This window comes from Solidesulfovibrio magneticus RS-1, from assembly GCF_000010665.1.
GTDB lineage: Bacteria > Desulfobacterota > Desulfovibrionia > Desulfovibrionales > Desulfovibrionaceae > Solidesulfovibrio > Solidesulfovibrio magneticus.
This window is the reverse complement of the sequence record NC_012796.1, coordinates 1,712,259-1,822,500: the sequence shown is the minus strand read 5'-3', so window position 1 is coordinate 1,822,500 and position 110,242 is coordinate 1,712,259. Positions and strand designations below refer to the sequence as shown.

At 65.6% G+C, this 110,242-nt stretch carries 97 protein-coding genes, 2 tRNA genes, 1 pseudogene and 1 riboswitch (1 of these 101 running past the window's edge); of the genes and pseudogenes, 66 read left to right on the top strand and 34 right to left on the bottom strand.

The features are described 5' to 3' along the window. Positions 1–91: 91 nt before the first annotated feature. Positions 92–1,366, bottom strand: a complete 1,275-nt coding sequence (locus DMR_RS07660) for a CgeB family protein (protein ID WP_015860340.1) — start codon at positions 1,364–1,366, stop codon at positions 92–94. Positions 1,367–1,371: 5 nt separating this feature from the next. Then, a complete protein-coding gene (locus DMR_RS25585; protein WP_015860339.1) occupies positions 1,372–2,643 on the bottom strand; it encodes a glycosyltransferase family 9 protein in 1,272 nt (423 codons plus the stop codon). A gap of 91 nt (positions 2,644–2,734) precedes the next feature. Here DMR_RS25585 and DMR_RS07650 point away from each other — a divergent pair, with 91 nt between their 5' ends. From DMR_RS07650 to DMR_RS07620, 7 genes are all read left to right on the top strand, one after another. After that, positions 2,735–3,424 carry a precorrin-2 dehydrogenase/sirohydrochlorin ferrochelatase family protein gene (locus DMR_RS07650; protein ID WP_015860338.1) on the top strand — a complete coding sequence of 230 codons (690 nt, stop codon included), beginning with the start codon at positions 2,735–2,737 and terminating at the stop codon, positions 3,422–3,424. Beyond that, positions 3,411–4,280, top strand: a complete 870-nt coding sequence (locus DMR_RS07645; RefSeq protein ID WP_015860337.1) for a cytochrome C assembly family protein — start codon at positions 3,411–3,413, stop codon at positions 4,278–4,280. Before DMR_RS07650 ends, DMR_RS07645 begins: the two co-directional genes overlap by 14 nt. Beyond that, positions 4,243–5,604, top strand: coding sequence for a glutamyl-tRNA reductase (gene hemA / locus DMR_RS07640; RefSeq protein ID WP_015860336.1), 1,362 nt, complete (start codon positions 4,243–4,245; stop codon positions 5,602–5,604). Before DMR_RS07645 ends, hemA begins: the two co-directional genes overlap by 38 nt. A gap of 3 nt (positions 5,605–5,607) precedes the next feature. Then, a complete protein-coding gene (locus DMR_RS07635) occupies positions 5,608–5,943 on the top strand; it encodes a hypothetical protein (RefSeq protein WP_015860335.1) in 336 nt (111 codons plus the stop codon). A 267-nt stretch (positions 5,944–6,210) separates the two neighbouring features. Next, positions 6,211–7,299 carry a tRNA lysidine(34) synthetase TilS gene (gene tilS / locus DMR_RS07630; RefSeq protein ID WP_081429592.1) on the top strand — a complete coding sequence of 363 codons (1,089 nt, stop codon included), beginning with the start codon at positions 6,211–6,213 and terminating at the stop codon, positions 7,297–7,299. Between the two features lie 62 nt (positions 7,300–7,361). After that, positions 7,362–8,033, top strand: a complete 672-nt coding sequence (locus tag DMR_RS07625; protein ID WP_015860333.1) for an adenylate kinase — start codon at positions 7,362–7,364, stop codon at positions 8,031–8,033. An 81-nt stretch (positions 8,034–8,114) separates the two neighbouring features. Then, positions 8,115–8,969, top strand: a complete 855-nt coding sequence (locus tag DMR_RS07620; RefSeq protein ID WP_015860332.1) for a menaquinone biosynthesis protein — start codon at positions 8,115–8,117, stop codon at positions 8,967–8,969. Between the two features lie 371 nt (positions 8,970–9,340). Here the strand turns inward: DMR_RS07620 and DMR_RS07615 are convergent, their stop codons facing one another. From DMR_RS07615 to DMR_RS07605, 3 genes are all read right to left on the bottom strand, one after another. Continuing rightward, positions 9,341–9,778, bottom strand: a complete 438-nt coding sequence (locus DMR_RS07615; protein WP_006919402.1) for an RrF2 family transcriptional regulator — start codon at positions 9,776–9,778, stop codon at positions 9,341–9,343. Between the two features lie 102 nt (positions 9,779–9,880). Beyond that, positions 9,881–10,084, bottom strand: a complete 204-nt coding sequence (locus DMR_RS07610; RefSeq protein ID WP_015860331.1) for a hypothetical protein — start codon at positions 10,082–10,084, stop codon at positions 9,881–9,883. A 64-nt stretch (positions 10,085–10,148) separates the two neighbouring features. Further along, complete coding sequence (locus DMR_RS07605; RefSeq protein ID WP_015860330.1) at positions 10,149–14,255, bottom strand: hypothetical protein; 4,107 nt, start codon at positions 14,253–14,255, stop codon at positions 10,149–10,151. Positions 14,256–14,484: 229 nt separating this feature from the next. Here DMR_RS07605 and DMR_RS07600 point away from each other — a divergent pair, with 229 nt between their 5' ends. From DMR_RS07600 to DMR_RS07575, 6 genes are all read left to right on the top strand, one after another. Continuing rightward, positions 14,485–15,660 carry an A/G-specific adenine glycosylase gene (locus DMR_RS07600; protein WP_015860329.1) on the top strand — a complete coding sequence of 392 codons (1,176 nt, stop codon included), beginning with the start codon at positions 14,485–14,487 and terminating at the stop codon, positions 15,658–15,660. A 160-nt stretch (positions 15,661–15,820) separates the two neighbouring features. Beyond that, positions 15,821–17,026 (top strand): efflux RND transporter periplasmic adaptor subunit, encoded by a 1,206-nt coding sequence (locus DMR_RS07595; RefSeq protein ID WP_015860328.1) that lies wholly within the window; start codon positions 15,821–15,823, stop codon positions 17,024–17,026. Positions 17,027–17,157: 131 nt separating this feature from the next. After that, entirely contained in the window at positions 17,158–17,841 is a 684-nt protein-coding gene (locus tag DMR_RS07590) for an ABC transporter ATP-binding protein (protein ID WP_015860327.1), read from the top strand. After that, positions 17,828–18,985: an ABC transporter permease gene (locus DMR_RS07585; RefSeq protein ID WP_015860326.1), complete on the top strand. Its 1,158-nt coding sequence runs from the start codon at positions 17,828–17,830 to the stop codon at positions 18,983–18,985. The genes DMR_RS07590 and DMR_RS07585 overlap by 14 nt, the downstream gene beginning before the upstream one ends. Then, positions 18,985–20,151, top strand: a complete 1,167-nt coding sequence (locus tag DMR_RS07580; RefSeq protein WP_015860325.1) for an ABC transporter permease — start codon at positions 18,985–18,987, stop codon at positions 20,149–20,151. The genes DMR_RS07585 and DMR_RS07580 overlap by 1 nt, the downstream gene beginning before the upstream one ends. Positions 20,152–20,577: 426 nt before the next feature. After that, on the top strand, positions 20,578–21,267 hold the full coding sequence (locus DMR_RS07575) for a class I SAM-dependent methyltransferase (protein WP_015860324.1): 690 nt from the start codon (positions 20,578–20,580) through the stop codon (positions 21,265–21,267). A gap of 212 nt (positions 21,268–21,479) precedes the next feature. Here DMR_RS07575 and DMR_RS07570 read toward each other — a convergent pair whose 3' ends face one another. From DMR_RS07570 to DMR_RS07555, 4 genes are all read right to left on the bottom strand, one after another. Further along, the gene (locus DMR_RS07570; RefSeq protein WP_015860323.1) at positions 21,480–22,703 is read right to left on the bottom strand and encodes an ammonium transporter; all 1,224 of its coding nucleotides are present in this window, start codon (positions 22,701–22,703) and stop codon (positions 21,480–21,482) included. Positions 22,704–23,428: 725 nt separating this feature from the next. Continuing rightward, positions 23,429–24,457, bottom strand: a complete 1,029-nt coding sequence (locus DMR_RS07565; RefSeq protein WP_052278971.1) for a DUF389 domain-containing protein — start codon at positions 24,455–24,457, stop codon at positions 23,429–23,431. A 308-nt stretch (positions 24,458–24,765) separates the two neighbouring features. Further along, positions 24,766–25,686 (bottom strand): dihydroorotate dehydrogenase, encoded by a 921-nt coding sequence (locus DMR_RS07560; RefSeq protein ID WP_015860321.1) that lies wholly within the window; start codon positions 25,684–25,686, stop codon positions 24,766–24,768. Continuing rightward, positions 25,683–26,480, bottom strand: a complete 798-nt coding sequence (locus tag DMR_RS07555) for a dihydroorotate dehydrogenase (RefSeq protein ID WP_015860320.1) — start codon at positions 26,478–26,480, stop codon at positions 25,683–25,685. The genes DMR_RS07560 and DMR_RS07555 overlap by 4 nt, the downstream gene beginning before the upstream one ends. 168 nt (positions 26,481–26,648) lie before the next feature. Here DMR_RS07555 and DMR_RS07550 point away from each other — a divergent pair, with 168 nt between their 5' ends. From DMR_RS07550 to DMR_RS07505, 10 genes are all read left to right on the top strand, one after another. Continuing rightward, the gene (locus tag DMR_RS07550) at positions 26,649–27,851 is read left to right on the top strand and encodes a cyclic nucleotide-binding domain-containing protein (RefSeq protein ID WP_043600293.1); all 1,203 of its coding nucleotides are present in this window, start codon (positions 26,649–26,651) and stop codon (positions 27,849–27,851) included. Further along, the gene (locus tag DMR_RS07545; protein ID WP_015860318.1) at positions 27,848–28,651 is read left to right on the top strand and encodes a motility protein A; all 804 of its coding nucleotides are present in this window, start codon (positions 27,848–27,850) and stop codon (positions 28,649–28,651) included. Before DMR_RS07550 ends, DMR_RS07545 begins: the two co-directional genes overlap by 4 nt. 6 nt (positions 28,652–28,657) lie before the next feature. Continuing rightward, entirely contained in the window at positions 28,658–29,683 is a 1,026-nt protein-coding gene (locus DMR_RS07540) for an OmpA family protein (protein WP_015860317.1), read from the top strand. 221 nt (positions 29,684–29,904) lie between these two features. After that, on the top strand, positions 29,905–30,873 hold the full coding sequence (locus tag DMR_RS07535; protein WP_148208388.1) for an alpha/beta fold hydrolase: 969 nt from the start codon (positions 29,905–29,907) through the stop codon (positions 30,871–30,873). Between the two features lie 261 nt (positions 30,874–31,134). Beyond that, positions 31,135–33,192 carry a methyl-accepting chemotaxis protein gene (locus DMR_RS07530; protein ID WP_043600290.1) on the top strand — a complete coding sequence of 686 codons (2,058 nt, stop codon included), beginning with the start codon at positions 31,135–31,137 and terminating at the stop codon, positions 33,190–33,192. Between the two features lie 344 nt (positions 33,193–33,536). Then, positions 33,537–35,054: an ATP-binding protein gene (locus DMR_RS07525; protein WP_052278970.1), complete on the top strand. Its 1,518-nt coding sequence runs from the start codon at positions 33,537–33,539 to the stop codon at positions 35,052–35,054. Then, complete coding sequence (locus DMR_RS07520) at positions 35,039–36,460, top strand: sigma-54-dependent transcriptional regulator (protein ID WP_015860313.1); 1,422 nt, start codon at positions 35,039–35,041, stop codon at positions 36,458–36,460. The genes DMR_RS07525 and DMR_RS07520 overlap by 16 nt, the downstream gene beginning before the upstream one ends. Before the next feature lie 430 nt (positions 36,461–36,890). Further along, a complete protein-coding gene (locus DMR_RS07515; RefSeq protein ID WP_232502893.1) occupies positions 36,891–37,262 on the top strand; it encodes a response regulator in 372 nt (123 codons plus the stop codon). 104 nt (positions 37,263–37,366) lie between these two features. After that, positions 37,367–38,629 (top strand): sulfite exporter TauE/SafE family protein, encoded by a 1,263-nt coding sequence (locus tag DMR_RS07510; protein WP_043600285.1) that lies wholly within the window; start codon positions 37,367–37,369, stop codon positions 38,627–38,629. Between the two features lie 5 nt (positions 38,630–38,634). Further along, positions 38,635–39,348 carry a hypothetical protein gene (locus tag DMR_RS07505; RefSeq protein ID WP_015860310.1) on the top strand — a complete coding sequence of 238 codons (714 nt, stop codon included), beginning with the start codon at positions 38,635–38,637 and terminating at the stop codon, positions 39,346–39,348. A 203-nt stretch (positions 39,349–39,551) separates the two neighbouring features. Here the strand turns inward: DMR_RS07505 and DMR_RS07500 are convergent, their stop codons facing one another. Further along, a complete protein-coding gene (locus tag DMR_RS07500; protein WP_006918285.1) occupies positions 39,552–39,950 on the bottom strand; it encodes a response regulator in 399 nt (132 codons plus the stop codon). A gap of 195 nt (positions 39,951–40,145) precedes the next feature. On the opposite strand from DMR_RS07500, the gene DMR_RS07495 reads away from it, so the two are divergent. The 5 genes from DMR_RS07495 to DMR_RS07470 all read left to right on the top strand — a co-directional run bounded on the left by DMR_RS07495 (position 40,146) and on the right by DMR_RS07470 (position 44,771). Next, positions 40,146–40,457 carry a hypothetical protein gene (locus DMR_RS07495; protein ID WP_043600282.1) on the top strand — a complete coding sequence of 104 codons (312 nt, stop codon included), beginning with the start codon at positions 40,146–40,148 and terminating at the stop codon, positions 40,455–40,457. Next, positions 40,450–41,238, top strand: coding sequence for an HD domain-containing protein (locus tag DMR_RS07490; RefSeq protein ID WP_015860308.1), 789 nt, complete (start codon positions 40,450–40,452; stop codon positions 41,236–41,238). Before DMR_RS07495 ends, DMR_RS07490 begins: the two co-directional genes overlap by 8 nt. Before the next feature lie 25 nt (positions 41,239–41,263). After that, a complete protein-coding gene (locus DMR_RS07485; protein ID WP_015860307.1) occupies positions 41,264–42,340 on the top strand; it encodes a tetratricopeptide repeat protein in 1,077 nt (358 codons plus the stop codon). Positions 42,341–42,530: 190 nt separating this feature from the next. Then, positions 42,531–43,280, top strand: coding sequence for a hypothetical protein (locus DMR_RS07480; protein ID WP_148208387.1), 750 nt, complete (start codon positions 42,531–42,533; stop codon positions 43,278–43,280). A 390-nt stretch (positions 43,281–43,670) separates the two neighbouring features. After that, on the top strand, positions 43,671–44,771 hold the full coding sequence (locus tag DMR_RS07470) for a hypothetical protein (protein WP_015860305.1): 1,101 nt from the start codon (positions 43,671–43,673) through the stop codon (positions 44,769–44,771). A 129-nt stretch (positions 44,772–44,900) separates the two neighbouring features. On the opposite strand, the gene DMR_RS07465 is transcribed toward DMR_RS07470, so the two are convergent. The 14 genes from DMR_RS07465 to DMR_RS07400 form a co-directional block, all read right to left on the bottom strand. Then, positions 44,901–45,458, bottom strand: a complete 558-nt coding sequence (locus DMR_RS07465; RefSeq protein WP_015860304.1) for a DUF4276 family protein — start codon at positions 45,456–45,458, stop codon at positions 44,901–44,903. Then, complete coding sequence (locus DMR_RS07460) at positions 45,455–46,642, bottom strand: AAA family ATPase (RefSeq protein WP_015860303.1); 1,188 nt, start codon at positions 46,640–46,642, stop codon at positions 45,455–45,457. The genes DMR_RS07465 and DMR_RS07460 overlap by 4 nt, the downstream gene beginning before the upstream one ends. A 107-nt stretch (positions 46,643–46,749) precedes the next feature. After that, the gene (locus DMR_RS07455) at positions 46,750–47,691 is read right to left on the bottom strand and encodes an aminotransferase class IV (protein WP_015860302.1); all 942 of its coding nucleotides are present in this window, start codon (positions 47,689–47,691) and stop codon (positions 46,750–46,752) included. 243 nt (positions 47,692–47,934) lie between these two features. Further along, positions 47,935–48,960, bottom strand: a complete 1,026-nt coding sequence (locus DMR_RS07450) for an aspartate-semialdehyde dehydrogenase (protein ID WP_015860301.1) — start codon at positions 48,958–48,960, stop codon at positions 47,935–47,937. A gap of 207 nt (positions 48,961–49,167) precedes the next feature. Beyond that, positions 49,168–50,040: a methylenetetrahydrofolate reductase [NAD(P)H] gene (gene metF / locus DMR_RS07445; protein ID WP_043600276.1), complete on the bottom strand. Its 873-nt coding sequence runs from the start codon at positions 50,038–50,040 to the stop codon at positions 49,168–49,170. A 133-nt stretch (positions 50,041–50,173) separates the two neighbouring features. Continuing rightward, positions 50,174–50,578, bottom strand: a complete 405-nt coding sequence (locus DMR_RS07440) for a (deoxy)nucleoside triphosphate pyrophosphohydrolase (protein WP_015860299.1) — start codon at positions 50,576–50,578, stop codon at positions 50,174–50,176. Next, complete coding sequence (locus tag DMR_RS07435) at positions 50,575–52,575, bottom strand: ABC-F family ATP-binding cassette domain-containing protein (RefSeq protein WP_015860298.1); 2,001 nt, start codon at positions 52,573–52,575, stop codon at positions 50,575–50,577. Before DMR_RS07435 ends, DMR_RS07440 begins: the two co-directional genes overlap by 4 nt. Before the next feature lie 236 nt (positions 52,576–52,811). After that, a complete protein-coding gene (gene leuB, locus DMR_RS07430; RefSeq protein WP_015860297.1) occupies positions 52,812–53,888 on the bottom strand; it encodes a 3-isopropylmalate dehydrogenase in 1,077 nt (358 codons plus the stop codon). A gap of 190 nt (positions 53,889–54,078) precedes the next feature. Then, positions 54,079–54,576: a 3-isopropylmalate dehydratase small subunit gene (locus DMR_RS07425; protein WP_015860296.1), complete on the bottom strand. Its 498-nt coding sequence runs from the start codon at positions 54,574–54,576 to the stop codon at positions 54,079–54,081. Positions 54,577–54,683: 107 nt separating this feature from the next. After that, positions 54,684–55,943, bottom strand: a complete 1,260-nt coding sequence (gene leuC / locus DMR_RS07420) for a 3-isopropylmalate dehydratase large subunit (RefSeq protein WP_015860295.1) — start codon at positions 55,941–55,943, stop codon at positions 54,684–54,686. Further along, positions 55,928–57,469 carry a 2-isopropylmalate synthase gene (locus tag DMR_RS07415; protein WP_015860294.1) on the bottom strand — a complete coding sequence of 514 codons (1,542 nt, stop codon included), beginning with the start codon at positions 57,467–57,469 and terminating at the stop codon, positions 55,928–55,930. The genes leuC and DMR_RS07415 overlap by 16 nt, the downstream gene beginning before the upstream one ends. A 122-nt stretch (positions 57,470–57,591) precedes the next feature. Next, positions 57,592–58,362: a CDP-diacylglycerol--serine O-phosphatidyltransferase gene (gene pssA, locus DMR_RS07410; RefSeq protein ID WP_015860293.1), complete on the bottom strand. Its 771-nt coding sequence runs from the start codon at positions 58,360–58,362 to the stop codon at positions 57,592–57,594. Between the two features lie 33 nt (positions 58,363–58,395). Further along, positions 58,396–59,040 carry a phosphatidylserine decarboxylase family protein gene (locus DMR_RS07405; protein ID WP_015860292.1) on the bottom strand — a complete coding sequence of 215 codons (645 nt, stop codon included), beginning with the start codon at positions 59,038–59,040 and terminating at the stop codon, positions 58,396–58,398. After that, positions 59,041–59,667, bottom strand: coding sequence for an HAD family hydrolase (locus tag DMR_RS07400; protein WP_015860291.1), 627 nt, complete (start codon positions 59,665–59,667; stop codon positions 59,041–59,043). Positions 59,668–59,887: 220 nt separating this feature from the next. On the opposite strand from DMR_RS07400, the gene DMR_RS07395 reads away from it, so the two are divergent. From DMR_RS07395 to DMR_RS07355, 9 genes are all read left to right on the top strand, one after another. Further along, the gene (locus DMR_RS07395; RefSeq protein ID WP_015860290.1) at positions 59,888–60,847 is read left to right on the top strand and encodes a YbgA family protein; all 960 of its coding nucleotides are present in this window, start codon (positions 59,888–59,890) and stop codon (positions 60,845–60,847) included. A 14-nt stretch (positions 60,848–60,861) separates the two neighbouring features. Continuing rightward, on the top strand, positions 60,862–61,974 hold the full coding sequence (locus tag DMR_RS07390; protein WP_015860289.1) for a serine hydrolase domain-containing protein: 1,113 nt from the start codon (positions 60,862–60,864) through the stop codon (positions 61,972–61,974). A gap of 90 nt (positions 61,975–62,064) precedes the next feature. Beyond that, positions 62,065–62,523: an Hsp20/alpha crystallin family protein gene (locus tag DMR_RS07385; RefSeq protein ID WP_015860288.1), complete on the top strand. Its 459-nt coding sequence runs from the start codon at positions 62,065–62,067 to the stop codon at positions 62,521–62,523. Between the two features lie 510 nt (positions 62,524–63,033). After that, positions 63,034–63,108: transfer RNA gene (locus tag DMR_RS07380), tRNA-Cys, on the top strand. Between the two features lie 15 nt (positions 63,109–63,123). After that, a tRNA-Gly gene (locus DMR_RS07375) sits at positions 63,124–63,198 on the top strand. 102 nt (positions 63,199–63,300) lie between these two features. Then, positions 63,301–64,032 (top strand): class I SAM-dependent methyltransferase, encoded by a 732-nt coding sequence (locus tag DMR_RS07370; protein ID WP_148208386.1) that lies wholly within the window; start codon positions 63,301–63,303, stop codon positions 64,030–64,032. Positions 64,033–64,166: 134 nt separating this feature from the next. Then, positions 64,167–65,897, top strand: coding sequence for a YcaO-like family protein (locus DMR_RS07365; RefSeq protein ID WP_015860287.1), 1,731 nt, complete (start codon positions 64,167–64,169; stop codon positions 65,895–65,897). A 294-nt stretch (positions 65,898–66,191) separates the two neighbouring features. Further along, positions 66,192–66,509 (top strand): TusE/DsrC/DsvC family sulfur relay protein, encoded by a 318-nt coding sequence (locus DMR_RS07360; protein ID WP_006921540.1) that lies wholly within the window; start codon positions 66,192–66,194, stop codon positions 66,507–66,509. Positions 66,510–67,154: 645 nt separating this feature from the next. Next, entirely contained in the window at positions 67,155–68,621 is a 1,467-nt protein-coding gene (locus tag DMR_RS07355; RefSeq protein WP_015860285.1) for an outer membrane homotrimeric porin, read from the top strand. A gap of 182 nt (positions 68,622–68,803) precedes the next feature. Here DMR_RS07355 and DMR_RS07350 read toward each other — a convergent pair whose 3' ends face one another. Together DMR_RS07350 and DMR_RS07345 are read right to left on the bottom strand one after the other, a co-directional pair. Next, complete coding sequence (locus tag DMR_RS07350; RefSeq protein WP_015860284.1) at positions 68,804–70,192, bottom strand: tetratricopeptide repeat-containing serine protease family protein; 1,389 nt, start codon at positions 70,190–70,192, stop codon at positions 68,804–68,806. Continuing rightward, positions 70,192–70,704 (bottom strand): hypothetical protein, encoded by a 513-nt coding sequence (locus DMR_RS07345; protein WP_015860283.1) that lies wholly within the window; start codon positions 70,702–70,704, stop codon positions 70,192–70,194. The genes DMR_RS07350 and DMR_RS07345 overlap by 1 nt, the downstream gene beginning before the upstream one ends. A 262-nt stretch (positions 70,705–70,966) precedes the next feature. Here DMR_RS07345 and DMR_RS07340 point away from each other — a divergent pair, with 262 nt between their 5' ends. The 6 genes from DMR_RS07340 to DMR_RS07315 all read left to right on the top strand — a co-directional run bounded on the left by DMR_RS07340 (position 70,967) and on the right by DMR_RS07315 (position 78,328). After that, positions 70,967–71,170 (top strand): hypothetical protein, encoded by a 204-nt coding sequence (locus DMR_RS07340; RefSeq protein WP_015860282.1) that lies wholly within the window; start codon positions 70,967–70,969, stop codon positions 71,168–71,170. 30 nt (positions 71,171–71,200) lie between these two features. Continuing rightward, positions 71,201–71,926: an EI24 domain-containing protein gene (locus tag DMR_RS07335; RefSeq protein ID WP_015860281.1), complete on the top strand. Its 726-nt coding sequence runs from the start codon at positions 71,201–71,203 to the stop codon at positions 71,924–71,926. A 179-nt stretch (positions 71,927–72,105) separates the two neighbouring features. Next, complete coding sequence (locus DMR_RS07330; protein ID WP_052278968.1) at positions 72,106–74,001, top strand: potassium transporter Kup; 1,896 nt, start codon at positions 72,106–72,108, stop codon at positions 73,999–74,001. Positions 74,002–74,176: 175 nt separating this feature from the next. Continuing rightward, entirely contained in the window at positions 74,177–75,319 is a 1,143-nt protein-coding gene (tatC, locus tag DMR_RS07325; RefSeq protein ID WP_081429591.1) for a twin-arginine translocase subunit TatC, read from the top strand. 517 nt (positions 75,320–75,836) lie between these two features. Then, positions 75,837–76,343 carry a 3D domain-containing protein gene (locus DMR_RS07320; protein ID WP_043600267.1) on the top strand — a complete coding sequence of 169 codons (507 nt, stop codon included), beginning with the start codon at positions 75,837–75,839 and terminating at the stop codon, positions 76,341–76,343. A gap of 362 nt (positions 76,344–76,705) precedes the next feature. Continuing rightward, positions 76,706–78,328: a cache domain-containing protein gene (locus DMR_RS07315; protein ID WP_015860277.1), complete on the top strand. Its 1,623-nt coding sequence runs from the start codon at positions 76,706–76,708 to the stop codon at positions 78,326–78,328. Between the two features lie 142 nt (positions 78,329–78,470). Here the strand turns inward: DMR_RS07315 and DMR_RS07310 are convergent, their stop codons facing one another. From DMR_RS07310 to DMR_RS07300, 3 genes are all read right to left on the bottom strand, one after another. Beyond that, positions 78,471–78,680, bottom strand: coding sequence for a hypothetical protein (locus DMR_RS07310; protein WP_015860276.1), 210 nt, complete (start codon positions 78,678–78,680; stop codon positions 78,471–78,473). Positions 78,681–79,006: 326 nt separating this feature from the next. Beyond that, positions 79,007–80,293: a citrate synthase gene (locus DMR_RS07305; protein WP_015860275.1), complete on the bottom strand. Its 1,287-nt coding sequence runs from the start codon at positions 80,291–80,293 to the stop codon at positions 79,007–79,009. Positions 80,294–80,516: 223 nt separating this feature from the next. Continuing rightward, the gene (locus DMR_RS07300; protein ID WP_043600265.1) at positions 80,517–81,398 is read right to left on the bottom strand and encodes a formate dehydrogenase accessory protein FdhE; all 882 of its coding nucleotides are present in this window, start codon (positions 81,396–81,398) and stop codon (positions 80,517–80,519) included. 585 nt (positions 81,399–81,983) lie between these two features. On the opposite strand from DMR_RS07300, the gene fdnG reads away from it, so the two are divergent. The 3 genes from fdnG (at position 81,984) to DMR_RS07275 (ending at position 86,846) form a co-directional block, all read left to right on the top strand. Beyond that, positions 81,984–85,022, top strand: a complete 3,039-nt coding sequence (gene fdnG, locus DMR_RS07285; RefSeq protein WP_081429590.1) for a formate dehydrogenase-N subunit alpha — start codon at positions 81,984–81,986, stop codon at positions 85,020–85,022. A gap of 58 nt (positions 85,023–85,080) precedes the next feature. Further along, entirely contained in the window at positions 85,081–85,809 is a 729-nt protein-coding gene (locus DMR_RS07280) for a 4Fe-4S dicluster domain-containing protein (protein WP_015860271.1), read from the top strand. Positions 85,810–85,940: 131 nt separating this feature from the next. Next, positions 85,941–86,846: a formate dehydrogenase accessory protein FdhE gene (locus tag DMR_RS07275; RefSeq protein WP_081429589.1), complete on the top strand. Its 906-nt coding sequence runs from the start codon at positions 85,941–85,943 to the stop codon at positions 86,844–86,846. 284 nt (positions 86,847–87,130) lie between these two features. Here the strand turns inward: DMR_RS07275 and DMR_RS07270 are convergent, their stop codons facing one another. The 4 genes from DMR_RS07270 to DMR_RS07255 form a co-directional block, all read right to left on the bottom strand. Then, positions 87,131–87,502, bottom strand: coding sequence for a hypothetical protein (locus DMR_RS07270; protein ID WP_015860269.1), 372 nt, complete (start codon positions 87,500–87,502; stop codon positions 87,131–87,133). After that, complete coding sequence (locus DMR_RS07265) at positions 87,499–88,176, bottom strand: nucleotidyl transferase AbiEii/AbiGii toxin family protein (RefSeq protein WP_043600260.1); 678 nt, start codon at positions 88,174–88,176, stop codon at positions 87,499–87,501. The genes DMR_RS07270 and DMR_RS07265 overlap by 4 nt, the downstream gene beginning before the upstream one ends. 83 nt (positions 88,177–88,259) lie before the next feature. Further along, positions 88,260–88,865 carry a methionine biosynthesis protein MetW gene (gene metW, locus DMR_RS07260; protein WP_015860267.1) on the bottom strand — a complete coding sequence of 202 codons (606 nt, stop codon included), beginning with the start codon at positions 88,863–88,865 and terminating at the stop codon, positions 88,260–88,262. After that, positions 88,855–90,048: a homoserine O-acetyltransferase MetX gene (locus tag DMR_RS07255; RefSeq protein ID WP_015860266.1), complete on the bottom strand. Its 1,194-nt coding sequence runs from the start codon at positions 90,046–90,048 to the stop codon at positions 88,855–88,857. Before DMR_RS07255 ends, metW begins: the two co-directional genes overlap by 11 nt. Before the next feature lie 109 nt (positions 90,049–90,157). On the opposite strand from DMR_RS07255, the gene DMR_RS07250 reads away from it, so the two are divergent. From DMR_RS07250 to DMR_RS07205, 11 genes and pseudogenes are all read left to right on the top strand, one after another. Further along, complete coding sequence (locus DMR_RS07250) at positions 90,158–90,751, top strand: hypothetical protein (RefSeq protein ID WP_043600257.1); 594 nt, start codon at positions 90,158–90,160, stop codon at positions 90,749–90,751. Further along, positions 90,748–91,593 carry a flagellar motor stator protein MotA gene (gene motA / locus DMR_RS07245; RefSeq protein WP_015860264.1) on the top strand — a complete coding sequence of 282 codons (846 nt, stop codon included), beginning with the start codon at positions 90,748–90,750 and terminating at the stop codon, positions 91,591–91,593. Before DMR_RS07250 ends, motA begins: the two co-directional genes overlap by 4 nt. Before the next feature lie 3 nt (positions 91,594–91,596). Next, positions 91,597–92,349 (top strand): OmpA/MotB family protein, encoded by a 753-nt coding sequence (locus tag DMR_RS07240; RefSeq protein ID WP_015860263.1) that lies wholly within the window; start codon positions 91,597–91,599, stop codon positions 92,347–92,349. Positions 92,350–92,401: 52 nt separating this feature from the next. Continuing rightward, complete coding sequence (locus DMR_RS07235; RefSeq protein ID WP_015860262.1) at positions 92,402–93,382, top strand: LysM peptidoglycan-binding domain-containing protein; 981 nt, start codon at positions 92,402–92,404, stop codon at positions 93,380–93,382. A gap of 346 nt (positions 93,383–93,728) precedes the next feature. Next, a pseudogene (locus DMR_RS25680) lies at positions 93,729–94,136 on the top strand (MauE/DoxX family redox-associated membrane protein); the annotation flags it as partial. A 75-nt stretch (positions 94,137–94,211) separates the two neighbouring features. Continuing rightward, positions 94,212–94,727 (top strand): rhodanese-like domain-containing protein, encoded by a 516-nt coding sequence (locus tag DMR_RS25675; RefSeq protein WP_043601574.1) that lies wholly within the window; start codon positions 94,212–94,214, stop codon positions 94,725–94,727. A 200-nt stretch (positions 94,728–94,927) separates the two neighbouring features. Then, a complete protein-coding gene (locus DMR_RS07225; protein WP_015860260.1) occupies positions 94,928–95,497 on the top strand; it encodes a C-GCAxxG-C-C family (seleno)protein in 570 nt (189 codons plus the stop codon). An 83-nt stretch (positions 95,498–95,580) separates the two neighbouring features. Then, positions 95,581–96,447 carry a M15 family metallopeptidase gene (locus DMR_RS07220; RefSeq protein WP_043600251.1) on the top strand — a complete coding sequence of 289 codons (867 nt, stop codon included), beginning with the start codon at positions 95,581–95,583 and terminating at the stop codon, positions 96,445–96,447. Between the two features lie 332 nt (positions 96,448–96,779). Further along, positions 96,780–97,724, top strand: coding sequence for a hydrogenase small subunit (locus DMR_RS07215; protein WP_015860258.1), 945 nt, complete (start codon positions 96,780–96,782; stop codon positions 97,722–97,724). 70 nt (positions 97,725–97,794) lie between these two features. Beyond that, on the top strand, positions 97,795–99,489 hold the full coding sequence (locus DMR_RS07210; protein ID WP_015860257.1) for a nickel-dependent hydrogenase large subunit: 1,695 nt from the start codon (positions 97,795–97,797) through the stop codon (positions 99,487–99,489). A gap of 69 nt (positions 99,490–99,558) precedes the next feature. Next, positions 99,559–100,053: a HyaD/HybD family hydrogenase maturation endopeptidase gene (locus DMR_RS07205; RefSeq protein WP_015860256.1), complete on the top strand. Its 495-nt coding sequence runs from the start codon at positions 99,559–99,561 to the stop codon at positions 100,051–100,053. Positions 100,054–100,633: 580 nt separating this feature from the next. Here DMR_RS07205 and DMR_RS07200 read toward each other — a convergent pair. Then, the gene (locus DMR_RS07200; RefSeq protein ID WP_015860255.1) at positions 100,634–103,213 is read right to left on the bottom strand and encodes a ComEC/Rec2 family competence protein; all 2,580 of its coding nucleotides are present in this window, start codon (positions 103,211–103,213) and stop codon (positions 100,634–100,636) included. Positions 103,214–103,488: 275 nt separating this feature from the next. On the opposite strand from DMR_RS07200, the gene DMR_RS07195 reads away from it, so the two are divergent. From DMR_RS07195 to cobI, 9 genes are all read left to right on the top strand, one after another. Continuing rightward, the gene (locus DMR_RS07195) at positions 103,489–103,830 is read left to right on the top strand and encodes a hypothetical protein (protein WP_043600249.1); all 342 of its coding nucleotides are present in this window, start codon (positions 103,489–103,491) and stop codon (positions 103,828–103,830) included. A gap of 53 nt (positions 103,831–103,883) precedes the next feature. Further along, the gene (locus DMR_RS07190) at positions 103,884–104,471 is read left to right on the top strand and encodes a DJ-1/PfpI family protein (protein WP_015860253.1); all 588 of its coding nucleotides are present in this window, start codon (positions 103,884–103,886) and stop codon (positions 104,469–104,471) included. Between the two features lie 351 nt (positions 104,472–104,822). Then, a complete protein-coding gene (locus DMR_RS07185) occupies positions 104,823–105,242 on the top strand; it encodes a hypothetical protein (protein WP_043600247.1) in 420 nt (139 codons plus the stop codon). A 357-nt stretch (positions 105,243–105,599) separates the two neighbouring features. Further along, the gene (locus DMR_RS07180) at positions 105,600–105,962 is read left to right on the top strand and encodes a hypothetical protein (RefSeq protein ID WP_015860251.1); all 363 of its coding nucleotides are present in this window, start codon (positions 105,600–105,602) and stop codon (positions 105,960–105,962) included. 23 nt (positions 105,963–105,985) lie between these two features. Beyond that, positions 105,986–106,171, top strand: a riboswitch (cobalamin riboswitch). Between the two features lie 104 nt (positions 106,172–106,275). Further along, on the top strand, positions 106,276–107,178 hold the full coding sequence (locus DMR_RS07175; RefSeq protein ID WP_015860250.1) for a sirohydrochlorin cobaltochelatase: 903 nt from the start codon (positions 106,276–106,278) through the stop codon (positions 107,176–107,178). After that, positions 107,178–108,224: a FecCD family ABC transporter permease gene (locus tag DMR_RS07170; protein WP_015860249.1), complete on the top strand. Its 1,047-nt coding sequence runs from the start codon at positions 107,178–107,180 to the stop codon at positions 108,222–108,224. The genes DMR_RS07175 and DMR_RS07170 overlap by 1 nt, the downstream gene beginning before the upstream one ends. After that, complete coding sequence (locus DMR_RS07165; protein WP_015860248.1) at positions 108,221–109,033, top strand: ABC transporter ATP-binding protein; 813 nt, start codon at positions 108,221–108,223, stop codon at positions 109,031–109,033. Before DMR_RS07170 ends, DMR_RS07165 begins: the two co-directional genes overlap by 4 nt. After that, positions 108,921–109,847, top strand: coding sequence for an ABC transporter substrate-binding protein (locus DMR_RS07160; protein WP_015860247.1), 927 nt, complete (start codon positions 108,921–108,923; stop codon positions 109,845–109,847). The genes DMR_RS07165 and DMR_RS07160 overlap by 113 nt, the downstream gene beginning before the upstream one ends. Then, positions 109,844–110,242: the 5' portion of a precorrin-2 C(20)-methyltransferase gene (gene cobI / locus DMR_RS07155; protein ID WP_015860246.1), read on the top strand. Its footprint extends 315 nt past the window's final position; only the first 399 of its 714 coding nucleotides appear in the window; its start codon is at positions 109,844–109,846; its stop codon lies beyond the right edge, outside the window. The genes DMR_RS07160 and cobI overlap by 4 nt, the downstream gene beginning before the upstream one ends.

Genomic DNA, 110,242 nt, shown 5'->3' with positions numbered 1-110,242 from the left:
CGTCAGGCGCACAACACCCGGAAACGACCGCGGCACGGCCGACAAGCCGCCCGCCTTGCCTTTTCCGGCGGCGAAGCGTGACAGCACGCCCCTAGCCGCCGTACTGGCGCTTCCACTCGTCCAGAAACAGCAGCGACGTCTCCAGCGACGTCAGTCGCCCCTGGCGCAAGCGCACGGCGGCGATGAGATCGGCAAAGCCCACGTCGGCCGGCAGCGACAGTTCGCCAAGCAGTGTCGCCGTCTCGCCGCGTAACGGTTCGGGAAGCACGGCCAGGGCTGCCTCGGCGCCCGCTCGTCCGGCCGGCCAACCGGGAAAGCGCTCGGCCACGAATCCCAGCAGATATTCCATGCGCATGGCATAGGTGTGCTCGGCCAGAGCCCGGGTCCGGCCCCGCCTTGCTAAGGCGGCGCGCTCCTCGGGCCTATTAAGGTAATAGGTCAGCTTTTCCCGAAGCTCCCCCATGGTTGAAAAACGGGCCAACTCGTCCTCGGCGAAGAGTTCCGGCAGGAGCGTACGGTCGCTGACGAGCTGAAAAGCCCCGCACAGGGCCAGCTCGAAGGTGCGCGGATTGACGAAATCCCCGGTCGGCACCAGTTCGCGCGGGTTGATGCTGGAGTGCAGATTGAGGTTGACCGTGGCGGCGTTGAAAATCTTGACCGACTCCTCGGTGGCGACACGCCGCCCTCCGAGGCGCACCCTGTCCGACAGGGCCGGGTCGCCGTCCCAGTCGCTGCCGAAGATGCCGAGATCGAAGTCGAGCAGCTCCGCAAACGCCAGCCGACGGTTGGGATAGCCCGCGCCCATAAACGAAACGCCCGCGCCGAATGTACGCCGCTCCACGGCCGACAAATCCAGGGGCCGGTGCACGGCCGGATCGGCGGCCATGGGCAGATAGAGCACGTTTTCTTGGCCCACGGCGGCCAGGCGTTCGGGGAAAGGCTCCTTCTGGATGACCGCGAAGGCGTCGTAGTACGGGGCAAAGGCTTCCCAGTAGGTGAAGAGGCGAAAGTCCTCCACGAACCACATGGCCGTTTTCACCCCGTCGCGGCGCAGGCGCTTTAAGGCTTGTCGCGACAGCGGGGCCTGGGCCAGGGCCAGGACCAGATCAGGCTCGAAGGTCTCGACCTTGGCGCAGATGGCTTGGGAGACTATCTGCAGGAAGCTGTTTTCCAGATATTCCAAGCGGTCGGCCGTGACTCGCAGGTCCTTGAGAGCGGAAAACGCGCCGTAAAAATCCGGGGCCTCAAAGGCTTCGGCCACATGGCCAAGCTCGCGCAGGGCCGACAGGCAAAACCGCCCCACCGGCAGCGAGCCGCCGTACATGGGCAGCACGACCAGAATCCGCAGCACGCCGTGACCAGCCATAGCCCCTACTCCTCTCCGGCCGCGTCCCGCCCGGGCGGGGGCAGCGTCCAGTCCGTTTCCAGAAAAAGGCGTTCCGCCAAGGCCGCCTCGGGCGTCCCGTCGGCCAGGGCCGCGTCCTGCCCGGCCAGATGGCGGGCGGCAAAGGCCCGAAAGGCCCGGCGGCCCGCCTCGGAAGGGTCCTCGCCACGCTCCAGGCGGCAAACTGCCCCCAGGCCGTCGCAGTCGGTGCAAAAAAGCGCCAACCCGGCCGGCGGCTCTACCTTGGCCGAACCGCCGAGCAGCCGCAACAAGGCGGGATCGGCAAAGGGCAGCCGGCAGACATGGCCCTTGTCGCAGGGGACCGACTCCAGGCAGGGCGCGCAGGGAACCACCGACTGCCAGACCTCGTGGCCCACGCCATAAGGGCCGGTCTCGTGGCACCAGGCCGAGGACAGGAAAAAGGCCGTCACCGGCACGCCGTGAAAGGCAGCCAGGTGCATGGCCCCGGTGTCGGGCGTGAGCAGCCGGTCCAGGCCTGCGATCACCTCGCTGAGTTCGCCAAGGCCGGTCCGGCCGGTCAGGTCCTGGCAGGCCGAGGCCGTGGCTGGGTCGAGCTGTTTGACGAGCGCCCTGGCTTCGGAGGCCTGGGCGGTAGTGCCAAGCAGGGTCAGCCGCGTCGCCCCGCTGGCCCGAAACGCCGTGCGCACGATGGGGGCCAGGATCTCCGGCGGCAGGGAGCGCCGGGCCATGCGGCCGGCCAGGGCCACGCCAAGCCCGCCCCCGCGCGGCGCGGCCGGCGGGTTGACCAGGGCGGCGGCCAGGGGAACGTCATCAAGGTGAGCCCAGATGTCGGCCAGGTTGAGTCCGGCCGCCCGGCGCTCGCGGGTCAGGCGAAACACCAGCCGCAAAAGCCGGTCCTTGTCGGGCTGGCCGGAAAACTGGCGGTAGCCGCGCTGGACCTCGGGCGGGAAGAGCGCCGAAATCGCCATGCCAAGGGGCGAGAAATTGAGGCAAAAAACCTTGTCGAAGGGGATGGCCGAAAGCTCGCCGCAGGTCTGGCGCACGGCCAGGGCCACGGCGGCTGGATCGCGCCCGGGACCGGCATGGGCCGGCAGGGCATGGACCCGGGCATAGGGGTAGAGCCGGCCGGCCAGGGCGGCCAGGGAGGCGTCCACGGCCAGGTGGACCTCGCCGCCCCCGCCATCCGCTCCGATCCGGGCAAAAAGGCCGGCCAGAAGCCGCCGGGTCTGGAGCAGGTCGCCCAGACGGGCCAGTTGCAAGACGAGAAATCGCGCCATGGTCGTTTCGCCGTGTGGTCACGAATCCGAAGGATTCATGTGAAAAAAAGCCCTTTTCGGTCCGAGCGTTCTTCTGCTATAGGAGCCTTCCATGCGGTATTATCCCATTTACGTCAATCTGCGCGGCAAGCGCTGCCTGGTGGTGGGCGCGGGTCAGGTCGGGCGGCGCAAGATCGCCACCCTGGCCGAGTGCGGCGCCGAGGAAATCCTCGTCATCGACTTGGCTGCGGCCGAGGCCTGCGCCGAGCTTTTGTCGCATCCGGCCGTGGTCTTCGCCTGCCGGCCCTATGAGACGACGGACCTGGACGGCCGGTTCCTGGTCATTGCCTCCACCGACGACGAGGCGCTCAACTGGCGCATCAGCCGGGAGTGCGCCGAGCGCGGCATTCCCTGCAACATCGTCGATCAGCCGGAAAAATGCAGCTTCATCGTGCCGGCGCTGTTTACCCAGGGCGACCTGACCGTGGCCATCTCCACGGGCGGCGCATCACCGGCCCTGGCCCGCAAGATCCGCCAAGGCCTGGGCGAGTTTCTCGGCTCGGAATACGGCGCGCTGCTCATCCTCATGAGCCGGCTGCGGCCCTTGGTGCTGGGGCTGGGACTGGGATCGCCGGCCAATTCCACGCTTTTCCGGGAGCTGGTCAACTCCCCCCTGCTCGAAGCCCTGGAACAGGCCGACACCGCCCGGGCCGAAACCATCCTCCGGGACATCTTGCCCGCCACGCTCCACGGCGAGGCGGCCGGACTTGTTGCGGGAGCCCTTGCCCATGCCGGCGCTTAACATCGTTTTCCTGCTGGTCGTGGCCGGCTACCTGCTCGGCGCGGCGGCCTATCTCCTGGGCGTGGTCACGGCCAGGCAGCCGTTGCGGCGGGCCGGACGCTGGCTGACCCTTATCGGTTTTGCCTGCCACACCCTGGATCTCGTCATGCTCCTGGGCATCGAGGGCGGCATGGCCTTTTTGTCCGGGGAATTCTATTTCAATCTGCTGGCCTGGAGCGCCCTGGCCATTTGCCTCTTTCTCTGGTGGCGGCTTCGCCTGGGGATGCTCGGGCTTCTGGCCTCGCCGTTGGCCTTGTTCCTGTTTCTGTCCTCCCAGGCCGTGACTGCGGCCCGGGTGCCCTTGCCCAAGGCTTTGGGCGGGCTCTTTTTCGGGCTGCATATCGGTTCGCTTTTCCTGGCCATCAGCCTGCTGGCCATGGCCTGCGGGGCCGGGGCGGCCTATTTGTATCTGGAACGCAAGATCAAGACCAAGGAGAAGCTCGGCGGGTTCGCCAAGGCCCTGCCGGCCCTTTCCACCTGCGATACGGTCAATCGGTGGGCGGTGGCCGCCGGTTTTCCCCTCTACACCCTGGGACTGCTGTCCGGCTTCGTGTGGGCCAAGCTCACCTGGAACCGCATTTTCTCCTATGATCCCAAGGAAGTGACAGCTATCTGCATCTGGCTGCTCTTTGCCTTCCTGTTCCACCAGCGTCTGGTGCTGGGCTGGCAGGGGCGCAAGCCCGCCCGTATGGCCATCTGGCTGTTCGGTCTTACCCTTGTGTCCATGCTGGTCATCAATTTCTTCATGCCCACACACCACAGCTTTGCGCGATATATCGATGGAGCAGCAGATTTACCTGTTTGGCCTCAACCATAAGACCGCCGGAGTGGAGGTTCGGGAAGCGTTCGCCTTGGGCGAGCGGCCGAAACTCGGCGAGCTTTTGGTTGACGGCGAAGCCCGCGTGCGCGAGGCCCTGGTCCTTTCCACCTGCAACCGGGTGGAAGTGCTGGTGGTTGATCCCGTGGGGCGCGATCCAAAGGCGGCGGTGCTGGCGGCCTGGGCCGGCCAGTGCGGCCAGGACCCGGCCCTTCTGGCCCCGCATCTGTATGCCCACCAGGGCATGGCCGCCGTGGACCACCTGTTTTGCGTGGCCTCGGGACTTGATTCCCTGGTGCTTGGCGAACCGCAAATACTCGGGCAGCTCAAGGCAGCTTACCGCCACGCCGTGGCCAGCCGCACCGCCGGGGTCATCATCAACCGGCTGTGCCACAAGGCCTTTTCCGTGGCCAAAAAGGTGCGCACGGCCACCGGCATCGGGGCCAGCGCCGTGTCCATCAGCTACGCCGCCGTGGAACTGGCCAAGCGCATCTTCGGCGAGATGGCCGGCAAGAAAGCCATGCTGGTCGGGGCCGGCGAGATGGCCGAGCTGGCCGCCATGCATCTGCTCACCTCCGGGGTGTCGGAAATCTTGGTCGCCAACCGCACCTATGCCCGGGCCGAGGAACTGGCCGGGCGCTTCAAAGGCCGGGCCGTGGCCTTTGAGGAGTTTGTCTCGCGCCTGCACGAGGTGGACATCGTCATCAGTTCCACCGGAGCGCCCCATGTGGTCATAAGGGCCAAGGACGTGCGGGCCGTGCTCAAGGCCAGACGCCACAAGCCGATGTTTTTTATCGATATCGCGGTGCCTCGCGACATCGATCCGGACATCAACAGCTTAGACAACGTCTATCTTTACGACATCGACGACCTGCAGGAAGTGGTGGAGGAAAACCTGGCCCAGCGCCGGGAGGAGGCCGCCCGGGCGAGGGACATCATCGGCCTTCAGGTGGAGCGTTTCGGCGAATGGGTGAAATCGCTGGACGTGAAACCCACCATCGTGGACCTGCTGGACGTCGGCGCCTCCCTGGCCCGCCAGGAGCTGCAAAAGACCTTGCGGCGACTGGGGCCGGAGGTGCCCGAGGAAACCCGGGCCGCCCTGGAAACCATGGCCCTGTCCATCAGCCGCAAGATGCTCCACGAGCCCATCGCCTTTCTCAAGCGGCGGGCCAAGGAGGAGCACGGCGAGCGGTTCGTGGACCTCACCCGGCGCATGTATAATCTGGACCGCGAGAAAGTCCCAACGGACGCGCACGCGGACCGCAAACCGCCGAATTTCGCGGAGACGTCCGACGATTTCGACGTGACCGATGCAAGCGAGTAACCCATGCGATCCTATCTGATCGACGAAGTGTCCGCCGAGAACATGGAGCGGATCGAGCAGCACCTGACGGAAAAAGGCTTCAAGGGTCCTCTGGACCACATCTACTACATCCCCTTTCCCCAGGAGATGCTCAACGACGAGCAGCAGCAGCACTACGGCGAGTGCGGCCCCTACATGCTCGTGCTGGAAACCGGACGCAACTGGCTCAAGCTGGAGCTGCTCGTGCGCGGACGTGGGAAGCTGCGCTGTTCCTGCATCAGCTACTGCACCCCGGAGCAACGGCAGCAAATGATCGATTTCCTGGACACTTTCATCCGCGAACTCGATATTCCGATCTAATCGGACGCCGCACCGCAGCATTGCGCATCATGGGCGTCCCGGCCGCGCCCGGGATGCCCCTTGTCCGGCCCGGCAGCGCCTTTCGCAAATACCGAGATGCCGTTAGCCGCAACGGCAACCTGGAACCAGAAGTCTTCTTCGCAACAAGCGGTTTTTTGCCAACGCACCAAGGCTCGTGTCCCGCAGCAACGCCGACGAAGCGTTCGCCGCGAAATGCCACCGCGCCCGCCGGCCCGGATCAGCTCCACCGCCGCAGCAAGGCCCGCCATGCCGACGCCCCCTTCGAAACACCTTTCCCCAACCGGCCCCGGCCTGCCGCCCCTGAGCGCCCTACCCTACCGCCTGGCCCGGCTTTGCCTGGGTGTGGCCTCCTTTGTTACCGGCCCATGCGGACACGAGCCGGCCGGGGCGACCTGGATCGTGGCCTGCTCCGGCGGCCCGGATTCCGTTGCCCTGCTGGCCATGGCCGCCATCCTGCGGGAACGCCTGGGTCTGGCCGGACTTCTGGCCGCCCACCTCGACCATGGGCTGCGGCCCGAATCCGGGACCGAGGCCGAGGCCGTGGGGGCGCTTTGTCGCAAACTCGGCCTGGGCTGTCTGTCTGACCGGGCCGACGTGGCCGCCATGGCCCGGGAGCGCCGCACCGGCGTCGAGGACGCCGGCCGCCAGGCCCGGCAGGCCTTTTTCGCCGATTGCCTGGCCGGCCGGGACAACGCCTGGGTGCTCACCGGCCATCAGCTCAACGATCTGGCCGAGGACCAGCTCATGCGCGTCACGCGCGGCGCGGGGTGGCCGGCCCTGGGCGGCATGGCGGCCCTGGACCCGGCCCGCCGGCTGCTGCGGCCGCTGCTGCTCACGCCCCGAAGCGCCGTCACGGAGTTCACGGCCGCCCTGGGCCTGCCGACCATGGACGACCCGTCCAACGCCGATCCGGCCTACCTTCGCAACCGGGTACGCCATGGACTGCTGCCCCTGGTGCTGCAAGAAAATCCTCGAGCCCTGGACGCGGCCGCCCGGCTGTGGCGGCAAGCCCGCCTGGACGCCGCCTATTTCGATGAGGTCCTGCCCGTCACCGTCCCGGACGAGGGCGGCACGGTCCGCCTGTCCCGCACGCTCCTTTCAGGCCTGCATCCGACCCTGCGGACGCGTCTGTACGCCCGCGCCCTGGACGCCCTGGGGCCGGGCCAGGCCCTGGCCGATGGTCTGGCCGCCCTGGAAGCAGCTTACGCGCGGCGCGACACCGGCCGCGTGTTCCAGTTTCCGGGCGGCAAAACGGTCCGGGTGGCCCGGGAGGGGCTGGTCTTTGGCCGGGACGTGCTGTCCGGTCCGCCCCCCCAAAACCGGAAACGCCATTGACAGGGCTTGGCGGCGGGGGTAATGAGGCCGATTGTGAAAAATCAAACATGGAGGCAGTCCCGGTGAATATTCTCACTTTTGGTCCCAACGGCAGCGGCAAGGGCACCCAGGGTTCCCTGGTGAAAAAGAAGTACAATCTGGCCCACATCGAGTCCGGGGCTATCTTCCGCGAGCACATCGGCGGCGGCACCGAACTCGGCATGAAAGCCAAGGGCTACATCGACAAGGGCGAGCTGGTCCCCGACGAGATCACCATCCCCATGATCCTGGAGACCCTCAAGGCCAAGGGCGGCAATGGCTGGCTGCTCGACGGCTTCCCCCGCAACATGGTCCAGGCCGAGAAGCTGTGGGAAGCCCTGCAGAAGGAAGGCATGAAGCTCGATTACGTCATCGAGATCCTGCTTGACCGCCAGATCGCCAAGGATCGCATCATGGGCCGTCGCCTGTGCGCCAACGATCCCAACCACCCCAACAACATCTTCATCGACGCCATCAAGCCCAACGGCGACAAGTGCCGGGTGTGCGGCGGCGACCTCAAGACCCGTTCCGACGACCAGGACGAGGACGCCATCAACAAGCGTCATGACATCTACTACGACACCAACACCGGCACCCTGGCCGCCGCCTACTTCTACAAGAAGCTGGCCGGCGAAGGGAAGACCAAGTACATCGAACTCGAAGGCGCCGGCTCCATCGATTCCATCAAGGAAACGCTGCTGTCCCAGCTCGACTAGTTCACCGGAATTCGCCTTGCACGACGGCCCCGGGGGGAATACCCTCGGGGCCGCGTTTTTTGGCGCGCAAAAGGAGTGCCCATGGCAGACGATCCCTTGCGGCTTGGCCGCATCGCCTATCTCAATGTCTGGCCGCTGTATCAGGCCCTCATGCCGGCTTTTCCCGAGGACGGCGACATCGCCTACGTGTCCGGGCATCCCTCCGAGCTCAACGCCGCCCTGGCCGCCGGAACCATCGACGCCGCTCCGGCCTCGGCCTTCGCCTACCTGGCCCGGCCCGAGGCCTTCACGCTGTTGCCGGACCTGTGCATCCGGGCGGCCACCGGCCCCATCCAGAGCGTGCTGCTTTTCTCCCCCGTGCCCCTGGCCGAGTTGCCCGACTATCTGGCCCGCACCGGCGGCGAGGTGCAGCTCTCCGGGGCCTCGGCCAGCTCCAATGCACTCTTGCGCGTCCTGTGGACATTCGCCTGGCGTTACCCCGAGCCGCGTTTCGCCGTGGCCGCCCCGGGCACGGGCATTAATCGGCCCATGCCTTTCGTGGAGATCGGCGATCTGGCTCTATCCAAATACGTGTCCCCGCCCTCGGGCTGGCACGTCACGGACCTGGGCCAGGCCTGGCTCGAATTCGCCGGCACGCCCTTCGTTTTTGCCCTGTGGATCGTGCGGGAAGGCCTTGCCGGCCGCTCCCTGGCCACCCTTGACGCGGTGCGGCGATTCCTGTGCGAAACGAACAAGGCGCTGCCCGAGCGCCTGCCCGAGCTTGTCACGGCCCCGGGCCTGCCCGACTGGATCAGCCCGGCTGCGCTGCTCGACTACTTCCGGGTGGTCAACTACGATTTCGACGCGGCCGCTGCCGCAAGTCTCGTGCTTTTCGCCCACCACTGCCGGGAGCTTGGCCTCATCCCGGCCGTGCCGGCCCTGCGCTACGCCCTGTAATCCCCGGCCCTTTCGGCAACCCACGCCCGGACGCGCAAACGCCGCCGCCTTCCAACGAAGGCGGCGGCGTTTGTCATTGGCCGGCCATGGGCCAAGGCGCGGCCCGGGCAAGGGCACTCCTGTCGCGGCGGCAGGAAGGCCACGCCGCTTAAGACATTGCCACCCCGAAGGTCCGTCCCTCCCCGTGTCTCCGGTCGGAGTGAACCGAGGCGACGGCTTGCCGCAACGGCTGGGACGACGTGGCCCAGCGGTGGCCTGGACGAGCAACGGCGTGACCAAGTGGCGGCGTAGCCCAAGGGCGCGACCGGGCAGGCGAAGGGGCCGAGCGAACGACGGGACCGGGCGGCGTGGCCGGGCGGGCGACGGGCGTCTCAGCAGCAGGGCAGGCCGAGAATCTCGGAGCGGCGGGCCTGGACGAGCAGGTCGGAGAGGTGGATGGCGTCGAGCTCGCGGAAGATGCTCTCGGTGGCCCGGGCCCAGATCTGGCGAGTGACGCAGTCCGTGGAGATCATGCAGACCTCGGGATTGCCCACGCACTCGGTGAGTTCGGGCCGGCTTTCCAGGGCCCGCACCACGTCGCCGACTCGGATGGCCTCGGCCGGCGTGGCCAGCACGTGGCCGCCCTTGGGACCGCGCTTGCTGTTGATAAATCCCGCTTTCTTGAGCGCCCGGATCAGCTGTTCCAGGTACTTGACCGAAATGCCGCGCCTCTTGGCGATGTCCTGGATGCGGACCGGCCCCTCGTCGCCGTGCAGGGCGATGTCGAGGAGCATGCGCAAGCCATAGCGGCTTCGCGTGGTAAGTTGCATGAGCCGGGTACCCCTTGTGCCGAAGTATGTGCAAAACTGAACAAGGGGACTCTAGCAAATTCGAAAACAAATGGCAAAACCGGTCTGCCCGAGGGGGTAAAATCACCCTTGGGCAAAACCCAGCTGCGGCCGGCAGTCCTTTCCCGCCCACTCGCCGCGCCAAAGGGCCTGGCGCGACACCCGGCCCGAAACCGGGATGCCCCGGGACAGCACGCACCGGCTGCAGATCTTGCCCTGGGCACGCAGGATGTAGACGTCCATGAATTCGATGGGATTCCCGCAAACCGCGCAGTGTCCGGCATCCATGAGAACCTCCCGCCCGGCCAAACGTGCCGGGCGGGAGGACAGCATCAAGTTTCGTGCCGCCCGATCAGGGCTTGTCCGGCTCCCCTGGCTTTGGCGCGGCCCCGCGCCCCAGGCCCGGCAGGCGCAGCTTCAGTTCGGGCTTGCGCCAGCCGCCGCCGGCCGTCAGGCTGTCAAAGCCCCAACGCAGCCACTTGACGAGCGCCCAGGCCAGCCAGACCGCCCAGGCCAGCATCACGGCACGGAAGACCATCAACGGCAGGCTCACGACCGTGCAGGACGGCAACGCACCGGCCAAGCGGTCGAAGGTCCAGCGCAGGGCCGTGGCCGTGGAGCCGTTGCCCGCCACCTGCATGCGCGGCAGGCCGAGAAGGCCCGTGCCCAAGGTATCGTAGAGGGCCTCCAGCCCGGCCAGGGTCAACAGGACCAGCAACACCTGGACAATGTTGAAGGCCACCGCGCCCTGGGCGATGGGATGTCGCCGCCGCCAGGCCAGGGCAGCGATCCAGGCCACGGCCAACAGCGCGTTGCCGGGCGTAGCCTGGCTCAGACCCAGGGCGTAGAGCAGCCAGGACAGGCGGGACAGCGGCGTGTCGGGCATGAAGGACAACCCCAGGCCCAAGGCGGCCACGGCCGCCAGCCAGCCCCAGTACAGCACGGCCGGGGCCAGGGGCGTGCCGCCGGAAACGGCCAGCAGCCAGCGGTCGGCCGGCAGCTCCAGGCTGACGGCCAGATTGGACCCGGGCAAGCCCAGGTCAATGACCGGGGTGCGGGCGAAGGTCTCCATCCCCTGCTTCTCCCGGAAGTTGACGGTCACTTCGGTGACGCCCGGCGGCAGGGCAAAGCCGACCTCGTCCGGGCCGCCGGTGGGCAACACCTCGCGCCCGGCCACGGCCAGCCGCGTGACCTCGGCCCCGGGCGGCAGCTTCACGACCTGGCGCGCGCCCTTGGCCGCCCGGAAGACCAGAACCAGCGTCGCTTCGCGGTACTGGCCACCCTGGCGCACGGACAGGCTGCCCCGCTCCAGGGTCAGGAACTCCCCGGGCGCGGTCTCGGGGCGGGCCACCGACACGGTGAGGCTCTCCCCGGGCCAGGGCGCAAAGCGCGGGGCCAGCCGGCCCTCGGGGGTCAGCCAGGCTACGGGCGGCGGCCCGTCGTAGGACAGGTCATAGAGGGCGGCGGCGGTGACGGTCCAGGTCTCGACCAGGGCGGCGTCGGTCGGCGCGGCCAGGGTCAGCGACGGCGCGGCCGGCAGGCGCGAGCGCCAGGACACGCGGTCCTGCCCCGGAGTAAAGCGCACCGTGGCCTTGCCGCCCTCCACGCTGACCCCGGCCACGTCGGGCAGCTCCCCGGCCAGAAGCGGCACAACGGCCACGGCCGGGCCGGTGGTGGGCGAGCGGCGCACGACTTCGGTTGCCACCTCGAACGTTAAGCCGAAATCCACGGCCCGGCGCACCTCGAAAAAGGCCGGCACGTCGATGCCCGTGGCCCCGGGCTTGGCCGCCTGGGCCTTGCCGCCGGTCTCGGCCCGCACGAATTCCAGGGGACCGGCCAGCCCCCCCCGCTCGTCCAGCCCGCGTACCCGGTAGCCCGGGGCCGAGGCCTGGACGCGCCCGGGGGCCAGCGGCGCGGACACGGTAAAGGACACGGCCTCGGGGGCCGGGCCGGCCATGGCCACAATGTGGTTGCCGGGTTCGAGGAGCACGGCCGGCTGGCCGTCCAGGCGGGCAAGCCCCCCGGCCGGCTTGCCGTCCACGGTGACTAGCGTCGGCCGCCAGCCCTCGGACACGGCCGGCAACGGCGCGGCCACCCGGGCGGCGGCGTCGATAGCCGCCACGATGGTGAGCGTGCCGGCCTCCAGGCGCACCTCTAACCCGGGCGCGCCCAGGCAGTCCGGCAGACAGCGCGGCGGCTGGGTCAGGCGCTCGCGCAGGGTGTCGAGAAGGTCGCGGGGCGGGAAATCCGCGGCTGCGGCCCGCTCAGGCAGGCCAAGGGACAGCACGGCGACGAGGACGGCCGCCGCCCCGGCCACGGCCGCCGGCTGGGTCAGACGGCGCACGCGTTGGCGGTCGAACAGCAGGGCCAAGGCCAGCCCAAGGAGAATCACCCGGGCAAAGCCCAGGCCGGCCGTGGCCAGAGGCGGCACAAGCGTCAGGTGCAGGGTCTCGCCCGGGGCCACCGGCCCGCGCCAGGACAGGCCCACCGAGGTGAAATGCCAGGACGGCATGGCCGGCCCGGTCTGCATCAGGGCGTTGGGATCAAATTCCAGGCGTTCCGGGGCCTTGTCCGCCTCATAACCGCCGTAAAGGGCCATGGTCCGAGGCGATCCGGCGTCGCTCTTGCCTCGGGCCGGGGCGGCCGGCATGGCCGGGGCCGGGGCGACGGCCGGTTCGGACATGGCCGCCTCATTGGCGGCCTGGCGCTTGGCCGCCACGGGCACGGGAGCGCCGCCGCCCCCGCCGCCAATCTGAGGAGCCACGGCCAGACGCAATTCCCGGGCCACAAAGGGCACGGCCAAGACCACCAACGACGCCATGGCCAAAACGAAGAGCGTGACGGACAGGCGGCGAAAAGCCGGATAGCCGGCCAGCCGCCCCACGTCGCCGGCCGCCCGCAAAAGTCCCAGGCCGGCCAGCACGAACATCCAGACCGTGGTCGGGGCGTGGGGTTCATGCCAGGACAGGAGCAAAAACAACCCCAGGGCCACGCCGGCCAAGGGTCCGCGCAAGGTGAAGGCGGCCACGGCCAGCACGAAAACCAGAAACAGATCAAGAAGCGTCCAGCCCGACAGCAGCCCGCCCGTCACCGTGTCCGGCCCCGAGGCATAGGCCAGGGCCCAGCCCGGCGGCAGGTTCAGCGTGGCCGAAACACGCTCGAACTCCCGGTCGAAGCCCCCGGCCGGCAGGGCCGCGCCCACGGCGGGATAGCGCGAGCGCGCCGTCAGGTTGAGATGCGATTGGCGTAGCTCCACCCCAGGCCGGCCGTCCTGGCCCAGGCGTACCACGGGCTGGTCCTGACCGGAAATCGTCACCCGCCCCAACTCCCCGGGCGGCAGCAGGGAAAGCGTCCAGCCCCGCCGGTTTTCGCCGGTCACCGTGTCGCGCACGGACAGGCCCTGCCCGGAGAAATCGAGCCACATCTCGCGGGACAGCGTCAGCGCGTCGCGGCCGGTGGGCGCGCCGCGCCCAAGCTCGGCCAGGGTCATGACGCCGCCAGCCTCGGCGGCAAAGGCCGGATAGGCCTGCCAGGAGCCGGGCACGTCGGCGGTCTTGGGGTCGATGCCGGGTAGCCCTTCGGGCCGGACCTCCCGGACCTCGCCGGATTGGAAGCTCCAGATCTCCCGGCCATAGGGGCACACGGCCGGCCCGATGCGGTCCACCTTGGCCGGATAGCGGGCCACGACCTCGACTTCGTAGCGCCCAGGGCCGGCGTCGAGGACAAGCCCGCCGTCCGGGCCAAGGGTCGCCGGGACCGGGGCGCGCACGGCCAGGGGCAAGGCTCCGGCGGGCACGGCCCCGGCCAGGGTCACGGCCCGGGCCAGACCGGACACCTCCAGACGATACAGCGTGGTGACGGTGACGGGCACGCCGTCGGCAATGAGCCGAAACACGCGTACCGTCTCACGATTGGGCGCGGCCTTGGCCGCTTCGGGCGGGCTCAGGCGCAATTCGCCGGCCGGCGAAACAGCCACCGGCGAGGCCGCGCCCTGGCGGGACAGCCGCACCAACCCGACATCCGGCGGCAGGGCCAGCCCCTGGGGTGTTGCCGCCCAACCCAGGCGGCCGGTCAGGACATGTTCCCCGGCCGCAAGCCGCACAAAGGGCGCGTCCGGCGCGCCAAGCACGGGCACGGCGGCTCCCCCCTCACGTACGCCCTCGATCCAGGCCCCGGCGGCATGGGGCAGAGGAACCGGGCCGTCGTCAAAAAGCCGCACCGTATAGATCATGTCCGCGCCGGTGGGCCAGACGTCCAAAGAAAGGCTTGTGGGGAACCGGCAGACCCGCACGTCCGGGCGATTGCCCATCGGCGGACACAGGCGCTGCCCGGCCTCGTACAGGGCAAAGCCCACCCACGGGGCCAGGGCCGGAGGAATGTCCGGCCCGGCGGCCCGGGCCAGGGATGGGACAAGGACCAGAGCGAGGACGACGACAAGGCGCGACAGGGACTTGGACATGGCTTTCCTCCCCGGCGGCCGGACCGCCAGTCATCCTGCTATGGGCCAAAATGGCGGCAATGGCAACGCGCCGCCTGTTGCCTCAGGCGTGTAGCCCCCTTGGACCTGCCCGGCTTTCGCCCCTCTCCGGCCTTCCCGAGTCCCCGCCCTTCCCAGCCGGCCCAATCGGCATTATGGGCTAGGGCGCGAGTTTCCGACCGGGGGTCAAAGCCCGGCAAATGAGGTATGCATGTCCGAGAACGCCGATTTCGTGCCGCTCCTGCTCGATTGGTTCGCCCAAAACCGCCGCGACCTGCCCTGGCGGCGCACCTACGATCCCTACGGTGTCTGGGTGTCGGAGGTCATGGCCCAGCAGACCCAGATGGACCGCGTGGCCGTCTATTTCGAGCGCTTCACGGCCCGCTTTCCCACCGTGGCCGCCCTGGCCGAAGCCGACGAGACCGAGGTGCTCAAGGCCTGGGAGGGCTTGGGCTATTACAGCCGGGCCAGGAATCTGCTGGCCGCCGCCCGGCGGGTCATGGCCGAGCACGGCGGCCGGCTGCCGGCCGACTTCGCCGCCCTGCGCGCCCTGCCGGGAGTCGGCGAGTACACGGCCGGGGCCGTGGCCGCCATCGCCTTTGGCCGCGACGAAGTGGCCGTGGACGCCAACGTGCTGCGGGTGCTGGCCCGGGTCTGCGACATCGACGCGCCCATCAAGGAACCGGCCGGCAAGGCCCAGGCCACCACCCTGGCCCGGGAACTGCTCCCCCCCGGCCGAGCCAGGGACTACGGCGAGGCGCTCATGGAATTCGGGGCGCTGGTCTGCCGCCCCCGCACCCCGGACTGTCCGGCCTGCCCCCTGGCCGGGCATTGCGCGGCCAGGCGTCTGAACATCGTGCCCGACCGGCCGGTCCTCAGCAAATCCAAGGACATCACGCCGCTTGACGTCGCCACCGGCGTGCTTGTCCACGCCGGGCGCATATTTATTCAAAAGCGCCTGCCCAAGGGGGCCTGGGCCAATCTGTGGGAGTTCCCGGGCGGCCGCATCGAGGCCGGCGAGACCCCGGAACAGGCCGTGGTGCGCGAATTCGCCGAGGAGACCGGCTTTGCGACCCGGGTCGAAACCAAACTGGCCGTCATCCGCCACGGCTACACCACCTACCGGGTGACGCTGCACTGCTGCCTGCTGCGGCTCACCGACCTGCCCGAGGCCGCGCCGCCCCCCGAGCCAACCCTGACCGCCGCCCAGGAAAGCCTGTGGGCCGCACCAGACGAGCTGTCGCGCTACGCCTTTCCGGCCGGCCACCGCAAGCTCATCGAGCAATTTGGGGAGAGCCTCCGGCGGCCAGGAGAGGCGCGGCCTCTCCTGGACCTCTCCGCCGGGGGGGATGATCCCCCCCGGACCCCCTCGACGGGAAAAGTGTAAGGGGGCCAGGTCGGTTAAAAAGCATGGCGCGCCCTTGCCGGGAACCACCGTTGCGCTGACGGCGCAACATTCCCGACGAAACTTCCAGGCAATTATTTCGTCTTGACTCTTCAGGACAACGCGGTATTGACCCGTCATCATTATAGATACAGGAAATCCCATGAGCGACACGCTGCAAAATCTCCGCATTGCCGGCGACGACAAAATGGCCGGCGCGCGCCGACGCCGCAAGAAATGGCCCTGGATCGTCGCCGCCCTGGTGGTCCTGGCCCTGGCCGGCTGGTTCATGACCCCGCGCACCTACGTGGTCGAGGCGGCCACGGTGGGCCTGGCCTATCCCTCGCGCACGGTCACGGAACTGACCGCCAGCGGTTACATCGTGGCCCAGCGCAAGGCCGCCCTGGCCACCAAGGCCACGGCCCAGCTCGTCTGGCTCGGGGTGGAGGAAGGCAGCCGCGTCAAAAAGGGCGACATCCTGGCCCGGCTGGAAAGCGCCGACGTGGAAGCGGCCAAAAAGCTCGCCGTCCACGAGCTTTCCGCCGCCCGGTTCCAGATTGCCTCGGCCGAAGCCGAGCTGGCCGACGCCACGCTGCAGTACAACCGCATGAAAAAGCTCTCGGCCGGCGACTACGTGGCTCGCTCGGAGCACGACGCAGCCAAGGCCCGGCTGGACAAGGCCGAAGCCGCCCTGTCCCAGGCCAAGGCCAGCCTGGCCGCCCGGGAGCAGGCGCTCAAAAAAGCCGAGGCCGAGCGCGGCTACACCGAACTCGAAGCGCCCTTCGACGCGGTGGTGCTCACCAAGAACGCCGACCTCGGCGACATCATCTCGCCCCTTGGCGCGTCGTCCACCTCCAAGGCCGCCGTGGTCACCATCGCCGACATGTCTTCCCTTGCCGCCGAGGTCGACGTTAGCGAATCGAGCATCGAGAAGGTGAAGGTGGGCGGCCCGTGCGAGATCATCCTGGACGCCATCCCGGGCGAGCGGTTCCCGGGCGTGGTTCACATGATCGTGCCCACGGCCGACCGCACCAAGGCCACCGTGCTGGTCAAGGTGCGCTTCACCACCCTCGATCCCCGGGTGCTGCCCGAAATGAGCGCCAAGACGGCCTTTCTCACCCGGCCGCTGACCCCGGACGAGACCCAGCCGCGTCTGGCCGTGCCGGCCGGGGCCGTCATCCGCCGGGGCGAGGCCGACGCCGTCTTTGTCATGCGCGGCGGCAAGGCCGTCTTGACTCCCGTGACCCTGGGCGACCCACTCGGCGACATGCGGGCCGTGGCCAAGGGACTCACGGCCGGCGAAAAAGTGATCCTCTCGCCCCCGGCCGAACTGCGCGACGGCGACGCCGTGGCCCTGGCCGAAGGCTAGGCCGTGTTCGCGAGCGACGCCTCTGGCGTTTCACAGGCAACAGACGAAAACCATTGTTTTCTTAAAAAATACTGTTGTATTTTTTAAGGGACGCGACGCCAGGCCGTCTCCCAGGCACAGGACAATCCGTCATGGACCGCCCGCTTATCGAAATATCGCACCTGTCGAAATCCTACCAACGCGGCGATCAGGTGATCCCGGTGCTCTCCGACATCACCTTCGACATCGCTGCCGGGGAGTTCCTGGCGCTCATCGGCCCGTCGGGGTCCGGGAAATCGACGCTCCTCAACTGCATCGCCGGCATCGATTCCCTGGACGCCGGCAGCATCACCGTGGCCGGCACGGACATCGCCACCTTGTCGGAAAGCGAACTGGCCGTGTGGCGAAGCCGCCACGTGGGCTTTATCTTCCAGTTCTACAACCTCATTCCGGTGCTGACCGCCCTGGAAAACGTCGAGCTGCCGCTTTTGCTCACAAGCCTGTCCGCCGCCGCCCGGCGCGACCACGCCCTGGCCGCCCTGGCCGCCGTGGGCCTGTCCGACCGCACCGACCACAAGCCCAACCAGCTTTCCGGCGGCCAGCAGCAGCGCGTGGCCATCGCCCGGGCCATCGTCACCGACCCGGACATCATCGTGGCCGACGAACCCACCGGCGACCTGGATAGGGTCTCGGCCGCCGACGTCATGGCCCTGCTCAAGCGCTTAAACGCCGACCTGGGCAAGACCATCGTCATGGTCACCCACGACCACAAGGCCGCCGAGGCCGCCCACCTCGTGCGCGAGCTCGACAAGGGCGAACTGCGTGTTGCTCCTTAGGCTCATCCTCTTAAACGCCTTCCGCCACCGCCTGCGCGCCGTGCTGACCATCGTCGGCGTGGCCGTGGCCCTGACCGCGTTCGGGCTTTTGCGCACGGTGCTGGACGCCTGGCACGCCGGGGTGGAAGCCTCCTCGGCCAATCGGCTGGTCACCCGCAACGCCGTGTCGCTGACCCAGCCCCTGCCCTTTGCCTACAAGGGCCGCATCCGCCAGGTGACGGGCGTGGACATCGTGGCCGCCGGCGGCTGGTTCGGCGGGGTGTATCTCGACGAAAAGAACTTCTTCCCCAACTTCGTGGTCGAGACCGACGATTTCTTCAGGCTCTACCCCGAACTCATCGTCAGCCCCGAGGAGCAAAAGGCCTTCCTGACCGACCGCAAGAGCGCCGTCATCGGCCGCAAGCTGGCCGACCGCTTCCATTGGCGCATCGGCGACACCGTCACCCTGCGCGGCACCATCTATCCGGGCCAGTGGCCCATGACCATCCGCGCCATCTACAAGGGCGCACGCCCGGACACCGACGAGACGGTCCTCTATTTCCACTACGGCTATCTCGACGAGACCATGAAAAAACGCTCCCCGAGAAGAGCCGGCCAGGTCGGCTTTTTCATGATCGGCATCCGCGACGCCACCCGCGCGGCGGAAATATCCAAGGACATCGACGCGCTGTTCCGCAACTCCCAGGCCGAGACCCTCACCGAAACCGAGCGCGCCTTCCAGCTCGGGTTCGTGGCCATGAGCGAGGCCATTTTGCTGGCCATCACCGCCGTGTCCTACGTGGTCATCGCCATCATCCTGGCTATTGCCGCCAACACCATGGCCATGTCGGCGAGGGAACGCCTGGGCGAGTTCGCGGTCCTGAAAACCTTGGGCTTTGGCGCGCCGGCTCTGGCCGGAATGCTCCTGGCCGAGTCCATGCTGCTGGCCCTGGCCGGCACGGCCCTGGCCATTGCCGTGCTGCCGCCTCTGGCCAAGGGCTTTGCCGTGGGGCTGGCCCAGTATTTTCCCATCTTTTTCGTCTCGCCCACAACCATCATACTCCAGGCCGCCTTCGGGCTGGCCGTGGGCGTGCTGGCCGCTGCGGTGCCGGCCTGGCGGGTGTCGGCCGTGCGCATCGCCGACGCGTTTCGGAGGATCGGCTGATGGCCGTGCCCCTGTCCTATTCCTGGCGAAACCTTGTCACCCGCCGGCTGACCACGACGCTCACCGCCGGCGGCATGGCGCTGGTGGTCTTCGTCTTCACGGCGACCCTCATGCTGGCCGAAGGACTGCGCCAGACGCTTGTCTCCACCGGCTCGCCCGGCAACGTCATCGTGCTGCGCAAGGGTTCCGAGACCGAGGTGCAAAGCGGGCTGGAGCGCGTCCAGGCCTCGGCCATGACCGCCCGGGCCGAGATCGCCCCGGGCGGCGACGGCCGGCCCCTGGCCGCCCGGGAGTCGGTGGTGCTCATCGGACTGACCAAGAAATCCACGGGCAAGACCTCAAACGTGGTCATCCGGGGCGTGGAGCCGGCCTCGCTGGCCCTTCGCGGCCAGGTGCGCCTGGTGTCGGGCCGCGCGCCCCAGCCGGGCACGCCGGAAATCATGGTGGGCAAGGCCGTGGCCAAGGGATTCGCCGGCGCGGAAATCGGCCAAAGCCTGCGCTTCGGCAAGCGGGAATGGCCCATCGTCGGCGTGTTCGACGCCGGCTCCACCGGCTTTTCCTCGGAGATCTGGGGCGACGCCGACCAGCTCATGCCGGCCTTTGGCCGCAACGCCTATTCCATCGTGGTGGCCGGCCTGCGCGAACCCGGGCTTTTTGATGCTTTCAAGGAGGCGGTGGAAGCCGACCCGAGGCTGCAGGCCGAGGTCTGGCGCGAGACGCGCTACTACGAGAAGCAGTCGGACATGATGCGGAAGTTTTTGACGGTCCTTGGCGTGTCGCTCACGCTCATTTTCTCGCTGGGAGCCATGATCGGGGCCATGATCACCATGTACGCCTCGGTGGCCGGCCGCGTGGCCGAGATCGGCACGCTACGCGCCCTTGGCTTCACGCGCGGGGCGGTGCTGCTCGCCTTTCTGGCCGAATCCACCCTCCTTGGGCTGATCGGCGGCCTGGCCGGGGTGGGGTTGGCCGCCGGGCTGTCCTTTCTCACCTTCTCCACCACCAACTTCCAGACCTTCTCCGAGCTGGCCTTCCGCTTCACCCTGGCCCCATGGATCGTGGCGCTGTCGTTGGCGTTTTCGCTCTTCATGGGTGTCGTAGGCGGATTTCTGCCGGCCCTGCGGGCCTCACGCCTGGGGATTGTCGAGGCCTTGCGCGAAGCGTAGGGAATGCGAGTGTCCGTACCCACCAACATCCCAACGGCCCAATTTTGTTGACAGACCAACGCTCAAACACTACCAAGAAGGTGCTCTGGCGGAGCTGAACGGCATAGCCGGAAAACTACTTGCCCCGAAAGCGAGACGGTTTCTCGCAACGGGAAGTAGTATGTATAACCGTCAAGCGCATCTCGCTTTTTTTGCCACTTACTCTCTGCCCGTGCTTCATGTCACGGTAGAGCGCCATTGCCGTTATGGCGTTGCAATTGCCAAGGCAAAGCGGGCGTCACTCTTTGCCGTCAAGCTGCACTGTCTTGCCCGCACCAGCCTCGCGCTGCATCCCTTCCAGTATCGTATCCTCAATGGCCAGCCGCGGCGGGCTGAACGTTTGCATGTATCGTCTCCGGTCGATGGCATGCATGGAAACCTACACGAATGAAAAACAACCTCTTTCTCCCCGTCGCGCAGGCCTATGATTGGTGGGCATCCTTCTATGACTCCTACGATAATCCAATGGTCTTTGGCGCGAGCCAGGCTATCGACCTTTTAGCCAACGACGCCGGCGGCAAGACCGTCGTGGAGTTTGGATGCGGCACGGGTCGGAATCTTGCGAGACTAAAGCAAGGTGGTGCTGAAAAACTCATCGGCTGCGATGTTTCGCCAGGCATGCTGGAAAAAGCCCGTGCACGTGATCCTGCATTCATCCTTGTGCAGCAGGATATGACGCAGGCATTTCCGCTGGCCGATGGAATCGCCGATTGGATAGTATTTTCTTTGGCTTTGGAACATGTCAGCGATCTGGTCCCGCCCCTGCGGGAGGCTCGTCGCCTTCTGCGAGTGAACGGAAAGATCATTGTGATCGAAATACATCCTTTCATGTCGCTTGGCAATGTGAGCGCGCATTTCCGCGATGGCAACGATATTGTACGGATGCCGACCTTTCCGCACCACTTCTCCGATTACATCAACGCAGCAGCAGATCTACGGCTAGAGATCAATACATGCCGCGAGTGGCGTCCTCGTGATTTCCAGGGAGCGCCACCAGAAAAGGTATTTAAACGAGGCCCGGATGTTCAGATGCTTGTCGAATTCACCATGACAAAAGCTGAGCACGGTCTGACATGAAGCGCAGGAGCCGTGAATCAGGGGCATACGATAGAATTATTGCGCTGGAGCGCATCAACCGCCATGTCGCAGGCCCACTTCCGTCAGCGCGGCCCCAACCGGGTCGAGCCGAGACGGCCGAAGGATGGCTGTAACGCGCTTCATAACCCTCCCGGGAAGTCCTGCTGCCGCCTGGGCTTACGCGGCAGCAGGAAGCGTAAGGCTATCGGCGATTATTCGCCGTAAGCCGCCTCGGTGTGTTCCGCCAGATCCAGACCGATGGTTTCGGCCTGCGGCGTCAGGCGCAGCCCCATGGCCGCCTTGACCGCCGCCAGGATGACCCAGCTGGCCACGAAGGCGAAGACGCCGACCACGGCGATGGCCAAGAGCTGCACTCCAAGCTGGCCGGCGTTGCCGGCGAGCAGGCCGTCGGCCCCGGCCGGGTTGACCAGCTTGGAGGCGAAGACGCCAACCAGCAGCGAGCCGAGCACGCCGCCCACGCCATGGATGCCGACCACGTCCAGGCTGTCGTCGAAACGCAGCCGGGCCTTGAGCAGCACCGCGCCGTAGCACACTCCGCCGGCAAGCAACCCAAAGGCCACGGCCGCGCCGGGCGAGACAAATCCCGCGCCCGGGGTGATGGTCGCCAGCCCGGCCACCGCGCCCGAGGCCGCGCCCAGGGTGGTGGGTTTGCCCCGGTGATACCACTCGATGGCGCACCACATGGCCATGCCGGCCATGCCGCCGATGTGGGTGGCGGCAAAGGCTCCGGCAGCCACGCCGTCGGCGGCCAGGGCGCTGCCGGCGTTGAAGCCGAACCAGCCAAACCAGAGCATCCCGGTGCCTAAAAGCGTCATGGGCAGGTTGTGGGGCACGATCTGATGCTTGCCGTGATCCTTGCGCGGTCCGGTGAGAATCACCGCCGCCAGGGCCGCCGCGCCGCAGGTCAGATGCACCACGATGCCGCCGGCGAAATCGAGCACGCCCATTTCCTTAAGCCAGCCGCCGTTGCCCCAGACCCAATGGCAGACCGGGTTGTAGACGAGCACGGTCCAGGCCAGGGAAAAGACCAGAAACGGCCCGAAGCGCATCCGCTCGGCCACGGCCCCGGTAATGAGCGCCGGGGTGATGGCCGCGAACATGCACTGGTACATGGCAAAGGCGAGATGGGGCACGGTGGGGGCGTAGTCCGGCGAGGGCGCGGCCCCGATGCCCCCAAGCCCGGCCCAGGCCAGGGAGCCGATCACCCCGCCCACGTCCGGCCCGAACGACATGGAATACCCGAGGTAGATCCACTCGAAGGTGACGAGCGAGATGAGGATGAAGCTTTGCAGGATGGTGCCGAGCACGTTTTTCTTGCGCACCATGCCGCCATAGAAAAGCGCCAGCCCGGGAATCATGAACAGCACCAGCGCCGCGCTGATGAGAACGAATGCCGTATCGCCGCTTTGCAGCATACCGACCCCCCCAAAAAAGTTTGGCGGCCCACTAGCACGGGAAAAGCGTCGCGACAAATGTACGCGATTGTGAATTTGATGCGTTTTTGGGATGTCGCCGGGCTGGGGATCGTCTGGAGGAAGGCCCGGGGCACGGCAGCAGGACGGCTGCTCGGCGCTTCGGGCCGGGTCGTCAGGCCTTATCCGGCGGGCCTTGGGCGTGGACTGGCGCGCGACGTTAGCGATCAGGCGGCGTGTCGTAGCACGGGGGTGCAGGTTTGCTCGATGGGACTGCCGACTGTCAGCGGAGCTGGCGGCAACCTTTCAGAGTTGTAATGACCGAGGGACAAAAAACGACCGTCCTGGTCGTTGCGTCAGACATTTATGGCAGACCGGAGGCAAAGGGGCGGGAATGCAACCGGGGCAGGCCTAGGGCGGGACTCGCCAAGGCGAGGGAGGCAGGCGCTTTGATCAATTTTGGAAATCGGTTGCCCAAGCCTCGCCGGAGCAGGCTGGAGCGGCAACGCTTGCGGCGGCTGACAGACTATCACGAACAAAAAAACGGCGGGACGTCTCCGCCCCGCCGCTGCAAAATCCTTCTCGCGCGCGCCGCGCTCAACCCACGCGCAAACTCCCCCGGTACGAAGCCAGGTCTTCTATCCCCAGCTCCGCCATGAGCTCCGGCAACCGCTGCGCGATGCGAAACGCCATGCCCGGCCGCATGAAGTTGGCCGTACCGCCTGCGGTCACGGCTTGCCGTCGTCCTCCTGGCTGTCTTCGAAAAGAACGCCGTCACGGCTGATCGTCGTCGTTGGCACATACCGCGCCCGAAGCTCTACAGTCAGGCCCTTGGGATGGGCGGGAAGCTTCTTTTCAATGGCCGCGACGCGTTCCGGCGTTGGCGGCTGCGGCCCCCGAATGACGGCGGCAATGACGTTTTCCTGCTTCCCGCCTTGGCCAAAACGGATGTCCGCCAGATAACATCCGTCCGAAGCGGCGCACTCCTGTTCCAGCACGCTGCGGACATTGGCTTCATAGATCTTCTTGGAAAGCACTTCGCGCATGCTGTCGGTGAGCACCACGGCCAAAACGGCCAGGATGGCGATGCTCACGAAATTGAACTTCAAGAACTGCAAGAAAGATAATCCCTTGGCCTCGCTGACCTTCCGAAAGCCGGTCACGAACAGCACCACGGACGAGGCAAACTGGATGGCCACGATGTTGGTGAAGGTCAGCAGAAACGCGCCAAACGCCAATTGGTGCTGGCCGCGCGCCAGCAGGATGCTGGCGGCGCAAAGGGGCGGCACCAGCGCCGTGGCGATGGCCACGCCGACGAAGGCAACGCTGAGGCGGGGAGATACCGAGGCGTACGCGCCGGCCGCCCCGCCGGCCAGGGCGATCATGAGGTCCGCGAAATTCGGATGGGTCCGTCCGAGTATTTCCGCCGTAATGGGCACGTCGATGTGAATGGAGCCAATGGTGTAGGCCGTGGCGATGACGCCGGCAGCGCCTACCAACAGCGTGCCTACGCCACGAAACAACGCCTTCATGTCGCTGTCGACCAGGGCCAGCGAGACGCCCGTGATCGGCCCAAGCAGCATGGCGATGATCATGGCTCCGATAATGACGGCCGGACTGTTGGCAAACAGGCCATAGCTGGCGATTGTCGCGGCCAACATGTTCATCACCATAAACGCGACGCAGAGTTTGGCGTTTTCCTGGATGGTTTGGCGTACAGCCTGCTTGTGTCGCTCGTCGGCGCTGGCGGTATCCATGGGCATTCCCCTTACTTTCTTGACCAAAGTACTTCAAAAACAGTTTCCATTTATTGTGAGGTTTACGCGACGAGGGGATTTGCGGCAACTACTGTCTTCAAACTGCACCAAAACAACCGTCTTGTCCTATCGCCGTCAGGCAGCAATCCTCTCCACCGCCTTGGACGACACGGACGCTGCCGTTTCCTGACCATCCCGCCGACGCCTTGCCTGCTGCCGGCCGAAGCAACACCGCGTTGCCGCATGGCGCAAAAAAACGGCGGGACGTCTCCGCCCCGCCGCTGCAAAATCCTTCTCGCGCGCCGCGCTCAACCCACCCGCAAACTCCCTCGGTACGAGGCCAGGTCTTCTATTCCCAGCTCCGCCATGAGTTGCGGCAACCTTTCGGCAATGCGAAACGCCATGTCCGGCCGCATGAAGTTGGCCGTGCCGATCTGCACGGCGTGGGCGCCGACCAGAATGAACTCCAGCACGTCCTCGGCGCTTGATATACCGCCCACGCCGATGACCGGGGCCGACACCGCCTGGCAGACCTGCCACACGGCCCGTAGGGCCACGGGCTTTATCGCCGGCCCGGACAGGCCGCCGATGACGTTGGCCAGCCGGGGCTTGCGCGAGCGGATGTCCACGCTCATGCCCGTGAGCGTATTGATGCAGGTCAGGGCGTCCGCGCCGCCCAGCACCGCCGCCCGGGCGATGGACACGATGTCCGTGACGTTGGGCGACAGCTTCACCCACACCGGCTTGTCGCCGGCACGTTTTTTCACGGCCTCGGCCAGTTTGCCGGCCATGCACGGGTCCTGGCCAAAGGCGATGCCGCCGGCCTTGACGTTGGGGCAGGAGATGTTGACCTCCAGGGCGGCCACGCCCTCCTCGGCCGACAGCACTCCGGCCAGCTCGGCGAATTCGTCGGCGTCGCAGGCGTAGAGGTTGGCGATGATCGGCGTTTCGCGCCAAGGCAGGCGCGGCAGCTTGTCGCGCAGAAATTTTTCCACGCCGCAGTTTTGCAGGCCGATGGCGTTTAACATGCCGCAGGGCGTCTCGGCGATGCGCGGCATGGGATTGCCCAGGCGCGGGGCCAGGGACAAGCCCTTGACCACGATGCCGCCAAGGCTGCGCAGATCACCGTATGGCGCGAATTCCAACCCGTAGCCAAAGGTGCCCGAGGCGGTCATGACCGGGTTTTTGACGGGCATTCCCGGCAGGCGAACGCTGGTGTCCACGCTCATGCCTCCTCCGAGAGCTGCAGTTCCTCGACCCAGAAAACCGGGCCTTGGGTGCAGGTCTGCACGTACTGGCCCAGGGCGTTTTTCTCCACGCAACCCAGGCAGCCGCCCACGCCGCAGGCCATGCGGTTTTCCAGCGACACTTGGGCCCTGGCCCCGAAGCGCCGGGCCAGCCGGGCCACGGTCATGAGAAACGGCCGCGGCCCGCAGGCGACAATGAGTCCGCCGGCGTACTCGGCCACTTTGGTTTCCAGCAGTTCAATGAACCGGGGCAAATCCTCGGGAGTATTTTCCTGAAACGCCTGGGCCCGGCCGACGACAGCGGCCATCTCGGCAAAGGGATAGCAGGACAGCGGCTGGCGATGGCCGAAGACCAGATCCAGATTGGCCGGGGCCGGGTGGGTGGCGGCGTATTCCACAAAGGGGGCCAGACCCACGCCGCCGGCCAGCATCAAGGTCGGCGTGTCCGGCTCCAGACTAAATCCCTGGCCCAGCGGTCCCCAGACCGTCACCGTGTCGCCCGGAACCAGCCGGCACAGGACATCCGTGCCCCGGCCGCAGACCTGGACAAAAAGGGTGAGCGCCTCCGGGGTCAGCCGGCAGATGGAAAACGGACGAGGCCAGACCGGGTCCTGGCCGAAGCAGGCCGGCCGGACCATGACGAACTGGCCGGCCACGGCCGAGCCAAGCCCGGGATTGGCCAGTTCGATGTAATAACAGCCATGCGCCCCGCCTTCCGGTCCGGCTTCGGTGACGGACAGGATGGTCAGGTCGCGGCATGCGCCGGAAAGAGCCACACAGCACCTCGCGTGAACAATGTGGCGGTCCTATACCGCCTTTGGCGTTTGATGTAAAACGGGCCATGGCGGGCAAACTTGACCGCAGCCGGGCCGCCGTCCTTGAACTCGGCCGGCCTTGGCCGTAGTGTGTCCGCAACCGGCCCGAGGCCGCCAACGCGAGGACGTATGCCCCAGGATATCGACCGCTTCGAGGACGAGGCCGACTCGGCCGTCCGCACCTTCCCCAAGGGAACCGTCATCTTCCGCGAGGGACAGGCCAGCGACGTGGCCTATGTCGTTAAAAAAGGCCGCGTCTCCATCTACCGCGTGGTCGGCAACAAGCGCGTGCGCCTGGGCGAACGCGGCCCGGGCGAGATGTTTGGCGAGATGGGCGTGGTCACGGCCGAGCCGCGAGCCAGCACGGCCGAGGCCGTGGAATACGTCGAGGCCCTGGCCTGCGACAAACGTCTCATCCAGACCATGCTGCTCAAAAGCCCCCGTCCGGTGCAACTGCTGGCCGGCTATCTGGCCGAGCGCGTCCAGGCCCTGGCCGCCCAGGTCACGGACCGGCCGTCGGGCGACCCGTTTCTGGCCGTGTGCCGCATCGTCCACCTGGCCTGGCAGGCGGCCGGACGCGGGGACAAAGCCGAACTCGACTACGCCGAGGTGTCCCGGACCATCAAGGACATCATCCTTCTCAGCCAGATCGAGATCGACGCCATTTTCGAGCGCCTCAAAAAACTGCACCTCGTGTCAGTCACCGAGGTCAAAGGCCATTTCCCGCGCACGAACCTCCTGGGCAAGACCAAACCCGGGCCGAGCTTCATCAAGGACCGCCGTCTGCGCCTGCCCGATCCCGAGAAATTTCTGGCCGTGGCGAAGAATCTCTCCCGCGACGACGCCAACGCCAAGGCCGTGGGCGTGGATCTGGAATTTTGCGATCTGGCCGATTTTTCCCGGGAAGCCGGCGGCACGCCCGAGGTGATCCTCAAAAAGATCGGCTACGGCGAGATTCCCGAAAAGCTCTTTTTCTTCCACAAATCCGCCGCCCGGGAATTCATCGAGTCCATGGGCCAGGAGTATTTCAAGCAGGCCCGCCGACCGCGCCTGACCGCCGCCGACCTCGAAAGCGTGGACGACATCGTGGCCGTGGACGCCGCGACCCTGGAAGAAATTCTCTCGACCATGGGCTTTCACAAGGTGGCGGTGCTGGCGGCCATGGCCGGAGAAGCCGCCCGGGACAAGATCTACAAGACGCTCTCCAAAAAAATTGCCGGCATCGTGCGCGAGGAAGCCGCCGCCATGGCCGCCCTCGACGAGGGCGAGGCCGCCGCCGTGGAACAAGAACTGCTCGACCGCATCAAGGCCGCCAAGGGACTCGCCTCGTGAACATCGCCACCGTCATCGGCATCGTCTTCGGCGTCGCCATCCTGGGATTTGCCACCTACCTGTCCACGGACAGCGCCGGAGTGTTTGTCAATTTTCCAGGCCTGGCCATCGTCCTTGGCGGCACGCTCGCCTCCACCTTCATCTGCTTTCCGCTCAAGGAAGTGATGCGGGTGTCGAGCACGTTTCTCACGGCGCTCAAGCGCGAGGAACTGCCCACCGACCACTACATCGAGGCCATCGTCTCCATCGCCCGGGAGGCCTCCAGCCGGGGCAAGATCCATCTGGAACAGGCCCTGCCCGGCATCGAAAACGAATTCCTGCAAAACGCCGTGCAAATGCTCGTGGACGGCTATTCCCGCGAAGAGATCAAGGAAATCCTCGACACCCGCATCGAGCAGACCTACCAGCAGGAGCTGTCCTCAGCCGGCATCTACCGCACCATGGCCAAGCTGGCCCCGGCCTACGGCATCATCGGCACGCTTATCGGCCTTATCGGCATGATGCAGTCCATGAGCGTGGGCCTGGGCAACCTCGGCGCCCACATGGCCGTGGCCCTGACCACCACCCTGTACGGCATCCTGCTGTCCAACCTCATTTTCCTGCCCATCGCCATCAAGGTGGAAAAGCGCATCGAGGAGCGCGTGATCCTCATGTGCGTCATTCGCGACGGCACGCTGTTTATCAAGGACAAGACCCCGGCCGCCATCGTGCTGGACAAGCTCAAGGCCTATCTGCCGCCGCGCCGCTGGGCCTCCATCGACCGCGCCGAAGCCGGCGAAGGCTTCGGCCAGGACGCCTAGGCCGCCATGTTCAAGCTGTCCGATCTGCGCAAGCGCCGTCACGAGGACGAGGACCTTTGGCCCATCTCCCTGGCCGACATGATGACGCTGCTGTTGTGCTTTTTCCTGCTCATCGTGGCCGTGTCCCACGTGGACCTCAACCGCTACGAGCGCGTGGCCGACTCCATGCAGCAGGCCATGGTCCAGGAAAAGCCCGCGCCCAAGAAAAAAACAGCCGAGACCGCGCCGGTGACGGACAAAACCGCCCCACCGCCCCTGCCCTTTGAAAAGCCGCAAGTGCGCTCCAAGGTCAGCCACACGACCCTGTCCCGGGAACCCGCGCCGCTCTATGAGCAGCCGGCCCAGGGGCCCCAGGCGGCCGACGCCTCGAAACTCGGCGAGCCCCACCCCGGCCAGCCGCAAGAGCCGGCCAAGGCGGCTGAACCGACCAAGCCCGGAGAGCCGGCCAAGACGCCCGAGGCGGCCAAACCCGGCGAACAGCCCAAGGGGACCGAACCGGCCAAGGCCGACGCCACGGCCGACGCCACGGCCGAAAAAGCTCCCAAACCCGGCGAGGAACGCACCGGCCCGACCCGCAAAAGCCTCGACGACATCCGCAAGGAACTCTCCGGCAAGCTCGACGTCACGGCCGGAGCCGTGGAAGTGCGGCCCCGGGACAACGGCGTGGAACTCAACCTTCGCGGCGCGGCCTTTTTCGATCTGGCCAGCGCCGAGGTCAAACCCGGCGGCATTCCGCTTTTGCGCGACATCGCCGCCACCCTGGCTGGCACACCCTACAAAGTGACCGTCGAAGGCCACACCGACAACCTACCCATGGAATCCTGGCTCTACCCCAGCAACTGGGAGCTGTCCTCGGCCCGGGCCAGCCGGGTGGCCCGGTTCCTCATCGACCACGGCGTGGCCCGCGACCACCTGCGCGTGGAAGGCCTGGCCGACACCCAGCCCGTGGCCCCCAACACCGATCCGGCCGGCCGGTCCATCCCGGAAAACCAGGCCAGAAACCGCCGCGTCGTCATCCTGGTCAGTCCCTAGGGACATGTAAAATCGTTGAAGAGGGAACGCCTCCGGCGGCCAGGGCTTTGCCCTGGACCCACCGGGGGGATGATCCCCCCGGACCCCCTCGACGGGAAAAGTGATACAGGGTGGTTCGCCTTTAAGAGGAACCACCGTTGCCGCGGCTTCCGAAAGGCGGCGTCCTTTTGAAAGCCCGGTTATCCAATCTCACTTCCGACATCCACTCTATTGGTGAAGCCATGACGACCGCACGCCTTGTCAAACGACCAAAACACGCTATTGCCGCCGGCCTCATATGGCTGGCCTTGCTCCTTTTGACGGCGACCGGCCAGGCCCTGGCGCAACCGTCCCAGACCGCCGCCGAATCCCTTGGGGCCGACGCCACAGCCGCCCCGCATCACCTCGCCGCCTCGCCGGACAGGCCCCTGGACAGTTTGGTCATGGGCCAGGGGCCGACCCTGGTCCTGCTGACGGGCTACGCCATGACCAAGGAAATGTGGGACGCGGGCTTGATAGACGCCCTGGCCCGAGGCCACCGGCTGGTGCTTTTGGACTACCGGGGCATGGGCGAAACGCCCTTGGGCGAGGCGGCGGACATCTCGCTGGCCTCCATGGCCGATGACGTGGTCCGAACTATGGCCGGTCTGGAGATCGAAAAAGCCCACATCCTCGGCTGGTCCATGGGCGGCATGGTGGCCCAGGAAATCGCCCTGTCTCGGCCGGAGGCGGTCTGTTCCCTGACGCTTCTGGGCACCTCCGGCGAGTTCGCTTCGGTGCGGCCCGCCGCCGACCGGCTCGGGGCCATGGGACCGGAGGACATCCTGGCCAGCATGTTTCCCGCCGCCTGGAGCGCGGCCCATCCCGAGGCGGCGGGCCGGGTCAGGCCACGGACGCGCCCGCTGGACCTGGCCGCCGTGTCCCGGCAGTACGCAGCCATGCTGGGCTGGCCGGGCCTGGCCGGCCGGCTTGGCAAAACCTCGCCGCCGGTGCTGATCCTGGCCGGCAGCGACGACTGGGTGTGTCCGCTTCGGCTGTCCGAAGCCCTTCGGGACAGCTACGCCGCCGTGCCCGGCTCGAATGTCAGGCTGGAAGTCCTGGAAAACGGCTCCCACTGGATGATGCACCAGTTCCCCGATGCCCTGTCCGCCGCCGTGGTGGATTTTATTGCCCGCCGCCCTTGCCCTGACGCGCAGCGCAAGCAGCCTTGATCTTTCGTCACCGCGTCGCGACAAACGCCGCTCGCCTTTGACAACCTGTCAAATAAGCTGACACCTGCCACACCCCACGGCGCGCCTCCTCCTGATGATTCGACATGTCCCGGACCGCGATTCGTGACATTTACGCCGAATCAATCCTTGGCCCCGGCCTTGCATGGTTGATATTTCATGACTTTCAGCCTTTTGTAGTATAGAAAGCACGACATGTCGCCGCGATGACGACGGCGGGTTTGCCTAACCGTGGAGGATGCGATGGGAGTGCGGAGCAAGTTGTACCTGCTGCTAGGCGTATGCGTCCTGGGGTTTGCCTGCCTGTTCGCGGCGGATCAGGTCGGTAGCCATTACACCGAGCGTTACCAGAACCTGGAAGAGCTGGCGGCCAACGCCTACGTGGAAGTGCTGCAAGTTCGCCGGGAGGAGAAAAATTTCCTGCTGCGCCACGACCCGTCCACCGTAAGCGCCGTCAGCCAGCACATCGGCAAGGTGCGGGCCAATGTCGAGGACATCCTGCGCCGCGACAACACCCTGGCCGGCGAGGCCGGGCAAGCCCTGGCCGAGCTGACCGCCTACGGAAAAAGCTTTGACGAGCTGGCCGCCATCGAAAAAGCCAAGGGCTTCACCGAGCATGAAGGCATCATGCGGGATTTCGTCTACGCCGCCCGGGACCTCGACGACAAATTCGCCCCCATCGCCGACAAGGATTTCCAGATCCTGCTGCTCACCATCCGCCGCCACGAAAAAAACTGGCAGCTGCGTGACGAGACCTCCTACGTCGTCAAGGTCCAGGACGGCGTGAAAAAGCTCCACGCTATGGTCGCCGCCGCCGAAGACCTCTCTGCCGCCCAGAAAAAGGGCTTTGACGCCGTCATCGACGCCTACCAGCGCAGCTTCATGGCTTATGTCGATGCTTCGGCCAAGGCCAAGCAGGTGACGGCGGCCATGGTGGAAAGCGGCCGCAAGCTCATGCCGCCCTTCGAGAAGATCGAAAAGCATTACGCCGACAAGCGCCACGAAACCGACGACATCGTTGACCGGGCCCAGGTCGCCGTGGAAGTCGGCCTGGCCGTGGTCGTGCTGCTGGTCATCCTATGGATCGTGCGCGGCATCTCCAATTCCCTGGCCGCCCTGGGAGCCTACTCCCGCAAGGTGGCCTCGGGCGACCTGGAGGCCAAGCCCGCCGGCCGCTTCGAGGCCGAATTCGCCGCCCTGCGCGACGACACCACGGCCATGGTGGACAACCTGAAAGTCCAGATGCGCCAAGTCGAGGAGAAGCAGGCCGAGGCCGCACGCAGCGCCCAGGCCGCCGAGGAGGCCATGCGCGAGGCCATGCGCAAGGAAGAGGAACTGGCCAAGACCTTATCCTGCATGAAGACCGTGGCCGAACAGGCCGCCGACATCTCGCGCCGGCTTTCCGGCGCGGCCCAGGAACTCTCCAGCCAGACCGAACAGTCGGCGGCCGGCGTCGAACTCCAGCGCCGCCGGGTGGACGAGACCGCCTCGGCCGTCACGCAGATGAATTCCACCATCCTTGAAATCGCCGCCAATGCCGGCCAAGCCGCCAAAAACGCCGAAACCACCCGCGACAACGCTGTGGCCGGGGCCGAGGTGGTCAAGCAAGCCGGCGAGTCCATGACCGCCGTCAACGGCATCGCCGTGGCGCTCAAGGGCGACATGGGCCATCTCGGCCAGGAAGCCCAATCCATCGGCGAGGTGGTCGGCGTCATCAACGACATCGCCGACCAGACCAACCTCTTGGCGCTCAATGCCGCCATCGAGGCGGCCCGGGCCGGCGATGCCGGGCGCGGCTTTGCCGTGGTGGCCGACGAGGTACGCAAGCTGGCCGAAAAGACCATGGTGGCCACCAAGGAAGTGGAATCGCGCATCCGGGCTATCCAGGAGGCCGCCGGCCGCAACATCCGCGGCATGGATGAGGCCGTTGCCGCCGTCACCGAGGCCAACGCCCTGGCCGGCCGTTCCGGCCAGGCCATTCTGGCCATTGTCGGCAACGCCGACGCCACCAGCGGCGCGGTCCAGTCCATCGCCGCCTCGGCCGAGGAACAGTCCGCCGCCTCGGAGCAGATCAGCCGGGCCATCACCGAAATCAGCGGCGTGGCCGAGGACAACGTGGCCGGGGTCGAGGCCACCAGCCGGGCCGCCCATGCCCTGGCCGCCATGGCCGAGGAGCTGGGCCGGCTCATCGTGACCCTGGGCGGCGACGCCTGCGGCGGGCCAGCCGCCCTGCCCGAGGCGCGCTCCGGCGTGAAAGCCCTGCCCGGCGCACGGTCCGGCAAGAAGGCCCTGCCTTCCTGAACGACGACGGTTGTCGGCAGACGCGCCCCGGCATGAGGCGCGCCCCGACAGACCGGATTCGTGCCGCCGTGACCGTGGCGACAGCCCTTTTGCTCCCTCCGCCCCGGCCCTCCAGGCCGGGGCGTTTTTGCGTCCCCCCGGTCCTAGGCCGCCCTGCCCCGTCCCGGCCTGCTCCGCCCCGACATCCCGGACCGAAGCGTTGTCGCGTCCCGAGGCCGCCCGCCCGGCTCCGGCCCGGTCATTGCCAGCCGGCCCTGGCCGCGCTAGGACTGTCGGCGTCCGCTCCCGTCCGCGACCGCCGCCGACGGGCAACCCTGCGCAACCAAGGGCCTTCCCCGCCAGCCATGCCAAACGCCTCCGCCAAATCCCGCAAATCCCTGACCGCCAAGCTCGGGCTGCGCGCCCGGGTCTACCTGCTCCTGGGCGGCCTGCTTCTGGTCAACATGGTCGGGCCGGTCATCATGATCCTCTATGCCTCCATGGCCCGGGACCTCTACACCACCACGGCCGACAAGGATCTGGCGGCCCTGACCGCCGCCCACGAGCTGGAAAACGCCCTGCTCAACCAAAAAGGCTACGCCACCTATTATTACCTGAGCCAGGACCCGGCCTGGCTGGCCAAGCTCGACGAGAGCCGGCGCGCCTTCGAACTCTGGCTGGACCGCATCGGCGAGGACCGGACCAACCCCGAAGCCAGCGCCCTGGTCGAGGACATCGCCCTGGCCTACCGGCGCTACGCCGACGCCAAGGACGGCGTCATCGCCCTGTACCGGCAGGACCGGGCCGACGACGCCAAGAAACAGCATTGGGGCCTGCGCGAGGACTTCGACGGCCTGCGCGAACGCTGCGACCGCTACAAGGCCTACTACCGCGAGCGCATGCGCCACACGAGCCAAGTCTATCTGGAGCGCACCGATCTGGTCATGGGCGTGGCCGTCATGGGCGTAGTTTTAAACGCCAGCCTGGGCTTTTTTTTGGCCTACGTCCTGGTCGGCCAGATCCTCGACCCCATCCGCCGCCTGGCCTGGGGCGAGGCCGGCAAGGACGTGGCCGCCGGCCTGTCCGACGAGGTCAAGGCCATCGGCCAGAAGTTCCGCGACCTGGAAAAGGACGTGGACCAGGCCCATCTGGATCTGGAGCAAAGCCGCGACCATTTGATGCAATCGGAAAAGCTGGCCATGGCCGGCAAACTGGCCGCCGGCGTGGCCCATACCATCCGCAATCCCCTCACCTCGGTCAAAATGCGCCTGTTTTCCCTGGAGCGCGGACTCAAGCTCGACGCTTCCCAGCAGGAGGACTTCGAGGTCATCGCCGAGGAGATCGGCCACATCGACACCATCGTGCGCAATTTCCTGGAATTCGCCCGGCCGCCCAAGCTCGTGGCCCAGCCCGTGAGCCTGTCGGCGGTGGTCGATACGACGCTGACCCTGCTGCGCCATCGCCTGGAGTCCTACGACGTGTCGGTGACCGTGGAGCGTTCGCGCCGGCTGCCGGAAATCAGCGCCGACCCGGACCAGCTCAAGGAAGCTCTGGTCAACCTCGTGCTCAACGCCTGCGAAGCCATGGTCGAGGGCGGCTCCATCGTCATCCGCGAGGAAACCGGCGTCATCGAACCCTACGGCCGGGTGGTGGCCCTGCGGGTGTCCGACGACGGCCCGGGCATCCCGCCGCCGCTTATTGACCGCGTCTTCCAGCCCTTTTTCACCACCAAGGGCGAAGGCTCGGGCCTGGGGCTGGCCATCGTGCGCCGCATCGTTGAGGAGCACGGCGGCTGGATCACGGTCATGTCCCCCGAAACAAGGGGCACGACCTTCACCATGGTCTTTCCGTATGAAGGGGAACGGGGATGGCACAGATCCTGATCGTGGACGACGACCACCAGTTGCGCCAGAGCTTCGAGCGCCTGCTGGCCGCCGAGGGCCACGACGTGCGCGCCGCCTCCTCGGGCGAGGCCGGCATCGCCGCCGTGCGCGAAGCCGTGCCCGACGCCGTGGTCATGGACGTGCGCATGTCCGGCATCTCGGGGCTGGAGGCCTACGCCGCCATGCGCGAGATCGAACCGCGCCTGCCGGTCATCATCATGACCGCCTACGGCACCACCGAAATCGCCATCGAGGCCACCAAGATGGGGGCCTACGACTACATTTTAAAGCCCTTCGACATCCCGGAAATCCTGAAGCTCATCGACAAGGCCGTGGCCGCCGGGCGTTCCATGCGCAGCCGCGTGGCCGTGGGCGTTGACGCCGAGGCCGCGACCGAGGCCATCATCGGCCAAAGCCCGGCCATGCAGGAGCTCTACAAGGCCATCGGCCGGGCCGCTCCCACCGACGCCACCGTGCTGGTGCGCGGCGAATCCGGGGCCGGCAAGGAGCTGGTGGCCCGGGCCGTCTACCAGCATTCCCTGCGGGCCGATAAACCCTTTCTGGTCATCAATTGCGTGGCCATCCCCGAGACGCTGCTCGAATCCGAGCTGTTCGGCTACGAAAAGGGAGCCTTCACCGGCGCGGCCGGCCGCAAGGTGGGCAAGATCGAGCAGGCCAACCACGGCACGGTCTTTCTCGACGAGATCGGCGACATGCCCATGGCCATCCAGGCCAAGCTGTTGCGGCTGTTGCAGGAAAAAAACGTCGAACGCCTGGGCGGGCGGCAGGTCATACCCGTGGACGTGCGCATCATCGCGGCCACCAACCGCGACCTGGAAGCCGCCGTGCGCCAGGGGCAGTTCCGCGAAGACCTCTACTACCGCCTCAAGGTGGTGACCCTGGCCCTGCCCCCCTTGCGCGAGCGGCCCGGGGACATTCCCCTTTTGGTGCGCTATTTCCTGTCGCGCCATGCCCGGGAGATGGGCCAGTCCGACCCCGGAGTCAGCCCGGAGGCCATGGCGAAGCTTACCGCCCACGACTGGCCGGGCAATGTCCGGGAACTGGGCAACGTGCTCAAAAAAGCCCTCATCTTCAGCCGGGGCGCGCCGCTGTCCCCGGACGAGGTGCGAAAGGCCCTGGGCGCGCCCCTGCGCCAGGGAGCCGAAGCAGCCACGGGCGAAGACGGCGACCCCATCGCCGAAACCATCCGCCGGGAACTGGCCTCGGGCCGCGACGGGCTGTTCGAGGAACTCATGGACCGCTTCGGGCATATGGTCATCCGCCTAGCCCTGGAGGCCACCGGCGGCAACCGCTCCCAGGCCGCCCGGCTGCTTGGCCTGTCCCGGCCCACGCTCATCGCCAAGATCGAAAAATACGGCCTGCGCATCGAATCCCGTATCAGCTAGTGTCGCTCCCCCGTTGGCGTCCCGGCGCACGTACGGGCGGCCCGGAGCGCATAGAATCCCGCATCAGTGAGCACCGATCCCCTCCGCCAGGGCCGCCTTGGCGCTCCTGGGCAGATGCGCCGAGGCATCGTGCAAGGCTACGCCGACAAAATGCGCCATGCGCGGACAAAGCCCGAACCAGCCCGCCTACACGTCACCTCCAGACAAGGCCCGACCCGCCGCACGGCAACGGCGGCAAAAACCCTGACACCCCCTCGGCTTTTGACAGCCTGTAAAAAAAGCTGACAGGGCTGCCTCGCCACCTTTCCGACACGTTGCTGCCACCGTCATGAAACGCCTGCGAATACGGTCTGTTGGAAATATTCCACCGGAACTCGTTTTGGCACGGCGTTTGCCTTTGGAAGGACAAAATCCTGTCATGGAGCACTGTGTGAATCGTCCCAAGGCCACCCTGTGCATCGCCGAGCGCAATGCCAACATCCGCGAACTGCTGCGTCGGGAATTCGCGCGCGAGGGCTACGGCGTCGTCACCGCCGGCTCCGGCGCCGAAGTCCTGATGCGGCTGGCTTCGCCGGTCGGGGTGGACCTGCTCGTGCTCGACGACGAAATCGCCGACCCTGACGGCGGCTCCTTGGTTCCGCTGCTGACCCGGCTCTATCCGGACCTGGCGGTGGTGCTGCATGTCTACGCCGGCGCAGACGCCGCCGGACTGGGCCACCGCCAGGTGGAAAAAGGCGGCGATTTCGAACGGCTCAAGGCCGCCGTCGGGGAAGTGCTCGGGGCGCAAGTCCAGGCGAAATGACGGGAACGTGGACGGCTGGGGTTATTTTACGGCATACGGCGTCGCGGGGTGGGGAAATCGCGCGGCGGACAAGCGAAAGGCTTTTCAACACGGAGGAAGCAACAATGGGGTTCGGTAGGCAAGTCTTCGAGTTCCTGAAGGCGGCGTCGATTGCGCACGCCAAGTGGGACATGGAAGTGTCCACGTCCATCATCCAGAATCGGAAAAAACTGCTTTTCCTCATGATCCTGGCCCTGCCCATCCTGGCCGTCACCTTCGTCGAGGCCGGCGACTTCATCGGCAGCAAGACCGCTTATGGTCCGGCCTTTTACTCCACCAAGATCTTCCTGGTCTCCATCGCCGTCGGTCTGGCCGCAGGCCTGATCACCGGCTGCATCGGCGCGGGCGGCGGCTTCATCATCACCCCGGCGCTCATGGCCGCCGGCGTCAAGGGCATCCTGGCCGTCGGCACCGACCTCTTCCACATCTTCGCCAAGGCCATCATGGGCACGGCCGTGCACAAAAAGCTCGGCAACGTCTCGGTCAAACTCGCCATCGCCTTCCTGGTCGGCTCCGGCGGCGGCACGTTCATCGGCGGCGCCATCAACAAGGGCCTGTACAACAAGGACCCGCTGCTGTCCGAATTCTTCATCAGCTCCATCTACGCCGTGCTGCTCGGCTTCCTGGGCTTCTATGCCCTCTTTGACTTCCTCAAGGCCTCCCGCCAGCAGGATACCGGTGGCGATTCCCACGGCGGCAGCCACGGCGGCCCCTCCGGCATGACCGGTATGGCCGTGAAGCTGCAGAATCTCAACATCGCCCCCATGATCTCCTTCGACGAGGACTTCGTGCCCGGCGGCAAGCGCATCTCCGGCTGGATCGTGGCCGCCGGCGGCGTCATCGTCGGCATCCTGGCCGCGCTCATGGGCGTGGGCGGCGGCTTCATCACCTTCCCCATGTTCGTCTACGTCTTCGGCGTGTCCTCCATGACCACCGTCGGCACCGACATCCTCCAGATCATCTTCACCGCGGGCCTTGGCGCCATCGCCCAGTACGCCATCTACGGCTACGTGTTCTACACCCTGGCCATGGGCATGTTGCTCGGTTCGCTGTTGGGCATCCAGATCGGCGCCCTGACCACCAAGGTCGTCAAGGGCATCCACATCCGCGGCTTCTACGCCATGTCCATCATCGCCGGCTTCATCAACCGGGTTTCCACCCTGCCCAAAAAGTTCGTCGAGCTTGAGTACCTGGACATGTCCAAGGAGATGGTCAACGGCATCGAATATGTCGGCAACATCGTCTTCTGGATCGTGGTCGCCCTGTTCGGCGTGTGGGTCATCGGCAAGTTCGTTGCCAATATCGGCGCCCTGCGCCAGGAGGGATAAGGGCCATGATCATCACCGACAAGAAACTCTTCGGCAAGGGCGCGCTGCTCATGCTGAGCTTCATCGCCGTGTTCATCCTGATCTTCTCCCCGGTGTTCCCGGGCGGCCAGAATGGTCTGGATTTCTCCGACGACCTCTTCAACAAGCTGTCCAAGGGTTCGTCCTACTTCATCCCCACCGTGGCCAAGTCCGTCAAAGCTTTTGACGGCAAGCAGGTCAACGTCGAAGTCAAGATGAAGTCCCCCGAGGACGTCAAGACCTCCGTGCTGCTGCTGGAAAAAGTCGGCGCCAAGGGCGAGGCCAAGGGCGACAGCATCGTCGTCACCGCCGATCTCGGAGCCATGCTCGGCAAGGTCGTGGCCGATTCCGACATCCTCTACAAGGATGAGACCGACAAGCTGACCGCCGCCTACGGCATGGACGGCAAGGCGGCCATGAAGGGCTGGTGGACGCTTCTCAACGCCATGATCAAGCCCCTGCAGAAGGTCAAGCAGATCGAGGAAGCCAACGTCGTCAACATGGTCAACCAGAAGGCCATCGAGCCGGCCTACAACTTCGCCGGCATCCCGGCCGAGAACATCCTGAGCAAGATCCCCACCGTGGCCGGTCTGCTCATCTTCTACGTCGTCTACACCATGTGGTACGGCTACGCGATCTTCGACATGTTTGGCGGCATGGGCCTGTCCATGAGCAAGTCCAAGATCAAGAAGGAAGCCTAGGCCAAGCCCGGCATCCTTATATGGAAGCGAAAGCCCCGGTCCGCCAAACGGCGGGCCGGGGCTTTTTTGTTGCATGGAGGGCTGCGGCCGCCCGGAAACATGGCCCGGGACGACCATGAAAAAGGCTCGCGCCCTGGCGGCGCAAGCCCTTGAACCGTCGCGACGTCCGACCGCCCCCACTCCGGACGGACGGACGGAAAAAACTAGTCGATAAGCCCCAGGTTCTTGATCAGGTGCAGCAACATGTGCTTGTCGATGGGCTTGGGCACATACGACGTGGCTCCGCCCTTGTAGTAGGCCTCGACCACGTTTTTAGGATCATCCAGGGCCGTGGTCATGATGATCTTGGCTTCGCCAGTCGGCGCGACGCCGCGCTCCTTCTCAATGGCCCGGATACGCTTGAGCGCGGTCTGGCCGTCCATCTCGGGCATCATGATGTCCATGCACACCAGATCATAGGGCTTGGCGTCGTTTAACGACTGGGTAAAGGCTTCCACGGCCTCAAGTCCGTTGACGGCAATATCGACCTCGCCGTACGGGCCGAGAATCTTCTGCAAAATCTTACGGCTGGTGAAATCGTCCTCAACGACCAAAACGCGCATGTCGGCCTCCGGCGACGCGTCCTTCTCCCCCCCAGCGCCGCAGTCGCCAACGGGCCAGGGGCATGGATGCGCCTTGTCGTAAACTAGGTGGAATCGCGAAAAAAGGCAATCGCCGCCCCGCCCCGCCTCCTTGCGTGGAGGCGGGAACCCGCGTAAGTCAGGCGGGATGCCGCAAGCGCGGCGATGGAGCAATACATGGGTTTTTTCGACAAATTTCTTTTTTACGCCTCTGCCGTGGAACCGAGCTGGCACAAGACTTGGCCCTTTGGGCCGGGCCTTGAAGAGGGTTTTTGGTCCGTCACCTTCAAGGGGCTTTTCATCGCCGCCATCCTCGGCGGCATGGCCTGGCTTTTGCGCTGGCTTTTTGGCCCGGGCGGCCCGCTGCGGGAAAAGGAGTTCGACGAACCCGATCCCGAAGCGCCTGTCGAAACCCCGAAAACGCCCTTGAACCGCCAAGCCGCCGACGCCGTGGATCACGCCGACGCCGGCAACGAGCCCCATGTCTGAACTCCTTGAGACCGCCTCGGCCTGGTTCGAGGCCTATTACCGCAGCCTGGCCGACGATGCCCCCCAGGACGCCGGCCATCTGGAACTCAAGCGCCTGCACTGCCGCAGGGTCATGGACGAGGCGGCCGCCTTGGCCGAAAGCCTGGAACTGTCGCCGCGTCTTCGTGAACTGGCCGCCATCGCCGGCCTGTGCCACGACGTCGGACGTTTCCCCCAGTACCGGCGCTACAAGACCTTCAGCGACCGCCAAAGCGTCAACCACGCCCGCCTGGGCACGGCAACGCTGTCCCGCCACGACGGCCTTGGCCAACTGTCCCGTCGTGATCGCACCCTTGTGCGCATGGCCATCGTCGTGCACAACCGCCGCCTCCTGCCCGCCGCCTTGCTTTCCGGTGACGATCCCGAGGCACTGACCCTGTCGCGCCTTCTCCGCGACGCCGACAAGCTCGACATCGTCCGAATCATGCTCGACCATTTTCGAGCCGACGGCCCTAAGGACGACGTGGTGTTCCTGGGCCAGCCCGACACCGGCCGCTACAGCCCGTCCATCGTCGATGACATCCTGGCCGGCAAGCTTGGCAGCTACGAAAACATGGCTTCCGCCACCGACTTCGCCCTGCTGATCCTCAGCTGGATCCACGACATGGCCTATCCCTGGACCCGAAACCAGTTTTTTGCGCGCGGCCATGTCCAGGGACTGTTTGACCAATTGCCCGACACGCCTGATCTTGCGGCGCTGCGGACCTGGTATTTCGAGCGGCACGCGCCGGCAGCCTCCTGACGCGCGAACCCAAGGGGCGTCCAGCATGGAATTTTCGCCAATCCTCTTCGACACCGTCGTCATCGTCTCCAAAAACGAGGACAACGCCCGGCGTGACCGGCGCTCCCTGGCCTCCTTTCGGCCCCAGCGGGTGGAGGTCTTCGCTTCGGGCCAAAAAGCCCTGGCCTTTCTGTCCGCCAACCATGCCGACATGGTGCTCGTCGACAGCCACATCGAGGACATGGACGCCATGCAGTTTTTGCGCGCCGCCCGCCGCGACCTGCGCCTGCGCGATGTGCCGGTGGTCATGGTCACGGCCAACACCAGCCGCGACCAAGTCCTTGACGCCATTGCCCAGGGCTGCGCCGGTTACATCCTGCGCCCCTACTCCGAAGACACCTTCGCCAAGCACGTCCTGCGCGGCTGCCAGGTGGAACGGGTCACGGAAATCGAGCGACAGCAGATCGCCGACGCCCGCGACATGATGGCCGCCGGCAACTTCGACGACGCCATCGAGGCTTTCGAGGAAATCATCTCCGAACAAAGCCAGGCCCAGAAATACTACGACATGGGCTGCCGCTGCTTGGTGCGCCAGAAATTCGGCCAAGCCATCATCGCCTTTAAAAAGGCCATCAAAATAAACGACCTCTTCGCCGAAGCCTACAAGGGGCTGGCCGACGCCTACAAGGCCAAGGGCGAACTCGACGAATTCAAGCGCTACCTGCAAAAAGCCGCCGAGGTCCATGCCCAGTTCAACCGCCTGGAAGAGACCAAGGAACTGTTCATCGAGATCCTCAAATACGATCCCCTCTCGCCCAACCCCTTCAATTCCCTGGGGGTCAAGCTGCGCAAAAGCGGCGACCTGGCCGGAGCGCTCCATGCCTACACCCAGGCCCTGACGCTCACGCCCGAAGACGAGAACATCCATTTCAACATTTCCAAGGCCTACTACTTCATGGGCAACGTGGAGTCGGCCAAGGTGAGCGTGGAAAAAGCCCTGGAACTCAGCCCCGGCTTCGAGGAAGGGCGCAAGCTCTACCGCAAGCTCTACAACCGCGAATACCCCCGCCCCGCCGGCCCCGGCAGCCCCAAACCGACTGTCACCATGGCCCGGGATGATTAAGTGAGCGGACCGGAAGAAATGCCTCCGGCGGCCGGGAGGGGGTAACCCCCTCCCGGAACCTCCCTGAAAGGGGGCAAGGGGGTGCGAGCCATGCTGTTTGGTTGGCTCGGCGCAGCCGCGACGTGTCGTCGCTGCACGCATTGACTTGGGCCACGGCCTTTGCCACTATCTGACCATGAAAAATCACGTCATGCCGCCCGCCAAGGCCGCCCTGGGCCTGGCCGCCTCGGCCGCCGTCCTTGTCCCGGCCACGGCCCAGGCCGCCGCCGATGCCAGCCTCGATTCCGGCAATCTGCTCATCAATCTCATCCTGCTCGGCCTGGCCATGTTCGTGCTCTTCAGGGTCTTGTCAGGGCGTCGCAACAAAAACGGCGACCAGACCCAAGCCCCGCCTCGCTCCGATGACCAGGACGACCGCGACGACGACGCCCCGCCGCAAAATCAGCCGCCCCGGCGCGGACCCGACATGTACACCAATGCCCAGGCCACCTGGGACATGCTGCGCTCGCCGGACAAACGCCCGGGCACGCCGGCCCGGGCCGATGGCCAGGCCGCGCCGCCCGCCCCGGCCAACGCGCCGGCCGGCTCGGACGAGGAATTCCTGGCCGGAGCCAAAATGGCCTACAGCCGCATCGCCGCCTCCCTGGGCGGCCGCGACTTCGGCGATCTGGCCTCATTTGTCAGCCCGGCCTATCTGGCAGAACTCCAAAACACCCTGCCCCAGACGCCGGCCGGCCGCCCCGACATCCTGCTGATAAACGCCGCCTTGGCCGAACGCCGGGAAACGCCTGGACGCACCGTCATGGTGGTGGACTACGACGTGCTGGCCCGCCAGCCCGGCGCCACGGAAAACACCACTCTGCGCGAGCGCTGGACCTTTTCCCGCGACAACGCCGCCCCAGGAGCGAACTGGCTGCTTGACGCCATGCAGCGGCGTTAATAGCGCGTCCCCGAAAAGCGCTCATGGCGTTTCATGAACAACAAGCCAACGCCCTTATTTATCTGAAAAAAAACTAACCTCTTTGAGAAGGACCGAAGCGTTAGCCTGCCACGGCGCGCACCGCTTGCCTGAGCCCGGCCGGTCATGTCGGCCCCATCCCCCGCGCCCGGCTTGTCCCGGGATAAGCCGCCTTGCGCCTGCATCAGGACCGGGCGCCGTTTCCAGCCCACCCTCAAATCGGGCTTCGTCCCCCATTGGACATTGGCCCAATGGTGTGGCATGGATGCTTTCCACGCCGGAAAGGTTCCCCCGCCGCAGCAAACCATGCCAGGTTGAAACGGCGTAGTGGCAGCAATAGCCCGGTCAAGCGGAAGCCGAGAACCTGTTTTCATGCAACGCCAGCATAGCACTCCTTGTTTTCTCTGCGTCCTTGTCGCCGCAACAATTTTCCTTGTTGCCTTGCTCCTCGGGCATGGCCATCGCAGCCTGTCCACAGGCTACAAAAGTCTGGTGACCATCGGCGCAACAACGCCTCCAGACAGCGCGCCGGAACAGCAACGCACCGACGCCTACCATAACGCCGTAGCCCTGGCTTTTCGGGATGCCCTCCACAAGGGCGATGTCGCGGCGGTCTATTTCAATGACTCAGTCATGGGCGGTCACAACGACGACGAACCGCGCACCACCATCGCCACGATGCTTGGCGACCTGCGCGGCCTGTCCATCCACCCCGTCAGCGGCCCGGGCTACGCGGCGACCCTTTTTCGGGAATACGCCGAGCTCATTGCCAAGGCGCAACAACGGCCGCGGCTGGCTATTGTTTCCATCAACCTGCGCGCGTTTTCCGATGACTGGTTTTTCACACCGCGCTGGATGTACGCCGCCACCGTCGATTATCTGCGGCTTCTGGCTTCGCCGCCGACCCTGGCCGACGTGCCGGCCTGGCTGGTGTCCGGCGAGCGCGACCCGGCCGTCTGGTGGACGGCGCGCACGCGTCGGGACGCCTCCGGGCACGAAACGCTCTTTCGGGAAATCAACGCCCGGCGCAACCGGCTCATGGCCGCGACGAAGCCCGGCCTCTCCCCGGAAGAGGCCAAACGCCGGCAGCTTTTCATCAAGCACTACATGACCGACATCCCGGCCAGCCATCCCATGATCGGCCACCTGCTGGACACGGCGGCCAGGCTGTCCCGGGCCGGTGTGACGACGCTTTTTTACCTGACGCCCATCGACGTGGAAGGCGGCATGTCGCTTGTGGGCGGGGAGTTCGCGGCCACGGTCTCGGACAGCGCCCGGCGCGTTGTCAGGACGTTGGCCGAGGCCGGCGTGGACTGCCTGGACCTGTCGGCGCTGCTGCCCGAGGACCAGTTCGTGGACCGCGACTACGCCTGCGAGCATCTCAACCTGGCCGGCCGCCGCCAGGTAGCCGAGGCCCTGGCCGCCCACCTGGCGAAGCGAACGGTTCCGGGAGACAAGGTCTTGCCCCGATAATCCTTGCCCGCAGCCGGACGGCCAGCATCTTGGCGCTGATCCCATGAAAAAGAACGCGCCGGCCTGTTTCCAGGCCGGCGCATCATGTCGCTCCACGACGTATATCGGCCCCCACGCCCGGGTCTTGCGCTACGCCGCCACCATTTTTTGAATGCCGGTGAGCAGGGCCTGAAAACTTTTCGAACAATTATGATCAAGGGCCATAAAAGGGGCTATCGCCCGCGAACCAGACAATTTTTCGTAGGCATAGCCCGTCAGCATGGAAAGTTCTTTTGACGGAGACCCCAGACTGTCGGGATTTCGGTATTTTTTCTTTTGTTGCAAGCCTCGTAATCCCGAAAGGTTGAGTCCTTGCTCAACGGCTGCGAGATCACCCAAATAGAAGCTTTCCAACTCCCTGCAAGCAATACGAACGAGTATGCGCTTGTCTTTGGCTCCCTCGCACAGAAGATTGAGCCTTGATTTAATAGCACGACAGTCGCCGGCATCTTGATCTCGCATCACGATGAACACGGAATTCGGCATTCGCCAATGGCGTATCTTCTTAGTCAAGTTCTTCTCTAAATCCTGCTTTCCTTGAAAAACGATATATCTGACAAGCCACTGCCGTGGCAGAATCCGAGGCAATATGCCCTCCAGCATGGCCTTGGCCGATGGCTCTTCCAGAAAAAAGACCAGTGTTTTCATTGAGGGTCCGCCCCTTCAAAAAAACCCTGCTCCCAAAGATAGCCCATCTGGTCGCCCTCGGCCATGTATGCGGCCAATTGTTGGTCATCCCTGGCCCGGCGAATCTGGGTATAGCCCTTGGTCTTGATGAGCCAAAAAACCTCGTCCAATTTGGCGGCGTTGAGAAAATCCGGAGAATGCGTCGAAACAAAAACCTGGCCGCCCCGGTGCGCGTAGGCCCTGAACTCCTCGGCGAGTTCCCACAGCAGTTTCGGATACAGTTGATTTTCCGGCTCCTCGACACACAGGAGGGGATGTGGGGCCGGGTCATAGAGCAGCGTCAGATAGGCGAGCATTTTGATGGTGCCGTCGGAAACATAACGGGCTAAAAAGGGATCCTCGAACGCCCCATCCTGAAACTTCAACAAGACTCGGCCTTCTTCCGTTGTCTTCGACTCGACGCTTGTAATGCCGGGGACGCGCATTTGCAGCAGCGACAAGATCTTGTCGAAGGCCGTTCGCTTATTCTTGTACAAGTATTCTATGACAAGCGATAGATTCTCGCCCTCCCGGGAGAGGTGCTCGGCATAGCCGGCCTCTTGTTCCGGCCGGGCCTTGCTTATATGAAAATCCGAGATGTGCCAGTTCTCTATGAGATTGCCCAGCGCCATCACAGCCGGAAAACGTTCAAATTGCGCCAGCCCCTTTATGGCCAGGATGTCAGCTGATTTCAGTTTCTGCTCTTCCCTGTCCAATTCCCGAACATCGTTGGTTTTCTCCAGTTCATTGGTGACCGCTGTCCCCTGGCCACGTGAGAAATCCAGAAAATGCCAGGGTTGACCGCTACTGCCCCGGCGATATTTGAGAATTTCCCGTTCAACGATGGCCTTGCCGTTGTGTTCGCCAATTTGCAGGAAATAGGTCGTCAGCGGACTCTCTGTGCCAGCCCGAAACTTCAATTCAATCTCTATGGGACCCTGGGCGTTTCGGCTGCGGACTTCCTGAAATCCCCGGCTGCCGCCCAACTTGGCCAAAGCGACATTGACGTTGCTCGCCATGGCATCACGCAAAAAACCAAACACCTGAAAGATGGTCGATTTTCCCGTGCCGTTGGCGCCGACAATGACGCAGAAGCTTGGCAGGTCCGAGAGTTCGGCGTCCTGGAAGGATTTGAAATTGCGCAGCCTTATGGATTCAATTTTCATCCCTTTGTCCTCCCAGTCGAACCATGGCGGCAACGCAGTAACGAATACCCGCACATTGTGGGTAATTACACCGTATGTCGTTAAAACAGAAGGTCTTCTCGCTTACCCTAAAATGCCGTCCCGTTCGCCGCGATGTCGGCAACCAGGCGTTCCTTGAGGGCTTTCGACACCGGCCCGGGCCGGCCGTCGCCGACGGGGACGCCGTTGTAGCGCACGATGCTCAGGCAATCGTTGGTGGTGCCGAGGATGAACATTTCCCGGGCCGTGGCGATGTCTTCCTCGCGGATGCCGGTAAAGACCACTTCCATCTCGCCCTCCATAAGCTCAACGGCCCGAAGCAAGGTGGTGCCTGTCAGCGCGTTGGTGAGTTCCGGCACCACGAAGCGGCCGGCGGCGTCCACGATGCAGATGTTTTCCGTGGCCCCTTCGGCCAGAAAGCCCTTGTCGTCGTAGCAGACCGGATAATCTTCGCCGCGCGCGGTCGCCTCGCGCTTCATGAGCACATTGGGCAGGTAATCGATGGATTTGATGCGGGCCAGGTAGTTCTGCTTGGCCGGGATGGAGGTGCGAAAGGCGGTGACGCCCTGAGCAAAGGACACGGCCGGCCGGGGGTGGAAGCGGTAGGCCACGATGGTCAGGCTCGGGGTCGGGCATTCGGCCGGGTCGATGCCAAAGCCGCCGGGGCCGCGTCCGACCAGCACCCGCACCATGCCGTCGTCGACGCCGCCGGCCCGGCAGACGTCAAGGGTCAGCTTGGCGACCTTGTCCCAGGAACACGGCGGATCAAGATGGATCGCCGCCGCCGAGCGGGCCATGCGGTCGAAATGCGGCTTCACCTGATACAGTTTGCGACCAATGTATTTGAGGGTCTCGAAGACGCCGTCGCCCCGGTGGACGAGATGGTCGTCCAGCGGCATGAGCATGAGTCGCGGGTCCTTGCCGATGACGCCGATACGGTGGTCGTAAAACGCCAGCACGCCCTCGCCCCCGGGGCGCGGCGCGGCCAGCAGGCGTTCCAAATACGTTTGGGCGTCAGCAATCTCAGGCATGGGACACTCCTTCTATGCAAAATGGGGGAAACGACGCTCGGCCGTTTCCCCCGTTTGCCCCGCTTCCGAGGCCTTAGCAAGCACCATTCGCGCGTTGTCGCGGCGCCATTTTCCATGGTCCGCACCAACGCTCCCCTTCTACCCAATTGGGGGGTCCGGGGGCCTCAGGCCCCCGGCGGAGAGGTCCAGGAGAGGCAGAGCCTCTCCTGGCCGCCGGAGGCATCTTCTCTTCCCTCTCCCCGCCTAAACGCGCACCTGGCCGCGTTCCATGAGCAGTTCAGCGATCTGCACGGCGTTGAGCGCCGCGCCCTTGCGGATGTTATCGGCCACGATCCACAGGTGCAGGCCGTTTTCGATGGTGTTGTCCTCGCGGATGCGTCCGACGAAGACCGGGTCTTCGCCGCCGGCCATCAGCGGCATGGGATAGATCTTCTCGGCCGGGTTGTCGTAGACCACGACGCCCGGAGCCTGGGACAGGATGGCCCGGGCTTCCTTGGCCGTGATCTTTTTTTCCGTCTCGATGTTGACCGACTCGCTGTGGCCGTAGAAAACCGGCACGCGCACAGTGGTGGCCGTCACCTTGATGGAGTCGTCACCCATGATCTTGTTGGTCTCTTTGATCATCTTGATCTCTTCGAAGGTGTAGTCACCATCGGAGAAGACGTCGATCTGGGGCAGACAGTTAAACGCGATCTGGTGCGGATACACCTTCACGTCCGGTTCCTGGCTGTTGAACAGCTGGCGCACCTGCGTTTCCAGCTCGGCAATGGCCTTCTGGCCAGTGCCGGACACGGCCTGATAGGTGGAAACAATGACGCGCTTGATTTTCCCCACGTCGTGCAGGGGCTTGAGCGCCACCACCATCTGGATGGTCGAACAGTTGGGATTGGCGATGATGCCCTTGTGCCAGTCCACGTCCTCGGGATTGACCTCGGGCACCACCAGCGGCACCTCGGGGTCCATGCGCCAGGCGCTGGAATTGTCGATGACCACGCAACCGGACTTGACCGCGAACGGAGCGAACTGTTTCGAGGTGGAGCCGCCGGCGGAAAACAGCGCGATGTCGACGCCTTCAAAGGATTTCTCGGTCATTTCCTCGACGATGAGCTCCCCGCCGGCAAACGGCACGGTAGTGCCGGCCGAGCGCGAGGACGCCAAGGCTTTCACGGTCGTTGCCGGGAAAGCGCGACCTTCCAGCGTCTTGAGCATTTCACGGCCAACGGCGCCCGTGGCGCCGGCCACTGCCACAACCAACTCGCCCCCGCCCATACGATCCTCCGTAAGGCAATCTGCGTGTGTGCCGCACTCCGCAACCGAGCGCATCCCGACAGGAAGCGCGGCGAAAATTGTCGTCAATGCGTTGCGAGATGTTCAGGGGGAGAAGCCTCCGGCGGCCAAAGGGCTGCCGCCCTTTGGAAACCCGCAACGGGAACGGCTTCAATATGGTTCTTCTCTCTGCCCCCGACGGTGTCCCGACTAATATTCCAGGCCCGAGACGATGGAGAGCACGGCCTCGGCCTTGTTGAGCGTGTAGAGATGCACGCCCGGCGCGCCCCGGCGCAGCAGATCCTGGGCCTGCTTGCGGGCGTAAGCGATGCCAACCTCGGCCACGGCGGCGTTGCCGCCGGCGGCATCGGCCGCTTCCAGCTCGGCCATGTAGGCCGGCGGCAGCGACGCGCCGCACAGGGCGGCAAACCGCTTGATGCTGGCCAGGCTGAGGACCGGCAACACGCCCGGCACCATGGGCGCGTCAATGCCGGCGGCCCGGGCCCGGGCCACGAAATCGAAATAGCGGTCGTTGTCGAAAAAGAGCTGGGTGACGGCAAAGCTGCCGCCCAGGGCCAGCTTATGGCGCAGATGCTCCAGATCTTCTTGCGGCGAGACGGCCTCGGGATGACACTCGGGATAGCCGGCCACGCCCAGGCACAGGTTCGGATACTCGGCCCGGATGAAGGCCACGAGATCGGAAGCGTGCTGGAAATCCTCGGAATCCGGCACGAACGTCTCCTGCCCCTTGGGCGGATCGCCGCGAAGGGCCAGGACGTTGTCCACGCCGGCCTGGGCCAGGGCGCCGAGGAAACCGCGAATCTTGTCCTTGCTCGCGCCCACGCACGTCAGATGGGCCATGGGCTCCAGGCCGTAGGCGGTCTTCAGGCGCGAGACGATCTCCAGCGTGTGGGCATGGGTGCTGCCGCCGGCCCCGTAGGTGACGGAGACGAAAAGCGGGCGCACCGGGATGAGCTTCTCGACCACGCCGAAAAACCCGTCCCAGGCCTCACGCTCCTTGGGCGGGAAAAACTCCAACGAAACAAACGGCCGCCTGGCCTCCATCAACTCCCTGATCCGCACAGCGTCTCCTTTGGGGAGGGGAAGGAAGAACCGGGGGAAAACCCCTTTTTGCACAAAGGGGTTTTCCCCCGGGCCCCCTTTCCCCAAAAACTCTTCAAGGGGGGTTGGCATTGCCGGCAAATAAGCCGGCGGGTCAAGCCGTTTCGGCCACTAGGGCGTCCACGATGTCGCGGTCGGCCTCCAGAAACGGTCTGGTCCTGCCCTGTTCGGGCGTCAGCCATTCCATGTCCTGGCCTTCCAAGGGGAGCGGCTCCCCGTCATACGCCCGGACGTGAAAAAAATGGAGACGAACCGAGAGGTGTTGGTAGGCATGCGCTTTTTCGCGGAAAAAGGCAATCGTGACAGGCCTTATGCCCAATTCTTCACAAAGTTCGCGGTCCAGCGCCTTCTCCGGCGTCTCGCCCGGTTCGATCTTACCGCCTGGAAATTCATAGGCTCCGGCCATGGCCTTGCCCTCGGGGCGCTTGACGCCGAGATACCGGCCGTCCTTCCAGATGACGGCGGCCACCACCTCGACAACTTTGGCGGCCCCGCTCATACATCCTCCACCAGGGCGGCCCGGCGGGCCTCCAGATCGGCGATCTCCTCTTCCATGACGGCCATGCGGGCGAGCAGATCCTCGGCTTCGCGCGAAAGGTCGCTGTACTCCTTGCTGAGCTTGGAAAACAGTTCGCGCTGGGCGTAGGTTTCGGGATCGGCCATGACGGCCTCGACTTCGGACTGCTTGGCCAGCAAGGTTTCCAGCTCGGCTTCGAGCTTCTCAAAGGCCTCGCGCTTGGGTTTGATGTCGCGGTAGAGGGCGTTTCGCAGCTCGGCCACCCGGCGCTTGCGCTCCTTGTCCTCCTGGCGCGACAGCTTGGGCGCGCTTTGGGCGTTGTCCTCGGCCGCGCCCGCCCCCTCGGCCTTGGACGCGGCGGCGGCCTCGGCCAGCCGGGCCGCCTCGTAGGCGGCGTAGCCTTCCTCGTAAACGACCAGCCCCTCAGCCCCCACGGACCAGACCTCGGCGGCGGCCTCGCGCAAGAGATAACGGTCGTGGGCGACCATCAGGATGGTGCCCGAATATTCGGCCAGGGCGCGCACCAGCGCTTCGCGGCTTTCCAGGTCCAGGTGGTTGGTGGGTTCGTCCAGGACCAGGAAATTGGCCCGCGCCGAAAAGAGACCCGCCAACACCAGCCGCGACTTCTCGCCGCCGGAGAGCTCGAACACCCGGCGGTCCCAATAGTCCTCGCCCAGAAGGAACAGCCCCAGGGTGGAGCAGCACTCCAGATGCGTGGCCTTGGGGCCGGCCATGCGCCGCATCTCGGACATGACCGTGCCTTCGGTATTGAGGATCTCCGTCTGGTGCTGGCTGAAATACCCCAGCTTGACGCCCGTGCCGAGGACCAGCCGGCCGTCGTTGGGTTTGTTGACGCCGACGATGAGCTTTAGAAGCGTGGTCTTGCCCGCGCCGTTGTGGCCGACGAGCGCCACCTTCTGGCCCCGGAACAGCTGAAAGGTGAGCGGCGGCCACAGCGGCGCGCGGTCGGGCCAGTGGTAGGCCAGATCGGCGGCGGCGCACACGGTCTTGTCGCAGCGCTCGGGCTCGGGCAGGGAGAAATCGAGGGTGCGGCCGCGCACGTCGGGCCGGTCGCCGCGCAGGCTCTCGATCTCCTTGTTGAGCTTTTCCACGTTTTTGAGCTTGCTCTGGGCCTGCCGGGCCTTGCTCGACTTGTAGCGGAAGCGGTCGATAAAGACGTTGTGCTGCTTGATCTTGTTGTCGATGGCCGCAGCCTGCCGCTCCCACTGCTTTTCCATCTCCTCGCGCCAGGCCAAAAACTGGGAGAACGACCCGGGCCGCCAGATGGGCTTGGTTTCGCCCAAAAACAGCGTGTGGGTAGCCACGCGGTCGAGAAACACCCGGTCGTGGGCCACGAAGATGAGCACGCCCTCGAAGGCGGTCAAAAACGCCTCCAACCAGGCCACGGCTTCGAGGTCGAGATGGTTGGTGGGTTCGTCCAGAAGCAGCACGTCGGCCCCGGCCGTGAGCACCCGGGCGAGCTTGGCCCGCTCGCGCCAGCCGCCGGACAGGCCGGACAAGGGGCCGGCCATATGCTTTTCCTCAAACCCCAGGCCCGAAAGGATGGTCTTGGCCCGATGCTCGGGATTGTAGCCCAGGGCATGTTCGAGGCTGGCCTGCTCGTGGGCCAGGGCCGTCATGGCCGCCTCGTCGCCGGCGGCCACGGCCGCGTCGTAGCGTTGCCAGAATTCCTTCCAGGACGGCAGCGCGGCCATGACCCAGGCTAAAAGCGACATGCCGAGATCGGAAGCGTCCATTTCCTGGGCCACATAGCCCAGGCGCGCGCCGGTGGAGAGGACCATCCGGCCGCTGTCGGGTTCGGACACGCCGGCAATGAGTTTAAGAAGCGTGGACTTGCCCGCGCCGTTCTGGCCGACCACGGCCAGGCGCGTACCGCCGGGGATCTCCAGGGAGAATTCCCTAAACAGGTCGCGGCCGGCATAGGCCTTGGAAATATTTTGCAGACTGACTTTGGCCATGGGGAGTGCGTCGTTTGGCTGGAAGTTATTTCGTGGAGCCGGCCATAGGATCAGGAGGAAGCCTCCGGCGGCCAAAGGGCTCTCGCCCTTTGGAATCCCCGATAGCGTGGCAAGAGGGTTCCGTCAGAACCTTCATCGGCTTCGCGCGCGTTGTACGCAAAAACGGGCAGGAGAACCAGCCCCGAGGGGGTCTCCTGCCCGTGACGCTTTAATGAGCTGAAAACAAACGAGAATGACTATCCCAAACGCTCGACCACCAACTGCCCCATGGCTTTGCAGCCGACCAGGGTCTTGCCCGGCTCCATGATGTCGCCGGTGCGGTAGCCGTCGGCCAGCACCTTGGCGCAGGCGGCTTCGATGGCCTCGGCGGCGGCGGGCTGGTCAAAGGAATGCTTGAGCATCATGGCCACGGACAGGATGGTGGCCAGGGGGTTGGCCTTGTCCTGGCCGGCGATGTCCGGGGCCGAGCCGTGGATGGGCTCGTACAGGCCCGGGTTGGCCGCGCCAAGGGAAGCCGAGGGCAACATGCCGATGGAACCGGTGATGACCGCCGCTTCGTCGGACAGGATGTCGCCGAAAAGGTTTTCCGTCACGATGACGTCGAACTGCGACGGAGCGCGCACGAGCTGCATGGCCGCGTTGTCCACGTACATGTGGCTCAACTCCACGTCCGGGTAGTCCTTGGCCACTTCCAGGACCACCTTGCGCCACAGGCGCGAGACGTCCAGCACGTTGGCCTTGTCCACGGAGCACAGCTTCTTGCCGCGCTTGCGGGCGGTCTCGAAGCCCACCTTGGCGATGCGGCGCACTTCGTGCTCGGCATAGACCATGGTGTTGAACCCGACTTCCTCGTCGCCGCGCTTCTCAATGCCGCGCGGTTCGCCGAAATACGCGCCGCCGGTCAGCTCGCGGATGACCATGACGTCCAGGCCCTGGCCCACGATGTCCGGGCGCAGACAGCAGGCGGCGGCCAGCTCCGGGAACAGCTTGGCCGGACGCAGGTTGGCGAACAGTCCCAACGCCTTGCGGATGCCAAGCAGGCCCTTTTCCGGGCGGATGGCCGGGTCGATCTCGTCCCACTTGGGGCCGCCAACCGCGCCGAGCAGCACGGCGTCAGCCGCCTTGCAGGCCGCGACCGTCTCATCAGGCAGCGGCACACCCACGGCGTCGATGGCCGCGCCGCCGATAAGCGCCTGGGTGTAGGCGAACTCCAGGCCGAACTTCTTGCCGACCACGTCCAGAACCTTCACCGCCTCGGCCACGATCTCCGGCCCAATGCCGTCGCCCGGCATGACGCAGATATTGTAACGCATGTGCTAACCTCGAAAATATTATTGAAGATGCCTCCGGCGGCCGGGGGGATAATCCCCCCGGACCCCCTGAATGGAAGGCAAATTATTTATGCGAGAGTGCACTCGGCCAGCCGGTCCCCCTTCACCCATTTGGGGGGTCTGGGGGCCTCAGGCCCCCAGCCGCCGGAGGCACTCTTCTCTTCCTTCTTACCTACACTCGCTCCGCCAAGCGGTCCTGGACGTAGGGGATGAGGCCCCCTTTGTCGAGAATGCCTTTCATGAACGGCGGCACGGGTTTGCACTGGATGGTCTGGCCGGTGGTGACGTTACTGATGACGCCGGTATCGGCATCGACCTTGAGTTCGTCGCCGTCGTGGATTTTGCTCACGTCGTCGCCGATCTCCAGCAGCACCAGCCCCATGTTGAAGCCGTTGCGGTAGAAGATTCGGGCGAAGCTGTGGGCGATGACCACCGGGATGCCGGCTCCGAGCAGGGCTATGGGCGCGTGTTCGCGCGACGAGCCGCAACCGAAGTTTTCGCCGGCAACCATGATGTCGCCCTGCTTCACTTTCTTGATCCAGCCGGCTTCCAGGCCTTCCATGCAGTTGGCCCCGAGTTCGGCCGGGTCGGTGGTGACCAGGAACCGGGCCGGAATGATGGCGTCGGTGTCGATATGCGCGCCGACCGTATGGGCAGTACCGTGGTACATGTCTCTCTCCTTATGCTCTAAGCCTCGCGAGCGACCCTCCCCTTATTGGGGGGTCCGGGGGCCTCAGGTCCCCGGCCGCCGGAGGCATCTTATTCTTCCTCTCTCTACTACACCTTGGCCGGATCAATGATCTCGCCGGCAACAGCGGCGGCGGCGGCGGCGGCGGGGCCGGAGAGGTAGACTTCGCTTTCCAGGCTGCCCATGCGGCCTTTGAAGTTGCGGTTGGTGGTGGCGATGGCGCGTTCGCCGCCGGCCAGGATGCCCATGTGGCCGCCCAGGCACGGCCCGCAGGTAGCGGGGCCGACGATGCAGCCGGCGTCCATGAAGGTCTCGATGAGGCCTTCGGCCAGGGCTTGGCGCCAGATGTTGGGGGTGGCGGGCAGGATGATGGTGCGCACGTCCTTGCTCACCTTGCGGCCCTTGAGGATGGCGGCGGCTTCGCGCAGGTCCTCGATGCGGCCGTTGGTGCAGGAACCGATGACGGCCTGATCGACTTTGAGGCCGGCCACGGCGGAGACGGGCTTGACGTTGTCGGGCAGGTGCGGGCAGGCGATCTGCGGCTCCATGCCGGTGGCGTCGATGGTGACGACGCGTTCGTAGGCCGCGCCGGCATCGGCGGCAATGGCCTTGTCGCCTTTGCGGCCGTGGGCGGCGGCGTAGGCCAGGGTCTTGTCGTCGGCGGCGAAGAGTCCGACCTTGCCGCCGGCTTCGATGGCCATGTTGGACATGGTCATGCGGCCTTCGACGGACAGGGCCGAAGCCAGCGGGCCGACAAACTCCAGGGCCTTATACAGCGCGCCGGAAACGCCGATGGTGCCGATGAGCGCCAGCATGAGGTCCTTGGCCCCGACCCACTGGCGCAGCGTGCCGGTGAGGATGACCTGGATGGTGGGCGGCACTTTGAACCAGGTTTCGCCCAGGGCCATGCCGGCGGCCACGTCGGTGGAGCCCATGCCGGTGGCGAAGGCTCCCAGACCGCCGTAGGTGCAGGTATGGGAGTCCGCGCCGATGACCACGTCACCCGGGCCGACCAGGCCGAGTTCGGGCAAAAGCGCGTGCTCGACGCCGACGTTGCCGCCTTCGAAGTAATGGGTGATGCCCATTTCCTTGGCGAATTCGCGACAGACCTTCACCTGTTCGGCCGATTCGATGTCCTTGTTGGGCGTGAAGTGGTCGGCGACGATGGTGACCTTGTCTTTGTCGAAAACGCCGGCCGCGCCCATCTTTTTAAAGGACTTAATCGCCAGGGGCGCGGTGATGTCGTTGGCCAGGACCAGGGAAAGCCGGCAACGGACGATCTGCCCGGGACCTGTAATCTGCTCATCGCAGTGCTGCTGCAGGATTTTCTCGGCTAAAGTTGCGGGCATGTCCGTTCCTCCTCCTTCTTGGCCAAACGGTTGAGCGCGTTGATAAAAGCCAGGGTACTGGCCATGATGACGTCGTCGTGGACGCCGCGGCCGACAGTGGTCGCGGTTCCGTCCTTGATGCGCACGGTCACTTCGCCCTGGGCGTCGGTGCCGCCGGTGATGGCGTTGATCTGGTATTCTTCGAGGTCGGGCTTGCGGCCCACGGCCTGGCAGACGGCGTTAAAGACCGCGTCCACCGGGCCGGAACCGGCGCTGTAGTGGCGCACGGTCTGGCCTTCCACCTGCATTTCGACCACGGCAAAGGGCGCGAGTTCCACGTTGCCGCAGTGTACGGACAGGAACTGCAAGGCGTAGCGGTCCGGGCGGCGCAGGACTTTTTCGAGGATAAGGGCCTCGATGTCTTCGTCCAGGATGCGCTGCTTGCGGTCAGCCAGCTGTTTGACGGCCACGAAGACCACGAGCAGCTCTTCGTCGTTTAAAGCATAGCCGAGTTCCTTGACCTTGGCGTCCAGAGCATGGCGGCCGGAGTGTTTGCCAAGCACCACCACAGCGCCTTTGCGGCCGATGCTCTCGGCAGTCATGATCTCGTAGGTGCGGCGATCCTTGAGCACGCCGTGCTGGTGGATGCCGGACTCGTGGGCAAAGGCGTTGCGACCCATGATGGGGGCATAGGGCGGAATCGGCTGGCCGATGATGCCCGACAGGCGGCGGCAGGAGGGGAAAAGCTCCTCGGTGACGATGCCGGTGGTCAGGTTATAGTAGTTGGGCCGGGTGTTGAGGCCCATGACGACCTGCTCCAGGGAGGCGTTGCCGGCCCGTTCGCCGATGCCGGAGAGCGTCACTTCGGCCTGGCGCGCGCCGGCGTGGAGGGCGGCCAGGGTGTTGGCCACGGCCAGGCCCAGGTCGTTGTGGCAGTGGACGGCGAAGGTGACGCCGCCGGCTCCGCGCACGGTGGTCATGAGGTGGCGGATAAGCTCGGCGAACTCGGCCGGCTGGGCGTAGCCCACGGTGTCGGGGATGTTGAGGATGGTCGCGCCGGCGTTTATGGCCCGCTCGCAGGCGGCAACGAGGAAGGCAGGTTCGGAGCGTGAGGCGTCCTCGGCCGAGAACTGGACCTCGACGCCCTTGGACGCGGCGTGGGAAACGGCCGCCTCGATCATGTCGAGAACCTGGGTCGGGGTCTTGTTCAACTTGTGCTGCATGTGCAGCTCGGAGGTGGCCAGGAAGGTGTGGATGCGGCGGCGCTGCGCGCCCTTGATGGCTTCAAAGCCCCGGTCGATGTCCGAGGCCAGGGCCCGGCACAGGGCGGCCACCACCGGGGTCTTGACGGCGGCGGCGATGGCCGAGACGGCCTGGAAATCGCCTTCGCTGGCGGCCGGGAAACCGGCCTCGATGATGTCCACGCCAAGGGTTTCGAGTTGGCGGGCCATGCGGACTTTTTCTTCGCGGGTCATGGTGGCTCCGGGCGACTGTTCGCCGTCACGGAGCGTGGTATCAAAGATGTATACCCTGTTGTCGTCGGACATGAGGGTCTCCCCTTTCTCCGCTTATGCGGAGAGGATCAGGCGCGCGTGAGCACGCGCCGAGGCACTCTGGTTGGCCTGGGCCGGGGCAAGTGACAAGAAATGTCAAAAAGGGGATAACGGTGTTATGAGAGCTCCTGGAGGGGCTCCCGTAGCTTGGTGCGGCGCGGCAGAATGAAGAAGGTGTAGAAGATGCCGGAGATGAGGTAGGCGGAAAAGAGCAGGAAGCCCATGAGCCAGGGCTCGGAGGCGACCACGACGAAAAGCAGCAGCGCCGTGACCATGGCGCTGAAGGGATGGGCCTTGACCAGCCCGAGTTCCTTAAACGACGCGTAGCGCACGCGGCTGACCATGAGGAAGGACAAGGCGTACACGAGCACGAGGCAGGCCTTGGGGATGACAGCGGCGGCGATGTCGTCGGGCAGATAGCGCTCGAACATGAAAAACAGCGCGATCATGCAGCCAGCGGCCGGGATGGGCAGGCCCACGAAGAACTTCTTGGAGGTGGTGGTCTTGCCGGACATGACGTTGAACCGGGCGAGCCGCAGCGCGCCGCAGGCCACGAGCATGAAGGCGGCCAGAATCCCCAGGCGGCCGAAGCGGGCCAGCTGCCACTGGTAGACCATGATGGCCGGGGCCACGCCGAAGGCCACGAGATCGGCCAGGGAGTCGAACTGCACGCCAAAATCGCTGCTGGTGCCGGTGAGCCGGGCCACCTTGCCGTCAAGGCCATCGAAAAGGCAGGAGAAGAGAATGGCCAGGGCCGTCATGTCAAACTGCCCTTCGATAGCCCAAAGCACCCCCAGAAAGCCCGCGAACAGGCTTGCCATGGTGAACAGGTTCGGCAGGATATACACGCTCCTGCGAGCCCGGCTCTGGGTGACTTTTTCTTCCATCTCGCTACGTGATCGTCAACGGGGCAAGCCCGGTTAGTCGGCCTTTTTCGCCAAAACGGTGACACCGGCCATGGTTTTCTGGCCCATGGCGACAGCCGGATGATAGCCATGGGGCAGATAGACGTCAAGGCGCGACCCGAACTTGATCATGCCGTACCGTTCGCCGCGCGAAAGCGTATCGCCGGCCTTGGCCGGGCAGACGATGCGCCGGGCAATCAGCCCCGCGATCTGCACCACGGTAAACCGCGCGCCCTCGGCATCGGTGACGACAATGACGTTGCGCTCGTTGTCCGTGGAAGCCTTGTCCAGGGAAGCGTTGAAGAATTTGCCGGGAATGTAGCGCACTTCCGAAACCACGCCCGTGACCGGCGAGCGGTTCACGTGGACGTTAAAAACGTTCATGAACACGCACACGACCTGGCGCATCTCGCCCGTGATCGGGTCCGCCGCCTCGCCGAGCTTGCAGACCACGCCGTCGGCCGGGGACACGGCTATGCCGTTTTCCGTGGGCGAGGTGCGGTCCGGGTCGCGGAAGAAATTGAAGGAAAAAATCGTGGACAACAGGCTGATGGTGGCTAGGCAAGGCCAGCGCAGCAGGGCGAAAACCAGGGTCGCCAGGGCGAAAACGCCGATGATGGGCAGTCCGTCGCGGGCCAGGCCGCAAATGGGCTTATACATTTAAAGCGCTCCAAGGGGCGGGCACAGGTCGGCCAGTTCGGCGAAAAACGACTCCCGGTCCCGGTATAAAAGGGTTTTAAAGCCCAGTCGGGCGGCCAGTTCCGTATTGTGGGCCGCGTCGTCGATGAAAAGAGACTCCCCGGCCGTCACGTCCATGGCCGCCAGGGCCAGCTCGAAAAACGCCGCCTCGCGCTTGGACGTGCCGTGATGGTAGCTGTTAAAGACCTGATCGAAATGGGAAAAGACGTCATGCCGGGCGTCAAGCCGGGCCAGCCACTCGGTCTGGTCGCTTAAGATCGCGGTCTTAAGGCCCAGGCCGCGCACCGCGTCGGCCAGGGCGAACATGTAGGGCCGGGGCACGAACCGCGACAGCACCACCTCGGTCAGATGCGCGTCGTCGGCCGCAATGCCCGTGGCCTTGCGAAAGGCCTGCCAAAACCCGGCCTCGTCGCAGCCGCCGACCACGAACCGCGTGGTCCAGGCCATCTCATAGGCCGCCGGCACCACCTCGGCCGGATCGCGACCGGCCTCCCGGGCGATGTCGATGAGCGCCTGGCGAAAGCCCTCCTCGGCCAACACGCCGCCGAAATCGAAAAACACGGCCCGAAGTCCACATACCTGGCTCATGGTTCCCCCATTTCTCGCGGCGTCGCTTCCCATGCCGGCCCGAAGGCCGTATATACGGAAAACGCCCGCAAGGCTGTAGCCGTAAAGAGCGTCCCAAGCAAGTCGGGAATTGCGAAGAGGGAAGATGCCTCCGGCGGCCGGGGGCCTGAGGCCCCCGGACCCCCCATTCGAAGAAAAAGGGGGGACTGGGCTGGCGGACGTATTGGGGTTGGAGGAAAAAATGTCGGATTCCATACGTGTCGGGGTCAGCTCCTGCCTGCTCGGCAATCCCGTCCGCTACGACGGCGGCCACAAACGCGACAGCTACGTCGTCGATACCCTGGGCCGCTATTTTGAATTCGTGCCCGTGTGCCCGGAGGTCGAATGCGGCCTGGGCGTGCCGCGCGAAGCCATGCGGTTGGTCGGCGACCCCGAGGCCCCGCGCCTGGTCACCATCAAGACCGGCGTCGATCTCACCGAGCGCATGAACGCCTGGGCAGCGGGGCGCGTGGCCGAACTGGCCGAGGAGCGACTGTGCGGTTTCATCTTCAAGGCCAAGTCGCCCTCCAGCGGCATGACCCGGATCAAGGTCTATAATGATAAGGGTGCTCCGGCCGAACGCGGGGTCGGTCTTTTCGCCCGGGCCTTCATGGACCGCTTTCCGCTGATCCCGGTAGAGGACGAAGGGAGGCTCCACGACGACAAGCTGCGGGAAAACTTCATCGAACGCATATTTGCCATGCAGCGCTTCCGCGACGCCGTGGCCGGCGACGGCCGCTCGACCCTGGTTTCGCGACTCATCGCCTTCACCGCCGGGCACAAGCTGCTGTTCATGGCCCACAGCCCGGAGCTGGCCCGGCAAATCGGCCGGCTCACGGCCGAAGCCAGCAAATGGCCGGCCGACGGCCTCGTCCATGCCTACGAGACCCTGCTCATGAAAACCCTGGCCCTGCCGGCCACCCCGGCCAAGCACGCCAACGTGCTCCAGCACGCCATGGGCTATTTCAAAAAAGTGTTGACCACCTACGAGAAAGCGGAACTCAACGAAGTCATCGCCAACTACCGCCTGGGGCTTACCCCGCTCATCGTTCCCGTAACGCTCATCGCCCACTTCACCCGCAAATACGACGTGGCCTATTTAAAGGACCAGGCCTACTTGGCCCCTCACCCCATTGAACTCAAACTGCGCAACCACGCCTGAACCGGAGCGTTCCCATGCCGTTTTTCCGTTGCGTCGCCATGCTTTTCGTCCTGGCCGCCCTTGGAGCCGCCGCCCCGCGCCCAGCCTGTGCCGCCCCCCTGCCCGGCCGCCAGACCACGGCCCATGTGGTCGAGGGGCTGACCCGCTCCGGTCGCGTCCACGGCCTGGTGGTCGGCTACGTCAGCCCGGCCGGGAAAGCCGTCTACGGTTTCGGCCGGCGCGATGAATCCTCGCGCTCCAAGGCCCCGGACGGCCGAACGCTCTTTGAGATCGGCTCCATCACCAAGAGCTTCACCGGCATCCTGCTGGCCCAGGAGGTCATCGCCGGCAAGCTGCGCGACACCGACCCCATCCGCCTCATGCTGCCCGAGGGAACCATCGGCAAGGACTCGCCGCTGTACTGGGTCAGCCACCTCGATCTGGCCACCCACACCTCGGGCCTGCCCGTGGCCCCGGACAACCTGCCGTCCAAGGACCCCGCCAATCCCCTGGCCGGCTATTCCACGGGCCTGCTCCTGCGCGCCCTGGAAACCGCCAAGCCCATCGCGCCGGTGGGGCAGAACTTCTATTACAGCAATATGGGCGCGGCCCTTAGCGGCTACATCCTGGCCCGGACCGCCGGGATGGACTATGAAAAGCTCGTGGTCGAGCGCATCTGCGACCCGTTGGGCATGGCCGACACCCGGGTGACCCTGTCCGAGGACCAGCGTGCCCGCCTGGCCCACGGCCACAACGACAAGGGCAAGGTCGTGCCCAACTGGGAGGTCACGGGCCTGGAAGGGGCCGGCGCCCTGCGCTCCACCGCCGACGACCTGCTCGCCTACGCGGCCGCCAACCTGGGCCTGGTCCAGACGCCCATCCTGCCGGCCGCGCTTTTCGCCCATCTGCCGCGCAAACACGTCTCGGACATCCCGGCGCTGTACATCGGCTATTTCTGGAACGTCATGAATTTCGCCGGCAAGGCCTACGTGCTCCACGCCGGCCGCTCGGGCGGCTATTTCGCCCTGGTCCTCATGTCGCCGGCTGACCGCTCGGCCGTGGTCTTTTTAAGCGACACCGAGGGCGACTTCACCAAGGAGAGCTGGCGGCTTTTGGAGCTGTTGACCGGCAAATCCATCAAGTCCTGACCCTACCCCGACACGCCGTCCGTGCCTTGACTGGCCGGACGGCGTGCTTATAAAGTTTACATAATCCATTTCTCCAAGGAGGTATGGGCTATGTTCAAGCATTTGTTGCCGCGTCTTCGCGAGCGCTCCGTGGCCGTGCGCCGGCCCGCGAGCCTGGCCGATCTCATGGAAGACTTCTGGCGCGAACCCGCAACCGCCCTGGGGCCGCTGTTCAGGGACATGGCCTACCCGGCCGTGGACGTCAGCGAAGCCGAGGGAGTGGTCACGGTCAAGGCCGAACTCCCGGGGCTTGATCCCAAGGATGTGACCCTGACCGTGGAGAACGACGTCTTGATCCTGCGGGGCGAAAAGAAGTTCGAGGGCGAGGAGAAGAAGGACGACTACCACCGCATTGAGCGCGCCTACGGCTCCTTCTCCCGCGTCATCCCGCTGCCGGGCAAGGTGAAGGAGGCCGAGGCCAAGGCGAACTTCGACAAGGGCGTGCTCACCGTGACCCTGCCCCGCGACGCCGAGGCCGCCGCCCGCTCCATTCCCATTCAGCAAAGCTGACCCCTCGCAAGCGTTCCCCTCCCCAATCCCCCAAGCCGCCGAGGTCCGCCTCGGCGGCTTTTTATGGGGGTGGGCCGGCCCGGAGCTTGGCCGACAAGAAGATTCGCCGCCCTCGGAGCGTGGGAAGCTGCTGGCCGGCCAAGGGCAATCCGGGCTGCCGGCACTGGCGGTGCCGGGTCGATGAGGTCCCGCCCGGGCCGGTCAGGCCCAAGAAAAACCCAGGAAATCCCGGCCCATGACGGGACACCCCGCAACATCCGCCCCGAATGCGGGCCGAAGCGGCCCCGAAAACGGCTTTTGGATGGAAAAAATATGCAATTAATATCAGTGTTTTATGGTCAAAAATTGAAAAATTGAAAATTTCCTGTTGACGAGCGGGCCGGATTTTGACAGTTATGCGCCTCGGCAACGGCGGCCGCCCCGCCGAGCCGGACCGGACGGAAAAAAAGTTGAACAAAGTCGTTGACAACCGGGCCGGCAGCGAGTAAATACTCGGACTCCTTGAAACGAGGCGGCATAGCCAAGTGGTAAGGCAGAGGTCTGCAAAACCTCCATTCTCCGGTTCAAATCCGGATGCCGCCTCCACAAGCTGATCTTTGAGCGGGAATAACTCAGTGGTAGAGTGCAACCTTGCCAAGGTTGAAGTCGCGGGTTCAAATCCCGTTTCCCGCTCCAAATGAAAATCGCAAGGGCCGGCCCGCAAAGCCGGCCCTTTTTCTTTGCCTTGTCCCTGCTCTTGGGCTATTGCCGGAAATTCATACCGCAATGGGAGTATTTGTGGACACAGCCATCGCTCTTGACGCCCCCCTCGACGAACTGCTCGACGCGGCTCGCTGCCGCTACGACGTCTGCTTTGAACCCGTGGCCGTGGGCGACACCCGCCTGGAGCTCCTGCAAATCGCCGACGTGGCCGCGCTCATTGACCGCCAGCTCGCCGCCGCCGGCGACGGCCCGGTGGAGCTGCCCTACTGGGCCGCCGTATGGCCCGGGGCCGTGCTGCTGGCCCACGGCCTGCCCGGCCTGGGCGATCCGGCCGGTCGCTCGGCCCTGGAAGTCGGCTGCGGCATCGGCGTGGCCGGACTTTTCGCCGCCGCCGCCGGCTATGACACCCTGCTCACCGACATCCACCCCGACGCGCTGCTTTTTACGCAAATAAACATCCTGCATAACGGCCTGGCCCACCGGGCCAAGGTCGCCCGGGCCGACTTCACGGCCGACCGACTGGGCCGGCGCTTCGACGCCATCCTCGGGGCCGAGGTGCTCTACATGCAGGACGCTTACCGTGGACTGATGAAGTTCCTGCTGGCCCATATCGCCCTCAAAAAAGACGCCGCCGTGCTCCTGGCCAAGGACTACACCCGAAAGGCCACCCGTTTCCTGGCCATGGCCGACGAGGAGTTCGCCATCGCCGAGCGCGTGGTGGGCTTCAAGGAAACCAACCCCGAGTCCGGCCAGCCCGAGCGCAAGCTCTGCCAGCTCTACCGCCTGACCCCGAAAAAGGTCGCCTAGAGCCGCGTCCCTTAACAATACGCGTATAATTTTTAAGACAACTCCATGGTTTTAGGCTGTTCTCTACGAAATGCCCGTTGTGCCTTTCGTGGACGCGACACGAGACCCAATCCGCTTTTCGCATCGGAAACGCCATGACCCACGACACCATCGAGGCCGCCGGCCTGTCCCATCGTCCCAAGGGCTACACCCTCGACCAGGATAAAATCATCAGCCCCGTGGAAACCATCGCCCGGGCCAGGGCCGCCTTTGCCCGCCTGGGCCAGGGCGTGTTGGCCGAGACCAGGCGCATCGACACCGGGCGCCTCGGCATTCCGGTCTTTTTGAGCATCTGCGGCGACGAAGCCCGCAGCGTCATGCCCACCCGCAAACAGATGGGCAAAGGGGCCAGCCCCGAGCAGGCCGAGGCCTCGGCCCTGATGGAACTGGCCGAACGGTACAGTTTCTTCTCCTTCTGGCGCGACGAGGCCCGCTTCCTGCCGGCCACCTGGACCGAGGCCGAAGCCGAGTACGGTGACGCGCTCATTCCGCTGTCCGTCATCCTCCAGTCCGTAGGCGAGAACCTGAGCGAGGCCGACGCCCGGCGCATCCTCGACCTGGTCCCCTGGCGCTTCATCAAAGTGCGTGACGTGGCCGCCGGCAAGGATGTGGCCGTGCCCCTGGACTGGTTCAAGATTCTCAACGAATTTAACGGATCTTCCGCCGGCAACTGCTTCGAGGAATCCGTGCTCCAGGGGGCCTGCGAGCTGGTCGAGCGCCATGTCTGCGCCGTCATCGACCGCGAACGCCGCGTCATGCCGACCATCGATCCGGCCGACATCAAGGACCCGGTCCTCAATAAGCTCCTAGCCGCCTTCGAGAGCCAGGGCGTCAAGGTCTGGCTCAAGGACTTCACCCTGGGCCAGCCCGTGCCCACCGTGGCCGCCATTGCCTACGATCCGGCCACCTTTCCCAACGCCTCGGAGATCGTTTTCACCGCCGGCACGGCCGCCTCGCCGGCCAAGGCCGCCATCCGGGCCCTGACCGAAGTGGCCCAGCTGGCCGGGGATTTCGAGTCGCTCAGCAACTACGAGGCCTCGGGCCTGCCCAAGTTCACGAGCCTGGACGAAGCGGCCTGGGTCCTGGACGGCCCGCTGGTTGCGCTGGAGAGCCTGCCGAGCATCGAGCGGGCCGACATCGCCGAGGAACTGGCCGAGCTGGCCCAGTCCCTGGGCCGGCTGGGCCACAAGCTCCTCACCGTGGACACCACCCATCCCGAGCTGGGCCTTTCGGCCAACTACAACGTCATCCCGGGCTTTTGGTTCCGCGAGCGCACTCCGGCCGCCAGCCTGGGGCTTTTCACCGGCCGGCTGTTGGCCGAGGAGGCCGATCCAGCCACGGCCGACGCCGGGCTGGCTGCCCTGGCCGAGGTCTACCCCAGCGCCCCCTTCGTGCCCTTTTTCGAGGGCGTGCTGTCCCTGCGCCTGGGCGACGCCGAGGCGGCCGCCGCCCAGTTCGCCTGCGCCGAGAATCTCCAGCAAAGCGCCGAGGACAAGGGACTGGCCGCCTTCTATCAGGCCCACGCCCTGTCCCAGCTTGGCCGTTTCGAGGACATCGTGCCCATCCTCGACCGGGCCATCGGCCTGTGTCCCGAGGTGAAGGAATACTTCAATCTGCGCGGGGTGGCCCATTTCAAGGCCGCACGCTACGAAGCCGCCGCCTTGGAGCTTGACTCCGGTTCGGCCATGGATCTGGCCAACCTGGGGCTGTGTCAGGCCCGCCTGGGCAACGGCCCCCTGGCCGAACACTATCTGGAAGCAGCCCTGAAACTGGACCCGTCCATCACGTTTGCCCGCGACGAACTGGCGGCCTTGCAACGGCCTTAAGCCTTAAAATTCATTGCAACCAAGCGTCATTTATTACAAAAGCAAAATGAAGCTGTCGCCTGTTCGATGAAAAACCGTTGACAGGAACCGTTTTTCGCGATTACGGTTTCAAACGTAACGCGGGAGCCTGACGCCCCAACGGTGCAGGTTCCCCTCCAATCATGACCCATCGGGCATCAAGGGTGCTCTGATTCTGGGTAACGCCTCCCGCCACGCGGGAAGGCGTAGGGCCGCCCGGCTGCAAGGCAATCTCGGCCGGGCGCTTGTATCATCAACCGTTTAAGGAGGATGCGCATGGCTACTGTTGAATACAAAGGCAAAACCTTCGAGGTCGATGAAGACGGCTTCCTGCAGAAGTTTGAAGACTGGACCCTGGAATGGGTTGACTACGTGAAGGACTCCGAGGGCATCAAAGAGCTGACCCCCGAGCACAACAAGGTCATCGAGTTCCTGCAGGACTACTACAAGAAGAACGGCATCGCCCCGATGGTGCGCATCCTGTCCAAGGTGACCGGATTCAAGCTGAAGCACATCTACGAGCTGTTCCCCTCCGGACCGGGTAAAGGAGCCTGCAAAATGGCCGGCCTGCCCAAGCCCACCGGCTGCGTCTAGAGCTTTCGCTCTTCGAGGAAGAAAGGCGGCGGGGCGACTCGCCGCCTTTTTTGCGTCCTTTGTTCCTCTTCTTGCGCTGACGCGCCTCCTGCTCATGTTGTATGGCCGCCGCCATACGGCCGTCCCGTTGCCGGTCTGCCTTGCCGGCAACGGGACGGCCCGAAGCCTGCCTTGGCGTCTCCAGGCGCTGCCGCGCGAAACGGATACAGACCGTGGCCGGCGGGCGCTTCCCGGGAGTCCGAACTCAGGCCTCCCGTCCTCTCCTTGGCGGGCACGCGCCTGCCTGCGCCCGGGATGAGTGTCCGACGCGGACCCGACGCTGTAAGGGCATCCTCGACACATTCCGACCGTTTCAATGGCGACCGCCGCCTCCGCGACCGGCCTCCGCACGGCTTTGCGATTTCAATACACTGTATTCACAAGCTATTATGCTTTCCTCTGATCGACGTCTGGACCGTGTGACAATTCTGGACGATCTTTCAAAGCATGTCACTTTTGTGTCAAATCAAGACCTCGGTAAAAAATTTTTTACCAACCCCTTGCGTTGTCACCGGGGCTTCGGGTAATAGTTTCTCATGTCCGGGGGGTAGCCTCCCCCGGATACGCGCCGGACATGTTTTGAGAGACGAAAGGAGGAAGGATTTTATGAAGCGTTTTGCCGCCCTGGCTCTCGTGGCCGCCTTCGTGCTGGGGGCTTTCGCCTCCGCTCAGGCCGCCACCGAAGTCAAAATGACCGGTGACGCCCGTATCTACGGCGTCTTTTTCGCCAACCACAACTTCACCGGCTGGAACACCTCTTCGTGGACCAGCGCCACCAGCCCCACCACCTGGAAAAAGGCTGGCACCCAGACCGAAGACCGTTTCCAGATCTGGGAACGTTTTCGTCTGCGCTCCGACTTCGTGGCCAACGAGGCCGTGAAGTTCCGTCTGGGCATCCGCGTTGAGAACACCTGGGGCAAGGGCACCTTCACCGCTGCCAACCCCGAAGTCTCCATCGACGTCTACCAGGCCTTCCTGCAGTTCAAGGTGCCCGGTTGCCAGGATGTCGAAGTGACCGCCGGTCTCCAGGACGTCGACCTGCCCCAGTCCAAGATGTTCTATGCCTCCCCGGTCTTCGGCGGCGACCGCATCGCCGCGCTGACCGTGAGCGCCCCGCTCATCGACAAGACCCTGAGCGTGCTCGCCGGCTTCGGTCGTCTCATCGACACCAACCGGACCTACGACACCACCACCACTCAGGTCGCCGACGAACTGGACATGTACTTCCTGGCCCTGCCCATCACCCTTGATGGCTTCAAGGCCACCCCGTGGGGCGCTGTCGCCGTCGCCGGCGACGCCGCCAACTACTGGACCACTGGCTTCGCCCAGAACCTGGTCTCCGGCGGCACCTTCGTGTCCCCCGCTCTGTGGAAGAACGACCAGAACGCCTTCTGGTGGGCTGGCGGCGCTTTCGAAGTGACCGCTCTTGATCCCGTGAAGTTCTACGCTGACGTGATCTACGGCGCCGGCGCTCAGTCCGACCGCAAGAAGAGCAAGCGTCAGGGCTGGTTTGTTGACCTCGGCGTCGAGTACACCGGCTGGGACATCCTTACCCCGCAGCTGTACGGCTGGTGGTCCACCGGTGAAGACGGCTCCACCCGCAACGGTTCCGAGCGTATGCCGATGGTCCGCCCCAACTGGGGTCCGGGCAACAGCTTCCTGTTCGATAACTCGCAGGATCTGGCCAAGGAAGGCAACATGGGCGTGTCTCCGGTCGGCAACTGGGGCATTGGCGCCACGCTGAACAACATCACGTTCATCGAAAAGCTGACCCATCGCCTGACCTTCAACTACGTCCGTGGCACCAACTCCCCGGCTGCCCTGCGTAACCTCAACAACCTGATCGGCTCCAACCCGTACTTCACCATGGGTCGCGACCTGACCCAGAACGAGCAGTTGTTGTCCGTGAACTTCGACAACAAGTACATGATCTACGAGAACCTGGCCGCCGTCATGGAAACCGGCTGGGCTCACGGCGACTTCCAGGAAAGCGTCTGGGGTCGTCGCCTTGCTGAAAAGTCCCGTTCCGGCGATGCCTGGAAGGTGGCTTTCGGTCTGACCTACAAGTTCTAGTTCGTCTCCTCGATTCTTCCGGCGCGGAGGCCGGGACCGCAAGGTCCCGGCCTTTTTCATTGTCGCCGCATGAGCGCCGGTGGTTACGAGGACGTGCCGGGAAAAGCCGAGAAGCTCGCGGCCGTTTGGAATCGTGAGAAGGCGGGAGAACGGCCCGTGCGGGCCAAAGCGCAAAGACGCAGCTACCGGCCGGGCCGGCAGAAAAGGGGCAGCACCGCTCCGGCAAGATCGCGCTCCACATCGATGACGTTGCGTTCCCCGGAACTGGGAGCCGAGACAAAAGGAACCTGCCCCCGGGACAAAAAGGCCTTGAGCGAGGCCAGGGGCACGGCAAAGCCCACGTCGGCCAGCCCCTCGCCCACCCTGGCCCGCACCGCCGCGCCGTCGCGGCGCGCCCGCACCACCCCGGCCACCCGGCCGCCGGCGTCCAGGAGCGGCCCGCCGCTGTTGCCCGGCAGGACCTCGGCGCTGACGGCCAAATCCCCGGCCGGTCCCATGCCGCTGGCCAGCTCCCGGGTGCGGCCCGAGGTCACGCGCATCCGGCCCGTGCGCGCCGCCTCGCCCGGGTAGCCCGCGGCAAAAACCGGCGTCCCCGGCGACAGTTCCCGGCCTTCGCGCAGGACGAGGACCTTGTCCGGGGCCACGGCCAATCGCACCAAGGCCAGGTCGTGTTCCGGGTCCAGCCGCAGCAGGCTTGCCGTCACGGGCTTGCCGTCCACCATGGCCACAAGGCTCTTGCAGCTCTCGGCTACGTGGGCGTTGGTGACCACATGGCCCAGCCGGCTGACCACGAAGCCCGTGCCGGTACGGTACCCTTCGGCCGGTTTCTCGTCCTGGCGCGGCGGGGCGTCCCGTCCCGGGCCGCGACCCCTGATGGCCTGGGCCTGGGCCGGCGGCAGTTCGCTGGCCGCTTGGGCCGACAGTCGGCCGAGACGGGCGGCGAAGGGCTCGCCAAGCTTGCCCTTGCTTTCGGCGAAAAGGGCTAGACGGTAGGCTTCGGCCGGATCGCGGGGGACCACCTTGCCGGCCAGATAGAGTTCGCCCAAAAGCACCGCCGCCTCGCCCGAACCGGCGGCCATGGCCTTGCGCAGATAGCCCGGCCCGTCCGAGACCGGCCCCAGGCGACCTTCCAGGCGCATGGCCCCGGTAAGCAGCAAAGCCTGGGCCGAACCGCGCCCGGCCGCCTTACGCAGCCACTCCCCGGCCCGGGTGTCGCTTTGGGGAACGCCCCGACCCTCCAGATGCAGCACGGCCAGGGACAGCATGGCCGGCACCGAGCCGCCGTCGGCGGCCCGGCGATACCACTTGGCCGCCTCGGCCATGTCGGGCGGACTCCCGCCTCGGCCGGCCTCGGCCATGCGGCCGGCCAGCCAGAAGGCGGCCGGATTATCCGCGGAAAGCAGCGGCCGCAACTCCTGTCTGGCCCGAGCGTCGTCCCCGCGCTCATACGCGCGCAGGGCGTCGTCGAAATCGGCCCGGACCGACCCAGCCCCCCCCGTCAGCACCAGGGCTAGGCCAAGCAGGCCGGCGGCCACGGCCCTGAAATAGCCTGAACCTGGACGCACCGGCATCAGTGGCCGCTCTTTTTGGCCGGCGGCGGCGCGGGCGGTTCGGCCGGCAAGGGTGTTTCCTGGCCGGGGCGGCAAAATCCGTAGCGTTGGGAGACCTGCGGTTCACTGCCGGCCCCGTGGCGAGAGGAAACCATGAGCAGATTGTCCGAAGCGCCGGCATGGACCGGATAGACCGTCACCATGGTCACGCCGCCGTCGGCGTAGCGGGCCATGACCGACAATCCGGCCGGCGAGACCATGAGCACGCCCGGCGTCTCCAGGGCATCCTCCTCCAGCACAGCCCGATTCTTGGTCCGGTCCGTGATGGCGATGGTCAGTCCCGGCGTGTTGGGATCAAGGGGCGGCTTGAGGCTCACCCGCCCCTGAGGCGTAAAAACGGCGTTCATGCCCTGGCTATAGGCGCAGGCCAGCCGTTTGGCCGTGACCAGGATTTTGGCCGGCTCTTCGGCCAGGGCCTGGCCGCCGGACAGGATCGTCAGGCAGGTCGCCAGCATCCAAAACACCCGTTTCATGCCGCCTCCTTGGCGCGACGTGCGCGCAAAGGACTGTAGAAAGCCCCGGCCGCCCCGGTCAAGCCGGGAAGCAGGACTTGCCGACCGGCCGGGCTTGGCGTAGTGTCCGCCGCCTCGACGGTCGGCAAATCTGCCTCGATTCCGTCCTTGCCGCCGCCCTTTTTCCGGAGTTATACGCAACATGCAGAAGTATCGCGTTTATTTTGCCACTAAAGTGCTTGTTACATCGGGTTGGTTTCGTCGCCAAAAAAGCGTATCGGAGATGGAATACGTCGTTGTCTATGGACACAACGAAGCCCATGCCGTCAAGGAAGCCAAGGCCCGCATCGACCTCGGCGCCCTGGGGATGCCCTTCCAGGTAACGCGCATCCAGGCCGCCCTGGCCGAGGACGCCGAAGGCTACCACGGCTCCCTGGCCCCCAAGGACCGGCCGGCCCCGGAACCGGAGCGCGCCGACGAAAACTGATTGGAGAGCCGCTCCCAGGAGGCGACCGCCATGCTGACCGCCTTTCCCAAAGGACTCGCCGCCCACGCCAGAGGCATCCGCTTCGCCCTGGCCCACAAAGGCTATCTGGGCCTTTGCGCCATTCCCTTTGCCCTGGCTTTGGCGCTCTACGGCGTGGGCTTTGCCGTGTTCGCCAGCCACGGCGACCAGATGCTGGCCGCCCTGTGGTCCCCTGACGCCCAGGCCGGCGGACTGGCCGGCGCGCTGGCCTGGCTGTACCTGCATGTTTTCAAGTACATCCTGTACGTCCTGGCCTTTGTCATCATGTATTTCCTGTTCATGGTCACGGCCAACATCCTGGCTGCGCCGTTGTACGACCACATCGCCGGGCGGATGCTGGCCCTGGCCGGCGCGTCACGCCAGGGGCCGGCCCTATCCTTTGGCCGGCTGATGCTGGAGGAAATCAAGAAAGCGGTCTTTGTCATGGCCGCGCCGCTGCTGCTGCTCTTCATTCCGGTCCTGGGGCAGGTGCTGGCCCCGGCCGCGGCGGCCATGCTTCTGGCCCTGGACTTCCTCGACTACCCGTTTTGCCGGGAAGAAGAGCGCTTTGGCGTGCGGCTGCGCCGACTGGCCGGCAATCCCCTGCTGCTGCTGGGCTTTGGGCTGCCGCTGCTCATCCCTGGCCTCAACATCCTCCTCTTCCCCTTCGCCATCCTGGGCGGCACGCTGCTCTATCTCGACCAGACCGGGCGCTCCGTGAACCAGCCGGGAAAATGACAATTCCGACACGTTAGCGTCAAGAAATCCCGGATACGCTGGCGGCGGCCGCCTAGTGGCCCCCCAAGGCGGCCCAGCCCTCTTGCCCGCCGTCGTCCCCGGCGCTATGAAGGCCCGGTTTGCCCGCCCGGGCAGCCGTCTTCCGGCCTGACCGCAGCACCCTGTCCGTGGAGAACCGATTGAACAGCCCCCGCGCCGCCCACGGCGGCCACGCCCCCAAGCCCACCGCCGCCCTGACCCTGGCCGCTCTCGGCGTCGTCTTCGGCGACATCGGCACCAGTCCCCTGTACGCCATCAAGGAGTGTTTCCACGGCATCCACGCCATCGCCGTGACCCCGGACAACATTCTGGGCGTGCTCTCGCTCATCTTCTGGTCCCTGACCATGGTTATCACGGTCAAGTATGTGCTTTTCATCACCGCCGCCGACAACCGGGGCGAGGGCGGCATCTTCGCCCTCATCGAACTTTTGCCCAAGGACGCCGGCCATCGCCACGTGCGCACGGTCCTGGCTTTTCTGGGGCTGTGCGGGGCGGCGCTGCTCTACGGCGACGGCATCATCACCCCGGCCATTTCCGTGCTCTCGGCCGTGGAGGGCCTGACCGTGGCCACCGACGCCGCTGCCCCCCTGGTCATGCCCATCACCTGCCTGATTCTGTTTGGCCTCTTTGCCGTCCAGCGACGGGGTACGGCCGGCATCGGCAAGGTTTTCGGCCCGGTCATGCTCGTCTGGTTCGCCGTGCTGGCCGTGCTGGGGCTTAAGGAAATCCTGCTGGCTCCCCAGGTGCTCTCGGCCGTCAACCCGATCCATGCCGTTAAGTTCTTCCTGGAAAACCAACTACATGGGGTGGTGGTGCTCGGCTCGGTGGTGTTGTGCATCACCGGCGGCGAGGCCCTGTATGCCGACCTCGGCCATTTCGGCCGCCGGCCCATCCAGCGCTCCTGGCTGCTGGTGGTCTTCCCCTGCCTGCTGCTCAACTATTTCGGCCAGGGCGCGGGGCTGCTGCTCGATCCTTCCATCGCCCCCAACCCGTTTTACAGCCTCGTGCCCGACACCCTGCTCTACCCCATGGCGGCGCTGTCCACGGCGGCCACGGTCATCGCCTCCCAGGCCCTTATTTCCGGGGTCTTTTCGCTCACGCGCCAGGCCATCCAGCTTGGCGTGTGCCCGCGCCTGCGCATCGTGCACACCTCCAGCGACATGGAAGGGCAGATCTACATTCCGGAAGTCAATTTCGCCCTCATGTGGGCCTGCATCGGCCTGACCCTGGCCTTTGGCGAATCCAGCCGCCTGGCCGCCGCTTACGGCATCGCCGTCACGGCCACCATGGGCATCACCTCCATCCTCTACTTCTTCGTGGCCCGCTGGACCTGGAAACAGCCGCTGTACCGCGTGCTGCCCCCGGTCTTGATCTTTTTGGCCTTCGATCTGGCCTACTTCGGCTCCAACCTCCTCAAGGTGGCCGACGGCGGCTGGTTCACCCTGCTCATCGCCGGCCTGATCGTTCTGGCCATGGCCACCTGGGAAGACGGCCGGGCCGCCCTGCGCCGGCTGTCCGTGGCCACGGCCGTGCCGCTACGGCTGTTTTTGTCCGAGGTCTCGACCAAAAATCCCATTCGTGTGCCCGGCACGGCCGTGTTCATGTCGCTGTCGCCCCAGGGCACGCCGGTCACCCTGCTCCACCACTACAAGCACAACAAGGTGTTCCACGACAAGGTCGTGATCCTAAGCGTCACCGCCTCCGACGTGCCCACCGTCCCCGAGGCCGACCGCCTGGACATACAGGACATGGGCCAGGGCTTTTACCGAATCGTGGCCCGCTACGGCTTCATGGAGACCCCGGACGTGCCCGCCGTCATGGCCCAGGCCCGAAACCTTGGCGTGCCCATCGATCCGCCGGCCGACACCACCTATTTCCTGGGCCGCGAGAGCCTGCTCACCACGGGCAAGGCCAGGATGGCCGGCTTTCGCAAGAGCCTTTTTGCGCTCATGTCCCGCAACGCCCGGCCGGCCACGGCCTACTTCGGGCTGCCGCCCGGTCGGGTGGTGGAACTGGGCGTTCAGGTGGAGCTCTAGCGCCGCCCACCAACAGTCTCTGGCCACAATGGCCGGGCGGTGGAACCGACGTCCAGGCGGCGCGACGGCGATCCAAGCCGGCCCGGCCCCTTCCCCTTGACCCAGGCGGCGTCCTGCCGTAACCCAAGGCGCGGCAAAAGCCGCAGAATTTGTTCCTGCCGGAAACGAGGAGCGCATGACTGATACGCCCAAGCCCGTTGACGATTCCCAAGCACTGCCCGAGGCCGCCCCTGCCGGCGACGCCTTGCCTGACACCGCCGCCGTCACGCCGCCGCCGCCGTCTCCTGCCGTGGGCAAAGCCTCGGACATGAAGGAAGCGCCGCTGCTGGAGCATCTGGTGGAATTGCGCCAACGCCTGGTGCGCTGCCTCATCGCCGTGGGCGTGGGGTTTGCGCTGAGCTATTCCTTTGCCGAGCGCTTGCTCGACGTGCTCCTTAAGCCCCTGATGGACGTCATGCCGGCCGGCAGCAAGCTCATCGCCACCAGCCTGCCTGAGACGTTTTTCACGGTCATGAAGCTGGCCATGGTGGCCGGCGCGTTCGTGGCCAGCCCCTATATCTTCTATCAGTTGTGGCAGTTCGTGGCCCCGGGGCTGTACAAAGAGGAACGCAAGATCATCATTCCCGTGGCCTTCGCCACGGCGGTGTGTTTCGTCGGCGGCGCGCTTTTCGGCTATTTCATCGTGTTCCCGTTCGGGTTCAAGTTCTTCGTGGACTATGCCTCGGACTACATCACGGTAATGCCGACCATCAGCGCCTATTTCTCCCTGGCCGTCACGCTGCTGTTCGCCTTTGGCGTCATCTTCGAACTGCCGGTCTTCATCTTTTTCCTCACCAGCCTGGGCATGGTCGGCACCAAGGCCCTGCGCAAATTCCGCCGCTGGGCAATCCTGTTGAGCTTTGTCGTGGCCGCCGTGCTGACGCCCACTCCGGACGCCATCAACCAGCTCCTTATGGCCGGCCCCATGATCGTGCTCTACGAAGTGGGCATCTGGGTGTCCTGGTTCGTGGACAAGCAGCGCTTGGCGGAAAAGGCCCAGCGCAAGGCCGAGCAGGAAGCCGGGGCCGACGGCGGCCCCAAGGAGCCGCCGCGTTCGCCCGACACGCCGGGCGCGCCCGAGGCTCCCGAAGCCACGGCAACCGCTGATGCCACCGCTGCCCCGGACGAAACCGCCCAAAACACCGAGGCTCAGGCAACCGGCGCTGCCGACGCCGTCCCCACTGACGCAGGGCATACGGCCGACGCCCACGAGGGCAAGAAGACCGCAAAAGCCGACGCGGCCGCCAAGGACGACGGCCAAGGCCCCAAGGCCGGCTAGGCCTGACGCCGTCTCCAGGACCGGACAAGGCTGCCAACACCCTGAAATTACGGGGTTGTTTTGGAGATAGCCCAAATCCGAGACACGCGGCGGACAAAAAAACCACACTTTTTGCCCGCCGCCAACCGCCCGGCATCACGAACCATTCCGAAAGGGGAGCACGATGCTCCCCTTTCGTTTGCGACTAACTCGCCGCCAGCCCGGCCTTTTTGGCCACCGCCCGCCCAGCCGCCGCCGCCTTGACACGGCGTCCCGCAAACGCCATAGGTAGGCTACAGGCAGGCAAGGCCGCTGCGTCTTGCCAAGGCCCGCTTCCAAGACGACGCCAATGCGCGCGTCGCCCCGTCGTCGACAGTCGGCGGCCGGGGCATGTCTCGCGCCACGCGAGCCACTCCACCAACGCGGTCGACCGCGACGGCCGGGCCACACGCGCCCGACCTACAGCCGACGCCAACAGGCATCGATATGCCAGATGCCGGCGTCAACGGCGCGGTCGCCCCGAAGCCATGGAGCGACGATGCGACAAGCACGAATCGTGATAACCGCCCTGACCCTGCTCGTGACGTCCCTGTCCCTGCCGGGCTGCGCCACGGCCCGAGGCGGCAGCCAGCTTGCCGAGGCCGCCCCCTCGACGGCCAAGAAAAAACCCGAGGAAGCCGCCGTGGGCCGCCTCGACGATCCCGGGTATCTCTTCGGCACGCGGCCGCTGGCGCCTTCCAAGTCCGTGCGCGTCAAGGCCCTGGCCTACACCGGCTGCTCGCCCAAGGCCAAGAACAAACGGGCCACGCGCGGCGCTTGGGGCGACGTGCTCACCCGGGACGGCAAGGCCGTGGCCGTCTCGCCGGACCTCCTCGACATGGGCCTGGACCGGGGCGATCTCATCACCATCGAGGGCCTGGGGCAGTTCAAGGTTCTGGACATCATGCACGGCCGCCACGACAAGACCATCGACATTTTCTACGGCGACGACGCCTGCGGCGCGGTGCAGTGGGGCAAGCGCACCCTGACCATCACCTGGCAGTGACGCCCCGTACGCCGGCCCCGACGTCTTGTCGCCCGGCATAGGGGGCACTTCCGCGCTGGCCGTCTGGCGGTGCCCCGGCCGACGGCCCCGGCGTACTGTCGCGGTTGGGGCCAAGGGGAACCACCCGGCGGGAGACGACGACGCCTGCCCCGTCCACGCCTTCCGTCCCGATCAGACGGCACGGCCATTCGGCCCGGTCCCACCCTGGCCCTAGCCTGTTTGCCCCCGAAGCCATTTTCCCAACGCGGAAACCCGAATCATCCGCCGGCTCCCGACGTACCGCTTTCATAGCTCCGGACGTTGCCGAAAGCACCGGACTCTGCCATGCTCCGTCGCATAACCTTGTTTCAGGATGGGACGTCATGCTCCGAAGAGTTCCGGTCGCCGTCCGCCTGTTCGGCCTTGTGGGGCTTGTGGTCGTTTTTGCCGCGGCGACGTTTTTTTTCGCCGTGTCCATCGCCGTTCCCCTGGAACAAACCGTGGTCCGCCGGACCCATGAGGCCATGCTCGACGGCGAGAAAAGCAAATTGACGGCTGCGGTCGGGTCCATGGCCGAGGCCTTGGGACAACTGCTCAAAGACATCCCGGACGAGGCCGGACGCAAGGCGCTGATCCGGCAAATCCTTGACCCTATCCGTTTCGAGGATGACGGTTCGGGCTATTTCTTCGTCTATCAGGGCACTGTCAACATTGCGCTCCCGCCCCGGCCCGAACTGGCCGGCCGGGACCTCGCCGACCTGACCGACGCCAACGGCGTGCGCTATGTCCTGGAACTGGCGCGCCAAGCCCAGGCCGGCGGCGGTTTCGTGTCCTACATCTTCCACAAACCCCTGGCTGGCGAGGAACACAAGCTCTCCTACGCCATGATGATACCCGGCACGGATGCCTGGATCGGCTCTGGAGTGTACATCGACAATGTGCGCCGGGAGGAAGCTCGTGTCGCCGCCGTCATCCAGAAGGCCTTCACCAGGGCGGCCACCATTTCCGTCGCCCTGTTCGCCTGCATGGTGCTCGCCTTGTGCGGCCTGTGCCTGGCCATCGGCTACAGCGTGGCCCGGCCCCTGGCCGAAGCCACCGCCGCGGCCGAGAACATCGCCGCCGGCAATTTCGACGTGCATCTGGCCGCCGAGGGCGACGACGAAGCCGCCCGGCTCCAGGCCGCCCTCAATGCCATGACCGACATCCTGCGCCACGACATCGAGGCTATCCAGGCCCACCGGACCGAGGCCGAGGACAAAGCGACCCTGGCCCAGAAGGCCCTGGAAGACGCCCGTCGGGCCAGCCAGGAAGTCACGACCCAGGCCAACCTGCGCTTTCAAAGCCTGCGTAAGATCGCCGCCGCCGTGGCCCATCAGTTGCGCAATCCCACCACCATCATCGGCGGGCTGGCCCGGCTGCTCATCAAGACCCCAAGCCCGAAACAAAACTACCTGGAATACCTCGACGGCATCATCGACGCCGCCCGGCGCATCGAGCGCATCGCCACGGCTGTCAATGATTACAGTCAGATCCACGCCAGCCAGCGTATCCTGACGCCGGCCGGCGACATCCTGGCCGCGGCCCGGGCCGCCGGCGAAGACGCCGCCGCCCGCCTTGGCCTTGTGGTGCATTGGGAAATCCTGGGCGAAGACCGCATCCTCCTGGCCGATCCGGCGCTGCTCGCCCTGGCCGCCCGGGAGGTCGCCGTCAACGCCGTGGAAGCCCTGCCGGCCGGCGGCGGCGACGTGCGCCTGACGGCCGTGGCCGGCCCCCAGGGGAGCGCCGTGGTCATTGAAGACAACGGCAAGGGCATCCCGGAGGAGGAGCGCCAATTCGTCATGGACCCGTTTTACACCACCAAGTCCGTGGGCGTGGGCATGGGCCTGACCAGGGCCCAGCGGGCCATGCAGGAGCAAAGCGGTTCCATCGTCCTGGACAGCGGCCCCGAGGGGACCAAGGTGACCCTATCCCTGCCGTCGTCGTCGGCGGCGGCCGGGGACGCCTGAGGCCAGCGACGGCCGTTTGCCGCCGAGCCTTTGGTGAAACCGAGTGACGCGTCCCTAAAAAATACGATAGTCTTGTTAAGAAAAATCAGGGGGTTTGTTCGTCCCCGAGGAAACGCCCAATGCGCTTTTCGCGGAGGCGACGCTAGAATCCGGCCGGCAGCGCCTCCACCAACACGTAGCGGGTGGCAAATCCCAGGGCATAGACCACGGCGAAGGCCAGGAAGGCGGTCCGAAAGACGCCGGCCCCGCCGTTTTTTTCGGCCCGCCGGGCCAGGATGAAGCCCAGGACGGCGGCCAGCACGATACCCAGCCCCAGGGCCGCCCCAACCACCGCCAACGACAAATCTTCCATGCCCCTGTCCTCCTGCCTGTTTCCCGCCTTGTAGCCCATTGGCGGCCATTGTCCACCCGGTTAGCCGCCGCGCCCGGCCGAAACGGTGCAATACGGCCGGCGGCATGAAAAAGCGCGCGCCCTTTCGAGCGCGCGCCGTGAAAACCCCGCATTGCATCCGCAATGGCCAGAGCCCAATCCGATAGTCTCTTGGCCTTCTCTCCTACCAATGGGCCAAGCCGCGCCGAAAACCCTTACCCTCTTTCTCCATGTGGGGGGTCTGGGGGCCTCAGGCCCCCAGCTGCCGGAGGCATCTCCCCTCCCCTCTTCCCTCTTTCTCCCCGCCCCTACCGCTGGTCCAGCGGCACGTATGGCCGGCGGGCCGGGCCGGTGTAGATCTGGCGCGGCCGGTGGATGCGGGTGGCGACGTCGCGGTTTTCCTCGTGCCAGTGGGCGATCCAGCCGGGCAGCCGGCCGATGGCGAACATGACCGGGAACATGTTGACCGGGATGCCCAGGGCCCGCAGGATGATGCCGGAATAGAAGTCCACGTTGGGGTAGAGCTTGCGGCTCTTGAAGTAGTCATCGTTTAAGGCCGCTTCCTGGAGTTCCAGGGCGGCGTCCATGAGGGGGTCGCTCACGCCGGTTTCCAGCAGCAGGTTGTCGGCGGCCTTTTTGAGCACCTTGGCCCGGGGATCGAAGTTCTTGTAGACCCGGTGCCCGAAGCCCATGAGCCGTTTTTCCTTGCGCTTGACCATGTCCAGGAAGGTTTTGACCTTGTAGCGGCCGGCCATCATCTCGGTGAGCATCTGGATGACGGCGGCGTTGGCTCCGCCGTGCAGGCGTCCCCACAGGGCGCAGATGCCCGAGGACACGCTGGCAAACAGGTTGGCCTTGGTGGAGCCGACCATGCGCACGGTGGAGCAGGAGCAGTTCTGTTCGTGGTCGGCGTGGACCACCAGGAAAAGCGTGAGCGCCGCCACGGCCGCCTTGGTGGGCTCGTAGTCGCGGTTGGGCACGGAAAACATCATGTGCAGGAAGTTGCGGCAATAGCTGAGGTTCGGGTCGGGGTACATGAACGGCAGGCCCAGGGATTTGCGGTAGCTGAAGGCCGCGATGGTGCGCACCTTGCTGATGAGCTTGGCCACGGCCAGGCGGAATTCGTCCGGGCTTTGGATTTCCAGCAGTTCGGGGTGGTAGTTTCCCAGGGAATTGATGACCGCCGACAAAATGGCCATCGGCTGGCCGCCGGGCTGGAACCCGTCGAAATGATGGAGCAAACCTTCGTGTAACAGCTCGTGTTCGGACAACAGCCCGCGAAAGGCCGCACGTTCTTCGAGGGAGGGCAATTTGCCGAAGATCAGCAGCATGGCGGTTTCGATAAATGTGCTTTTTTCCGCCAATTGCTCAATGGGGATGCCGCGGTGTCGCAGGATGCCCTTTTCGCCGTCCACGAAGGTGATAGCCGACTGGCAGGAGCCGGTGTTGCCGTAGCCGGGATCGAAAGCCAGCAGCCCGGCGTCCTTTTCCAGGGAGGTGATGTCGATGCCGACTTCGCCTTCGCTGCCGACCAGCACGGGCAGCTCGATGGAAAGGTCGCCGTATTTGAGAATGGCGGCGTTGGATTTGGTCATGGTTTCTCCTCGGGCGCTCAGGATGCGGGAGAACGGCCCCAAGGGGCGCGGGGCCTTGATCAGTGCTTCGTCGACCGGCTTTTGTAGAAAAAAAATTCGGCCTTGTCTTCCCAAGAAATACGGACCAACCCGCCGCCTCCCCCCGCCCTCCTGGACATGTCCGCGCCAACCATCCGAAATACCGTATTTATCTTGCCTTTGTCTCAGCCCCCGAACGTCATCCCTAGCCCCAGACCATCTGCCGCCAATCCATGGTGGCCGGCCGGTGGCCGTGCTGGCGGGCCAGCAGTTCAATGGGGGTCAGGGTCAGGGCGGCCACCTCGGGCGGCAGGCCGGGCAGGGCCTCGGCCGCCAGTTCGCCCAGAAAATGGTTGCAGCGCCGGCACACGGTGACCCGCTCGCTCTCGTAGCCCGGCACGGCATAGACTTGCCCCTGGGGTCCCGGGGCCTCGCAATGGGGGCATTCGCGGCGGGCAAAACGCCAGGTCGCGGCGCAAAAGGAGCAGGCCATGACCAGCCCGGTCTCGTCGCGCCGGCCATGGCCGGGCCAGGAGCCGCACACCGGGCAATAGCCCCGGTTCCAGGCCATGCCCTCGACCAGCGGGGCAAGCGCCCGGCCACGCGCCATGGCCAGGGGCGTGGCCAACTGCACACACCAAAACCCGAGCACCCGGGGATCGACGCCAAGGGACCGGCCCAGGGCAATGAGCGCGGCACGCCGGTCGGCCAGCAGATGGCCCACGGCCTCATCCAGGAATTCCGGCTCGCGGCAGGCGGCCTGGCCGACGTTGAGCAGATCGGCCCGGATGTCGCGAAAGCCGGCGGCCAGCACCGGATGCAGGGCCTCGAAGACCCGGCGCAGGGCCAGGCGGTCCATGGGGAATTCCTCGCGCGGCGAGAGGCTGGCCCCCTGCCCCAGGCGCACCGGATCGGGCTTGGGCAGGGGGACTGTCCCGGCCTCCCGGTCCAGCTCGGCCAGAAGCGGTTCCCGGGCCAGGAGCAAGCCCACGAAGGGATCAAGAAAGGCCCGGGCATGGGGCCGCTCCCGGCGCAGGCGCTGCACGGCGTCGGGGATGGACAGCAACTGATCGTCGGATTGGGTCATGACGCCTCCCCGGAGCGGCCCGGCGTTGGGTCGTGGCGGCCGCGCCAGGCGCGGCCGTGGGCCGATGCGGATCGCCCGGCAAGATTGCGCAGCCCGGGCCGGTCGGTTGGCCGGCCAGACGGGCAACGACCGGGCCGACGCCGATTACCCCATAAGGACCGGTCCGGCGTCCGCCGACCGGCCTTGGCTGGCCGGCATCGTTTGGCTGGGCGCGCCGGCAACAGGAGGCGCGCCCAGCACAGGCGTGCCAAGAACCCTCGGCGGCGTCAAGGCGCGACCCGGCGCGTCGTGGCCCCGGCCCGGCCGGCGGCAACTGTTTTCGACCGTGCCCGGCCGGGCGGCGGCCGCCAACTTTTTTCTTTGTATTTAAAATAACTTAATTCAAAATTCCAGACACTTGCGGCCCTATCGCATCAGTTTTCCAAATGAAACAGTGACTGCTTGTGCCAGATCTTGCGCAATCGGGATTGGTTTGACCGGCGGTAGCCTGCTTTTTATGACAATCGTGTGCCTGATTAGACATAACACGTGGGATGCCGGGCGGTTTCGCCGCCTGATTGCTGGGGAACCTTTCAAGGAGGCCGTATGGGCATATCGCGACGCGGATTCATGAAACTGACGGGGGCCGGTCTGGCCTGCCTGGGTCTGAAAGACCTGGGCCTGGACCCCCGTCCGGCAGCGGCCTACGCCACGACGCTGCGCATCGAAGGGGCCAAGGAATACCAGTCCACCTGCCCGTTTTGTTCGTGCGGGTGCAGCATTTTGATGTTCGTCAAGGACGGGAAGTTCTTAAGCTCCGAAGGCGACCCGGATTATCCGGTCAGCGAAGGAGCCCTTTGCCCCAAGGGCGCGGCCTTCCATTCCATGCACGTCAGCCATCACCGGATCCTCAAGCCCAAATACCGGGCCCCGGGCAGCGACAAGTGGGAAGAAAAGGACTGGGACTTTGTCCTGGACCGCATCGCCAGGCGCGTCAAGGAAACCCGCGACCGCGACTTTATCGAGAAAAACGACAAGGGCCAGACCGTCAACCGGGTCGAGTCCATGTTCCACCTCGGCACCTCCCAGATGGATAACGAGGAGTGCGCCGTCACGCATCAGATGCTTCGCAGCCTGGGTTTCGTCCACATGGACCACCAGGCCAGGGTCTGACACTCGCCCACTGTACCGGCTCTGGCAGAGTCGTTCGGACGCGGCGCGATGACCCAGCACTGGATTGACATCAAGAACGCCGACGTGGTGCTCATCATGGGCAGTAACGCGGCAGAACACCACCCCATCTCGTTTAAGTGGGTGCTTGCGGCCAAGGACGCCGGAGCCACGGTCATTCACGTGGACCCGAAGTTCTCCCGCACCTCGGCTCGCTGCGATTTCCACGTGCCCCTTCGTTCCGGCACGGACATCGCCTTCCTCGGCGGCCTCATGAAGTACATCATGGACAAGGACCTGTACTTCAAGGACTACGTCGTCGACTACACCAACGCTTCCTTCATCATCTCCGAAGGCTACGCCTTCAACGACGGCCTGTTCTCGGGCTTCGATCCGGCCACCAAGACCTACGATCGCAAGACCTGGACCTTTGACAAGGACGCCAGCGGCATTCCGGTCAAAGACAAGACGCTGCAGCATCCGCGTTGCGTCTTCCAGATGATGAAGAAGCACTATTCCCGCTACGGCATCGACACGGTTTCCGGCATCACCGGCGTGTCCAAGGAAAACCTGCTCAAGGTCTGGGACGCGGTGGCCTCCACGGGCAAGCCCAACAAGGTCGCCACCATGATGTACGCCCTGGGCTGGACCCAGCATTCGGTGGGCGTGCAGAACATCCGCTGCGCCGGCATCCTCCAACTGCTTCTCGGCAACGTGGGCATGGCCGGCGGCGGCGTCAACGCCATGCGCGGCGAACCCAACGTCCAGGGCTCCACCGACCATGCCCTGCTCTATGACGCGCTTCCCGGCTACCACCCGGTGCCGACCACGGCCTGGCCGACCCTGGCCGACTACCTCAAGGCCAATACGCCGGTGTCCAAGGACCCCAAAAGCGTCAACTGGTGGCAGAACCGGCCCAAGTACGTCACCAGCCTGCTGAGGGGCTGGTTCGGCGACGCGGCCACCCCGGAAAACGAGTTCGGCTATGGCTGGCTGCCGAAAATCGAGCCCAACGTCGAGTACGCCAGCTTGTTCATGTTCGACAAGATGTACAAGGGCAAGATCAAGGGCGGGTTCATCTACGGCCACAACCCGGCCATGTCCATGCCCAACACCCACAAGATCAGAAAAGCGCTGAGTAACCTTGATTGGCTGGTCATCGGCGAGGCCCACGAGACTGAAACCTGCGCCTTCTGGCGTCAGCCCGGTTACGACCCCAAAAACGTCAAGACCGAGGTGTTCATGCTGCCGTCGTGCCAGCGCGGCGAAAAGGACGGCACCACCTCCAACTCCGGCCGCTGGCACATGTGGCACTACAAGGGCTACGAGCCGGCCGGCGACAGCAAGCCCATGGGCTGGATGATCGTCGAGATCATGAAGCGGGTCAAAGCGCTCTACAAAAAGGACGGCGGCGCCTTCCCGGCCCCCATCCTCAACGCCGACTGGTACGAGCAGTACGACGCGGACTTCATGGCCAAGAAGATCAACGGCCAGTTCACCCGCGACGTCACCATCGGCGACAAGCAGTACAAGAAGGGCGACCAGGTGCCGGCCTTTGCCATGCTGGCCGCCGACGGCTCCACCACCAGCCTGTGCTGGGTCTACGCCGGCAGCTACGGCCCGGGCGGCAACCTGACCAAGCGCCGCGACCACACCCAAACGCCGATGCAGGCCAAGATCGGCCTGTTCCCGAACTACTCCTGGGCCTGGCCCGTCAACCGGCGCATCATCTACAACCGCGCCTCGGTGGACGTGAACGGCAAGCCCTTTAATCCGGCCAAGACCGTCATCGCCTGGGAAGAGGGCAAATGGATCGGCGACGTGCCTGACGGACCGGCGCCCCCCATGGCCGATCCCAAGGGCGTGTATCCGTTTATCATGCACACCGAGGGCCATGGCCAGCTCTTCGGCCCCGGCCGCGTGGACGGTCCTCTGCCCGAACACTACGAACCGGCGGAAACGCCCATTACCGTCAACCCCTTCTCCAAGCAGATGAGCAACCCCTGCATGAAGGTGGCGGAAAGCGACATCGACGCCCTAGCCAAAAACGGCGATCCGCGCTTCCCCATCGTGCTCACCACCTACAGCCTCACCGAACACTGGTGCGGCGGCGGCGACACCCGCAACACCCCGGCCCTGCTCGAAGCCGAACCCCAGCTCTATGTGGAGATCAGCCAGGAGCTGGCCAAGGAAAAAGGCGTCAAAAATGGTGATGTCATCATCATTGAGACCCTGCGGGGCAAGGTCGAGGCCGTGGCCATGGTCACGGTGCGCATGACGCCGCTTTTTGTGCAGGGCAAAACCCTTCACCTGATCGGGATGCCGTTCTGCTTCGGCTGGACCACCCCGGGCTGCGGCGACGCTACCAACCGTCTGACGGTTTCCGTGGCCGACCCCAACACCCGCATCCCCGAGTACAAGGCCTGCCTGTGCAATCTGCGCAAGGCCGACAAGGTGACGGAACTGCAACGCTAACGCGCATCGCGGCCGGGAGTAAGCGCTCCCGGCCGCGACTTATGAAGGGGAGTCCGCCATGCCCAAGGCGTTTTTCATTGATACTTCACGTTGCACGGCCTGCCGGGGTTGCCAGGTGGCCTGCAAGGAATGGCACCAGCATCAGGCCGTGCCCACGCTGCAACGCGGCACGCACCAGAACCCGCCCGATTTTACGCCCTACAACTATAAGATCGTGCGGTTTAACGAACACAAGATCGACGGCAAGATCAAATGGCTGTTTTTCCCGGACCAGTGCCGCCATTGTCTGCAGCCGCCCTGCAAGGACGCCGCCGACGCCTACGTGCCCGGGGCCGTTGTCCAGGACGAGGCCACGGGAGCCGTGCTCTACACCGACAAAACCAAGCAGCTGACTATTGATCAGGCCCGGGAAGTGCGCGACGTGTGCCCCTACGGCATCCCCGTGCGCAACGAGGCCACCGGGCTGCTCAGCAAGTGCGACTGGTGCATCGACCGCCAGCGCGCCGGCATGAAGCCCGCCTGCGTCAAGACCTGCTGCACCGGCTCCATGAGCATCGGCGAACGGGCCGACATGCTGGCCCTGGCCCGCAGAACCCTGGAGAAAGTGAAAAAGACCCACCCCGAGGCGACCCTTCTCGATGAAGACTACCTCGCGGTGATCTACCTCATCACCGAACCGCGCAAGTTGTACCATGAATTCGCCGAACGCCGGGAGCAGATGAACCCCATGACCAGGCAGGCCTTCCTGGCCATGATGGCCCGTCCCGCCTCGCGCCTTCGCGGATAACGCCGCCGTTCGTGTTCCCGCGGACCGGCCCGTCCGCCATCTGCCAGTGGCGTCCGGGCCGTTCCGCCTTTTGAGGGCGAGCGCTTTCGCCTACCCTCAAGCACTTGTCACTTTTTCCCGAGGTTGCCTTCATGCGCATGCGCATTCCCCACGCCCCCCAGCTCGATGTGCCCGACATGCCGCCGGCGGCCGAGGCCCAGGCCCTGGCCGAACCGTTCGTCGCCCTGGCCCGGGTGCGCCGTGAAATAGCCGCCGGACTGCCCCAGGGGCTTTTCGAGGTGGCCTACGACCCCGAGCGCCTTGCCGCCGGGGAAACGCTTCTGGCCAATGTCGATCCGGCCGTGCTCGTGCCGGGATTCCTGGCCGCCGCCGAAAAGCTGCTGCCGGCCATGGGCAATATCTTTCCGGCCCTGTCCCGGGAAACCGCCGCCCTTGGCCAGTTGCTGGCCCAGGGGCCGCGCCTGGCCGGGGCCCTGGTCGCCGCCTTTTTCACCGACGCGGCCGAGGATTTCCTGACGCTCGGCATGGAACTGGGCCTGCGTCCGGAGACGCTGCTGTTTCTGACCCAGGAAATCGTCGCCACGGTGCTGCGGGCCGAGGCGGCGCGCATCGCTGCCCTGGCCGACGACGCGCTGTGGCGCAAGAACCACTGCCCGGTGTGCGGCTCCGGCCCGGACCTGGGCCTGCTCAAGGAGCAGTCCGAACCCACGGAATTTCTCATCGCCAAGGCCGGGCGGCTGCTGCTGCACTGTTTGCTGTGCGGCCATCTGTGGCGCTTCCCCCGCCTGGTCTGCCCGAGCTGCGGCGAAGGCGATCATGAGAAGCTGGAACTCTTCGTGCCCGAGGGCCGGCAGCGCGAGCGCATCCATGCCTGCCACACCTGCCGCCGCTATTTCGTGGTGACCAACCGGGTGGACAGCGACCTGGCCTTTGATCCCGACAGTCTGGGACCGGCCCTGGCCTATCTCGACGCCGCCGCCCGGGAGCGGGGCTACGAGCCGATCTGCGCCACCCCCTGGAACCAGTTCGAAGCGTAAGCCCGCCTCACCCGCCTGAAAACGAACGCGCCCGCCGTCAGAAGACAGCGGGCGCGTTTTGCGTCGCATGCCGCGTGTGTTGTCGGCGGGAGCGCGGCTCTTTGCGGCGACGCCGAGGGATTATCCTGTCTCCTGGCCTGGGGCAAAGCCGACAAGGCACACCCCGCCGCCGTCCGGTCGCGTTATGCCAATGCCATTTCCCAAGCAAAAGCACATGGCAAACAACATATTGATTCAATTGTCTATTTCCACAACACAACTGTCTTTATGTGTTATAAGAGGCGTTACTCGCCTGAGGCCGTCCCGGTCGGAACGGGCGTGCCGTCCGGGCCGCAACCGGACTCGGACGCGGCCGGTTCGGCGAGAAACCGCCCGCCCCGGGTCGGCAGGGGCGGCGCGGGACACCGCCCGTAGCGCAAATGCCAATAGGCCCAGGAGCGGGCGTCAAAAACGCCTGGCGGAGCGTTATCCAGGGCCTCGCGGTATTCCCGCGGCCCGACCAGCCCTTCCAGACGGCGCAAATCCTCGATGCCGCCATAGGTCATGACATGGGCCAGGAAATGTGTGGGATCGGCCAGGGCCTCGGCCGGCTCCTTGAACCAGACCACGCGCCGGGCCACCTCCAGCAATTCCGGAGTTTCAGGCAGCGGTTTCATGGGCGGGACTCCGACTCGGGCCCAGGCCTTGGCTTGAAAGGCGCGAGCACCGGCAGCCGACCAGGGTCCACGCCGGCCACGGCGGCGCGCAAACGTGCGCGCACGTCCTCCGGCAAGGTCGGCACATCGTCGAAATAGCTGAGCGCCTTAAGCGAAATCAGGGGATTGAAGCTTGCGCCGTACACGACCCGGCCGGCCGCCAGGGCCGTGGCCAAGTCGAGTCCATGGCGCAGCAAGGCGTCGATGTCGCGGTAGTCCTTGGCCTCGGCCCGTTGCTGCACCACCGCGACCTTGGTTCCGGCGATGTCCGCCAGGGAAGCGGCCCAGACCTTGCGGCCCAGGACCTGCAGCCTCGGCGCGACCTGTCCGAGACCAAGTGCGCCAAAAAACGAAACCAGCACCGGCCCGCCGCGATCCACCCGGCAGGTCAGGGTGTTGGCCGCGACCTGCACCTGTTCGGCGTCTTGCAAATACGGCACGTCCCGGACGAGCAGCCTGGGGTCAAAAGGCTCGTTGGAAAAAAAGTCGAAATCGACAGAGATGCGGTGCCCCAGACGCAGGGCCAAGGCCGTGCCGCCGTAGAGGGTGAACTGCCCGGGGGTGGCGTCGAGTTCCGGCCACAGCCGGCGCTGGGCCTGCGGCAGGATGTCCAGCATTGGGATAAAACCGTCCATGCCCACATCCTATCCGATGGCGAAGCGGCGCGGCAACGGATTTTGCCCCCGCCTGCCATCGGAACTCCAGCCAGACCCCAGCCCTACGCCCCCCGCCGGGACAGCAGGAACATGCCGTAGGTGGCCAGCAGGTTCGGCAAAAACGTCACCACCGCGCCCTTCTCGTGGTGGTGCGGCGTGCTCACCGCTGTCTCGCGTTCGATGGCAAAGCCTTCCTTGCGGCAAAACCGCCGGAAATCCCGGATGGTGATGACCCGGATATTGGGGGTGTCATACCACTCGTAGGGCAGCTCCCGGGACACCGGGGCCCGGCCGCGAAACAGCAGCTGCCCCCGGATGCGGTAATAGGCGAAATTGGGAAAGCTCACGATGCCGCGCTTGCCCACCCGCAGCATCTCCCGGATGAGCCGGGCCGGCTCGTAGACCTGCTGCAAGGTCTGGGAGAGGATCACGTAGTCAAAATGGCCGTCGGGATAGTCGGCCACTTCCTCGTTGATGTCCCCGTGCAGGACGGAAAGCCCCTTCTCGATGCCCTGGCTGACCTTGCCCTCTTCCCGCTCGATGCCCGTGCCGCGCACGCCCTTGTCCACGGACAGGATGTGGAGCAGATCGCCCGAGCCGCAGCCGAGGTCCAGGACTTTCGAGCCGGGCTCGATCCAGGAGGCGATGATGGACAGGTCATAGCGCACGGGCGTCCTCCTTGGCGGCGTCGACCAAAGCCCGGTCCAGGAAGCGGGCGATCATGCCCGAAAGGCGGGCGTTGGGCAGCAAAAAGGCGTCGTGCCCCCACTTGGCCTCCAGCTCCACGAAGCTCACGTCCAGGCCGTTTTTCTTCATGGCCTGGACCATGCTGCGGGACTGGTAGGTGGGATAGAGCCAGTCCGAGGAGAATGAAGCCACCAGATAGCGGCACTTGGCCTTGGCGAAGGCGGCCACGGCCGAGCCGCAGCCGTGGCTGGCCTCCAGATTGAAATAGTCCGCCGCCTTGGTGATGTAGAGAAAGGAATTGGCGTCGAAGCGGTCCACGAACTTCTGGCCCTGGTAGCGCAGGTAGGATTCCACCTGGAAGTCCGGCTCCTCCAGGACAAAGGAGTTCTCGCAGCGGTCCTGGAGCCGGCGGTCGAACTTCTGGCGCATGGCTTCGTCGGACAGATAAGTGATGTGGCCGATCATGCGGCCAACGGCCAGGCCATGGGCCGGCGGCACGCCGTCGTAATAGTTGCCGCCGTTCCAGTTGGGGTCGGCCATGATGGCTTGCCGGGCCACTTCGTTAAAGGCGATGGCCAGGGCCGAATGCTTGGTGGTGGTGGCCAGGGGCACGGCCGTGCGCACCATGTCCGGGTAGCGCACCGACCATTCCAGCGCCTGCATCCCGCCCATGGAACCGCCGACCACGCTTAAGAGTTTCGTCACGCCCAGGTGTTCGACCAGCCGCTTTTGCGCCCGCACCATGTCGCCGATGGTGATGACCGGAAAGGTCAGGCCGTAGGGCTGACCCGTGGCCGGATCAAGGGAGGAAGGCCCCGTGGACCCCATGCAGCCGCCGATGACGTTGGAGCAGATGACGTAGTAGCGGTCGGTGTCGATGGGTTTGCCCGGGCCGATCATGAGATCCCACCAGCCGGGCTTGGCGTCGCCGGGCTCGTAGTAGCCGGCGGCGTGGGAATCGCCGGTGAGCGCATGGAGCACGAGCACGGCGTTGTCGGCCCGTTCGTTTAACTGGCCGCAGGTCTCGTAGGCCAGGACCACCGGCCCCAGGGCGCGCCCGGACTCGACCGTCAGCGGGCTGTCGGCCTCGGCGACCGTGAAAAACCGCTTTTCCACCCGGCCGACGCTGGTTCCCGATGGGGAATGTTCGATGTATTCGCTCATGAAAGCCTCGTGCCCAGTCTCCTACCAGCCCAGGCGGGAAAGTCAAAGGGCGCGGCTTTTGACTTTCCCGCCAAGGGACGGCAAGAAAAACTCAGCGAGGGAGGACGACATGGACGCACAGGAGCGACGGGCCGAGTTGCGGGTGCGCCCGCCGGGCGACGCCCTGGCCGCCTTTGCCCTATGGCCGGCCGCCGATCCGGCCCCGGCCCGGTTGTCCGTGCCCGCCCTGGGCCGCCCGGCCGCCTCCCGGCGCGACGGCTGCCGCCTAACGCTCCTTGACGCCTCCTCCATTGGCCTGGGGGTCGAACTGGCCGCGCCGGAAAGCGCCCTGGCCGTCCTGGCCGCCGCGCCGGCCTGGCTCGTCTACCTGACTCTTCGCGAATGCCGCCCCGAGGCCGAGGGCGAACTCCTCTCCCTTTTTTACCATGCCGCCGTGGCCCGGCTTCGGTCCTCCCCAGGCGTCCTGTCCGCCGGCCTGCGTCTCACACGCCAGGGACGCGGCTGTCCCTTTGACAAGGCCATCGACTTTGTTAACGTCAGCCGTTTTGGCTCCCCGGACCTGGCCGCCTGGCTCGACGCCCTGGCCCGGGCCACCGCCCGCCCCGCCCCGGTGGCCGGGCCGGGACTCCACCTCGACCGGCTCCTGGAGGAGCCTGCGCTTTCGGCCGACGCGCCGATTGTCCCAAAGGACGCTTCCCTATGATCGTCATGGTCGGCCTGCTGGTCGTCATCGCCTCGGTATGCCTGGGCTATTTGATGGAAGGCGGCGTCTTTGCAGTGCTCGTCCAGCCCGCCGAGTGGGTCATCATCATTGGCGCGGCCCTGGGGGCCATGCTGGTGGGTTCAACCCGCAACGCCTTGACGCTCATCGTCAAAGGTCTGCCCAAGGCCCTGTTCCCGGCCCACATCGGCCGCGACCACTACCTCGAAGCCCTCGCCTGCCTGGCCCGGCTTTTGGGCAAGATCCGCCGCGAAGGCCTCATGAGCATCGAAGGCGACATCGAACACCCGGAAACCAGCCCCATTTTCGCCAAGGCCACCCTGCTGTCCAAGGACAAGGCCGCCCTGGCCTTTATCTGCGACACCATGCGCGTCTATCTGGTCAGCGGCGACGCCCAGGAACTCGAACAGCTCATGGACCTCGATCTGGCTGCCATCCATCTGCAGGCATCAAGCCCGGCCCACAATCTCGGCAAAGTGGCCGAATCCCTGCCCGGCCTGGGCATCGTGGCCGCCGTCCTGGGCGTAGTGCTCACCATGGGCAAGATCAGCCAGCCGCCGGAAGTGCTCGGCCACAGCATCGGCGCGGCCCTGGTCGGCACCTTCCTCGGCGTGCTCCTGTGTTACGGATTCGTCGGCCCCCTGGCCGGCAACCTGGAAAACCAGGCCATGGAGCGCCAGACCTATTTCTCGGTCATCCGGGCGGTCATCGCCGGCGCGGCCCGGGGAGCCACGCCGCTTATCGCCGTGGAATACGGCCGCCGGGCCATCCCCGAGGCCCTGCGCCCGAACTTCGCCGACCTCGAAGGCCAGCTCAAGGGCTAGTTCATGGCCGCCGCCCCAAAATCCTCGCCGCGAAAACCGCCCAAGCTTCCGGGCTTCCCCAAGGCCCACGGATCAAGCTGGAAAGTGGCCTACGCCGACTTTGTCACGGCCATGATGGCCTTTTTCCTGCTCATGTGGATCATCAACATGGTGCCGCCGGCTACGCTCAAGCAGCTTGAACAGTATTTCAAGGACGAGCCCAAGCCGGCCCAGGGCGCGCTTTTCTCCCCCGATGCCACGGAGCGCCAACGCGCCGCCGCGCTCAACCGCGACGACGCCATGCGCTACACCATCGCCATGCGCTTCAAAAAAATCATCACTGAAGACCCGTTCCTCAAGAACAGCAGCGGCATCAGCTCCGACGACGTGGGCGTGTTGTTGCGCCTGCAAAATGGGATGCTTTTTGCCCCCGGTTCGGCCGAACTGACCGAGCAGGCCAAAAAGCTCATGGCCGAAGTGGTGGACGTCATGAAAACCTACAACGTCTTCCTCATCATCCGGGGCCACGCCGACGCCGCCGAGGCGGCCAAGGGGCATTTCGCCTCCAACTGGGAGCTCTCCGGCGCCCGGGCCGCCGCCGCCGCCCGGGCTGTCATCGCCGGCGGCGGCATCCAGGCCAGCCGCGTCCGGGCCGTGGCTTACGGCGACTCCCGGCCGCTCATGCCCGAAACCAACCCCGAGGCAGCTGCCGCCAACCGCCGGGTGGAATTCTACTTCCACCGCCCCGACGCCGCCGCTTCCCAAGTGCTGTACTGACGCGCCGCCCTGGCGTAGACTGGGGCAGCACAACACGGAGGACCGAAGTCTCATGCCCATCAGACGCCTTGCCGCGCTGCTCGCGCCCCTGGCCTTGTCCATCGCCCTGGCCGCCGGCCCGGCCCCGGCCGCCGAACCCGACAAGAAACCCGCCGACTTCCGGGGTGTGGCCTGGGGCGCGCCGGCCTCGTCCCTGGCCGACCTCAAGCCCATCGACCGCGACGGCGACATCGTCCACGGCGAACGGGCCGGCGAGAAAAAAGAACTCGGCGGCATGCCGCTTCGAAACGTTACCTATTCCTTTTTCAAGGACCAGTTCTACCACGCCGAGATCGGCTACGACGCCCCCGGAGCCTCCGAGGCCCTGGAAAAAGGCCTGGTCGCCAAATACGGCCCGCCCGATTCCACCCGGCGCAAGACCGACGCCACCGGCCACCCCTATGAAGTCTCCACCTGGAACTGGCCCGGCGCGGTCTTTATCGGCCACCGCCGCGACCTTGGCGGCAACGCCGGCCGCGTGTTCTATTTCTACGCTCCCCTGACCGAAGCCTCGGCCAAGACCCAGCCGAGCCTGGGCCAGACCGCCAAGGCCCCGGCCGAAGCCGCCGCCCCGGCCTCGGGAGGCGGCAGCTACCGCGTCAAGAAAGGCGACAGCCTGGAACGCATCGCCAAGACCCAGGGCACGACCGTCGCCGCCATCGAGGCCGCCAACCCGGGACTGACCGACAAAAACCTCAAGGCCGACGCCACCATCAAACTGCCGGGCAAAAGCGGCGACAAGCCCGCCAAAAAGCCTGCCGCCCCGCTGCCGCCCGGGCAGTACATCGAGTACACCGTCAAGGAAGGCGAAATCCTGTCCAAGGTGGCCAACGCCCACGGCGCGCGCTCCCGCGACGTCATCGCCGCCAACCCCGACATCGAACCCGACAACATCCGCCCGGGCACGGTGCTGCGCATCCCGGTCAAGAAAGACGCGCCCAAGCCGGAACAAAAAGGCGAGGAAATCGAAGTCGTCACGCCTCCGGCGCAGTAGAAAAGAGTGCCTCCGGCGGCCAGGAGAGGCGCTGCCTCTCCTGGACCTCTCCGCCGGGGGCCTGAGGCCCCCGGACCCCCCACTCGAAGAAATTGTTAAAGGGGCTGGGTCGTCTGGGCGGGGCGGCGGCGACATCACTATACAAGCGTTTAGCCGCGCGAATACGCGCCTCGCAAGATCGGCCGGTCCACAGGATCGGCCGATCTTGTTTGGAGAGGACCCCAGTCAAACGGACGCATCACGTTTGCCGATGCGTTGCTGGAAAAGGCATCGGACTTCCGTATTTGTCGCTGCCGCCGCGGCATGGTAAGCCGTTGGAATTAAATTCTCCCGACGGTTGACCGATATGCGACATATCGCCGCCCTTCTCATTTCGCTGTGGACGTACCGGACCGTTCGCGCCGCCCTGGCCCTGGCCTTCATCGTGGCCGGCGCGCTCAAGCTGGCCGACCAGCGGTCCTTTGTCCTGACCATCAAGGCCTTCGCCGTGCTGCCCACCGACCTCGTCAAACCCGTGGCCGCCGCCATGCCGGTGCTGGAGATCGTCGGCGGATTGCTGCTGCTTTTCGACCTCCCCGGCGGCCTGGCCGTCATCGGCGGGCTGCTGCTGCTCTTCGTCGCCGTCATCGTCAACGCCATCCGCCAGGGCCTGGACATCGACTGCGGCTGCTACGGCCCGGGCGACGTCGAGGGCCAAGTGTACCACGGCCTGTGGCCGACGCTTTGGCGTGACCTCGTCATGCTGGCCGGGGTCGCCTACTGCCTGGCCTGGCGGGCCGGCCGCGACCGCCCGCCCTCTTCGCCAACCCACAACCCCCAAGGAGTCTTCATGCGCGCCTGCAAACTGATCCTGGCCCTGGCCGCCGTCCTGGCCCTGGCCGCTCCCGCCCTGGCCGACAAATTCGAGGACGAGACCGCCAAGGAAAAAGAAGCCGTCAAACTCGTGCGCGACACCCAGAAGGCCGGCTACGGTCTGGTGACCACCGAGGAACTCAAGAAGTGGATGGACGAGAAAAAGCCCATGGTCATCGTCGACACCATGCCCTTCGAGGACAGCTTCAAAAAGGAACACGTGCCCGGCGCGGTCAACTTCGTCTTCCCCATTCCCGACATGGCCGCCTGGGACGCCAAGGAAACCGGCGGCAAGACCGAGGCCGACTACGAAAAGCTGCTCGGCCCGGACAAGAACAAGACCATCGTGGTCTACTGCGGCTTCGTCAAATGCACCCGCAGCCACAACGGCGCGGTCTGGGCCCAAAAGCTCGGCTACAAAAACGTCGTGCGCTACCCCGGCGGCATCTTCGCCTGGAAGGGCGCGGCCTATCCCGTCGAAGCCGTGCAGTAGGGAAGGCAATGCGGGGCGTTGCCCCGCGCCCCACCGGGGGGGATCATCCCCCCCGGCCCCCCTGCCCAGGGGATGTTCCAGGGGTTCAACCCCCGCGGCCAGCCGGGAGTCCCGGGAAAAGCAGCGGCAGGCACAGCCCCCCTCCTTCGGCCGACCACCCCCTTGCTTGTCCACACCGCCCGCAACCGGTAGAAGAAACCATGAACGCGCCGTTTTCCGACACCGCCCGTATCGACGCCCTGGCCCTTGGCGTGGCCGACAAGGCGTCCAAGCTCTTCACCCACCGCAAGCTCCTGTGCGCCGAGGCCATCCTGGTGGCCGTCAACGAAACCTTCGGCTCGCCCCTAAGCGAGGACCAGGCCGTGGGCATGGCCGCCGGGCTGACCGCCGGCCTGGGCGACCAGGGCTGCCTGTGCGGGGCCATAGCCGGAGCCTGCGCCGCCATCGGCGTCCTGTGCGCCCGGGGCGACCATGCCGCCTCCCGGGCCGGCGTGCGCCTGGAGTCCGCCGCCGTCCATCAGGCCTTCACCGAACGCCATAAGTCGTCGTGCTGCCGGGTGCTGACCAAGCATGTGAAAAACGACCCAAGCGCCCACATAGCCCAGTGCGCCGGACTCACCGGCTACGGAGCCGAACTGGCCGTGCGCTCCGTGCTGCGCCTGCGCCCGGAACTGCTCGACTGCCCCGAGGCGGCCCTGGCCGCCGAAGCGCCGGTGTGTGCCCGGGTGCGTTGGCTGCTGTCGCTTTTTTGCCGCAAAAAAACCGGCTGACGGCCGCCGGCCTGCCCAACAGTTAGGGCTTTCCTTCCGCGCCGGGCAGCCGTATGCCTGCCCCAAACGTGAGGAGACCCGCCATGTCCATTCGCCCTTCGCGCGCCTTCTGGCTCGCCGCGCTGCTCTTTGCCGCCCTGGCCGTCCCGGCCTCGGCCCAGCCCCTTTCCGCCAAGGCTGCCCGCGATCTGGCCGTCCTGGCCACCGCCTACCCGGGCCTTATGACCGCCACCGAGGTCGATCCGGCCGGCCGGGCCACGGTCGTGCTCAACGACGGCACGCGGCTGGCCTATGACGACGGCCGGGCCAAATCGCCCGAGGAATTGCTCGATCATCCCGACATCAAGGACATGCTGGCCGAACCCTATCCCCTGGGGCCGGTGACGGCCGAGCCGGCCCAGGGTTTTTCCCCGGGACGGAGGCGCGTCGAGCCCATGTTCCTGGCGCTTTACGGCCACGACAAGCAGCAGGTGACGGCCAACTGCCGCCCTGTCTCGTTCCTGGGCCAGACCATGGCCTTTAACACGCGCTACGGCGCGGCCGACGCCTTTGCCCGGGCCACGGCCAGGCTCGACCGGCTTGTCGCCGCCGATCCGTCCTTGCGCCGGCACCTGCTGCCGGCTTCTGGCGGCGTGGTCTGGCGGGTCATCGCCGGCACGCGCAGGCTGTCCGTGCATGCCTTTGCCGCCGCCGTGGACGTCAGCCCCAAGGGCAACCCGTACTGGCGCAACCTGCCGCGTGGCACGAACATGCTGGCCACGCGCCAGGCCTTCCCGGTTGCCATTGTCACGGCCTTCGAAGCCGAGGGCTTCATCTGGGGCGGCAAGTGGTCGGAGTTCGATCTCATGCACTTCGAATACCGGCCGGAGTTGATCCTGCTGGCCCGGCTGGCGCGCGGCGAAAACCTGCCGCTGGCCGACATCCGCGGCCTTGTGAAAGCCGTACGCTGAAGAAACACGAGATACTTTTCACAAAACAATAGCACATAAGGGCCATAATTTTTAGATTCATATCCAGAACTTCTTCCAGGGCACTAGCCTCGTAACACCCTCGAATCACGTGAAAAATTTACCATTCCCCATTGACGTCACAACCATTTCGTGATGAACTGCCAAAGGGAACACTAACTAGGCAGCGGCATAGGCATATGCCGCCAGTCCGGACGGCGCGGCTTGGCCGTCGCGCCCGGCAGGCGCCGAAGCGAGGGAACGATGCAACACGGCCTGGACGCCTCCATCAGTCGTCGGGGTCGTGCCCCTTCGTAAAACCAAGGAGGACGTTTATGAACTTTTCCGTGGGTCTTGGCAGGGATGATGCGGAAAAACGGCTTGAGCGAAACGGCGTCTCCCGCCGCGACTTCATGAAATTCTGCGCCGCCGTGGCCGCGGCCATGGGCATGGGTCCCGCGTTCGCGCCCAAGGTAGCGCAGGCGCTGACGGCCAAACGCCGGCCGTCCGTCGTGTGGCTGCACAACGCCGAGTGCACCGGTTGCACCGAAGCGGCGTTGCGCACCATCAAACCGTTCATTGATTCGCTGATCCTGGACACCATCTCCCTGGACTACCAGGAGACCATCATGGCCGCCGCCGGCGACGCCGCCGAGGACGCGCTGCACAAGGCCGTGGAATCCCCCGACGGCTTCTACCTCGTGGTCGAGGGCGGCTTGCCCACCATCGACGGCGGCAACTGGGGCATGGTCTCCGGCCATCCGATGCTCGCCACCACCAAGAAGCTGGCCCCCAAGGCCAAGGGCGTCATCTGCATCGGCACCTGCGCCGCCTACGGCGGCATCCAGAAGGCCAAGCCCAACCCGAGCCAGTCCATCAGCGTCACCGAGGCCACCGGCCTGGCCACCATCAACATCGCCGGCTGCCCGCCCAACCCCATCAATTTCATCGGCGCCGTGGTCCATGTCCTGGAAAAGGGCATCCCCGAGCTCGATTCCAACGGCCGCCCGAAGATCTTCTTCGGCGAGCTCGTCCACGACAACTGTGAACGCTTAAAGCACTTCGAGGCCTCCGAATTCGCCCCCTCCTTCGATTCCGAGGAAGCGAAAAAGGGCTACTGCCTCTACGAACTCGGCTGCAAGGGTCCGGTCACCTACAACAACTGCCCCAAGGTCCTGTTCAACCAGGTCAACTGGCCCGTCAAGGCCGGCCACCCCTGCATCGGCTGCAGCGAGCCGGACTTCTGGGACACCATGACCCCCTTCTACGAGCAGGGCTAATCCCCGGCTTCGGCAAAGGGACCACCGGACAACACACCAGCACCGAACGTTTTCGTGACGGAGGAAGCATATGGCTGAGACGAATCCCACGCCGCAATCGACCTTCACCGGCCCCCTTGTGGTCGATCCCATCACCCGCATCGAAGGTCACTTGCGGATCATGGTCGAAGTGGAAAACGGCAAAGTGAAAGACGCGTGGAGCTCCTCGCAGCTCTTCCGCGGTCTGGAAATCATCCTCAAGGGCCGCGATCCCCGCGACGCCCAGCACTTCACCCAGCGCGCCTGCGGCGTGTGCACCTACGTGCACGGCCTGGCCTCGACCCGCTGCGTCGACGACGCCGTCAAGGTCAACATCCCGGCCAACGCCCGCATGATGCGCAACCTGGTCATGGCCTCCCAGTATCTCCATGACCACCTGGTCCACTTCTATCACCTCCACGCCCTGGACTGGGTGGACGTGACCAACGCGCTGAAGGCCGATCCGGTCAAGGCCGCCAAGCTGGCCGAAACCATCGCCCCGGCCCGCCCCGGCAACTCCGCCGAGAGCCTCAAGGCCGTTCAGGACAAACTGAAAGCCTTCGTGGAAACCGGCCAGCTCGGCATCTTCACCAACGCCTACTTCCTCGGCGGCCACAAAGCCTACTACCTGCCGCCCGAAGTCGATCTCATCGCCACCGCCCACTACCTGGAAGCCCTGCACATGCAGGTCAAGGCGGCCAGCGCCATGGCCATCCTCGGCGGCAAGAACCCCCACACCCAGTTCACCGTCGTGGGCGGTTGCTCCAACTACAACGCCATGTCCAAGGACGCCCTGGCCAACTACCTGTCGCTGACCCAGGAAGTCTGCAAGTTCGTCAATGACGTCTACATCCCCGATCTGCTGGCCGTGGCCGGCTTCTACAAGGATTGGGGCGGCATCGGCGGCTGCACCAACTATATGGCCTTCGGCGAGTTCGCCACCGACGAAAGCACCCCCGAAAAGCACATGGAGTCGTCGTTCTTCCCGGCCGGCGTCATCATGAACCGCGACCTCGGCAAGGTGGACAAGGTCGATCTCGGCGCCATCTACGAAGACGTCAAGTACTCCTGGTACAAGCCCGGCGCCGACGGCCTGCATCCCTACGACGGCGTCACCGATCCCAAGTACACCAAGCTCGACGACAAGGACCACTACTCCTGGATGAAGGCCCCCCGCTACAAGGGCAAGGCCATGGAAGTCGGTCCCCTGGCCCGGTGTTTCCTGGCCTACGCCAAGGGACAGCCCGAGTTCAAGAAGATCATCGACACCGTCCTGACCAAGCTCTCCGTCCCGGCCACGGCCCTGCACTCGACCCTGGGCCGCACCGCCGCCCGCGGCATCGAGACCGCCATCGTCGCCGCCAAGATGGAAACCTGGATCAAGGAATTCGCCGACAGCTCCGCCAAGGACAACACCTTGTGCGCCAAGTGGGAAATGCCCGGCGAATCCAAGGGCGTGGGCCTGTGCGACGCCCCTCGCGGCGCGCTGTCCCACTGGATTCGCATCAAGGACAAGAAGATCGACAACTTCCAGCTTGTCGTGCCCTCCACCTGGAACCTCGGACCCCGCGGCGCCGCGGGCGACAAGAGCCCGGTCGAGGAAGCGCTCATCGGCACCCCCATCGCCGATCCCAAGCGCCCCGTCGAAATCCTGCGCACGGTCCACGCCTTCGATCCCTGCATCGCCTGCGGCGTGCACGTCATCGAACCCGAGACCAACGAAATCCTCAAGTTCAAGGTTGTCTAACCCGCAACCCCAAGCCTATCCTTGGAGAACCCGGCCCCGGCCGGGTTCTCCCTTTTTCAAGGAGCACCCATGACCGACTCCAGCCGCAAAATCCTCATCCTCGGCGTCGGCAACATCCTCTACGCCGACGAAGGCGTCGGCGTGCGCGCCGTGGAACGCCTGCTGGAAACCTACGATTTCTCCGACAACGTCACCCTCATGGACGGCGGCAACCTCGGCATGCGGCTCATGCAGCCGCTCATGGACAGCGACTACTGCATCGTCCTCGACGCCGTGCTCGGCGGCGACCAGCCCGGCACCATCTACCGGTTCACCGGCGATGATCTGCGCAAATCCCTGGCCTTCAAAGATTCCATGCACCAGTCCGACCTCGTCGATACCCTCATCTACTGCGAACTCGTCGGCAAACGCCCCGAAACCGTGGTCATCGGCATGGAACCCTACGATTTCAAGAACATGAGCATCGAACTCACCGACATCGTCGCCGACCGGCTACCGGCCATGCTCGACATCGCGCTCAAAGAACTCGCCGAGGCAGGTGGCATCGCCACGCCGAAGGCGTAGGCGTAGGCGAGGAGCGAAGAAGGAAGAGGCCTCCGGCGGCCGGGGGGCTCAGCCCCCCGGACCCCTGACCTGGAGCGGACGGTCAGGTGGAACTGAAGTCGGCGGGCGGCAGGCCCGAGAGTATATGGCGTCTGTAATTTTGGGGTTCTCCGGGCGGAAGCCGCCCGGAGAACCCCAAAATTACAGACGCCAACTCGCCAGCGAAGCGGGCTGTTATCGGCGCGATCAAAGCCTCGCGCCGATAACAGCCCGCTTCGCATTCTTGGAGCCTGAGGGATAGAATTTATGTCCATCAGGCTCCGCGGTTGCTCGTGCCGGGCAACCCCTGGCGAACCGGGTCGCTGGAATATCCGGGGCGTCGAGCCCCGAATATTCCAGCGACCCACGCGGCGCAGCCGCCAAGCGCCTTTCGCGCCAAACATCTCCACCCGCTTGTCGCCTCTCCGCCCGCCACAGACAGTCAGGGGGTCCGGGGGGATTATCCCCCCGGTGGGTCCAGGGCAAAGCCCTGGTGGGTCCAGGGCAAAGCCCTGGCGGGTGCAGGGCAGAGCCCTGCCGGGTCTGGGCAGCGCCCAGCGCCTCATGGGAAGACGCCCTGGCGTACCGTTTCCGGGCCGACGACTTGCCCGTCGCCGTCCAGTCGCACGGTGATTGCGCCGTTGTCCTTGGTGGCCAGGACCGGACAACCCAATCGCGCCAGCGCCTCGACGACCTTGGCCGAAGGATAGTGGCCGGCGTCGCCGCAGCTGGCGATGGCGATCTTCGGGGCCACGGCCGCATAGAAGCGGCGCGACAGGCTGGAACTGGAGCCGTGGTGGGGCAGGATGAGGACGTCGGCTTGCAGGTTGCAGCCGGTGGCGGCGAGTTTTCGCAGCACGGCGGTTTCGGCGTCGCCGGGGAACAGGGCCAGACCGTGGCCGTTTCGGGTCAGTCGCAGGATGAGCGAACCGTTGTTGTGGGAAAGATCGACATCCGGGCCGGGGTGGAGGACGTCGAGGGCGAGGCCGCTGCCGAGATTGAGGCTGTCGCCGGCGGCAAGGGACCGGGTCGGGATATGGCGGCGGGCGAAAACTTCGGCCAAGGCCGGGCCGAGTTCGCCTTCGGGCACGCCGCCGTTGTCAAGATAGGTTCCGATGGCGAAGCGGTCCAGGAGCGAGACGTAGCCTTTGACGTGGTCGCTGTGGGGATGGCTGGCGATGACCATATCCAGGCGCGGCGGACGGCCGTCGGTGAGATAGGCCCCGACCACGGCCCGGCCGACGTCGAAGGAGCCGAAAAGGCCCCCGGCGTCGATGAGGAGCCTTTGGCCGCCGGGCAAGGCCACGGCCACGGCCTGCCCCTGGCCCACGTCCAGGACGGTGACGGCGACCTCCTGGGAAAACACCTCAAGCCCGCGTGTCAGACTCGGGCCGGTCAGCAGCAGCAGGCTCACGGCCAGGGCGGCTTTTGGCAGCGGCCTCTTGGAGGCCACGGCCAGGGCCAGAGCGGCGAGCAGGCCGTAGCAGCCCAGCAGCTCCGGGGCCGAGGGGCGCAGCACGGCCCGGGCTGTCAGCAGGCCCTGGGCATCCAGGGCGGCCAGACCACGCATGAGCCAGGCGCAGCAGTCGGCCCCGGCCGTCAGCAGCGTGTGGGCGAGGGCACCAAGTCCGGGAACGGCGGCCGCCGCCGCGCCGCACAGGACCAGCGGCATGACCAGGCAGCCGAGGATGGGCAGCCACACCAGATTGATCCAGGGCGCGAAGGCGAAGTCGCCGAAAAGCCGGGCAATGAGCGGCAACACGGCGGCCTCGGCGGCAAGGCTCGTCCAGAGGATGCCCAGGCCGCCGACGAGGAGGGTTCGCAGAAGCGTGCCTTGGCCCGGAATGCGGGAAATCGCCCGGGCAAAGGGCGGCCAGAACAGGGCAATGCCGGCCACGGCCAGGGCCGAGAGCTGGAGGCTGGCGCTGTAGGCGGCCAGCGGCGAGACGATCAGAAAGGCGGCCAGGGCCAGGAACAGACCGTCGAACAGGGCCTTGTCACGCCCCGTAAGCAGCATGACGCCGAAAGCGGCGAACATGAGCGCGGCGCGCACAAGCGACGGCGAGCCGCCGCCGATCCAACAGTAGGCCACGACCAACGGCGCGGCGGCCAGGACGATGAGCTTTGGACGCGGCAGGCGCAGATAGATGCGGGGCATAAGACGCCCGACGGCCAGCACCAGCGCGGCGGCCAGCCCCACGACATAGGCCACGTTCATGCCGGACAGGGCCAGGGTGTGGGCCAGGGAGGCCCGGCGCACCAGCTCAAGGTCGGTTTCGGCGAAGCCGGACTTGTCGTCGAAAAGCAGAGCCGCCACCATGGCCCGACCGGCTAAGGCGGCGCTGTCGTCCAGCGAAGTGGCGGGCGAGACGGCGGACGGCGGGGCCAGGGCAGCGGCCACCCGGTCGCGCAGAGCCTGCCGCCAGAGAGCCAAGGGGTTGTCGCTGGTGGCCAGGCGCGTGAGGTCGCCGCGCCCGCCCTTGGCGTAGGCGCGAAAAAAAATACCCTCCAGGCGGCGCAGGAAGGCGAAGTCGGTGGTTCCGGGGTTGGCGAAGCCGGCGGTCGGGCGGATGCGGCCGGTCGCGGCCAGGACGTCGCCGGGAACGGGCGTCAGGTCGGGGTGGTCGAAGGTGACGGCCAACCGGCCGGGCAGCGGAGCATTGGCGCAGTCCTGGCCGGTCAGGCGCACCTCGTCCAGGACCAGGGCCAGACGACGCCCCGGCCGGGGATCGACGCTGACGACGCGCCCCACGGCGGTGACGGCTTTGGCGGCCAGGCACGGCGGCGCGTCAGGCGTTGCCGGCAGGGCCAGCCAGCCCGCGCCAAGTCCCAGGGCAAAGGCGGCGACCAGGGCCGGCAGACCCGGCCTCATGCCGCGCCCTTTCACCAATTCGAGCGCTTTTTTCAAAGCAACGATTTGTTTGGTGCCCGTTGGCCTTAAGCCAGGACCAGCGCGCTTCAAAGGGCCGACACGCGGTGACAAACCGCCCAGGAACAGGGCGAGCAAGGCCAGGCCGAGAAGCGCCGGCAGCAGATATTCCACGCCCAGGATGCCGCCGCCATAGGCCAAAAGGCAGGGCTGCCAGGGCAGCAGCGGCGGCACGCCCCGGCCGGCGTCGTCATGGGGCGGGTCGTGCGCCAAAATGTTGCGTCCCTGTCACGGTATGTTGTCCGGGATTGTAGAAAGCTTGGGGTCCGGCGGCAAGGGCCTTCGGATGAAGCGACTGCTCCCGCAACCGGTCAGTTGCCTTTGGCATCGACAGGGCATTGGGGCACTGCGAGGGCTGCCTTGGCGGGCGGCCGCATCCGGCGTCGTCCGGGCCTGGGTTTGCCCGCGCCCGCTTGTCACCGGCCCGGCTTGGGGATAATGCTGTGAACCAATCCCCGCGCCCGGCCGGGCGCGACCAAGGAGCCTCCATGCACCGCCACATCATTGCCCTGTGCCTTTTTGCCGGACTAGCCCTGGCCGGCTGTTCCAAGGTCCAGCCCATCATGACGCCCCAGGAATTCGCCGCCGGTTGCAGCCAGGGCGCGGCCGGGGCCGACGCCGCCTGCGCGGCCAAGGTCTGCCAGGTCTACCAGGCCGTGGTCACGGACTATTACGAGAACATGGAAGGCTGCTACGCCGCCTGCAAGGACCGGGCGGCCTCTCTGGAAACCGGAGCCGGTCCGGCCTGTCTGGCCAAGATCAAGGCCGAAAAGGACCGGTGTATGGATTTTTGCAACCGCAAGTTCTACCGCTGCAACTGCGCCAAGTAGGATCGGCCAAACGCCGCGTCTGGCGGCGAAACCCCAGAGACAAGGAGTACACCATGGCGGTCAAAAAAATTCTCATGCTCGTCGGCGACTATGTCGAGGACTATGAAGTGATGGTCCCCTTCCAGATGCTGCTCATGGTCGGCCACGACGTCAAAGCCGTGTGCCCGGGCAAGAAGGCCGGCGAGACCGTACGCACGGCGGTGCACGATTTCGAGGGCGACCAGACCTACAGCGAAAAGCCCGGCCACAATTTCGCCCTCAATTTCGACTTCGACGCCGTGGACCCGGCCGCCTTCGACGGCTTGGTCGTACCCGGCGGACGCGCTCCGGAATACATCCGTTTAAATCCCCGGGTCATCGAGATCGTCAAACATTTCGGCGCGGCCAAAAAGCCCATCGCCGCCGTGTGCCACGGACAGCAGGTGCTGGTTGCGGCCGACGTTATCGCCGGCTGCCAGTGCATGGCCTACCCGGCGGTGCAGCCCGACATCGAACGGGCCGGAGCCACTTACGTCGGCCCCAACGAGACCTTCACCAACGCCGTGACCAGCGGCAACATCGTCACCGGCCCGGCCTGGCCGGCCCATCCCCAGTGGATGCGCCAGTTCCTGGACCTGCTCGGCACGAAAATCGAAGCCTAGGTTCCAGTCTGGGGACCAACCAGCGGCAGCTTCGCGTCCATCATGGTCTGCGAGGCTGCCGCCGCGTTGAGGCGGCGGGTGGCGCGTCCCTTGGAAAATGCGCTGGAACTTACGAAAAACTTTTATTTTTCGTGCTCTTGTTCCACAAACACCGCTGTCGCTTTTTTGAGGATGCGACGTGCACCATCTGTGGCCAACGACCGGCCTGCCGGCCCGAAGTCGAGGGAGGGCGCGCCGGTCCGGCCGGCATGCCCCCAAATCCCCCCCTTTTTTCCACGGCGCAACGATGGTATAGCCCTGGGCGACCACCCGCCCGGCGGCCCACCCGGCCCGCCGGCGCAACGAGGCGCTATGATCGACAAGACAAAACTGGATCGCCTGCGGCAATTCATCGGCGACTTTGCCGTCAACAAAGGAAAAGTGCTCCTGCTCGTTTCCTTTCTGCTCTTTATCGTCGCCGCCTACTACGTCATGGACTTCATCACCGAGGACAGCCTGGCGGTGAAGTACAAGAAAACCACGGCCCTGGTCGAGGAAGTGCAGGAAACGAAAAACGTCCTGACCATCGTCACCAGCCAGGGATTCTTTGTCGTCGATCCCGGACTGCGCTCGGATAAATTCAAAAACATCGCCGACTTCTTCCGTAAGGTCAAAGAAGACGGCTCGCCCGTGCGCATCGACTACAAGGACGTCGGCAACGACAAGGTCATCGAAAACGTTTTCTATCGGGCGGAATCCAATAAATTCGGCAAGATAGGCTCGCTCAAGTAGGCACTGCGCCAAGCGGGCCGGGAAGGCCCTAGCGGCCGGCAGGCTGTCCGCTCAGGGCCATTGAAGCGCCTGGGGTCGCCTAGGCGGATGGAACGCAACGCCGCCCGGAGGCTTACCGAGCAAGAAAACGGCCCAACAAAAAGCGGCGGTCGGCCAACGCCGCCCGCCGCTTCATAAAAGCCTAGCCAATGGCCGCTCTACCAGTCCTGATCCTTGGGCTTGTTGGCCTGCTGGGACTTGATCAGCAGCAGGGAAATAAAAATGGTCGCAAACCCGAACAGCACGATAAGCCCGGCGAAATCAAATTTCACGGCGAACCCCCAGAAATGTTTTTGTGAAAAAATTCCTTACGCCCAAATGACCAGCCTGTCCAGACATGCCCGCCTTTTGGGCGGCTGCCTCGCCCTGGCGCTCGTCTGCCTGGCCTGGCTGGCCGGACCGGCCCGGGCCGCCGTCATCGAGGTCGGCGTGGACGCCTACAAGGTCAACGGCGGCGCGCCCGAAACCGCCGCCTGGGACGTGGCCGAGCGGCTGGCCATGGCCAAGGACGTGGCCATCGTGGTCATGAATCCCAAGGCCAACAAGGGTACCGTCCAAATCCTCATGCAGAATCTCGAAACGCTCAAAATTCCCACGCTTTTCACCAAAAAAGCCGATTACGACATATTTATCAAGCGCGGCTTCATCAAGCCCAACCCTGCGCCCACCCCCGCGCCTTGACAGGCGGCCGCCCCCCGGCTACCTCCCCGGAAATCGACCTGGGCGCCCTCACGGGCTTAATAGGGAATCCCGTTCAAATCGGGAGCGGTCCCGCCGCCGTCAGTTCCACGCAAAGGTCGGCCTCCACGCGCGCCACTGGGAAGCACTTCTCGGGAAGGCCGGGGCCGATGGAACAAGCCGGAAGACCTGCCCGGGTTCTGGCACATCCCGCCGGCAACGAGGGCTTTTGCCGGCCGGGACGCGGCTTCGGGCGCTTTTTCGTCTCCCGTCCGCTATCCTCAAGAGCCCTCCATTTCCGTGGAGGTTACCTGTCATGATTGGCCTGACTCGTCTTACGCAGCTGGCGCGCCTCGTCCTATCCCTGTTCCTGGTCCTGGCCCTGGCCGCCCCGGCTTCCGCCGGCCACGACGCCAGGAAGGAACCGAAAAAAGCCATTGTCGTCGCCGCCTTTGGCACCACCGTGCCCGAAGCCGCCCCGGCCATCGAAAAGATGGTGGCCCGGGTCAAGGCCGCCTATCCCGGCGTGCCCGTGAGCCTGTGCTACACCGCCGCCATGATCCGGGCCAAGCTGGCCAAGGACGGCAAACGCGTGCCCTCCCCGGCCGAGGCCCTGGCCGCCTTGCCCGATCAGGGCGTCACCGACGTGGCGCTTTTCTCCCTGCAAACCGTCCCGGGCAGCGAGTACCACGACCTCGTGCGCACGGCGGCCGCGTTCTCGCGTATGCCCAAGGGCCTGTCCCGGGTCGAGGTGACCGCGCCGCTGTTGTTTGCAGCCGAGGATTTCGCCAAGGCCGCCGCCGCGCTGCTTGAGGCCGCGCCCAAGGACCGCAAGCCCGGCGAAGCCGTCATTTTCGTCGGCCACGGCACGGAACATCCCGCCAACATGGCCTATCCGGCTCTGCAGTACAGCCTGTGGCGGCTGGACAAGAACGCCTTTGTCGCCACCGTGGAAGGCACGCCCTCCTTTGACGACGTGGTGGCCGAACTCAAGGCCAAAAACGTCAAGAAAGCCTGGCTCATGCCGCTTTTCGCCGTGGCCGGCGACCATGCCCGAAACGACATGGCCGGCAAGGAGAAGGACTCACTGGCCTCGACGCTGGCCGCCGCCGGCGTGGAGACCAAGGCCGTGCTGACCGGCGCGGCCGAGCATGGCGGCGTGGCCGACATCTGGATTGAACACCTCAAGACAACCTTCGACGCCCTGCCCGGGAAATAATGCCGCCACACGCCTTCCCCCGGGGCGGGGTCCTGAAGCGGACCCTGCCCCTTGTCCTGGCCGGGCTGGCCGCGCTCAGCGCCGCCTGTCTGGCCGGGGCCTATCCGGCCGCCCCGGGGGACGTGCTCGCCGTGCTGTCCCGGGCGGCCGGCCTGGCCGTCCCGGCTCCGGCCGATCCGGCCCTGCCCACGGTGGTCATGGAACTGCGGCTGACGCGCGGGCTTTTGGCCTACGGCGTGGGCGCGGCCCTGGCCGTGGCCGGCGCGGCCTTCCAGGGCGTGTTGCGAAATCCCCTGGCCGATCCCTTTACCCTGGGCGTCTCGGGCGGCTCGGCCTTTGGCGCGGCCTTGTCCCTGACGCTGGGCCTTGGCGCGGCCCTGGGATCGACGCTGGCCACTCCGGCCTGCGCCCTGCTCGGCGGCGGCGCGACCCTGGTCGCGGTCCTGGCCCTGTCCCGGCTGGCCGGCGGGCTGCGGCGCGAGACCGTGGTCCTGTCCGGCATCGTGGCGGCCACCTTCCTGTCCGCCCTGCTGTCACTGGTCAAGGCGCTCAACGAGGAATCCGTGGCCGGCATTGTTTTTTGGATCATGGGCGGATTTCAGGGCAAGGGCCGAGCCGAACTGGCGCTTTTCCTCCCCTGTCTGCTGCTTGGCCTGGCCGGCGTGGGGCTTTTCCTTCGCGAACTGGACATTTTGCTCCTGGGTGAACGCCAGGCCCGGCAGCTCGGCGTGGCCGCCGGCCGGTCGCGGCTGGCCCTGCTTGGGGCGGCCAGCCTTTTAACCGCCGGGGCCGTGGCCGTCTCCGGGGTCATCGGCTTTGTGGGGCTTATCGCCCCCCATGCCTGCCGGCGGCTTTACGGCGGCGAACACGGGTCGCTGGTGCCCCAGGCCGCCCTGGCCGGCGGAGCGCTATTGTGCGCCGCCGACGTCTTGGCCCGGGTCATCCTGCCCGACGGCGCGGAGTTGCCGGTCGGCGTGGTGACCGCCCTGCTCGGCGGGCCGTTTTTCTGCTTCCTGCTCCTGACCGGGCGCGGAGGACGGGCGTGATCCGCTGCCGCAACCTGACCAGCGGCTACCGGGGCCGGGCCGTCCTTGGCGGCCTTGACCTGGACGTGGCCGCCGGCGAAATGGTCGCCGTCCTTGGCCCCAACGGCGCGGGCAAGACCACCCTGTTCCTGGCCTTGTCCGGGGTGCTTTCGCCCGGCGACGGCACGGTGGCCCTGGCCGGGCGCGATCTGGCCGAACTCACCGACCGGCAGCGGGCCAGGCTTGTGGCCGCCGTGCCCCAGCGCGGGGAAAACGCCGGGGAGCTGGCCGTACGCTCGGTGGTGCTCATGGGGCGTTACCCGTATCTCGGATTTCTGGGCGGCTACGGCCCGGACGACCACCGGGCGGCCGAGGCGGCCATGGAGGCCGTGGGCCTAGGCGAACTGGCCGACAGACGCCTTCACGAGCTGTCCGGCGGCGAGTTCCAGCGGGTGCTAGCCGCCCGGGCCCTGGCCCAGGAAAGCGGCATTTTGCTCCTGGACGAAGCCTCGGCCAGCCTGGACATTGCCCGCAAGATGGACCTCTACCGCTTGCTTGCCGCCCGAAACGCGGCCGGGGTCACCATCCTGGCCGCCCTGCACGACATCAATCTGGCCGCGCTGTTCTGTGGGCGGCTGGTTTTTCTCAAAGATGGCCGCATCGAGGCCGACGGCCCCACGGCCGAGGTTTTTACGCAGCAAACCCTTTCGAGGATTTATGAAACCGACATCATCGTCATTGCCCATCCCCAGACCGGCGCGCCCCAGGCCTTGGCTGCCGGCGGCGGCCTGCCTGCTGGCCGGTCTGCTTACGGCCGCTGCGGCCCATAGCCAAGGCCCGGCCATCGTCGACGACCTGGGCAACACCGTCGCCCTGCCCGCTCCGGCCCGGCGCGTCGTGCCGCTTTACGGCGCGTTCGTGGACATCCTGGCCGGCATGGGGCTTACCGACCGCATCGTGGCCCGCACCGAGGCCGACCCAGCCCCGGGCGGCAAGCCGGATTTGCCGGTCATCGGCACCCACATGCGCCCCAACATCGAACGCGTCCTGGCCGTGCGCCCGGATCTCGTGCTGCAAATGGACGGCCGGGGCGAGGCCCGGGAATCGGCCGCGCGTCTGGCCGGCCTGGGCATTCCCACGACAGTCTTTGCCGTTTCGGATTTTTCCACGCTTTTTTCCGCCATCGACCGCATCGGCGTCTTGTGCGGCGACGAAACCGCCGCGCGCAACCTGCGCCAGGCCCTGACCAACCGCCTGCTTGCCGTTAAAAGGCCGGACGGCCCGCCGCCCAGGGTCTTTTTCGAAGTGCGCTCGGGCAGCCTGCTCGCTGCCGGAAACGCCTCCATGGCGGCGGCCGTGATCGCCACAGCCGGCGGAATCAACGCCGTGGCGACAAAGGACAAAATCGTGCGTTTATCAGACGAAGAACTGCTGCGTCTGGCCCCGGACGTCTGCCTCACCCAGCGCGGCCCCATGAACCCCGAAGCCCGGCCCATGGCCGAGCGGCCCGAGTACGCCACGCTGCCCTGCGTGCAAAACGGCCGGGCCTTTGTGGTGGACGAAGCGCTGTTCTCCCGGCCCGGCCCGGGAAGCGTGACGGCCGTGGAAACCCTGGCCGGGCTGCTGTCCGGGAGGCCGTCATGACCCGCCCGGGCACGCTCTACGGCATCGGCGTCGGCCCCGGCGACCCGGAACTGGTGACGCTTAGGGCCGTGCGCGTTCTTGGCGCGGTGGACGCGGTCTTTGCCGCCTCGTCGAGCAAGAACGACTATTCCATCGCCGAGGCCATCGTCGCCCCCCACCTGCCGGCCAGCCGGAGCCTTACCCGCCTGCCCTTTCCCATGACCCGCGATCAAGTCGCCCTGGACGCGGCCTGGGCGAAAAACGCCGCGGCCATGGCCGCCGTGCTGGCGGCCGGACGCGACGCGGCCTTTATTACCCTGGGTGATCCGCTGCTCTACAGCACCTTTGGCTACGTGCTCCCGCGCCTGCGCGATCTTGTGCCCGGCCTTGCCGTGGACATCGTGCCCGGCATCACC

Coding starts and splice junctions, on each gene's coding strand:
- DMR_RS07660 (WP_015860340.1), bottom strand. CDS start 1,366: ATGGCTGGTCACGGCGTGCTGCGGATTCTGGTCGTGCTGCCCATGTAC.
- DMR_RS25585 (WP_015860339.1), bottom strand. CDS start 2,643: ATGGCGCGATTTCTCGTCTTGCAACTGGCCCGTCTGGGCGACCTGCTC.
- DMR_RS07650 (WP_015860338.1), top strand. CDS start 2,735: ATGCGGTATTATCCCATTTACGTCAATCTGCGCGGCAAGCGCTGCCTG.
- DMR_RS07645 (WP_015860337.1), top strand. CDS start 3,411: ATGCCGGCGCTTAACATCGTTTTCCTGCTGGTCGTGGCCGGCTACCTG.
- hemA (WP_015860336.1), top strand. CDS start 4,243: ATGGAGCAGCAGATTTACCTGTTTGGCCTCAACCATAAGACCGCCGGA.
- DMR_RS07635 (WP_015860335.1), top strand. CDS start 5,608: ATGCGATCCTATCTGATCGACGAAGTGTCCGCCGAGAACATGGAGCGG.
- tilS (WP_081429592.1), top strand. CDS start 6,211: ATGCCGACGCCCCCTTCGAAACACCTTTCCCCAACCGGCCCCGGCCTG.
- DMR_RS07620 (WP_015860332.1), top strand. CDS start 8,115: ATGGCAGACGATCCCTTGCGGCTTGGCCGCATCGCCTATCTCAATGTC.
- DMR_RS07615 (WP_006919402.1), bottom strand. CDS start 9,778: ATGCAACTTACCACGCGAAGCCGCTATGGCTTGCGCATGCTCCTCGAC.
- DMR_RS07610 (WP_015860331.1), bottom strand. CDS start 10,084: ATGGATGCCGGACACTGCGCGGTTTGCGGGAATCCCATCGAATTCATG.
- DMR_RS07605 (WP_015860330.1), bottom strand. CDS start 14,255: ATGTCCAAGTCCCTGTCGCGCCTTGTCGTCGTCCTCGCTCTGGTCCTT.
- DMR_RS07600 (WP_015860329.1), top strand. CDS start 14,485: ATGTCCGAGAACGCCGATTTCGTGCCGCTCCTGCTCGATTGGTTCGCC.
- DMR_RS07595 (WP_015860328.1), top strand. CDS start 15,821: ATGAGCGACACGCTGCAAAATCTCCGCATTGCCGGCGACGACAAAATG.
- DMR_RS07590 (WP_015860327.1), top strand. CDS start 17,158: ATGGACCGCCCGCTTATCGAAATATCGCACCTGTCGAAATCCTACCAA.
- DMR_RS07580 (WP_015860325.1), top strand. CDS start 18,985: ATGGCCGTGCCCCTGTCCTATTCCTGGCGAAACCTTGTCACCCGCCGG.
- DMR_RS07575 (WP_015860324.1), top strand. CDS start 20,578: ATGAAAAACAACCTCTTTCTCCCCGTCGCGCAGGCCTATGATTGGTGG.
- DMR_RS07570 (WP_015860323.1), bottom strand. CDS start 22,703: ATGCTGCAAAGCGGCGATACGGCATTCGTTCTCATCAGCGCGGCGCTG.
- DMR_RS07565 (WP_052278971.1), bottom strand. CDS start 24,457: ATGGATACCGCCAGCGCCGACGAGCGACACAAGCAGGCTGTACGCCAA.
- DMR_RS07560 (WP_015860321.1), bottom strand. CDS start 25,686: ATGAGCGTGGACACCAGCGTTCGCCTGCCGGGAATGCCCGTCAAAAAC.
- DMR_RS07550 (WP_043600293.1), top strand. CDS start 26,649: ATGCCCCAGGATATCGACCGCTTCGAGGACGAGGCCGACTCGGCCGTC.
- DMR_RS07540 (WP_015860317.1), top strand. CDS start 28,658: ATGTTCAAGCTGTCCGATCTGCGCAAGCGCCGTCACGAGGACGAGGAC.
- DMR_RS07535 (WP_148208388.1), top strand. CDS start 29,905: ATGACGACCGCACGCCTTGTCAAACGACCAAAACACGCTATTGCCGCC.
- DMR_RS07530 (WP_043600290.1), top strand. CDS start 31,135: ATGGGAGTGCGGAGCAAGTTGTACCTGCTGCTAGGCGTATGCGTCCTG.
- DMR_RS07525 (WP_052278970.1), top strand. CDS start 33,537: ATGCCAAACGCCTCCGCCAAATCCCGCAAATCCCTGACCGCCAAGCTC.
- DMR_RS07520 (WP_015860313.1), top strand. CDS start 35,039: ATGGCACAGATCCTGATCGTGGACGACGACCACCAGTTGCGCCAGAGC.
- DMR_RS07510 (WP_043600285.1), top strand. CDS start 37,367: ATGGGGTTCGGTAGGCAAGTCTTCGAGTTCCTGAAGGCGGCGTCGATT.
- DMR_RS07505 (WP_015860310.1), top strand. CDS start 38,635: ATGATCATCACCGACAAGAAACTCTTCGGCAAGGGCGCGCTGCTCATG.
- DMR_RS07500 (WP_006918285.1), bottom strand. CDS start 39,950: ATGCGCGTTTTGGTCGTTGAGGACGATTTCACCAGCCGTAAGATTTTG.
- DMR_RS07495 (WP_043600282.1), top strand. CDS start 40,146: ATGGGTTTTTTCGACAAATTTCTTTTTTACGCCTCTGCCGTGGAACCG.
- DMR_RS07490 (WP_015860308.1), top strand. CDS start 40,450: ATGTCTGAACTCCTTGAGACCGCCTCGGCCTGGTTCGAGGCCTATTAC.
- DMR_RS07485 (WP_015860307.1), top strand. CDS start 41,264: ATGGAATTTTCGCCAATCCTCTTCGACACCGTCGTCATCGTCTCCAAA.
- DMR_RS07480 (WP_148208387.1), top strand. CDS start 42,531: ATGCCGCCCGCCAAGGCCGCCCTGGGCCTGGCCGCCTCGGCCGCCGTC.
- DMR_RS07470 (WP_015860305.1), top strand. CDS start 43,671: ATGCAACGCCAGCATAGCACTCCTTGTTTTCTCTGCGTCCTTGTCGCC.
- DMR_RS07465 (WP_015860304.1), bottom strand. CDS start 45,458: ATGAAAACACTGGTCTTTTTTCTGGAAGAGCCATCGGCCAAGGCCATG.
- DMR_RS07460 (WP_015860303.1), bottom strand. CDS start 46,642: ATGAAAATTGAATCCATAAGGCTGCGCAATTTCAAATCCTTCCAGGAC.
- DMR_RS07455 (WP_015860302.1), bottom strand. CDS start 47,691: ATGCCTGAGATTGCTGACGCCCAAACGTATTTGGAACGCCTGCTGGCC.
- DMR_RS07450 (WP_015860301.1), bottom strand. CDS start 48,960: ATGGGCGGGGGCGAGTTGGTTGTGGCAGTGGCCGGCGCCACGGGCGCC.
- DMR_RS07440 (WP_015860299.1), bottom strand. CDS start 50,578: ATGAGCGGGGCCGCCAAAGTTGTCGAGGTGGTGGCCGCCGTCATCTGG.
- DMR_RS07435 (WP_015860298.1), bottom strand. CDS start 52,575: ATGGCCAAAGTCAGTCTGCAAAATATTTCCAAGGCCTATGCCGGCCGC.
- leuB (WP_015860297.1), bottom strand. CDS start 53,888: ATGCGTTACAATATCTGCGTCATGCCGGGCGACGGCATTGGGCCGGAG.
- DMR_RS07425 (WP_015860296.1), bottom strand. CDS start 54,576: ATGTACCACGGTACTGCCCATACGGTCGGCGCGCATATCGACACCGAC.
- leuC (WP_015860295.1), bottom strand. CDS start 55,943: ATGCCCGCAACTTTAGCCGAGAAAATCCTGCAGCAGCACTGCGATGAG.
- DMR_RS07415 (WP_015860294.1), bottom strand. CDS start 57,469: ATGTCCGACGACAACAGGGTATACATCTTTGATACCACGCTCCGTGAC.
- pssA (WP_015860293.1), bottom strand. CDS start 58,362: ATGGAAGAAAAAGTCACCCAGAGCCGGGCTCGCAGGAGCGTGTATATC.
- DMR_RS07405 (WP_015860292.1), bottom strand. CDS start 59,040: ATGTATAAGCCCATTTGCGGCCTGGCCCGCGACGGACTGCCCATCATC.
- DMR_RS07400 (WP_015860291.1), bottom strand. CDS start 59,667: ATGAGCCAGGTATGTGGACTTCGGGCCGTGTTTTTCGATTTCGGCGGC.
- DMR_RS07395 (WP_015860290.1), top strand. CDS start 59,888: ATGTCGGATTCCATACGTGTCGGGGTCAGCTCCTGCCTGCTCGGCAAT.
- DMR_RS07390 (WP_015860289.1), top strand. CDS start 60,862: ATGCCGTTTTTCCGTTGCGTCGCCATGCTTTTCGTCCTGGCCGCCCTT.
- DMR_RS07385 (WP_015860288.1), top strand. CDS start 62,065: ATGTTCAAGCATTTGTTGCCGCGTCTTCGCGAGCGCTCCGTGGCCGTG.
- DMR_RS07365 (WP_015860287.1), top strand. CDS start 64,167: ATGACCCACGACACCATCGAGGCCGCCGGCCTGTCCCATCGTCCCAAG.
- DMR_RS07360 (WP_006921540.1), top strand. CDS start 66,192: ATGGCTACTGTTGAATACAAAGGCAAAACCTTCGAGGTCGATGAAGAC.
- DMR_RS07355 (WP_015860285.1), top strand. CDS start 67,155: ATGAAGCGTTTTGCCGCCCTGGCTCTCGTGGCCGCCTTCGTGCTGGGG.
- DMR_RS07350 (WP_015860284.1), bottom strand. CDS start 70,192: ATGCCGGTGCGTCCAGGTTCAGGCTATTTCAGGGCCGTGGCCGCCGGC.
- DMR_RS07345 (WP_015860283.1), bottom strand. CDS start 70,704: ATGAAACGGGTGTTTTGGATGCTGGCGACCTGCCTGACGATCCTGTCC.
- DMR_RS07340 (WP_015860282.1), top strand. CDS start 70,967: ATGGAATACGTCGTTGTCTATGGACACAACGAAGCCCATGCCGTCAAG.
- DMR_RS07335 (WP_015860281.1), top strand. CDS start 71,201: ATGCTGACCGCCTTTCCCAAAGGACTCGCCGCCCACGCCAGAGGCATC.
- tatC (WP_081429591.1), top strand. CDS start 74,177: ATGACTGATACGCCCAAGCCCGTTGACGATTCCCAAGCACTGCCCGAG.
- DMR_RS07320 (WP_043600267.1), top strand. CDS start 75,837: ATGCGACAAGCACGAATCGTGATAACCGCCCTGACCCTGCTCGTGACG.
- DMR_RS07315 (WP_015860277.1), top strand. CDS start 76,706: ATGCTCCGAAGAGTTCCGGTCGCCGTCCGCCTGTTCGGCCTTGTGGGG.
- DMR_RS07310 (WP_015860276.1), bottom strand. CDS start 78,680: ATGGAAGATTTGTCGTTGGCGGTGGTTGGGGCGGCCCTGGGGCTGGGT.
- DMR_RS07305 (WP_015860275.1), bottom strand. CDS start 80,293: ATGACCAAATCCAACGCCGCCATTCTCAAATACGGCGACCTTTCCATC.
- DMR_RS07300 (WP_043600265.1), bottom strand. CDS start 81,398: ATGACCCAATCCGACGATCAGTTGCTGTCCATCCCCGACGCCGTGCAG.
- DMR_RS07280 (WP_015860271.1), top strand. CDS start 85,081: ATGCCCAAGGCGTTTTTCATTGATACTTCACGTTGCACGGCCTGCCGG.
- DMR_RS07275 (WP_081429589.1), top strand. CDS start 85,941: ATGCGCATGCGCATTCCCCACGCCCCCCAGCTCGATGTGCCCGACATG.
- DMR_RS07270 (WP_015860269.1), bottom strand. CDS start 87,502: ATGAAACCGCTGCCTGAAACTCCGGAATTGCTGGAGGTGGCCCGGCGC.
- DMR_RS07265 (WP_043600260.1), bottom strand. CDS start 88,176: ATGGACGGTTTTATCCCAATGCTGGACATCCTGCCGCAGGCCCAGCGC.
- DMR_RS07255 (WP_015860266.1), bottom strand. CDS start 90,048: ATGAGCGAATACATCGAACATTCCCCATCGGGAACCAGCGTCGGCCGG.
- DMR_RS07250 (WP_043600257.1), top strand. CDS start 90,158: ATGGACGCACAGGAGCGACGGGCCGAGTTGCGGGTGCGCCCGCCGGGC.
- motA (WP_015860264.1), top strand. CDS start 90,748: ATGATCGTCATGGTCGGCCTGCTGGTCGTCATCGCCTCGGTATGCCTG.
- DMR_RS07240 (WP_015860263.1), top strand. CDS start 91,597: ATGGCCGCCGCCCCAAAATCCTCGCCGCGAAAACCGCCCAAGCTTCCG.
- DMR_RS07235 (WP_015860262.1), top strand. CDS start 92,402: ATGCCCATCAGACGCCTTGCCGCGCTGCTCGCGCCCCTGGCCTTGTCC.
- DMR_RS25675 (WP_043601574.1), top strand. CDS start 94,212: ATGCGCGCCTGCAAACTGATCCTGGCCCTGGCCGCCGTCCTGGCCCTG.
- DMR_RS07225 (WP_015860260.1), top strand. CDS start 94,928: ATGAACGCGCCGTTTTCCGACACCGCCCGTATCGACGCCCTGGCCCTT.
- DMR_RS07220 (WP_043600251.1), top strand. CDS start 95,581: ATGTCCATTCGCCCTTCGCGCGCCTTCTGGCTCGCCGCGCTGCTCTTT.
- DMR_RS07215 (WP_015860258.1), top strand. CDS start 96,780: ATGAACTTTTCCGTGGGTCTTGGCAGGGATGATGCGGAAAAACGGCTT.
- DMR_RS07210 (WP_015860257.1), top strand. CDS start 97,795: ATGGCTGAGACGAATCCCACGCCGCAATCGACCTTCACCGGCCCCCTT.
- DMR_RS07205 (WP_015860256.1), top strand. CDS start 99,559: ATGACCGACTCCAGCCGCAAAATCCTCATCCTCGGCGTCGGCAACATC.
- DMR_RS07195 (WP_043600249.1), top strand. CDS start 103,489: ATGCACCGCCACATCATTGCCCTGTGCCTTTTTGCCGGACTAGCCCTG.
- DMR_RS07190 (WP_015860253.1), top strand. CDS start 103,884: ATGGCGGTCAAAAAAATTCTCATGCTCGTCGGCGACTATGTCGAGGAC.
- DMR_RS07185 (WP_043600247.1), top strand. CDS start 104,823: ATGATCGACAAGACAAAACTGGATCGCCTGCGGCAATTCATCGGCGAC.
- DMR_RS07180 (WP_015860251.1), top strand. CDS start 105,600: ATGACCAGCCTGTCCAGACATGCCCGCCTTTTGGGCGGCTGCCTCGCC.
- DMR_RS07175 (WP_015860250.1), top strand. CDS start 106,276: ATGATTGGCCTGACTCGTCTTACGCAGCTGGCGCGCCTCGTCCTATCC.
- DMR_RS07170 (WP_015860249.1), top strand. CDS start 107,178: ATGCCGCCACACGCCTTCCCCCGGGGCGGGGTCCTGAAGCGGACCCTG.
- DMR_RS07160 (WP_015860247.1), top strand. CDS start 108,921: ATGAAACCGACATCATCGTCATTGCCCATCCCCAGACCGGCGCGCCCC.